The following is a 114,714-nucleotide window of genomic DNA, read 5'->3' as shown; positions in this document are numbered from 1 at the left end:
ACGTTAATCAGATAGAGCATGACGTGCGGCCGTTGACGGTCCCGGTGCTCCTCCGCATCACGGAAGCGTTCGGCGTAGACGCCACTTTTTTCTCCCGTGATGACGATTCCCGTCTGCTCGCCGAGATCCAAGACGTAGTCCTCGACAAGGAGCTCTGCCCCAATCCCGTCGAACTCCAAGAGTTGTCAGAGCTGGTCTACAATCACCCGGCCATCGCCCGCACGATGGTGGACATGCACCGGCGGTATCGAAATGTTCGCGACAAGTTGTCCATTGCCACGGACACCCGCCGCAATGTTGCTCCGGTGGATAGCGGCCCCAAAGCGCAGGCGTTGTCGATGCCACACGACGAGGTGCGCGATTTCTTCTACGCTCGTCAGAATTACCTCGACGCCCTCGATACTTCGGCCGAGGCCATCTCTGCAGATCTGGGTGTGGAGCGCTTCGACATTCGCGGGACAGAGAAGGCCATCGCCGAGCGCCTGCACGACAAACACGGCATCGAGATCACCACGTCCGGCGAATTAGGTGGAATGTTGCACCGGCTAAACCGGGACACCGGACATCTCGAGCTCGCTAGCCGCCTCAACACCGGTCAGCGCGCCTTCCGCTTAGGCATGGAACTGGCTTACCTGGAGACTAGCGACGAGATCGAATCTCTCGTGGCCGAGGAGCGCTTTACCTCGGAGGCGTCCACGAACCTTGCCCGACGGGGCGTCGCCAGTTACGTGGCGGCAGCCGTCCTCCTCCCCTACCAAACCTTCCACGCGGAGGCCGAACGTTCGGGTTATGACGTGGACTACCTGTGCCAGGTGTTCGGCGTGGGGTACGAGACCGTCGCCAGTCGTCTTTCCACCTTGCAGCGGCCCAACCTCCGGGGCATTCCGTTCACTTTCGTCCGCGTCGATCGGGCGGGAAATATGTCCAAACGCCAGTCGGCCACCGGCTTTCACCTGGCCAACTCCGGCGGCACCTGCCCGCTGTGGAATATCTACGAGACGTTTACCAACCCGGGCAGCATCCTGCGCCAGCTAGCGCAGATGCCCGACGGCAGAAACTATCTGTGGATCGCTCGCACAGTGCGCCATCACCGCGGCCGTTTCGGCGACACCGGCAAGCTCTTCGCGATCGGGCTAGGCTGCGAAGCCCGCCACGCCGATCGCACCGTCTACGCGGAGGGCCTCAACTTCGATGATCTTTCCGGCGCGACACCGATCGGCGCTGGCTGCCGAGTTTGCCCGCGGGAAAACTGTGCCCAGCGCGCGTTCCCACCGATCCACGAAGAGATTATTATCGACGCCCACCGATCCTCCGTCGCCCCTTACAACTAGAAAGGTGGGACCCCCTCCGGGGTCCCACCTTTCTAGGTTTCTTAGCGCGAGGCTACAGGTTGATCATGTGCCCCTGGATGCCTTCGACGGCTTCCTTCATCGCTTCCGACAGTGTCGGGTGCGTGTGCACGTTGCGCCCAATTTCTTCGGCGGTGAGGTCAAAGCGCTGGGCCAGGGTGAGCTCCGGCAGCAACTCCGACACACCGGCCCCCACCATGTGGGCACCAAGCAGCTCGCCGAACTCGGCATCGGCAACCACCTTGACGAAGCCGGCCGTCTCGGCGAGGCCCTGGGCCTTGCCATTGGCGGAGAACGGGAAGGTGGCGACCTTGATTTCACGGTCGGCGAACTTCTCGCGGGCCTGTGCCTCGGTGTAGCCGAAGGACGCGACCTGCGGGTTACAGAAGGTGGCGCGCGGCATCATCATGTAGTCGCCCAACTCCATGGTCTCCGCACCAGCGATGACCTCGGCGGCGACGACGCCCTGCGCCTCGGCGACGTGGGCCAGCTGCAGCTTCGCAGTGACGTCACCGATGGCGTAGATGTTCTTGACGTTGGTGCGCATCTGGTCATCGATGGCGATGGCGCCACGATCGGTGAGTTCGACACCGGTGTTCTCCAGCCCGAAGCCCTCGACGCGCGGGGCGAAGCCGATGGAAACGAGCACGCGGTCCACGGCGAGGGTATCGGACTTGGAGCCGTCCTTGGACTCCACATCTACCTCAACCACATCGCCGTTGTCGCGCACGGCGGTGGTCTTGTAACCGGTCAGCAGCTTGACGCCCAGCTTCTTGTATTGCTTAGCGATCTCCTTGGACACGTCAGCGTCTTCGTTCGGCAGGACGCGGTCCATGAACTCAACGATGGTGATGTCGACCCCGTAGTTGGCGAGGACATAAGCGAATTCCATGCCGATGGCGCCAGCTCCGACGATGACCATGGACTCGGGCAGCTTCTCATCGAGAATCTGCTCCTCATAAGACACAACATTGCCGCCGATTTCTACCCCCGGAAGGGAGCGAACGACGGAACCGGTGGCAATGATGCAGTCATCGAAGGTGAGGGTCTTGCCAGCATCTTTACCATCGCTAATTTCGATGGTGTTGGCATCGGTGAAGGAACCCAGACCATCGAATTCGTCGATCTTGTTCTTCTTCATCAGGTAATGGACACCCTTGACGATGCCCGCAGACACCTGACGGGAGCGCTTGTGCGCGACGCCGAAGTCGAAGGACACCTCACCAGTCATGCCAAAGGTCTTGGCCTCATGGTTGAAGATGTGAGCTACCTCGGCATTTTTGAGCAATGCCTTGGAGGGGATGCAACCAACATTGAGGCAGACACCTCCCCAGTACTGCTTTTCTACAACAGCAACCTTTTTCCCAAGCTGAGAGGCGCGGATGGCGGCAACGTAGCCACCGGGGCCCGCACCGAGGATAACAACGTCATAATGTTCAGTCACGAAACCTAGGATACGTGCTCACCATCCTGGTGTCACCGCTTGCCTGGGGAATTGAGTAGTGCCCCGCCCCCATCCAATGACGGAGGGGCGGGGCACTGGGCTTTGCGCCGAGTGGGCGACTAGATGAGCCCCAGGGCCAGCGCCGCGTTGGACGAGGCGGAAGAGCCCATGTGTGCGGCCTGGCCGAGCACGGTGTTGATGGCCACGATGATCTGCTCGATGATGGCGTTGATGTTCATGAAGTCTTCTTTCTCTACGGTTTCGTTGGCTTGTCAGTGACGTCCACCCCTCCGACAGGGGGATCCATTGGGATTCAACGAACCAACCCGAGAATTCGTTACGGGACGAGACTGGAAATATTATGACACAGAAATTACTTGTGCACCACCAGTCACTTCGGTAACTTTGACGTGGACTGCAATAAGCAACATTGTCAAAGATCCGTTAACATCACCGACAGTCATTACGATGAAACCCAATGAGCGCAATCCCCTTCCCTGTGGAACCCGCGCCCAATCAGCCTCCCTCGCCTTCACCGCGCGAGCAGCGGGGATCGAATACGAACGAGGAATTGAACCGTATGAAGCTTCTTAGCCGGATTGCCGCCCCGCTCGCGGCCTTGACTATCGCCGCTACTGCTTTCACCGCACCTGCAGCCCTGGCCTCTGAGGTCACCCCCGCGCAGATCGCCGGTGATACCCCGGTCAGCACCATCAAGGAAATGTCCCGAGCCGAGATCGAGGCCAGCGACCGTAAGTGGCTGCAGCGCACCAAGGACAACCCCCGCGTGCAGAAGCTCAACGTCTACTCCCCGTCGATGGGCCGCGATATCCCCGTCGCCGTCATCACGGCTAAGGACGGCTCGCAAGGCGCCCCCACCATCTACTTGCTCAACGGCGCTGGCGGCGCTGAGCAGAACATGGACTGGATCACCTCAGGCAAGGCCGCAGAGTTCTACGAGGACAAGAACGTCAACGTCGTCATCCCCATGCAGGGTGCGTTCTCGTACTACCTTGATTGGCACGACCCCAACGCTGGCACCAAGTACATCGCTGGCCCGCAGAAGTGGGAAACCTTCCTGACCAAGGAGCTCCCGGGCCCGATCGAGGCCCGCCTCGGTGCCAACAACAAGCGCGGCATCGGCGGATTCTCCATGTCCGCTACCTCGTCCCTCCTGCTCCCTCAGAAGGTCCCGGGCTTCTACGACGTCGCTGGCTCCTTCTCTGGGTGTGCGGCAACTTCCACCCTGCTGCCGTACCAGTACGGCAAGGTCACCGTGAACCGTGGCGGCGTCCAGCCGGAGACGGTCTGGGGCCCGATGGGCGGCGCCTACAACCGCGAGAATGATGCACTGGTCAACGCTGAGAAGCTGCGTGGTACGGAACTCTACATCTCCAACGCGTCCGGTTTCGCGGGCGAGAAGGACCTGCCGGGCTACTACATTGAGAAGGGCGCAGACCCGGCCGCCGCGTCGGCAGGTTCGCTGACCCTCATCGCTGAAGGCGGCGTCATTGAAGCCGCCACCAACCAGTGCACCCACGATCTCAAGGCGAAGCTGGACCGCGCTGGTATCCCTGCGGATTACAACCTGCGCGCCACCGGTACCCACTCCTGGAACTACTGGATCGAGGACATGGAGCAGTCCTGGCCGACCTTCGCTCGCGCGCTGGGCGTCTAATTCCCTGCAGCACGCTTAAACAGGCGCTGACCACCTCGTACGGTGGTCAGCGCCTGTTCATGTCTGGGGCGGCTATTAGACTGCAACAGCAGCGCCCTATCAGCCTCTCCCACCTTCTAGGAATTGAACCGAATGACGCTCCTTCACCGGATTGCAGCCCCGCTCGCAGCCTTATCTATCGCCGCCACTGCTTTCACCGCACCCGCTGCACTGGCCGCCGAGGTCACCCCGGCGCAGGTGGCGGGGGATTCCCCGTTGGCACGCATCGCTGAGACGGCCCCGCCCGTGGCAGAGAAAGATCCGAACTGGCGCGCCAAGGTCCAGCGCATATCTGCGGACAACCCGCGGGTAAAGGAGGTCCAGGCTTACTCCCCGTCGATGAACCGGAACATCCCCATGGTGGTCATCAAGGCTGTCGAGCCCAACGCGCCAACCCTGTACCTCCTCAATGGTGCCGGCGGGGGCGAGCAGTCCAACACAGACTGGATCACCCAGACCAATGTCGTTGACTTCTACCTGGACAAGGGCATCAACGTTGTCATCCCGATGGCGGGCGCGTTCTCGTACTACACCGACTGGGTGGATCAGGGCCTCAGTACTCCGTATCTCAAGGGCCCGCAAAAGTGGGAGACGTTCCTGACCAAGGAGCTCCCGGGGCCCCTCGAGTCCTACTTCGGTGCCAACGGCAAGCGGGCGATCGCCGGAATGTCCATGTCAGCCACAACGTCGCTGCTGTTCGCGCAGCACAATCAAGGCTTCTACGACGCGGTCGGTTCCTTCTCCGGTTGTGCCGCCACCTCCACCCCCATCCCCTGGGCGTACCTGCAGGTGACGGTCAATCGCGGCGGGGCATCACCAGAGCAGATGTGGGGACCGATGGGCGGGGAGTACAACCGTTACAACGACGCGCTCATCAATGCCGACAAGTTGCGCGGCACCGAGCTCTACGTATCTAACGGTTCCGGGTTCGCTGGGGCCAGGGACATGCCGGGCTATTACATCGAGAAGGGCGCGGACCCGCTGGTCGCGTCCATCGGCGCTACCCGTCTGCAGGTCGAGGGTGGAGCCATCGAGGCTGCCACCAATCAGTGCACCCACGATCTCAAGGCCAAGCTGGACCACGCTGGCATTCCCGCTCACTTCCAGTTCAACAACGTGGGCACCCACTCGTGGAGCTACTGGGAAACTGACTTGGAGAACTCCTGGCCCACCCTTGCACGTGGCCTTGGTGTCTAGAATCGGACAGCAATGGACACCTACCTTGAGGACATCGATTCCCCTCTAGCCCTGGAGTGGGCGAGGGACTGGTCCGCAGCGACGGAGGCGGACGTCGATAAGCATTCTGGACGCAGTACTCTCCAACAACGGATCAAGGCGGCGCTGGACGTCGACGAACGTATTCCTTATGTCGTGCGGCGCGGGCCGCACCTGTACAACTTCTGGCGCGATGCCGCGCATCAGCGCGGCCTATGGCGGCGCACTACGCTCGACTCCTACCTGTCCGCACAGACGGAATGGGAGGTGCTTATCGACGTCGATGCGCTCGCCCAGGCAGAGGGTGAAAGCTGGGTGTGGAAGGGCGCGCACGTGCGCACCCCGAACTATGACCGCGCCCTGGTGCGGCTCTCCCGCGGTGGGGCCGATGCCTCGGAGGTCCGCGAATTCGACCTGCACACCGGTGAGTTCGTCACGGACTCGCCGTTCACCTTGCCGGAGGCGAAGTCCGATCTCAGCTGGATTGATCGGGACACCCTGCTCGTGGGAACGGACACGGGCGAAAGATCGCTGACCGCTTCGGGTTACCCCGCGCAGGTGCGGGTATGGCACCGCGGCGACAACATTGTGGATGCCCACGTCTACACCTCAGGCCGGGTTGATGACGTCGCGGTGGGGGCATGGGCGGACACCACCCCCGGCTTCGAGCGGATCATCGTGTCCCGGGCGCTGGATTTCTATCGTTCCCGTCAGTGCGTGGCGCAGGGCCTCGATCCCAGGGCATCGTTGCAGGTGCTGGAGATTCCGGAGGATTGCGAGGCGATTATCCGTCGGCAGTGGTTGTTCCTCGCTCCGCGCACTGAGTTCGCTGGCATACCGGCGGGAGGGCTCGGGGTCATCGCGTTGGAGAGGTTCCTCGAAGGTGATCGCAGCATCGAAGTGGTGTTTAGCCCGACGGAGCACGTCTCGCTCCAAAGCACGGCGTTTACGGCCCATCATTTAATTCTCACTCTGCTCGACGATGTGAGCACACAGTTGCGGGTGCATGCGCTGAGTAACCCACTCGAGTCAAGCTGGCCCATCAACTTGCCCGATCTGGTTACGGCCTCGGTGGTGGCAACTAGCCCGCACGATGGCGACGAGGTGTGGATTACCACCTCCTCGTTCACCGAGCCGGACACGCTGTATCGACTTGACCTCGCCTCGGGCGCCACACCGCAGGCAGTCCGCCACCTGCCAGCGCTGTTTGATGCCGCCGGGTTAGAGACCCGCCAGCACTGGGTGACCTCCGCGGACGGCACCCGAGTCCCCTACTTCATCACCGGGGACTTCTCCGCCGGACCTCGCCCCACGCTCGTCGGCGGCTATGGCGGCTTCGAGGTATCGCTTACCCCGGGCTATTCAGCGGTGCGCGGAATAGCCTGGCTGGAACAGGGCCATTTCTTCGTCCAACCCAACCTGCGCGGCGGCGGAGAATTCGGACCGAACTGGCACACGCAGGTGGTCAAAACGAACCGGCACAAGGTGTGGGAGGACCACCACGCGGTGCTGCGTGACCTCGTGGAACGCGGCTACGCCACGCCCGAGCTCATCGGCATTCGCGGCGGCTCCAACGGAGGGCTGCTCACCTCAGGGGCGCTCGTGCAGTACCCGCAGGCGCTCGGCGCGGCGGTGATCCAGGTACCGCTGACCGACATGCTGCGCTATCACACCTGGTCAGCGGGCGCCTCGTGGATGGCGGAGTACGGGGATCCGGCAGTACCCGAGGAACGGGCGGCCATCGAACGCTGGTCACCCCTGCACAACGTCTCGGCCACACCGCAGTATCCGCCCGCGCTGGTCACCACCTCAACGCGGGATGACCGAGTACATCCCGCCCACGCGCGGCTCTTCGCGCAGGCACTGCAGGAGGCGGGGCAGCCGGTGGATTATTTCGAAAACACCGAGGGCGGGCACGCGGGCGCTTCCGACAACGAGCAGGTAGCTCGGGTGGAATCACTCATCTACACGTGGCTCATCCAGCGGCTCGTCCCGCGCGTGGGCGACGTTTAAGCACCCGAGGAGTAGCATCGTTGGACGATGATCTTGCATAGGCTGCGCACCACTCCGATCCCCGGTACCCGCGACGATTACACAGGGGTCGACTTCAACCTCGGCTACCACGTCCGGGCCTATCATCTGGACCTGAACTATCGGGTGGGGCCTAACAACCTCACCGGCGTGGCCACGTTGCGGCTGGACAATTGGAAGCCGCTGCCGTCGATGACGCTGGATCTTGCCCCCAGCATGCGAGTGAGCAAGGTGACCGCCCAGGGCAGCGCGGGCCGCACGGTGCAGGTCCAGCGCTTCCGCCAAGCAGGCGGAAAGCTGCGTCTGACCTTCCGAGATGAGGTGCCCGTCGACTCGGAGTTCTCCCTGACCATTCGCTACTCGGGCACCCCCCGCCCGATCCGTACTGCCTGGGGTGGGCTCGGCTGGGAGGAACTCACCAATGGTGCACTGGTGGCGTCGCAGCCGTGTGGCGCGCCGAGCTGGTTCCCCTGCGATGACACCCCGGATGAGAAAGCCCGCTACGAGTTTTCGATTACTGCGGACAGCCCTTACGCGGTCGTCGCCAATGGCACCCTGACGGGCAAGCGCACCTCTGGTTCCCGCACGACCTGGGAGTACCGGGCTGACCAGCCAATGGCGACGTACCTGGCTACCGTGCAGATCGGCGAGTACGTACCCCTGACATTGCGGGAGGAGTCGGCGCGCCCAGCGGTGACCGCCTGGGTTTCGGCACCGTTGCGCGACCGAGCGATCGAGGAGCTCCGCGACCAAGCCGCCATGCTCGACCTCTACACCGAGCTTTTCGGACCTTATCCTTTCGACGCGTACACCGTCGTGGTCTGCGAGGACGAGCTAGAAATCCCCCTGGAGGCCCAAGGATTGTCCATCTTCGGGGCCAACCACATCGCCGGCGACCATGCGTGGGAGCGCCTCATCGCCCACGAGCTCTCGCACCAGTGGTTCGGCAACTCCCTGGGTTTGGCCCAGTGGAACGACATCTGGCTCAACGAAGGTTTTGCCTGCTACGCCGAGTGGTTGTGGTTTGAGCACTCCACCGGCCGCCCGGCCGCCGATTCCGCCCGGGAACACTATGACAAGCTCCGGGCGCTGCCCCAAGACCTCCTGCTCGCCGATCCCGGCCCGCGGGATATGTTCGACGATCGGGTGTACAAGCGTGGGGCCCTCACGGTCCACGCGTTGCGGGTCATGCTTGGCGACGCCCCCTTCTTCCGCATGCTCCGCCGCTACGTCGCGGCGGGCCGTCACTCCGTCGTGGAGCCCATCGACCTCAAGCGGGAGGTGCTGGCCGAAGCGCGGGAGCTAGGGATCGCGGACGCGGCAGTAGAGAACCTGTGGGCGTCGTGGTTGAACCAACGCGAATTGCCCGAGTTCCCCGGATGAGGGCGCTGAGCCTGGCGACGGTCTTCGCGGCGCTCTCCGGATTCGTTGTCCTCTACGTCGCCGCCTGGGCGCTGGATGACTTTGAACTAGCCGCCTTCCAGGCCTTCTGGGGGTTGTTTTTCGCCGCCACTGGTTTCCTCGACGGGCTCATGCAGGAAACGACCCGGGCGGTTGCCGGTGCCCGCAGCTCGTCCCGGCTCGGCAACGGCCGCCCTTGGTTGCTCGGGTTCATCGTCGGCGCGGCGACCCTCGTGGTTGCCCTGATCGTCGGTGCCCTGTGGATGCCCACGCTCATGCGAGGGAACGTGGAGACGTCGATGGCGACCGCCTTCCTCGCCTTCGGGCTGTTTACCTACGCCTTCCAATCGGTACTTTCTGGGGTGTTGTCGGGGCTGAACCTGTGGACGCAGTACGCGGGTTTGGTCGCGCTGGATTCGGGAGTGCGCCTGCTCCTGGCCTTGGCGGCATGGCAGGCGGGCTGGGGCATCGAGGCATTCATCCTCATTACCGTTATCGGCGCGCTGAGCTGGCTCATCGTCTTAGGTCTGTCGCCGACGGTGCGCGCAAAGGTTGCCAGCCCCGTCGACGTGGACACCTCCATGCTGGCCCGACGGGTGGGCTCAGCCATGCTCGCCTCCGGGGCGTCGGCGGCGTTGATTACGGGCTTCCCGGTATTTGTCCAGTCCACTTCGGCACCGGATGCTGGAACGGTGACCACGGTGGCTGGCATCATCAACGCCGTGACGTTTACCCGCGCGCCGATCCTCGTGCCGCTGCAGCGCTTCCAATCGGCGCTCATTGTTCGTTTCGTCGAGCAGCGCGATCGGCTCTTCAGCGCGCTGGTCATGCCCATCCTCGGGGTGCTCGCCCTGGGTCTCGTCGGCGCGGGATTGGCCTGGCTCATCGGCCCGTGGATCTTGGATAACTTCTTCCCCGCAGGACTGTGGGTACCGGGTCCCATCCTGGCCATCTTGACGCTGGCGTCGGCGTTCACAGGCTCCCTCATCGTCACCGGCACGGCGACGCTCGCGCAGGAACAACACCGCGCCTACGTCGCCGGGTGGGTGACCTCGTCAGTCGTGGCGTTTGGCATTCTGTGGCTCGCCCCGCTGTCGCTAGAGGCCCGGGTGTGCACCGCCCTCATCTTCGGACCATTGGCCGGTGGGTTGGTCCATGTGTCGGCCTTGCGGGGTCATGGATCCGGCGCGGCGACGGCCCCGACAACACTGCCTGCCGCCCCGTAGCGGCCACGTATAGTGGTCAACCATGAGGACACTGCTGGTCACCGGGGGCGCCGGGTTTATCGGATCGAATTTCGTGCGCATGACCGCGCAGCGCTACCCCGCTGATCACATTATTGTCCTGGACAAGCTGACCTACGCCGGCAACCGCGCCAGCCTGGATGGCCTCGACCCGTCCCGCGTGGAATTTGTCGAGGGCGACATCTCGGATGCCCACCTCGTCGATTCCCTCGTCGAGCGCAGCGACATCGTCGTCCACTTCGCCGCCGAGTCGCACAACGACAATTCTTTGCGGGACCCGCGCCCCTTCGTCGACACCAACCTCGTGGGCACGTTCACGATCCTGGAGGCGGTGCGCCGACACGGCAAGCGCCTGCACCACATCTCCACCGACGAGGTCTTCGGCGATCTGGCACTCGATGACCCGCAGCGTTTCACCGAGTCCACCCCCTACAACCCGTCGAGCCCCTATTCGGCAACCAAGGCCGGATCTGATCACCTGGTGCGTGCGTGGATTCGTTCCTTCGGCCTCAACGCCACCATCTCCAATTGTTCCAACAATTACGGCCCCTACCAGCACATCGAGAAGTTCATCCCCCGCCAGATCACCAATATTCTCTCCGGCCGCACGCCAAAGCTGTACGGCACGGGTGAGCAAGTGCGGGATTGGATCCACGTCGATGACCACAACGCCGCCGTCCACCTCATCCTCGAGCGCGGCCGGGCGGGCGAAACATACAACATCGGCGCCGACAATGATCACGTGAACAACAAGCAGGTCATCTCGTTGATCTGCGAGCTCATGGACGCGCCGGGCTTTGAGCATGTCGCCGATCGCCCCGGCCACGACCAGCGCTACGCCATGGATTCCACGAAGCTGCGCCGGGAGCTTGGGTGGGTGCCGCACTACACCGACACGGAGACCGGTATGCGCGAGGGACTGCTCCACACCATCGACTGGTACCGCCACAATGAGGATTGGTGGCGGCCTGCGAAGGAGCAGATTGAGGCTGGCTACGCGGAGAGAGGACAGTAGATGCGGGTTCATCACACGCCCATCGAGGGGCTGCTGATTATTGACCTCGACGTCCGCGGCGATAACCGCGGATGGTTCAAGGAGAATTGGCAGCGGGAGAAGATGCTTGCCGCCGGGCTGCCTGATTTCCGGCCGGTCCAAAGCAACGTCTCCTTCAACGCCAAGCGCGGCGTCACCCGCGGTCTGCACGCGGAGCCCTGGGACAAGCTGGTCTCGGTGGCCACGGGCCGGGTCCACGGCGCGTGGTGCGATTTGCGCGAGGGCTCGCCGACCTATGGCCAGACCCACGAGGTCGAGATCAATCCCGCGACGGGCGTGTTCGTGCCCCGCGGCGTGGCCAACGGCTTCCAGGCCCTCGAGGACGCCACGACCTACATTTACCTGGTCAACGACCATTGGTCACCGCAGGGTAACTACGCCAACGTCAACCTCGACCTCATCAATTGGCCGCTGGAGCCGACGGAAATCTCCGGCAAGGACCGAAGCCACCCTTCGCTTATCGACGCCTCCCCCCTCCCGCCCCGCCGCGTCCTCGTCACCGGGGCCGACGGGCAGGTCGGCCGCGCCCTGCGGCGCGTCCTCCCGGACGCGCAGTTTTGTACGAGGGCGGAACTCGACATCACCAATCCCCCGGAGCGGCCGTGGCGGCAGTACTCCGCGATCATCAACGCTGCCGCCTATACCGACGTCGACCAGGCCGAAACCGACCGAGCCCGCGCCTGGCAGGTCAATGCCGAGGGACCGATGAAGCTCGCGCGCATCGCCACCGACAACAACCTCACCCTGGTGCACCTCTCCTCCGACTACGTCTTCGATGGCGCTACTTCGCGGCCCTACCTTGAAACCGATCCGGTGAGCCCGCTCGGGGTGTACGGGCAGTCCAAGGCCGCCGGTGACCTCGCCGTGGCCACCTGCCCGCGCCACTACATCGTCCGCACCGGCTGGGTCGTGGGCGAAGGCAAAAACTTCGTGGACACCATGGCGCAGCTCGCGGCCAAGGGCGTCGAACCTCACGTGGTCAACGACCAACGCGGGCGCCCCACCTTCGCCGACGACCTCGCCGCCGGAATCGTCCACCTCCTGGCCACCACCCCTGCGTACGGAACCTACAACCTCAGCAATTCCGGCGACGAAGTCGCCTGGGACGAGCTCGCCCGAGAGACTTTCACCCTCCTCGGCCACGACCCGGGTGCCGTGCACCCGGTGAGCACGAGGCTGTACTTTGAGGGACGACCGCATGCCCCGCGGCCGTCGATAAGCACTCTCGATCTGACGAAGATCGAAGCAACGGGGTTTGCTCCCCGCCCGTGGCGCGACGGCCTGGCACGATATCTGTCATGAAGGGCATCATCTTGGCCGGCGGATCCGGGACGCGGCTCGCACCGATCACCCAAGGCATCAGCAAGCAGCTCATGCCGATCTATGACAAGCCCATGATCTACTACCCGCTGTCCACCCTCATGCAGGCGGGCATCCGGGAAATCCTCGTGATCACCACACCTGAGGATCAGCCCAGCTTCCAACGGCTACTTGGCGACGGCTCCCAGTGGGGCATCATGCTCGACTACGCCGTGCAACCCGCCCCGGAGGGCCTCGCGCAGGCGTTCCTCATTGGTGCCGACTTCATCGGCAGCGACGATGTCGCCCTCGTCCTCGGCGACAACATCTTCGAGGGCTACCAATTCACCGGCAGCCTCCCGCAATGCCGCAACCCCCACGGCGGCATCGTTTTCGCCTACGAAGTCTCCGACCCAGAACGCTACGGCGTCGTCGAATTCGATGCCGCCGGGCAGGCCCTGTCCATCGAAGAAAAACCCGCCGTGCCAAAGTCGAACTACGCGGTCGTGGGCCTGTACTTCTACGACAACCGCGTCGTCGACATCGCCCGCCACATCCAACCCAGCGCACGCGGCGAACTAGAAATCACCGCCGTCAACGACGCCTACTTAAGCCTGGGCGAGCTCCAAGTCCAGCGACTACAACGCGGCGACGTCTGGCTCGACACCGGCACCTTCGATTCGATGAGCGAGGCCTCCTCCTACGTCGAGGTCATCCAGAAACGCACCGGCACCATCATCGGCTCCCCCGAAGTCGCCGCCTACCGCGAAGGCTTCATCAACGCTGCTGCACTCGAAGCTTTGGCCCAGCCACTGCTGAAGTCCGGGTACGGGGAGTACCTGCTCAACGTCGTACGCGACCGCTAATTCACTAGGATTTCTCCCATGCCAGAAGTTTCCGTCCTCCTTTCCGTCTACCGTGGCAGCGACCCCACGGAACTGGCTGCCGCCCTGGACAGCCTGTGGGCTCAAACACGACCTGCCGATGAGGTAGTGATGGTGGAAGACGGGCCACTGACAACCGCACTCGAAGAAGTCCTCGACGCCCACGGAGCTGGACATCCTGAGCTGAGGCGCATCCACTTGGCCATCAACAACGGACTGGGCAAAGCCCTGCAAGCAGGGCTAAACACCATTACCACCACCTACGTGGCGCGTCTGGATACCGACGACATCGCCGCCCCAGAACGCTTGGAAACTCAATTGGCTTGGCTGTCCGAACACCCCGACGTGGCCATCTTGGGAACGGCAATGCGTGAATTCGATGATGAAGCCTGGCACGCAACGGGCGACCTCAGCGCCGCGGCTACCAAGACCCGTGCGCTTCCCGAATCGCACGATGCCATCGCCCGCTATGCCCTGCTCAACTCCCCGGTTAACCACCCCTCCGTGATGATGAAAGTGGCCGCCATAAAGTCTGCCGGCGGCTACCGCGACGTCCACCACATGGAGGATTACGACCTCTGGGCGCGGCTGCTCGCCTCCGGGGCTCGCTTCCACAACCTCCCCGAACCACTAACCTACTTCCGTACGTCCGCCGCCCAATTCGAGCGCCGCACCGGCAAGGGAATGTTCGCCGCCGAGAAGCAGATGCAGGACAACCTCGTCCGCTACGGCCTAATCTCCCGGCCGCGCGCGATCCTCAACTTAGGCATTCGCACGGCCTACCGCCTCCTGCCAACCGCGTTGCTCACGAGGGTGTACTCGAAGCTGTTCCACCGCTAGATTTCCCAAATCGCAGGATCCTTGACCCGGCAGATGGGCAATCTGCGGTAGAGTCTCGGAGTTGTGGAGCAATTTCAAGACACCTGGCTGGTCATCCCGTGTTATAGCGAGGGCACCGTGATTCAGGATGTCATCGAGAACGCGCGGAAGACGTTTCCCAACATCGTCGCCGTCAATGACGGCTCCCCCGATGATTCCGCCGAGAAGATCATGGCGGGCGGCGCTCACCTGGTCAATCACCCCGTGAACCTGGGCCAGGGCGCCGGTATTCAGACCGGCATCGAGTACGCACGCAAGCAACCCGGAGCGAAGTACTTTGTCACCTTCGACGCCGACGGGCAACACCAGGTCAAAGATGTGGTCCGCATGGTGGAGCGCCTGCGCACCGAGCCCTTGGACATCGTCGTGGGCACCCGCTTCGGTCGCCCCCGCGCGGCGGACGATCAGGTGCCGTGGATCAAGCGCCTCGTGCTCAAAACCGTTGTCATGCTCTCCCCCACCACGCGCCGCCTCGGACTGTCGGATGCGCATAATGGTCTGCGTGCCTTCAACAAAAAGGTCGCCGACGAAATGAATATCCGCATGAATGGCATGTCCCATGCGTCCGAGATCGTCTCGATGATCTCGGACAAGCACTGGCGCGTGGCCGAGGAGCCAGTCGATATTCTTTACACTGAGTATTCGATGAGCAAGGGCCAATCCCTCATCAACGGCGTGAACATTTTGGCCGACGGCATGCTTTCCAGGAGGCTTTAAGTGTTCTCCACTCTCATCCAAGTCCTGCTTCTTTGCGCCACGGTGGCGTTGGGATTCTACTTCCTCACCAACCGCCGCAAGGCCCGCGCCAAGGCGGGGGTGAAGATCGGCTTCATCGTCTTCATCATCGCCGCGGTTTGGGCTGTCCTGCGCCCGGATGATCTCACCGTCATCGCCAATTGGATCGGCGTGGATCGCGGCACCGACCTGCTGCTGTACGTCCTGGTCATCGCATTCATGTTCACCACGTTGTCCACGTGGATCCGGTTCCGCGAGCAGGAACTGCGCTACGCCCGCCTCGCCCGCGCCGTGGCACTGCAAAATGCGGTGCCCCCCGTTGCGCAGGACGAGGCTTAAGCCACCTGTTAGTGGGTACGGAAGTACTCCACCGTCTGCGCGACACCATCCGCAATCGGGGTCAGGGGCTCCCAACCGAGCACCTCCTGAGCTCGCGCATAGGACAAGGCTGAACGAGGCACGTCGCCTAGGCGAGCCGGAGCGAATTCCGGGTTATCCTCCGCCCCTGCCGCCTGGGCCACGAGCGAGTGCAGCTCCCGGTCAGAGGTTTCCATCGAGGTACCGATGTTGAAGCGCATCCCCGAGCCCTTCTCCCCCGATGCCAGGTAGAAGGCACGCACGACATCGCCGACGAAGACGTAGTCGCGGGTGTTGTTACCCCCGCCAAACACCCGGGTCGGCTCCCCGGCAAGCAGGCGCTGGGAGAAGATGGCTACGACGCCAGCCTCACCGTGAGGATCTTGGCGCGGGCCATAAACGTTGGCGGGCGCGATGTGCGAGCAGTCGACGTCGTAGAGGTGGCGGAAAGTGTTGAGGTAAATTTCCCCCGCCACCTTGCTCGCCGCGTAGGGGGAATGGGGATCCACCGGCACCGACTCATCGACGGGGAACTGATTAGGCATGCCATAAATCGAACCGCCGGAAGAAGTGTGAACCACCTTGCGCACGCCGTGGCGGCGAGCTGCCTCAGCGAGACGAATGGTCGCGAGGATATTCGTCTGCGCATCATGCAGCGGATCCGCAACCGACTCCCGCACATCGATCTGGGCCGCCAGGTGGAAAATCACCTCCGGCTGATGCTTCTCGACGACCGCGTCAAAGTCAACGTCCAGCAGGTCAGCTTCCAAGAAGGTGAGATGCCCGGTCGCCTGCGCCTCTTCCAGGTTGGCGAGCTTGCCGTGGGAGAGATTATCGATGACCACCACGTCGTGGCCCTCCGCAATAAGCAGATCAACCAGGTGGGATCCGATGAAGCCGGCGCCGCCGGTGACAAGAGTGTTCATGCCATCACCCTAACAGCGAGTCAGATTCGAGGGCGTAGTTCCGGTCGCGATCAGGGCGTCGCGATCACGGGGTAGGGTGCCAAAATTCTCTAGAATGCGAAACGCGATTTCCCACGACCTGCGAAAACGCTAGATGCTACCATTCATTCTAGAGAATTTTGGCACTCCAACCGTTCACATCACCACAGGTCTCGCGTCTAGTGACCCCGCCGGATCCACTCTTCGAGGTGCGGGGCCTCCGCGCCGACGGTGGTGTGGTCGCCGTGGCCGGTGCGCACGATCGTCTCGGGCGGTAGATCAAGCACGGAGCGCTGCAGTGACTCGATGATGGTGTCGAAGGAGGAGTAGCTGCGCCCCGTCGCGCCCGGGCCACCCTGGAAGAGGGTGTCTCCGGAGAAGAGCTCTCCAGCCTCGGGGAGGTAGAGGCAACAGGAACCCGGGGAATGACCAGGGGTGTTGAGCACCTGCATGTCGGTGCCTGCGATGTGGAACACCTGGCCGTCGTGCATGGTTTCCGGCTCGAGGCCGGGGTGGGTGTCCTGCCACAGCATGAGATCGCCGGGATGCAGGAGTATCGGGGCGTCGAGACGCTCGGACAGCTCGGGGGCGACGGTGATGTGATCGTTGTGCCCGTGGGTGCACAAGATGCCCTTGACCTTGCGCCTGCCGACCGCCTCGATGATCGGGGCGGCGTCGTGCGCGGCGTCGATAATGTAGACCTCGGAGTCGTCGCCGACGAGCCAGATGTTGTTGTCCACCTGCCATTCGCCGCCGTCGAGGGCGAAGATGCCGGTGGTTTCCACGTGATCAATGCGCAGGGTGCTCATTAGAGGACCACCACCGATCGCAGGACGTCGCCGGCTTTCATGGTGGCGAAGGCCTCCTCGACATCGTTGAGGCCAATCCTCTCGGAGACGAAGTTGCCCAGGGGAAAACGGCCCTGCAGGTGCAGGTCGACGTAGGTGGGAAAGTCACGTTCCGGCAGGCAATCGCCGTACCAGGCCGGACGCACCGAGCCGCCACGGCCGTAGAAATCGATGGCGGGGACGTCGATACGCGAAGTGAGGTTGGGGACGCCGACCATGACCATGCGACCAGCATGGTCGCGGGAGTAGAACGCCTGCTGCCAGGTGGGCATGATGCCCACGGCGTCGATAGTCACATCGGCGCCGAAGCCTCCGGTGAGCTCGCGGACCTTGGCCACGACCCCGTTGTCTTCCCCCTCACCGCTGAAGTCGGAGGAATTGATGGTGTCGGTGGCACCGAACTCCTTCGCCAGCTCCAGCTTGCGGGGATCGATGTCCACGCCGATGATCGTCGTCGCACCCGCCAGCTTCGCACCCGCGATCGCTGCCATGCCGACCCCGCCGAGACCGAAGACCGCCACCGATTCGCCGCGCTGGATATCGGCAGTGTTGACCGCCGCACCCAACCCAGCCATGATGCCGCACCCGAGCAGGCCTGCCGCGGCCGGATCCTCCTCTGGATTGACCTTGGTGCACTGCCCCTCGTGGACAAGGGTTTTCTCCGCGAAAGCCCCGATGCCGAGGGCGGGGCTGAGCTCCGTGCCATCAGTCAGCGTCATCTTTTTCGACGCGTTATGGGTGTTAAAGCAGTACTTCGGCTCACCCTTAAGGCACGCCCGGCACTCACCGCACACTGCGCGCCAGTTGAGGATGACGAAGTCTCCCGGCTGCACGTGGGTGACCTGCTCTCCAACTTCTTCCACCACGCCTGCGGCCTCATGCCCGAGGAGGAAGGGGAACTCGTCAGCGATGTCGCCGTCCCGATACGCCAGGTCCGTATGGCAGACGCCGCACGCCTGAATGGCGACGACGACGTCATGGGGACCCGGATCGGGGATGACAATCTCTGTTGTCTCTACCGCTGCGCCCTTGGTGCGCGCGATGATCCCGGTAACAGTGGTGCTCATCTAGATCAGCTCCTTACGTGGGGTGATTTGAGTAAGACCCCAGGGTACTGATCAATCCGCAGGGTGGGCCTAGGACGCCGCGATGACGTTGGCGACCTTCTCGTGGCCAGCGGAGGTCATGTGGATCGGCATGTTGCCGGAGCCCGCATGGAAGTCAACAAGACCGGCCCAGGTGCGCTGACCATCGGGGGCGCACATGCTGTTTCCCCAGGTGTGCGGCTTCATATCAACGAACTGGGTGCCCGTGGCGCGCGCCAGGTCGGACTGCATGCCTTGGGCGAGGTTTTCCCAGCGGGAGACCTGCGGGGCCGGGGTGCGGTCGTGAATATTGGCACCAACGTGGACGAGGCAGACGTTCCCTCCGTCGGTAATCGCGGAGTAGCCGACGATCTGGATGCGGGCGTTGGGGGCAGCCGACCTAATGCGCTGGACCTGCGGAGCCATGGCGTCTACAAAGCGGGCGCGGATGACCTCGTCCGACTGACCGGAGTTGTTGTAGGTGTCGTTGAAACCCGTGGTAATGATCACGCGGGCCGTCGCCGGGGTCAGCGCGCCGGTGGCGAGCGCACGATCCACTTGGCGGGAGAACTGTGGTCCATTCGAAATGGATGTGGTACCGGCGCAGGAATAATCCCAGGCCGGAAGCCCGAGCTTGTACCCGGCGCGGATACCGTAGTTGTTGGCCGAGGTCGGGCATTCCGCGACGCTGGAGCCATCCGAAGAACCGGAGCTGAGACTACCGATCCGGTTGGCCAAGTACTCCGGCGTCGGAGTGTCGGCGATGATCGAGTCGCCGAAAACCACCAGGTTGCGCTGCTGCGCGTGAGACGCCGGGGCGAAGATCACGCCCGCGAGGAGTATGAGAGCGGCCCCCAGGAGGGCAAAGCGGCGGGCGGTAGTGCCGACGAGTCGGACGGGCATGCGAGGCATCCTTCACGTAATCGAGAGCAGGTAACTTACGTTACCGTAACGTATTTTAAGTCGTTAAACATATAACTAGCGTTACTTAGTACCCACAAACTAGCGTGGTGGAGAGCACATATCCACCTCAAAGGAGCACAACCGACGTGTTTAGCCTTAGCCGCCTCCGCGAATCGGCCTCCACCGCCCGAGCCCTCGGCGAGTTTGTCCCCTCCGTTCTCCGCTCCAGAATCGTCAGCCTTCACGGCAGCGCGGCGACAATACTCTCCACCCCGGCGGTCCTGGCCCGATACTGGTTCACCACCGCCCGCGAGGTAGAGCAAGGCCACATCACGACCCCCCATCGCCTCGCGCTCATCGACGACGACGGCGAGCTCACCTATCGCCAGCTCCGCGACAACTCTCACACCGTCGCCCGCCATCTCCTCAGCCTCGGGCTCGACGAGATCCGCCTCGGAGTCATGGCCCGCAACGGCCGCGGCATCATCTACCCCCTCGCCGCGAAGGGCTACGCCGGCGCCGCTATCTACCTCCTCAACGTCGGCTCCTCCCCCGAGCAGCTCTCCGGCTGCCTGGAGGAAAATGACATCAACGTCCTCGTCATCGACGAGGAATTCGTCGACCGGCTCAACACCTCGCTTATCGACGCCCGCGGCATCCACATCATCATCGCCCACCACACCAGCCCGTCCCCGGCCTACCCCAGCCTCGCCGACATCGTCACTCACCCCTGGGACACCTCCGGTGTTTCCCTGCCCGCCTTCCCCAAGCACGGTCCCATCGTCCTCATGTCCTCCGGGACCTCCGGCATCCCCAAAGGTGTCATCCGCCCCGAGCCTCGCCTGCCTCTCGTGTTGGCCGGCATTTTGAAAAAGATCCCCTGGCGCGCTGATATCCGCCTCCAGCTCCACGCCTCGATCTTCCACACCTGGGGCTGGGGCGCCCTCAACATCGCGTTAGCCGCCCGCGGCACAATAGTTACCCACCGGGTTTTCGACCCCGAACAGGTACTACGCGACATCGATACCCACCAACTCGAGGCCATGGTCACCTCCCCCGTCTTCCTCAAACAAATCCTCGAAGTCGACGACAACGACCGCTACGACACCTCTCACCTCGAATTCATCGTCTCCTCCGGCCACGCTCTCACCCCCCACCTCGTCGAGGAAACTATCGAGCGCTTCGGCCCCATCCTCTGCAACGTTTACGGCTCCACCGAGCTGACGTTGGCTTCCGTCGCCTCCGCCGAAGAAATCGCCGCCGACCCCACCACCTCCGGCGAAATCGCCACCGGCACAACGCTTAAAATCCTCGACGACCACGGCGACGAAGTCCCTACCGGCACCCCGGGCCGCATTTACCTTCGCAACTCCACCACCCTCGTCGGATACTCCAACCCCGACATCCCCATCGACCACGCACACGGCCTCGTCAGCATCGGTGACATCGGCTACCTCGACGACACCGGCCATCTCCGCGTCCTCGGCCGCGCCGACGACATGATCATTGTCGGTGGCGAAAACGTCTATCCCCGCTCCGTCGACAACATTCTCGACGCCCTCCCCGGCATCGCCGACGTCTACTCCGGCGGAGTCCCCGACGACGCCACCTTCCAACGCATCGCCGTCTGGGTCGTCCGCGACGACAACCCCGAGGGCACCGCCCTCACGGACGACGCCATCCGCGCCCACGTCCGCGACAACCTCGCCGAGCACTCCATCCCCCGCGACGTGCACTTCATGGATGAGCTCCCCCGGAACGAAACGGGCAAGGTTGTGCCGCGCCTGCTGCCCTGATGCTAGGCCGTAGCTGGGGCCAGAATCCACCACAGTTCGTGCGGCCCTCCCGAGGGACTTCAAAACCCGCACTTCCTAACAACTCCGGGGTCAATCCCCCTTCCACACCCGCCAAGTTGTTAGGAAGTGCGGGTTTTCGTCGGCTAGGCAGTCACGACGAAACCCCAGGCAGAACCAAGTTCTACCTGGGGTTTTGTGGAGCCGCCTGCGAGAATCGAACTCGCGACCTTTTCATTACGAGTGAAATGCTCTACCGACTGAGCTAAGGCGGCGCGGTGGCGCGCAAGCGTCACCGAGGAGTTAGCTTAGCGCACCCCGAGGGATGGGAAAAATCGCTGCTCAGGAGACTTGGCAGGCTTGGCGGATGCGGCCGATCATGCCGTCGAAGGCGATGACGGGAGTGACGTTGGTGTGGATGTGTTCTCGGCACGCGGCGATGGCGTCCATGCAGGCGACGAGGCCGGGTTCGCTGACTTGCCCAGAGATTTCACGGGAGAGGGGTTCGAAGTCGGGGTGGGTTAGGGGGACGTTAGCTCCGGTGCGGATCATGAGGGCGTCGCGGTAGAGGCCAGTGAGGTCGACGAGGGCGAGGTCGAGGGGGTCGCGCGTGCGGCGGGTTTTGCGGGCCTTTTGTTTCTTTTCCAGGTCCTTAATCATGGAAGCGGAGCCGTCCAAGGCGCGTTGGGTTCCTTTGCCGCGTCCGCCTTTGCCGAGTGCGCGTTCAAGCTCGGCGAGTTCGCGGGCGTTTTCTTCTTCCAGTTCTTCCTTGACCTGCTTTTCTACGGCTCGAATGAACTGGAGGGAGGCTTTGAAGGCTTCGTCGCGGTGGAAGATCAACTCGGAGAGATTGAGGATGCTGGCGCGGCGCTTTTGGTTGTTCGGATCGGTGACGAGTCGGCGGGCGCGTCCGATGTGTCGGAGGGAGGTGACGGCGGCTAGGTGGGCGTCGTCAAGCGATGCACCGGTGTCTTCGGTGAGGATGCGAACGATTTCGTCCACCGAGGGGAACGGGATGTAGAGGTGGCGGCAGCGGGACCGCAATGTCGGGGAGAAGTCTTGGGGGTCGATGGAGGGGGCGCACATGAGGATGACGGTGTGCTCCGGCGGTTCCTCGACGGTTATGAGGAGGGCGTCGGCGGCGGGCTCGGAGAGGCGATCGGCGTCTTCGATGATGATGATGCGCCACGGGGAGATCGTGGGCATGCGGGCGGCTTCCTGGCGGACGCGACGCATGGATTCGATGCTGATTGATAGTTCAGTGGGCACGATGTGAACGACGTCGGTGTGGGCATCGGCGAAGACGTCTCGGCAAGCCTGGCAGCGGCCGCAGCCCAGCTCCGTGGCATCGGTGCACACCAGCGCGGCGGCGAAGGCGACAGCCGCGTTGGAGCGTCCGGAGCCGGGGGGACCAGTGATGACCCAGGAATGAGACATCGCGTGCCCCAGGTCTGTTACCTCACCGCGGGCCTTTGCCCGGGCGGCGCCCGCGGCCTGGAGGACGGTGTCGCGAACGCCTGGGGTATCGGCGAGGCGGTCGGCGACGGAGGAGGGAGAACTATTCACGCGCACCAGCCTATTCACCCTCGCAACGTGCTGCCCGCGTTGGAGTGGTTGGCGGGTTAGAGTTAGAAACCATGAGTCGACTGTTACGAGCCATCAAGTGGCTGTGGGGGACCTCGTGGCCCCTGTATGCCACGCTGGTCTTGGCCTCGAACGTTCTCGGCGCCCTGGCGATCATGCTTTTTATCCGCTTCCTCATCCCCATGCCAGAGGTGCACAACTTCACACATAAGGTCCCTTACATCGAAGCCATCGGGTTGGGGTATTTGGTGTTTGCCGTCGTGGTGGGCATGGCCGCCACCCTGGTGTTGTTCCGCCCGGTGCTGGACTGGCAGCGCCACCCCGAGGCACATGACCCGAATATGGTCCGCAACCTCGTCATGCGCATTCCCGGTTATCAAGCGCTGGTATGCGCTGTCGTGTGGGGAATTGGCATTGCCATTGCGGTGGCTGTCGCCGCGAGTTCGAGTGGGCGTCTGGCACTGGTTATTGGTGTGGCGACGGTGCTGGCTGGCATGGTCGTCGTGCTACTTACGTATCTCGAGGCCGAGCGTCTTGTTCGCCCCATCGCCACCGAGGCGCTGGCGCGTCGTTTCGAGGATTCCACCTTGGAGCCGCCGATTACTCAGCGCCTGCGCTTGACGTGGATCATGACTACGGCGGTGCCGGTCGTCGGAATCCTCCTGTTGGCCCTCGCGCAGCAGGCGGGGTTTTTCATGGGCAACGCCGGTGAGCTCATTCCGGCGATCGTGGCTCTGTCGTTGACGGCGCTAGTCACTGGGTTTGTCGGTACGACCTTCGCCATCATGAGCGTCGTCGACCCCATCCTCGAGCTGCAGGAGGCCATCAATCGGGTCCGACGCGGTGACACCAACGCGGAGGTAGATATTTACGACGGCTCGGAAATGGGTGTCCTGCAGGCCGGCTTCAACGAGATGATGCGTGGACTGAAGGAACGCCAACGTGTGCGCGACATTTTCGGCCGCTACGTCGGCGCGGAGGTAGCCAAGCGCGCGTTAGAGGAGCGTCCCACCCTTGGCGGCGAGGACCGCAAGGTCGCGGTGCTGTTTGTCGACGTCATCGGCTCCACTACCTTCGCCGTCAATCACTCCCCGGAGGAGGTCGTCGAGGAGTTGAACAAGTTCTTCGAGCATGTGGTGAAGGTGGTGCACCGCAACAAGGGCATCATCAACAAGTTCCAGGGCGACGCCGCACTCGCCGTCTTCGGCGCTCCACTACAGCTTTCCGACGCCACGTCCCACGCGCTCACCGCCGCCCGCGAGCTCCGCCAAGAACTCAAGGGCATGACCCTGCAGGCGGGAATCGGCGTCGCTGCCGGCCATGTCGTCGCCGGGCATATTGGCGGCTCGGATCGCTTCGAGTACACCGTCATTGGCGACGCCGTCAACACCGCCGCCCGTCTCACCGAGCTGGCGAAAGACACCGACGGCCGGGTGCTCACCAACGCCACGACACTGCGCGGTGCCAACGAAGCTGAGCAGGCCAGGTGGACGATAATGAAGTCGGTGGAGCTGCGCGGGCGGCGGGAGATGACTCAGCTGGCCCGACCGATCCGCGCCACCATGGCGGACCGTTCCTAACAGGTTTAGTCTCGGGTCAACCCGTCGACGATGAGCAGGTGGCCGATGATCTGCCCGGCCCGCATGGCGGCATCGACTGCTCGATGTGCAGCCGAATCCCCCGTAAGCAGGGTCTCCCGCAGCAACGCCATACCTTCTGCGACCAGCAGCAAGTTTCCCCCATGCCCCAGCCCCTTCGCCGGGGTGCTGCCATCCTGCAGGGCGGGGTCATCGGCCAGGGTGGACGTCGCGCACACGAAAGCTCCAGCGATAGTCGCCGGAGCAATAAGCTCCTTCTTCCGCCAGCTGGCCAGCCCCACGCCGGTGGCCCACGCCGCGGCACGCAGGCCGCTTCTGCTTATCGACGGCCGCGCCCCTCGCCTATGTAGCTCCACCGCGTAGGCCGCGTGGTTCGCCGCAATACCGCACAATCCCCACACCGGTGTCCGGTCCGGCGGGACGAGCTTGGCCCGGTCACCCACCCAGCCGCCCGCCAGTCCGGCCAGCAACACCGGCGACGACCCGTGGCGAAGCACCGAGCCGGCGAGGGCCGGCATCACCACCTGCGTCACCGCCCGATCAGCGCGGGTCCAGCCCAGAAGTTTCGAGATGACGTTGAGCTTTCCCACCCCGAGGTAGACCAGGCGCTCCGGTTCCTCGGTCGCGGCCACCAAGGAGGCGACGAGAGCGTCCACACCCGCGCGGGTATGGCTGACCATGTAGTTCACCGACATGGACCCCAGGATAGGCCGTCGGCGAGGAACTTTTGGGCGAGGACATATGTCACGGCGACGGCGACGTCGACTCCCCTCCCCACCGTGTCATCGGGGAGGTCGAGTTCCGAGCGGGCAAAGATAAGCGCATCGGACAGCAGGAACAGGTTCGCCCCGAGGGCTACTCTCCGGCCCCGCAGTACCGGGTCGGCCGCCAATGCCGAGGTCGCGGCGACCATGCCGCCGTAGCTGAGCACGAGGCTGAGGCGATCGCGGCCCAGCCAGGACACCGCCGCCAGCGGGATGGCGCGCAGCGCCACCGCTCCCAGGCGTGGCCGGGCGCCGCGGTGCCACAGCAACACCTGGTAGGCGCCGTGATTGACGGCGAAGGTGGCTGCGGCGGGGGCGAGGCGGACGTCGTTAAGCAAGATGACATCGCCGACCCACCCTCCTAGCAGGCCGGCCGCAGCGAGCGGGCGTTCCCGGCGCTGGAAGCGCGGGAGGACATCCGCCGCCAGCAGTGGCACGACCAGCGGTTTGGCCACTCGCTGGAGCGTGGGCACGTCGATGGCGCGGGCGAGGACGTAGCCAGCACTGGCCGCCCAGAACGCACTCCGGAAGGACATGTTACTTCTTCCGGGAACCCGCCTTGACCACGCGCTTCGTAGTCTTTTTCACCGTCTTCTTAGCAGCCTTTCGCGTCGTCTTCTTCCGAGCCGGCGCGCCACCATCCGCGGCCTCCTTGGCGCGGCGCTCCGAGAGGAGCTCGTTGGCGCGGGAATCCGTGATCGTCTCCGGGGAATCGCCCTTGCGCAGCGAGGCATTGGTGGTGCCATCGGTGACGTAGGGGCCGAAGCGGCCCTCCTTGACGGACATGGGCTTGCCGGAGACGTCGTTGTCACCGAGTTCCTTGAGCGGCGGCTTCGCGGCGGCCCGGCCCCGGCGCTTGGGCTCGGAGTAGATGCGGCGGGCCTCGTCGAGGGTGACGGTGAAGATCTGCTCTTCGTTGGCCAACGAGCGGGAATCCGTGCCCTTCTTCAGATACGGGCCGTAACGGCCGTTCTGGGCGGTGATGAGCTCGTTATCCGCCGGGTCGACACCGACTTCACGCGGCAGCGACAGCAGCCGGAGGGCATCCTCCAGAGTGACGGAGGCGGGTTCCATCGACTCGAACAGCGAGGCCGTGCCCGGCTTGAGATTCTCCTCGACGAGGGCGTTGATGCGCTTGACCTTCTGCGCGGCCGCCGTCTTGGTGTCCCAATTCTTGGCGCGCTTGCCCTCGGCGGCGCGTTCGGCATCCTCGGCGGCGCGCTCCTGGGCGACGACCTTTTCGGCGGCGGCTTCGGCACGCACGCGTTCGTCGTCACGCATGACCTCGGTGACGTAGGGGCCGTAGCGGCCCTCCTTGACCACGATCATACGGTCGGTGGCGGGGTTAATGCCCAGCTCACGGCCGCCCTGCGGGGTGGAGAAGAGCTTCTCAGCCAGCTCCAGGGTGAGCTCGTCTGGGGTGGTGGTCTCGGGGAGGTTGGCGCGCTGGTACTCCGGCTCGCCATCCTTCTCGCCGACGACGCGCTCGATGTAAGGGCCGTAGCGGCCAACACGAACGTAGACGGGGCGGTCCTCCTCGTCGTCGAACAGCCGCAGCGAGTTCACCGAGCGGGCGTCGATGTGCTCCAGGTTCTCGCCGACCAGGGCTTTCAAGCCGCCGTGGCGAGCGATTGTTTCCGCCATGTTGTCGGAGGCCTCGGCGTTGCCGAAGTAGAAACCGGTCAGCCACTGGGTGCGGTCCTCTTCACCTGCGGCGATGTCGTCGAGCTCATCCTCCATGGAGGAGGTGAAGTCGTAGTCGACGAGCGGCGTGAAGTTGTTCTCCAGGAGCCCGACCACGGCGAAGGCGACCCAGCTGGGCACGAGGGCATTGCCGCGGGGATGGACGTAACCGCGGTCCTGGATCGTCTTGATGATCGACGCATACGTCGACGGACGACCAATCCCGAGCTCTTCCATCTTCTTGACCAGGCTGGCCTCGGTGTACCTGGCCGGCGGGTTCGTCGAGTGCCCGTCGGCGGTGATCTCCGTGGCGGTGAGCGGATCACCCTTGGTCAAGTTAGGCAGGCGCTTCTCAGCATTGTCCGCCACATCCCGGCCGTCCGCCTGGCGCGACGTTTCCACGTAGGCGCGCAGGAAACCGGGGAAGGTGATCGTGCGGCCGGTGGCAGAAAACTCCGTCTCCTGGCCCGTCGTAGCCGTGCCCGCGATGGTCACCTTCAGCGACGTACCCTTGGCATCCGACATTTGGGAGGCAACCGTGCGCTGCCAGATCAGCTCGTAGAGCTTGAACTCCTCCGCGTCGAGGCTGCCATGCAGCTCACCGGGGGTGGCAAAACGCTCGCCCGCGGGACGAATCGCCTCGTGTGCCTCCTGCGAGTTCTTCGACTTACGGTCGTAGCGGCGCGGCGAATCGGCCACGAATGCGTCACCATAAAGCTCCTTGGCCTGCTGGCGAGCCGCCGATAACCCCTGCTCAGACAGCGACGTCGAATCCGTACGCATATACGTAATGTGGCCGTTTTCGTACAGGCGCTGCGCAATACGCATCGTCCGATCCGAGGTGTAATGAAGCTTGCGGCCAGCCTCCTGCTGCAGCGTCGACGTCATAAACGGCGCGTACGGGCGGCGGGTGTACGGCTTTTCCTCCACCGACGACACCTGCATGTGCACGCCCTGGAGGGCATCCACCAAGGCGTCTGCCTGTTGCTTATCGACGACCAGCACCTCACCCTTGAGCCGCCCCCGATCATCGAAGTCACGTCCCTGCGCCACGCGCCGGCCATCAATGGCCGAGAGCTTCGCGGCGAAGTTGCGGGGGTTGTTTGGGTCGGCGTCGGTGTTGCCGGTGTCCAGCTGAGCAGTGAGATCCCAATAGTCTGCCGAGATGAACGCCATGCGCTCACGCTCGCGCTCCACGATGACGCGGGTGGCCACCGACTGCACACGGCCCGCCGACAACCGCGGCATGACCTTCTTCCACAGCACCGGAGACACCTCGTAGCCATAGAGTCGGTCGAGGATGCGGCGGGTCTCCTGCGCATCAACCAGGTTCTCATCAAGCTCACGAGTGTTCTCCGCCGCCGCGAGAATCGCTGGCTTGGTGATCTCGTTGAACACCATGCGACGCACCGGCACCTTCGGCTTCAGCACCTCGAGCAGGTGCCAAGCAATCGCCTCGCCCTCACGGTCGGGGTCTGTGGCCAGCAGCAGCTCATCGCAGTCTTTGAGCTTGGTCTTGAGATCCGCGACCTTCTTCTTCTTGTCCGGGCTGACCACGTAGAGCGGCGCAAAACCGTGCTCCGTGTCCACGCCCAGGCGCGCCCAGGGTTCCTTCTTGAACTTCGCGGGCACGTCAGCCGCACCCCGCGGCAGGTCGCGAATGTGACCCACCGAAGCCTCGACAATGTAGTCGTTGCCTAAGTAGGGCTGGATCTTTCGGGCCTTGGTTGCCGACTCCACAATGACCAGAGTCTTCTTCCCTGATCCCTTCGCTTCTGCCACGGGAGTTGTTCCCTCTCAACTAGATGAGACAATGCATGGTCTACGGCATATGCCGTCCTAGGACAACACCGTACACAGTATTTAATGGCCCTACTGTGGTCAGGTCGAATCAACGTGCACCCGCGTTGACCTACACTCACTAAAATGACCGAGCACATCATCCACTGGGTAGAGACTCTCATGACCATGCCGGTCTTCTATCCCGTCCTCGGACTGCTCGTGTTTATCGACGCCCTCGTCCCCCTCGTCCCCAGCGAATCCATCATCATCCTCTCCGGTTCCTGGGCCGGCAGCCGCGGCGTCCCCAACCTCGGGATCATCATCCCAGTCGCCATCGCCAGCGCCATCATCGGCGACAACCTCTGCTACCTCCTGGGCACCCGCTTCATCGTCTTCGTCGAACGCACCCCCGCCGACTCCGTCCGCGGCAAAGCCATCGCCTGGGTCCGCCGCAACATCCGCCGCCGCGCCGCCACCACCATCATCGTCGCCCGCTTCATCCCCTGGGCCCGCTGGACCACGACGATCATGCTCGGATCCGTCCGCTACCCCTGGCGCTGGTTCTTCCTCTACGACACCATCGGCGTCATCATCTGGGCCACCCAAGCCGCCTTCCTGGGCTACCTCGGCGGCCGACTCTTCCAACACATGCCGCTGCTGGGCATGGTCACCGGAATCACCCTGGGTACCGTCGTGGGCCTGTCCATCCAATTCGCCCAGAAGCGAATCATGGAGTGGAGGGACAAGCGAGCCGGGGTCAGTAGTTCAGCGTGAGGGCGACTGCAGAAGGTAGAACTCCAGCGAACCATCCTCGATGAGCCTTTCCAGATAGGTCTTGGAGTTAAAACAGATTGTTCCCCTAGTGAGATCCACATCGACAGCGACAAACCACTCGCCTGCGACCCAACATGCGCTTGTTCCGCTTTCCGGACTGAAGATTTCCTCCGACGTTTCCCCAACACAGCGGCCGGAAAAATAACGGTAACCATGCTCCGAGGTACGGACTAGGATTTCCTCTCCGGGAATTGGCCCGGGACCATCGTCGCCGTACATGATGAAGTCTGAGTAGCAGATACCCGCCTCTGGCAGGCCAAATACCTGCCGCAGCGGCCACCATTCAGCCAGGTAGAGCATCCCAAAGTAGGGCTCATTGAATCGATGGGTGAGTGCCTCAATTGACCGTTCATCTTCGACGCCGATCGCACTCCAGAAACTCACCCCCAGCGTGAAGTCATTGCCAAGCTCCTCCGCAATATCCTTCCACCGAAATGATTTGTCGCCATTGCGCGCGCAGGGAGGAAGGCAAAGCTGAGCCACGTAAGAGAAATGCGACGTGAGAAAACCCAGATACTCCTCATCATCCAGGCTGTAAGGAAGCGCCGCCGGGACGAGCGGCTCGACGCTCCGCGAAAAATCCCATAGAGGCTCCTTAGCGGGTTCCATGTCACTCATTCGACTCTCCCTACTGGTCTAGCTCGATGCTACCTGCCTCTCAGAGAGCGCCGAAGGTGATCGCGACGCCCTCCTTCCGACTTTTAGCCGATTTTTCGCTGTCCTTCCGAATGCGAACTGGGGTTTTAACAGCCGGTCGCGTTTCGGGTCGCGATCAGCCCGTCGCGATCACCCCACAACGACGAAAATGGCCGCCCCTTCCCGCCTGAGCGGGGGTGGGACGACCATGTCGAACATCAGCTACGTGGCTGAGTTTCCTCTTTAGAGCTTTACCTCTTTGGAGCTGGTGATGCTAGAAGACTGATGGTTTAGAGCGGGCGAACAGCCTGAGCCTGCGGGCCCTTGGCGCCTTCACCGATCTCGAACTCGACCTGCTGGTTCTCCTCGAGGGTACGGAAGCCGTTGCCCTGGATCTCGGAGTAGTGGACGAAGACGTCGGCGGAGCCGTCGTCAGGAGCGATGAAGCCGAAGCCCTTTTCGGCGTTGAACCACTTCACAGTACCCTGTGCCATGTGTATAACCTTTTTCTTGATCTGGGGTGGTACGGACAACGGCATATGCCATAGTCCGGGTCGAAATCGAACCCCCGATTAACCACCAACTCCGAATGGAGAGGTAAATCCCGGGTGCTCGCGTCATAAATCCCTTGCGAGCACGTAAACGTAACGCACAGAAACCGCGACCATGGACTAGTGTGTCACGGATTGGTTGTCCGCGATAGTCTTATCGCGATTCTTCTCGGATTTTCTCGCTCAGCTCCCCACAGAGAGGGGGTAAATCACATGGTCGAAAGTCGCTCTGTGGGGGCTGAACTCTCCGCTACCGTGGTCCGTCGCTTTCCTGCCTCGACGTGCACTTATTCCACGACCGTTGAGGCTCGTCATGCTCGCTTCGCGCCGTGGCCCGCGTGGGTTCATCCCGATCTGCAGATTTTTTTGAATGAGTCGGAGATCACTGACCTATATTCCCACCAGGCTGAGTGCGCGCAGCTTGCGTGGGAGGGGCATGACGTGGTTGTCGCCACCGGTACTTCCTCGGGCAAGTCGCTGGGTTATCAGCTTCCGATCCTCTCTGCGTTGGCAGAGGATCAGACGGCGACTGCTCTTTACCTCACCCCGACAAAGGCCTTGGGTTCTGACCAGCTGGCTGCGGTCTCCCGCCTGACCAAGGCGGTCGACGACCTCCGCTCCGTCCACCCGGCTCCCTATGACGGAGACACTCCCACCGAGGCCCGCGCTGGCATCCGCGACGCCACCCGCTTCGTGTTCACCAACCCAGACATGCTGCACGTGTCCATCCTGGCTCATCACCAGCGGTGGGCCCGGCTGTTGCGCCACTTGAGGTTCATCGTCATCGACGAGTGCCACACCTACCGCGGGGTATTCGGTGCCAATGTTGCGCTCGTGTTGCGCCGCCTATTGCGGATCGCGTCGCACTACGGCTCCCATCCCACCGTCATCTTGGCGTCCGCGACTGCGGCTGATCCCGCTGCGCACGCCGCTAACTTGTTGGGGCGCCCGGTCCGCGCGGTCACCGAAGATGGTGCCCCCACCGGCGAGCGCACCGTCATGCTGTGGGAGCCCGGATTCATCGAGGGCCTGGAGGGTGAGAACGGTGCGCCGGTCCGCCGTGCCGCCACTACCGAGTCGGCGGACATCATGGCCACCCTCGTCGCCGAAGGCGCCCGCACCCTGACGTTTGTGCGTTCGCGCCGCTCCGCAGAACTTGTGGCGCTGCGCACCGCCGAGGATCTCTCCGGAATGGGCCGAAGGGATTTCGCTGCCCGCATCGCGGCCTATCGGGCGGGCTACCTGGCGGAGGATCGACGGCGCCTGGAACGCCAGCTCGATAGTGGCGAACTCCTGGGCGTGTCCACCACCAACGCTTTGGAGTTGGGTATCGACGTCGGGGGGCTCGACGCCGTCGTCACCGCCGGTTTCCCCGGCACGGTGGCGAGCTTCTGGCAACAGGCGGGGCGGGCAGGTCGCCGCGGGCAGGGTTCGCTGGTGGTCCTCGTCGCCCGGGATGAGCCCATGGACACCTACCTCGTCCACCACCCCGAGGCCCTCCTGGGCCGGCCCGTGGAAAACTCCGTGTTTAATCCGCACAACCCGTATGTGTTGTTGGGGCATGTTTATTGCGCGGCCGTCGAGAAGCCGTTGACCCAGCAGGACGTCGACGACTTCGGGGCCCAGCAGGTCGTCGATGACCTCACCACCGCGGGCCTGCTGCGCCGCCGCGCCCGCGGCTGGTTCGCCGTCCCCGTCCTTGACGGCCCGCTCACCCCGGAGTCCGCGCATTCTTCGGTGAGCCTGCGGGGCGGTTCCGGCGAGGAAGTCATGATCGTCGATATGTCCGATGGTCGCCTGTTGGGCACGATCGATTCCGCCCGTGCCCCAGCGCAGGTTCACCCCGGCGCGGTGTACCTGCATCAGGGCGAGAGCTTCGTCATCGACGACCTCGACCTGGACAACTTCGTGGCCTTAGCACGCCCCGAGCAGCCCGACTACACCACGATTGCCCGGACCGAGACCGATATCCGAATTCTCTCCCAGCCCGGCGAGGAGGAGTTGGTCAACTACTCCCCCGGGCTGTGGGTGGCTAACGTCGAGGTCGAAGTCACGGACCGGGTCATCGGCTACATCACCAAACTTCCCGATGGCACCACCGCCGATATCATTCCCCTTGACCTGCCGGAACAGAAGCTGCGCACCCGGGCGGTGTCCTACACCATTGACCCGCTCGCACTGTCCGCGATGGGGGTCACGGCCGGTGACACGCCCGGCACGCTTCACGCGGCCGAGCACGCGGCGATCGGCCTGTTGCCGTTGATCGCCACGTGTGATCGCTGGGACATCGGCGGCGTCTCCACCGCCCTGCACGCGGACACGAACTTGCCCACTGTTTTCGTCTATGACGGACACCCGGGTGGTGCGGGCTTCGCCGATGAAGGCTTCGCCCGCTTCCCCGAGTGGATCGAGGCAACCTTCGAGGCCGTTCGCTCGTGCACGTGCGAATCCGGCTGTCCCTCGTGCGTGCAGTCGCCAAAGTGCGGCAATGGCAACAGCCCATTGGATAAAGCCGGTGCGTTGCGTCTGCTTGGCGCCTTGGTCACCATGACTTCTACACCGGCCCCGCCGTCGCACTAACCTCCCTTCCGCGCACCCGCGCTGTCACGGTGACATCGACTCCCTCGACCGAACAGCTGCTTATCGACGCCCCGTTGTCCCCCGCCACCGCACCCACCACCAGGCAGGCGTCCTCCCCGCGGTAGGCCGCGAAGGCTCCCGCCACCGCCGCCAAATCGGCGGCAACGCGAGCCTCATGGTGAGCGACAACGAGCGAGGAAACGACGATCGTGGCTCCACAAAGGGTGATCAACGCGGCGGCAAAACCGGCGGTGGCGACCGTCGCGTAGCCTTCCTCATTCCTCATCACGGCTGCTCCATGGGAAACACCGCGATATGGCTACGCGTTCCAAAAACTGCGGGAACCCGTGCCGTGGCGGTCACCGTTGCCCCTGATTGGCTGATCGATACCTCGCCGCGTGGAGGAACGTAGTCCACCCCGATGGCATGGGAGCGGGCTGCCGCCCCCGCGAGATCCACCGCGGCGACGTGGGCCGCCATGGTGGCGATTGCTCCCACGATGAGCCCACTCACCAGCACCAAGCTGGAGAGGCCGAGGGCGGCTTCGATGGTGACGGAGCCGCGGTCGTCGAAAAGCATGACTATGGGGTGTTGGACAGGGCGTCAGTGATGATCTTCTCCAGGGCGTTGGCTACTCCACCGGAGCTGACCACCAGGTACAGTGCCGCGGCAAGCGCTGCGGCGCCGAGGCTGCCCATGGCGTATTCAATCGTGCTCATTCCGTCGTCGTTGGTGAGGTTGAGTTTCATGGTTTCTTCTCCTAGTTAGTTGAGGAATTGGGTTCCCAGGCTGATGACCACGGGGGCCAAACCCAGGAGGATAAAGGCGGGCAGGAAACAAAGAGCGAGTGGCAAGGCGATGAGGACGCCGGCTCTCTCGCCACGGGCGGTGGCATCATCGGCGGCTGCTGTGCGTAGTCCGGCGGCGATCCTCTCGCAGGATTGGGCCATCGACGTGCCCGCTTGATGCGACATGCGAGCTAATTCGGCAATGTCCCCCATTCCGGGAATTCCGATTACGTCTGACCAGGCGCGGTCCGTGGGGACCCCGATGGACAGGAGTGCGGCGGTGGTCTCCCAGTGCTCGCGAGTCCGCTCATCGGTCACTACTTGAGCGACCGCGTGGGTAGCGGCGGCGGTGGATAGTCCCGCCCGCAAGCAGGTGGCGAACAGGTCGATGTCGGAGGCGAGCGCCAGGCGATCGATGCCGGCGCTATTGCGCGGGCCGTCGCGGGGATTCTTGCGAGTGTTCGGGCTCAGACGCGACGCCAATCGTGGGAGCGGGATGAGCAGCGCGAGGCCCAGGAAGATGAGGCTCATGCGGCCGCACTCCGCAGGATCGTGCGCGACCAGATGAACCCAGTGGAGGTAAGACCTACGCCTGCCAGCAGCAAGATGCCCCCGAGCCCACCGCCGAGGAGAAACCCAAGGGGATTCGCTCCCATCGCCGATCCCATGGCGATGCCCGCCAGGGGCAAGGCGGTGAGGATGACGGCGGTGGCTTGGGGACCTTGCAGGGTGGCGGTGGTGGCGTTGCGGTGACGGACTCTCGTATCGATGCGCGCCTGCGCCTGTTCCACCAGCGGCGCCAATGGCAGCCCGTGCCGATCCGCCAGTTGCCACAAGGTAGCCAGGCCGTGCAGTTCGGGGAGGCGTCGTTCGGCGGCGAGGACCCCGGCACCGGATCCTCCTCGGGAGGCGAGTCCGGCTGCGGCGCGCAGCGTGTTTGTGAGCTCTGCTGGGGCGGTGCCTGACATCGCCTCGACGGATGTGGTCATCGCCGCCGAGACTTCCGCCCCCGCTCGGAGGTGACTCGCGAGGTGCCCAAGGAAGGTGGCCGTGGCAGTTTCTCGGCGCGCCGTGTCCCGTCCACGGCGGATATCTCGCAGCGTCCAGGCGACGGTGGTGGCAGCGATGATGGCGGCCGCTGCCGCGGTGAGTCGATCCATGAGCAAGACGGTGACGCCGCCCGATGCCAACACGATGCCAACGAGGGGGTGCACTCGAAGCTTCTCGGCCCCTAGCAGGCGTCGCGCCGGTTGGGAACCGTTGATCACCAGGGCGCAGGCGATCAAGAGGAGGGCATTCATGGTGCGGGCCTCCCCGCTTCCCAGGTCACATGGGCGGCGACCGGCACGCCCTCCAGCGTGCCAATCTGGTGAACCTGGCGGGTGCCATCCGCTTCCCGCTTCATCACGATGACGACATCCACCGCCGCCGCCAGCTGGGAATGCAACGCTGCTCGGTCGAGTCCGCCCAGGGCGGCGAGAGCTTCCAACCGGGCGGGGACCTCTGCCAGGGAGTTGGCGTGGATCGTGCCTGCCCCGCCGTTATGACCGGTATTGAGGGCTGCCAGGAGATCGACCACTTCTGGCCCGCGGATTTCCCCGACGACGATGCGGTCGGGGCGCATGCGCAGTGCTTGGCGCAGCAGATCAGCCATGGTAATTTCCCCGGAACCTTCGATGTTGCAGGCACGGGCCACGAGGTTGAGCACGTGAGGATGGGGAGGGCGCAGTTCCGCTGTGTCCTCGATGCACACGATCCGCTCGCGATGGTCCACCTCTGCCAGTAGGGCAGAGAGCATGGTGGTCTTTCCCGAGCCGGTGCCGCCGACGACGAGGAAGGAACGTCGCTCACGGATGATCTCGCGCAGGAGTTCGGCAATGCCCGGGGTCACCGTGCCGCGGTGAATCAACTCCGTCAAGGTGGTCTGCGCCGGCCGTAACACTCTCAAACTCAGGCACGGAGAATCTTGCGCCGGCGGGGAGAGAACAGCATGAACGCGGATGATGCTGCCATCATCTCGAGCGAGGCGACCGTCAACATAGGGCTGGGCATCATCCAATCGGCGGCCGCACGCAACGGCCAAGCGAGAGGCCAATTGCCGAATGGCTGCCCGATCAGCGAACATGGCATCGGATTCTTCCAGGCCCGCCCCGCGATCGAAGAAAACCTGGTTCGGGGCATTGACCACGATGTCGGTGACCCCGTCGATGAGCAGAAGGGGTTCCAGCGCGCCAATCCCCGCAGAGTCGTTTCGCAGACGGCGTAGGAGTTCGAGGACATCACCATCCGAAATCACTCCGGCTTCCTGACGAATGATCCTGGCTAGTTCGCCAGCATCCCCGACGATTTCTGGGTGGTCGGCAATACGCCGATGGACGTTTTCCAGCACTGCTTCTGTTCGCGCCATTGCCTAGTATCCCGCTTCAATAAGGACGGCATCTGCCGCCGCAGCCAGCGGCCGTGGCAAGTGCGACGGCAAGCCACTGAGTTCCACTGTGCGGGCCAACCGGCTGATGGTGCCCAGCTCCGCAATGACCTCGCAGCCAGTCAGCTTTTCCAAGTCCTCCGCACTGAGTCCCGACCAGGCGCGGTGGCGAGCCAAGAGAACAATGCCCGTCCGCGTGAGGCGCAGATCTTTGGCCAAGCTCGCGGCCGCAGCCGCGGGTCGTACCTCCGCGGGCACAAGGAGAACGACAAGGTCGCAGGCTTCGAAGACCGTATGGTCGGCGCCGTGCGGCAAATCTAGGACGGTAAGGCCGCTGCCCGCACGCAAACTCTCCACCACGGGGAGGAAGGACTCCGCATTTAACTTGAAGGGATCAGCGACAGTGGAGCGAGCCGCGGAGAGGATGGCGATGCCATCGCTCGTGGCAGGAAGGGCGGCCCGTAGGTCCGCCGCCGATACGGCCCCTTCTCCTAGACCCAAGTCTGGCCACCGCGCACCCGGCGTCTCCTCCACCCCGACGAGGAGATCGAGGCCGCCCGAGTTGGGGCAGCCATCCACCACCGTGACCTCCACATCGCAGCGACGAGCGCGCCGAGCCACCGCGGCCGCCAGGGTGGAGGTTCCGGCTCCCCCGGCGGCACCCACGATGGCGATAATCTTCCCGGAGGCGTAATCACTCTGGCGCGGAGAACGGGAGGCCGTGGTGGTGCGGGGAGTGGACATGTGCCCCAGTTCTCGCAGTAGCTCCGGCGCCTGGGCTGGCAGCACCAGCGCTTGTTCGGCATGGCAGGAAAGCGCGGCCTGCCAATCGATCGGCCCAGGGTCGGACGCCAAGAAATACACCGATTCCCGTCGCGGCAGGCTGGCCAGGTGCGGGGCGGTGACCGAGTCAACGAAGATAGCCCGGGCGCGGCTGTGCAGGCGACTGATTTCCCTTGGATCTACGCTGTCAACCAGCGGATAGCCGGTAGCAGCAGCCACATGAGTGGCCTCTGGGTGCAGAACCGGGTCACCAACTGCAACGAGGATGAGTTCCTTCATGGCACTCAGCTTGGTGCCTGACACCCCGCCCAACAATGGGCGTCGCCCCAGGCTGTGGATAGCTGTCAAAGTCGCGGAGACATCAACAACATCCCTGTGCACAAAGCCTGGTTAAGGGACACGTAGCTTCAGCACCCTTGTCCCATCAGAACCCAAAACCCGCACTTCCTAACAACTCCGGGGTCAATCCCTCTCCCACACCTGCCAAGTTGTTAGGAAGTGCGGGTTTCCACCGACTCAGCGGGGCTGAAGGGTTAACCCACAAAACCGCCTGGAGAATAAGGGATGGCCCGCGCCTCGGGGGGGTGTGCGCGGGCCATCAGTAACCCGGCTCGGGGGGGTGTGCCGGGGCAGGCCACACGGTATATCGGGGCCTTGCACCACGAATTATTGCATATCTTCCTAGCGCTGACAACACCGACCGGCGAGTTTCTTCGAAATATCTTTCGAGGGCATTTGAGGGCCACAACGAGGCTGTCATCCAATCACTTTCGTCACTCTAGTAAACAATCGCCACACATGGCACTTACTTTTCACAGATTGGCAGGCTAGACTCTGTGCTCATGACAGCACGGTCTTCCACACCAGAGCAGGCTTCCACGCACCGCGTGGCGGCCTTCTTTGACTTGGATAAGACCATCATCGCCACGTCCTCGGCCTTCGCCTTCGGGCGCGAGTTCATGCAAAACGGCCTCATCTCCCCGGCCGAAGCCCTTCAGATGTCATTTGCCAAGGCCACGTACATGGTCGCGGGGCAATCCAGCGACCAAATGGATGTTACACGCGACCAGATGGCCTCGATGGTGGCCGGTTGGTCGGTCCAGCAGGTCAAGGACATCGCCAGGGAGACAATGCACAACGTAGTCACCCCAGCCATCTACGCTGAGGCCCGCGAACTCATCACCTTCCACCAAAATGCCGGGCACGACGTGATTATTATCTCCGCTTCGGCCTCGCAGCTGGTGGAGCTCATCGCAGAAGAACTGGGCATCAATAAAGTGGTTGCCACCGAGCTAGAGGTCACCGACGGCCATTTCACCGGGGACATCCTCTTTTTCTGCAAGGGTGACGCTAAAGCACAGGCCATCGCCACCATGGCCGCGGACAACAAGTACGACCTCTCCATCAGCTACGCCTATTCCGATTCGGCGACTGACATTCCAATGCTGGAGGCGGTGGGCAATCCAGTCGCCGTAAACCCCGACCGGGCGATGAAGAAGCACGCATTGGAGAACGGATGGGATATCCGCACGTTCAAAGATCCCGTCCCACTCTTCCAAATGCCCTCTTCCAAGGAGATCAGCATCGGCGCGGGTGTGCTCGCCGCCGTCACTGCGGTGACCTTCGGCGGCTGGTGGTGGGCCCAGCGCGGGCGCCGCGGCACCGCCTAATACCCGCGGCTAAACAGCCCGGGCAATCGCCTCCGCCTCGACGGCTCCAGCCACCCACGCTTGTAAAACCAGCCGGGCGAAATCCGCCCCGTAGCCAGCATTCACGCTGGCCAGGTATGCGTCTCGATGCCGGTTGAGATATGTCTCGGGCACGGCCAGTCCGCGGGGATCAAAGCCGTTGGCCACCGCCGCCAGGCGGGATGCCGCCCGAGCGATGCCCCCCGAGCGGGGCCCGAAGGGGCGGTGAGCGAGGATCTCGCCGTGCACGATGACTGGGAGCAGTGCCGGCCAGGCAGAGTCCACCGACACCAAGCGCGAGAGCCCTTGCAAGCGCGCACCTGCGGCCGCATCAACGGGGTGGCCATTCCCGCCCGCCAGCACATCCATCCGGGCCAGAATTTGCAATGGGGCGCGGAGGAAAGTTCGGGCAGAGGAATCGAGGGAGTCCGGCGCTAGTAGCGAGTACACGCTGATCGCCGAGCCGAGTCCACCCGTGGGGGAATCGCTGAGCCGGACCCCGGGGTCGTCGATAAGCGCGGAGGTTCGCGCGCCGCGCAGGACGGACTCGGAACCAGTAAGGTCGGAGCGCCTTAAAGAAACCGGTCGGCGGTGAACCGTCGCGATCGCCGCCACCGCCTCGGAGGCGACATCCGCCACCTTCCATTGACTCAGGAGGGGTTCTAGGGGGTCTGGCTCAGGCATATCAACTACGATAGCCCTCGTATGTCTGCGCATTCATGGCGAATCCGTGGCACCATTGGCTAAAAACGCATGCAACCGGAAGCAGGAAGGCACACCGTGAGCAACAACGGACTTTTCACCGACGGACCCCAGGATTTCAACCCTCGGGTCGATTCTATTCCGCTGAGCGACGTCGACTCCACGCGCGCAGGGGAAGGATCTATCGGCGATTTGGTGTCCAATGCCACCGCACAGATGTCGAGTCTGTTCCGCGCTGAGTTGGAGCTGGCGAAGACGGAACTGGCTGGAGAAGCCAAGAAGGGCGCACTCGGCGGCGGCCTGTTCACCGTCGCCGGAGCCATTGCGCTCTACGCCTCATTCTTCTTTTTCTTCTTCCTCGCCGCGCTGTTGAGCATTTGGCTGGCACCGTGGGCCGCCTTCCTCATCGTGTTCTTGTTTATGATCGCGCTGGCCGCCGTACTCGCGCTTGTGGGCTGGAGGAAGATCAAGAAGATTGGCCCGCCGAAGAAGACCATCAATTCGGTGAGCGAGCTAAAGAACCTGGTCCCCGGGCAGGCAACGGATAAGCTCGAGGCCAAGACCCGCGGGATGTATAGCTAGCTCGTTCTCACTATTGTTCCGCCCATCCTCACCCGCAGAATGGGCGGTTTTTCTTTCCGGACGGAGGGGTTAGACCCGATGCTCAAGCGGATCAAACGGCCAAAGCGCCAACCGGTCTCCCCCTCGGTCGTCGAGTTGGAGGGCCCGTACACGCACGAGCTCGTGCACACCCGCGGACTGCGCCTGCATGCCGCAGTCGCCGGTGACCCCTCCCATCCGCTGATTGTCCTCCTCCATGGGTCATTCGGGGGGTGGTTCGACTTCCGCGAGGTCATCGCCCCATTAGCTGCGGCAGGTTTCCATGTCGCGGCTGTCGACGCTCGCGGGTACGGCATGTCCGATAAACCCCCGGCCACCGCGGCCGACGACTTGCGCACCGCTACTGGGGATATCGCCGGGCTCATCCAAGCCCTCGGGCACCAAGACGCGGCGGTGGTTGGCGCAGATACGGGAGGAACCGTCGCCTGGATGCTGGCGACGTCCTACCCAGAGCGCGTCAGGACCGTCATCTCAGTGTGCGCCGCCCACCCCACGGACCTGCGCCGGTCCATCGCCGCCCGGCCGTGGAACTACCCCTGGTTGATCGCTCGGAACATCGTGTTCCGAGTCCCGGCCCTGGCACTCATGCGGCCACCCTGGGTCATGGATCAGGTTTTTCAGCGCAATCTGCAGCTCAGTACCGCCGGAGAATTCCACTCCACGGCTGCCTTCGAGCAGATTCTCCAGCTGCGCCAACTCGCTTCTCGGATCGGTAACAGCCGCCCGGCCTTCGTTCGAAACAATCGCCTGCTGCTGAGCTCAGTCCCGGCGCGCTCGTTGGGCGATAGGGTCACTGCCCCTGCGCTGCTCATCGAGCCGACCCGGCGCGCGTGGCGCCACCTCAGCGCCCGCTCCCGCGCCCGAGTCGCCGGCGCAGTCGAGGTGCGGAGGATCGAGGGGACGAAATACCTGCCGCACATTGAAAACCCGCGGGCCTTCACCGAGACAGTGGTGGACTTCCTTCGCCGGAGAGCCTAGCGCGCAATGCACTCGCCGGTGCTGGCCTTGGTGGTCAGGCCCGAGATGTCACCCGTCTGGCGCTGAACCTCCGCAGCAGTAAGAACATATCCGGTGTCTGTTTGATCAACGCTGGCGCCGAAAACGAGGCCTAAGACGTCGCCGTTTTCGTCCACCATTGGGCCGCCGGAGTTGCCCTGCCGGATGGTGCCGCGAACGGTGTAGGCCTCACGTTCTACGCGACCCTGGGAGTAGATGTCCGGCCCGGCGATAGTGATGCGCTCGCGGATGCGGGCGGGGGCTGCTTCGAAGGGGCCGGAGTCGGGGAATCCCATGACCACGGCGTCATCGCCCGTCGCTGCTGGAGAGCTAGCCCAGTCGAGGACGGGAAGGCCTAAGCCGGGTGCGTAGAGAACGGCGATGTCAACCTCGGGGTTGTAGAAGACGACGTCGGCGTCTTTGACTCCGAGCACGGTGTCTAGGCGGACGGCGCCGGTGCCGGCGACGACGTGGGCGTTGGTGATGACGTGGTCGGGGGACGCCACGAACCCGGAACCCATGAGGCGACGCTTGCACGTGTCGGCGTCGCCAAGCACGTGGATGACGGCGGGCCGCACGACCTCGACCATCTTGGGGTTAGTGAGCTGGGAGTTCGGCGCCGGGACTTCGCGGGCGACGGGCTCATCGAAGGGGGCGAACAGCGGCGGCAGGCCTGAATCATCAAGCATGGCCGAGACCCGCTTGGGCAGTTCCGCCAGAGCTGGCGGGGTATAGCGGTCCACTTGAGTGAGGATGTAAGAGTTGCGGATGCCTTGGCCCATCGACCCCGGTAGCGCGGTGGCCAGGGGAATAGATACCAGCCACACCACCAGCAGCGTGGCGGCGGCGGTGAAGGCAGATCCCACGAGGGAGTCGATCGTCTGCGAGGATTTCAACCGCATTTGCTCGCGTACTCTCGAACCCAAGATGCCGCCGATCAAGCTGCCCAGGCCCACGAGCAGCACGATCGTGCCCAAGCCGAACAGGAAGCGCATGGCCACTGACTCGCTGAGTTGCATGACCAGCGGTGCGAGGGCGGCGCCAATAATCAGGCCTGCGATCACCCCGATGGTGGAGAGCACCGACGCGAATGCGCCTTGGCGCCATCCCCCGTAAAGAGCTTGGAGGATGGCAAGGACGATGAGTCCATCGATGATGAGCGCGGCTGTCACGTGGGTAGGGGTGCTTTCTGCCGGTGTGGCCTGGGAAAACTAAGTGCTATCGGGAAAATCTTACTCCGGGCGCGTGCGACTCATTGTTGCGTGACTTCTCCAGCGTGGCGTGGAGGTCGAGTGTTCTCGCGCGATCCCACTCTTGCTCCCATCCTGATTCGTGGATGAGCGCCGATAGCAGCCCGGCGGTAAAACCCCACACAAGGTAATCATTGACCGTGAACGCCGGTCCGGACCAACCTGCCCAGCCAACTGTTAGCCGGTTGGCGGGATCAATAAGCTCCGCGATTGGGGTAAGAAAGACCTCATCAGTCTCAGCTGGGCTGGCCACTCCCACCTCTCCGGGAGTGTGCCAGTGTCCCAGTACGGGGTACACCGGGTAGCCCGAGGCCTGAATGTGCACCGGGTCAAGCTCCGCCACGGGGGTCACCGAAGAGCGATCCAACCCCGTCTCCTCCCAGGCCTCCCGCAGAGCCGCATCAACCGGGTTGAGGTCGGTGGAATCCATCCGTCCGCCGGGAAATGCAATCTGTCCCGAATGCGAGCGCATCGTGGGGGATCGGTGCGTGAGCAGGACTGCGGCATCGTCGGGCCGCTGGCGGCTCAACGTGTCCGCCCCCTCAAGCAGAATGAGTACCGCCGCGCGTTGCCCATCGGGCCGCGTGTTTCCACGGCCGCGAATGTCGACGCCTTGCACGTCTGGGTGACCGTGGGCGTGCGCTACCCCCTCGACGAGCGGTTCCATCCACCGGGGGGCACGCTCGGGCTGCAGCTCGGTGTTGTATCCGGGCAGGTCACTCATGGGGCGTTCTCCGCTTCTAGCACCGCCTGGTAGATTTCCTCCGCCGAGTTGAACGTCCGGGGGAACATGGCAATCTGGGCGTTGCCCTCAAAAACAACCGTGATCGGGATAACCCCCGGCAAGCCCAGCGTGCCCGCAAAGGTATTGTCCGCATCCTGGAAGCTCGGGAGGGAGATTCCCAGCTCGTTGAGCAAAGCCGCGCCGTTTCCCGCGTTCGGATCGGCGTGGACGCCTACCACTTCGTATTCCGGGTGTGCCTGGGCAAACTCGTCAAGATACGGCAACTCATCACGGCAGGGTCCGCACCACCAGGCCCACACGTTGACCACTGTTACTGGCCTATCGACGCCCACCTCCGCCGCCTCTGCGCCCAGGCAAGGTAGCTCCACGCCGCCCGCCCCGCCCGGAGGGCAGGTCGGGCGCGACGGCACGGGGGCGGGAGTGTCGGGGGCACTACTAGCGGCTGTGGTGGTGCCTGCGGTGGTATCGGCCGGGGAGTTAACGGTGCGCAACATGGCTGAAGTACCGGCAATGATGACCACGGCCGCGAGCAGAACTCCGAGCACGATCCAGATGAGCTGCTTGGTTTTCATGAGAACTCTCCAAACGAGGGGCAGTCATTGGCGATAGAGCATCCACCGCAATCCGGACGTCGGGCGTGGCAAACTCGGCGGCCTTGAAAGATGAGGCGGTGGGAGAACAATGTCCACTCTTTCTTCTCAATCATCCCCGCCAGCGCGAATTCGATTTTAACGGGGTCCGTTTCCTCCGTCAGCTTGAGGCGTTTTACCAGGCGAGCAAAGTGGGTATCCACTGTCAACCCCGGTTGGCCGAAGGCGTTGCCGCGCACGACGTGGGCAGTTTTGCGTCCGACACCGGGAAGGGTGAGGAGGTCTTCGAGGGACTCAGGAACTCGCCCATCGAAGTTCGCCACCAGCGTCTCCCCCATCCCGATGAGGTGTTGTGCTTTCGCCCGGTGAAAGCCCGTAGGGCGAATGATCTCTTCGATGTCGGCGGGTTCCGCGGCGGCGTAGTGCGCGGCCGTCGGAAAGCGACGAAACAACTCTGGGGTTACCTGGTTGACCCGCACGTCCGTGCACTGCGCGGAGAGGATGGTCGCGACCGTGAGCTCGAGCGGATTGGTGAAATCCAACTCGGGTCCCGCATCGGGGAAGGTGACCGCCAGAGTTCGGTTGATACGACGCGCCCGCCGCGTCCGCCCGAGGGCGGTTTCGCGCCCGAGCGAGGCCGGGTGGGTGCCGGGGCGGTGCGGGTGTCGCGGCGAAGATGACATAGCGGCTAGCTTAGTCACCTAGTGGTCTGACCTCGCCCGCGGCAGTTAAATCGACGCAAACAGCCGCTTATCTCAGAGGAAAGTTGTGACAAATTCCCTTATCTTGTCACTCAAGTGACCAATTCCACGGTAGGGTGGTTTGGAACACATTGCGCCGAGAGTCACGCACGGTCTTCGACGTCACTGAAGGCTTTCAGATTCTCATTGACACTCCCGGCGCACAAACCATTAGCACCGAGGAGTACATAGTGGAAGGTGTACAGGAGATCCTGTCGCGAGCCGGAATCTTCCAGGGGGTGGATCCTGTTTCCGTGAGCAACCTGATCCAGGACATGGAAACTGTTCGTTTCCCCCGCGGAACCATCATTTTCGAAGAAGGTGAGCCGGGCGACCGGCTCTACATCATCACCACCGGCAAGGTGAAGCTCGCCCGCCATGCCTCAGACGGCCGGGAGAACCTCCTCACCGTCATGGGCCCCTCCGACATGTTCGGCGAGCTGTCCATCTTCGACCCGGGCCCGCGCACCTCCTCCGCAGTGTGTGTCACCGAAGTCCAGGCCGCGACGATGAATTCCGAGATGCTCAAGCAGTGGGTCTCCGATCACCCGGAGATCGCCCAGCAGCTTCTCCGCGTCCTCGCCCGCCGCCTGCGCCGCACCAACGCATCCTTGGCTGACCTCATCTTCACCGATGTCCCCGGCCGCGTGGCCAAGACTCTCCTGCAGCTGGCCAACCGCTTCGGCTCCCAAGAAGGCGGTGCCCTGCGCGTCAACCACGACCTCACGCAGGAAGAGATCGCCCAGCTCGTCGGCGCCTCCCGCGAGACCGTGAACAAGGCCCTGGCGACGTTCGCCCACCGCGGCTGGATCCGCCTGGAAGGCAAGTCCGTCCTCATCGTGGACACGGAGCACCTGGCGCGCCGCGCCCGCTAGCTCCCTGCCAGCAGCGAAAAGCCCGCCTCCCTGGTTGAGAGGCGGGCTTTCAAGCTGACTTACGCTTGCTGCTCCTTCAGGTAGCGCAGGGCGACCCGAGTTGACTGCTCGGCGGCGTGACGCAAGACCGGATCGACGTCGTCATACATCTCGTCGATCATGGTCTTAAGATCAACGTCCTCGCCCAAACGGGCCTGAACTTCCTTAATCTGATCGATACGATGCTGACGGCGGTCGATGTATTTGCGCGCATAGGCGGAGAGGTCCTTGCCTTCCGGGCCGTGACCCGGGAGAAGCATGATGTCCTTGCCACGCTCTTCGAGCATGTGCAGTGTCTGCAGGTACTGGCCGAGATCGCCGTCCGTCTCCGAAATCATTGTGGTGTGGCGACCGGCGATGGTGTCGCCGGTGATAATCCCCTCGAGGGTGGATTCGTGGGGGACGCCGGACCAGATAAAGAAGGTTGCTGAGTCACTGGTGTGCCCCGGGGAGTACACCACCTCGATCTGCGGGGTGACGCCTTCGACGGTGACCACCTCGCCGTCGGCAAGCGGGGTTTGCCCCGAGCTGCAATATGACGGATCGAAGGCGCGTACCGGTGCGCCCGTAAGCTGACGGAAGCGCTGCGCGCCGTCCGCGTGATCATGGTGCCGGTGGGTGAGGAGGATTAATGCGACCTCCGAAGCCTTGGCACCCAGGACGTTGAGGTGCCCCTCGTCCTCCGGGCCGGGATCGATGACGATGCTGCGGGGATCGCCGGCAGCTCGAATAACCCAGGAATTGGTGCCCTCTAGGGCAGCGTAACCCGGATTGGGACACAGGACGACAGACACGGAATCAGTGACTGGTCGAAGCTGGCTATAAGCGGGATGCTCCATGGCCTAAAGCTTAGCGCTCATTGCCGGTGTGTCCGAACCCATCAAGGAAATTAGACCGCTACCTCAACGATGAGTTCGACCTCGACCGGGGAGCCCAGCGGGAGCTCAGCGACACCCACCGCAGAACGGGCGTGGGCGCCAGCCTCACCAAAGACCTCTCCGATGAGGTTGGAAGCGCCGTTGACCACGCTCGGCTGGCCGGTGAAGCCTTCTGCGGAGGCGACGAAACCAACAATCTTAAGAACGCGGGTCACCTTATCGATGCCCACGAGGGCATCCACTGCCGCCAGAGCATTGAGCACACAGGTGCGGGCATACTGCTCTGCTTCCTCTGCAGTGACCTCCGCGCCGACCTTGCCGACAGCCGGCAGCTGGCCATCGATGAAAGGCAGCTGCCCCGACGTCCACACCTGGTTACCCACCTGGACTGCGGGAACATAGGCAGCTACGGGGGCGGCCACCGTGGGGAGGGTGATGCCGAGTTCTACCAAGCGATCAGACGTTGAAGCCATGAGTTAGTTCTTCTCCCGCTTCATGTACGCAACGACATTCTCCGGATTCGGACCCGGGACAACGGAGACGAGCTCCCAGCCATCTTCACCCCAGGTATCCAGGATCTGCTTGGTGGCGTGCGTAAGGAGCGGAACGGTGGCATATTCCCAATTAGTCATGGGACCACAGTACCTGCCCAGACTGGCCCGGTTAGCTCACAGGCCGTCGATTTCCCCGCCCGCGGCGAGGAACTCCGCCCAGCTGTCAATGTGCGGATTCTTGCGAAGCAAAGCGCGGCGCTGGCGCTCCGTCAGGCCGCCCCACACCCCGAATTCCACCTTGTTGTCCAAGGCATCGGCCCGGCATTCGATGACGACGGGGCAGTGGCGACAAATGACGGCAGCTTTGCGCTGCTCCGCCCCGCGGACGAAGAGGGCATCGGGATCACCCGAACGGCACTTGGCCTGCGTAATCCATTCTCCCCGCTCGAAACACAGGGATTCTTGATCCGCCGAAGCCTGGAGGAGGTCTCCGGAGGGTGAACCGCCGGTGATCGTTCCTACCATTGTGCGCTCCTTTCGAAGGGCCAGTTTTGCTCGAGACCCGATCAATGCTGTGCAAGTAAGTGTATTCACACGCTTTGCAGGAAGTCGAATATGTCACACTTCTAGGGGGAATCATTAGTTCCCCCCTCCCCCATTGTCTGCGTAGGGTAAAGGACGTGTCTGTTTCAAAATCCCTGGCAAAGATGCTTGCCGCCACCGCCGCTGCCGGCGTGGCCGCCGCTCTCGCGCTCGCCCCCGTCGCGGGCATTTCGGGCATCGCCATCGCCCGAACGAACGAGACCATGCAATCCAATCTGGCCGACCTCACCGATGGGGTGACACCCGGCGTCACCACTATCACCGACGCCACCGGCACCCCCATGGCGTGGCTGTACCAACAGCGCCGCTACCCGGTTCAACCAGACCAGATTTCGCAGCACATGAAGGACGCCATTGTTTCCGTGGAAGACCACCGCTTCTACGAGCACGACGGAGTGGATATTCAGGGCACCGCCCGAGCTCTGGTGACCAACGTGCTGGCCGGAGGAGTCGAACAGGGCGCCTCTACCCTGAACCAGCAGTACGTGAAGAACTACCTGCTGCTCGTCCACGCCGAGGACGCTGATGCCCAGGCCGCGGCTGTCGAGCAGTCGATCCCCCGCAAGCTCCGAGAAATGCGGATGGCCTCGGACTTGGATCGTCGCCTGAGCAAGGATGAGATCCTCACCAGTTACCTCAACTTGGTGCCCTTTGGTAACCACGCCTATGGCATTGAGGCGGCCGCACAGACCTACTTTGGCATCTCCGCGGCGGAGCTCAATATCCCTCAGTCAGCGTTGCTGGCTGGGATGGTGCAGTCCTCGGAGGGGCTAAATCCCTACACGAATCCCGAGGGTGCGACAGCTCGCCGAAATACTGTGTTGCAGACTTTGGTCTCCAACGGCCACCTCTCCCAAGAGGAGGCGGATGCCTACGCCGCCGAGCCCCTGGGAGTGCTCGAATCCCCCGCCACGCTGCCCAACGGGTGCATTGCGGCGGGCGATCGCGGGTTCTTCTGCGATTACGCGCTGACGTACCTCGATTCCAAGGGGCTCAGCCGTGATCAGCTGCTCGCCGGTGGCTACACCATCACGACCACGCTCGATCCGGGAGTCCAGGACGCCACGCACTCCGCGGTGTCTAACAACGTCAACCCCTTGAGCACGGGCGTGGCCGAGGTGATGAATGTCGTCGAGCCCGGCGAGAACTCTCGCAACATTCTCGCCATGGCGTCCTCGCGCAACTACGGTCTCAACCTCGACGCCGGGGAGACTGTGCTGCCGCAGCCGACCTCGCTCGTGGGTAATGGCGCCGGCTCGGTATTCAAGATCTTCACCGCCGCGGCCGCGATTGACCAGGGCATGGGGATCAACACTGTGCTGGACGTACCGACCCGCTACGAGGCCCGTGGCCTCGGCAGCGGCGGTGCCGCGAACTGCCCTGCCAACACTTACTGTGTGGAAAACTCGGGGGTGTACAAGCCGCGCATGAGCTTGCAGGATGCGTTGGCCTATTCCCCGAACACCACCTTCATCAAACTCATCGAGCAGGTCGGGGTGCCCGCGGTGGTGGACATGTCCGTGAAGATGGGCCTGCGCAGCTACGATGTCGCCGGCAGCTATGACGGCAACCAATCGATCGCGCAGTTTTTCAAGGAATCCAACCTCGGTTCCTACACCCTCGGCCCGACGGCCGTGAACCCCCTGGAGCTATCCAACGTGGGTGCCACGATTGCGTCCTCCGGTCGCTGGTGTGAGCCCAACCCGATCGCCAAGGTCACTGACAAGGACGGCCAGGAGATCTACCTCGATCGCCCAGATTGCGAGGACGCCGTAGACCCGGGGGTCGCCGATGCTCTCGCCGCCGCCATGTCCGCAGACTCAAAGATCGGCACCGGCTCCCAGGCCGCCAATGCCAACGGGTGGGGTGCGACGATCGCTGCGAAGACCGGCACGACTGAATCGCACCAGTCCTCGGCGTTCCTCGGCTTCAACACCGGCTTTTCCGCCGCCCCGTACATCTACAACGATGGCACCACGATCTCCCCACTGTGCACCGGGCCCGTCCGTCAGTGCAGTTACGGCAACCTTTTTGGCGGCAACGAGGCCGCCAACACCTGGTTCCAAACTGCTAACCGGGTTCCCGCGGCACTGAATTCTGGGCTGCCCGCCTACGATGCAAAATTCGACAGCGGCACCACATACGCCACGCTTGCCGACGCCGTCGGACTCGACGAGCAAAGCGCCCGCAGCATGCTGCAACAGCGCGGCTACCAGGTCTCCACTCGCACCGTCGCTGGCAACGGTACCCCGCGTGGGCGGGTCGTCCAGGCCATCCCGGAGTCCGGGATGCTTCGCGACGGCGGCACCGTCATCCTCGAAGTCTCCGATGGCGCCGCACCGCCACGCCCCACCAACGACGACGATCCCGCCGCCGTGTTAGAGGGCATCCCGGGCATTACCGAAGGAGACATCGAGCAGCTCCGCGATCAGCTTCGCAACGCCTTCGGGATCTAGGCCAGTTGGCTCGGAGTTTCCTGTCAGCGTTTCCTCGGGGCCGCATCCGGGAGTAGATTTTTCAAGCATGCACGCACTCCTCGACCCGATTACGCTCCTCGGGTCCTCCGGCCCATTCGGGCAGTACATCCTCCCAGCCATGCTCGTGATCGTCTTCATCGAGTCAGGGCTGCTGTTTCCCTTCCTGCCCGGAGACTCGCTCCTATTCACCGGCGGCCTCCTCGCTATGCAGCCGGACCATTTCGCACCTCTGTGGGTGCTGCTCCTGCTCGTCCCAATTGCCGCGATCACCGGCGACCAGGCTGGCTACTTCCTCGGCCACCGCTTCGCACCGGCCATTGAGCGGCGGCCTGACGGGCGCATTTTCAAGCGAGAGTATTTGGACCGCACCCATGAGTTCTTTGCCAAACACGGCCCCGTAACCGTTATCTTGTGTCGATTCGTCCCCATCGTCCGGACTTATGCCCCGCTGGTAGCCGGAATGGCTCGCATGCGTTATCGCACATTCATTAGTTACAACATCATCGGTGGCATCCTTTGGGGCGCCGGAGTCGTCGCTTTAGGCGCGTTGCTGGGCAACGTCGTCTTTGTGCGCGATCACCTCGAAGCCATCTTCCTCGGGATCATCGCGTTTTCTTTGCTACCCGCGGCCATCGCCGCGTTCAAGTCGCGGATGGGGCGCGCCGCCGCTTAAACCGCGCTCACTGATCGTGCGCGTGCACTCCGCCCAGGTGGTGGAGGAGATCATGAATGCGCGGGTTGGTGAGCACGTAATACACCACCCGCCCCTCCTTCCGGGGTTCGATCACGCCCGCATCTGCCATGTGAACCAGGGCGGCCGAAGCAGTGGGGGTGCGGACGCCAGTGTCCTCAGCGAGATCGCTCACGCTGGCCGCCCCTGGTCCGTGATAGTGCATGGATAGCAGCAGCTTGAGACGGGTAGGGTCGGCGAGAACTTTGAAAATGGGGGCCCACTCGCCAGCTAGGTTGACGGTCGAGTCTTGTCGCTGGCCCATTCTTCCACTCCTTTTCTTGTCCTAACCTGGTCATTCAATTAACCGTTTGAGTGATAGGCTAGGGGCGTGAGTTCAACGGCCACGTCGGCTATCACCCCCGACCATCTTCGGGACGCATTGGGCTTTTCAGCCCGGCGCGGCCGAACGTTCCTATGGTGCGCGGCTTTAGTCGTCATTTTAGCTGCCACCCTGCTCGGAGGAATTGTGGCCGGACCGGTGGACATCACCGTCGCAGACACCCTGCGCATCGTGTCCCACCATGTTTTCGGTACCCAGCTCATCGCCGACGGCGGTTCCACTCAAGAGGCAATTGTTTGGCAGATCCGGGTTCCTCGCGCAGTCCTGGGAGCATCAGTTGGTGCCGGACTAGCCCTCGCCGGTGTTGTTCTCCAGGCACTTGTGCGCAATGTTCTCGCCGATCCCTACGTGCTGGGCATCAACTCTGGAGCCAGCGTTGGCACCGCCGCCGCCATCCTTTTCGGCGTGGGCACGGGACTAGGCGAGTACGCACTGCAAGGCAGTGCCTTCATCGGTGCGATGGGAGCCTCGTTACTGGTGTTCTTCATCGCCAGAAGCGCGGGCCGGTTGACTTCTATCCGGCTGCTCATGGCCGGCGTCGCCGTCGGCTACGCATTGTCCGCCGCCACCAGCTTCCTCATTTTCGCCGCTGATTCGGCAGAAGGCGCACGGTCGGTCATGTTCTGGTTGCTTGGTTCCTTGGGGTTGGCCAACTGGAACGGCCCTTTGGCGGTCATCGTCATCGTCGTCACCGCCGTGGCCGCGATTCTCATGATCGGAGCTCGGCATCTGGATGCCCTCGCGGCCGGGGACGAAACCGCTTTAACGCTGGGTATCAACCCCGATCGCTTGAGATTCGCCCTTCTCGTCCTTTCGTGCCTGCTCGTCGGCGCCATCGTCGCCATGGCCGGATCCATCGGTTTCGTCGGACTAGTCGTCCCCCACCTCGCTCGACGCTTGGTTGGCGGCTCCCACCGGGCGGTCCTTCCTGTAGCTGCTCTCCTCGGCGCCATCCTCCTCGTCTGTGCTGACATTCTGGCTCGCATTCTTCTCGCCCCCCAAGAGATTCCCATCGGCATCATCACCGCCATGGTGGGTGCCCCGTTTCTGCTCATCCTCGTTCGCCGCATGCACGCCACCACGTGACGTACAAGCGGCCCTGCCAAAGGAGTTCCATGAAGACCCCCTCGCGCGCGCTGCTCGCCTCCTCGCTGTGCGCACTACTTACCCTCAGCGCGTGCAGCAGCACCGCAGAGGAGTCCGACACGACTGCCGCAGACGCTATCTCCGTAGAGAATTGCGGCGCTACAGTCACCTTCGATTCTGTTCCAGAGCGCGTCACCCTGATCAACAACCCCTCGGTGCCCACCCTGGCGGAACTGGGAGTACTCGACCGAGTGACCGCCAAGGCTGGTCTTTACCCTGAGGAGTATTACGCCCCCGAAGTGGTGGCTCAGCTGGACCAGATCGATACCCTCACCGATCAGGTTGATGCCACCGGCCACCTGCAGATTTCCCGCGAAACTGTCGTGGCTACCTCACCAGACCTGGTGATCGGCAGGTCAGACACCGTGAACCGACAAACGCTGGAGGGCAGCAACATCCGATTGTTGGACGAGCCGGCCTTCTGCGGCTCACTGGAAGGAGAGTTAACTTACGACGACGCCTACGACCAGGTTCGACTTTACGGAAAGGTTTTCGGCAAGTCGGAAGAAGCGGAGGACTACATCAAAGAACTTGCACAACGAGTAGAAAAGATCACCGCCGGCATTCCAGCCGGAGAGGAACGAACGGTGGCGGTGCTCTATCCTGCCGTCGGCTCCGCAATCACCTACGCCTACGGCATGAGCTCCATGTCCCACCCTCTAGTCACTGCCGCAGGACTGAAGAATGTCTTCGCCGACGAATCGGAGCGCGTCTTCGAGGTCACCACGGAAGAACTAATCAACCGCAACCCCGACATCATCATCACCCTCTATAGCACCGGTGAACCCGGGCCCGTCGTCGATGCTGTGGCACAGCTTCCCGGCGCAAACTCTCTGACTGCGGTACAAAACCAAATGATCTACCCGATGCTGTTGGGCTTCGCTGAGCCACCCAGCCCACTGGCGGTCGACGGGTTGGAAAAAGTCGCCGCATTCTTAGAGCAAACCCGATGATCCGCGGCCGCAACCTCACCTACGCTTACGACGACCACCTGGTCGTCGATAAGGTCAGCGTCACCGTCCCGGAGGGCGGGACGCTCGGACTAGTTGGTCCCAACGGCAGCGGCAAGACGACACTGCTGCGGACCCTCTACGGTTCCCTCCAGCCCACTGCGGGTGATGTGATGGTTGACGGCCAACCAATTTCCGACATCCCGCGGAGGGCCCGCGCGAAGACGATGGCGGTGGTGGTGCAGGAGCACGCCTCCGATCTCCCGATGGTGGTCGCGGACCTGGTCATGCTTGGTCGGCTACCTCACCAGGGCCTCATGTCGCGCGCTTCCGCCCGCGACGAGCGGATCGTCGCCGACGCCCTCCGCGAGGTCGGCGTCCTGCATTTGGCCGAGCGGAACTTCGCTGAACTCTCCGGTGGGGAGCGCCAACGAGTCCTCATTGCCCGCGCACTGGCGCAGGAAGCCTCCCACGTTTTGCTTGACGAGCCCACCAACCACCTCGACATCAGGTACCAGCACGACGTGTTGGACTTGCTATCGAACCTGCCGACGAGCTGCGCGGTGGTGCTCCACGATCTCAACCTCGCGGCGCGCTACTGCGATCAGGTGGCAATCCTCGATCACGGGCGCGTCGTCGCCCAGGGCACTCCCCACGACGTCTTCATCCCGGAGATCCTGGAACCGGTCTACGGTATCCGCGTTCGCCGACTCGACGAAGACGGCGAACTCACTCTGGTATTCCGCAAGCACCCCGCTTTAATTACCTAAAACTCAGCTGCCAAGGCGGGCGCGCACAGCGGCGGACAGCCTTTTGCCGTCAGCCTGACCGGCGGCAGATGCCGTAGCAACCTTCATGACCTGACCCATCTGTTTCATGGAAACCTCATCCGAGGAAATGCCCTGCTCTACGGCAACCTGATTCACCGCGTCGTCGACAAGCTTTGTCACGGCTTCATCATCCAGCTGCGCCGGTTGGTAGCCTTCCAACACCGCGACCTCGGCCAGCTCGATCTCAGCCAGCTCTTCACGGCCATTGGTGGTGTAAATCTCGGCGGACTCCCGACGCTTCTTGATCTCGCGGGCGACGACCTTGAGGATCTCCTCATCCGTCAACTCATGTTTAATTCCCGCCGTCTCCTCCGCCTGGAGGGCCGCCAACAGCATGCGGATCGCACTCGTACGGGCCTTATCCTTGGCTTTCATCGATGTTTTCAGGTCTGCGCGGATCTGATCTTTTAGCTCACTCATGTTGACCACGGTACCCGCCGGGTAGGCTATGACGGGTGAATCGACTTCTCAGTATCGCCATTGCTGGACTCGCCGCAGGGCTAGGCGTCGCCGCCTGGGGCAACTCCGAATTGAAGAAGTTCGAACTCAAGCAGATCACCGTGCCGCTGCTCGAGCCGGGCACCCTGCGCGGGGCCGACGAGTTCCGCATCCTGCACCTATCCGACCTGCACATGATCCCCGGCCAGGACGAAAAGATCGCCTGGGTCTCCGCACTCGACAGCCTGCAACCCGATTTGGTGGTCAACACCGGAGACAACCTTTCCGACGAGCACGCCGTCCCCGACGTGCTGCGCGCACTCGGCCCCCTGCTCGACCGGCCCGGCATGTTCGTGTTCGGTACCAACGACTACTGGGCGCCAAGCCTGCCAAACCCCTTCAGCTACCTTTTCGGTTCTCGCCGCGAACCCACCTACATCGACCTGCCCTGGCGCGACATGCGCGCCGCCTTCATCGAACGTGGATGGCGCGACGCGACCCACGAGCGACTGGAGTTCCAGGTTGGGCCCGTTCGCCTTGCCGCCGCAGGAGTCGACGACCCGCACCACGACCTGGACGATTACTCGCTCATCGCAGGCGCACCCAACGCGGATGCCGATCTATCCCTAGCATTACTACACGCACCCGAGCCACGCGTTCTCTCGTCTTTTGAAGAAGACGGCTACCAGCTCTCCCTCTCTGGTCACACCCACGGCGGCCAGCTCTGCCTACCGGGCAGCCGCGCCATCGTGACCAACTGCGGCATCGACCGCGAAAGAGCCCAAGGCCTTCACCGCTTCGGCAACCTCCTCATGCACGTCACCAACGGCCTGGGGACTTCGAAATTCGTGCCCTTCCGCCTATTCTGCCGACCCTCCGCTACCTTGTTGCGGATCACCGAACGGCCAGCCTGACGCGCGTTTTGCTAGTTCCCTGCGGGGTCGGCTAAGGTATCTCAGGTACCCAACGGGTACGACACCGGGATATGGCGCAGCTTGGTAGCGCGCCTCGTTCGGGACGAGGAGGTCGCAGGTTCAAATCCTGTTATCCCGACCAACTACAGAGCACCCCCTTCCACTGTTAGGTCAGTTGGAAGGGGGTGCTCTGATCTGTCACTGCCCTTGCGCGCAGCTGCGCACACTACGGCTTGCTGACCTGCGTGGATAGAGCTCAAATCTGGGCCTCCCTGCCAGAAGCCCCCAGGCGGGATCGCGTGGGCCAAAAGTGCAATTCGAGTTCACCAATTTCAGTTCACTCATTAATCGAGTAGCGAGATCTACTCACTCGATTAATGAGTGAAGTCATATCGCACTTTTGAACCACGTGCGCGCAGCTGCGCACAGTACGAGGCGGTGACCAGCAAGAATAGCGGACGACTTACTCGCTAGCCTCAACCTCGTCGACGCGAACAACCCCAGTACGCATCCCGAGCACTCCCAGCACGGCGGTGCCGACGAGGACTCCAAGCGAGAGCCACAGTGCTTGCTGGGATCCGCCGTTGCCCAGTGCGGTGAGTCCGGAGGTGGCCCAGTTGATGGGGGTGAGGTTGGCCAGGATCTGCCACACCGGCGCAACCTCGGCAGAGGAAGCGGTCTTCCATACCCAGCCAACGAGTCCGATCTGCGCAAGACCGAGGACGGCCGCTGTGATGGAACCGGTGAACGGGCCGAGCAGGCGGATCATGAGGTGGGTCAGTCCGGCAGAGGTGAGCACGCCAAGAGCCAGGACGACGGCGGCTAAAGCTCCGGCGATGAAGGTGAGGCCGGTCGACAAGATCGCCAGGAGGATCACGCCGAGCGCAGTGAAGACGGCGGTGGCGGCTCCGAGGAAGGCCCAGCGATGGCGCGTGAGGCCTGCGACGGCGCCGGCGGCGGCCCCACCGAGGAGGACGAGGGAGGCGATGAGCATGGCGTAGGTGGGGGTCAACGTGCGGGTGGATTCCGAAGCGGCATCCCCGGTAGTAGGTGCAGCCTGCACCACGGGCAGAGTTCGTTGAATGGCGCCGATGCGGTCTTGGGTTTGGCCGGCCATGTTGTCGATTTTGACCGCGCCTTCGGCGAGAGCGTCGACGCCTTCTAGTGCTTCGTCGATGCCACCTTGTGCCTGCGATAGGCCGGCGGCGAGTTCTTGGGAGCCCTTGGTGGCGGAGTAAATGCCGTCGTGGAAGGCATAGCCGGGGACGCCGAGTTGGTTGGCGATCTCGCGGGAACCGGACTTGAGTTGGCTGAGCTGCGCCGAGGTGGCCTCGTCCAGTTCGAACACCTCCGCCTGGGAGCGCAGGGAAAGGAGTTGGTCGCGGGCGGCAATGACCTCGGGGTCGCGGCTGCCTTCCATCTTCGACAGCATCTGATCAATGCCAGTGAGGAGTTGTCCGCGGAAGGCGCCGAAGCCCACGACCTGGTCGACGGCCATGCCTACTCCATCGGCAACTTGGATGGCACCCGGACCGAGCTGCCCCATTCCGGCCTGGAGTTCGACCATGCCTTGGGAGAGCTGCTGGGATCCGGTGACGGCGGCTCCGAATTTGTCCTCCACGCCGGCGGTGCCCTCGCGCATCTTGCCTGTGCCTTCGACGAGTTCGCCGGTGCCGGCAACGAGGAAGCCTGCTTGGCTGCCGGCTTCGCCGGCGGCACGGCGGGCGTCGACAAGCTGTGAGGGGTCGATGCCGGTGGGTGAACTGGCGACGGGTGCCCCGGCAGGTTCGGTGTCACTGTTCCATGATTTGGCAGGATCAAGCCCGGTGAGAGCGGCGACAGCGGTGCCGATAATGAGGGGCAGCGCCACCAAGAGGGCAACGAGCCAGGAGCGGACGCGGGAGGTGGGCAAGCTCATGCCTTCGAAAGTAGCTGGGTGCTCCGAAATAACCGTACAGGCGCACCGTCATAGCCCCCTGGTAAAGTCGTGTGGGTCAATCTGTGAATTCGGACAATCCCACCGACTAAAAATTGAGCGTGATTCCCCCGTGACATTGATCCTTGTCATTACGCTCGCGGCTTCAGCGGTCTTGCTGGCCCCAGTCGCGGTGCGCGTTTTAGACAGAAAGGCGGGGTGGCCGCTTGCCGCCCTGTTCATCGCTGGCGCCGTGGCCTTGGGCCGCGAGCTGCCGCGCATCATTGACGGGGAGGTGCTGTATTTCTCCCATTCCTGGGTGCCCGATGTGGTGGCTCCGGGGATGGACGTCACCCTTTCTTTACGCGGTGATGCCCTTGGCGTATTTTTCGCCCTCTTGGCTTTGGTCATCGGCGCGGTGGTCTTTATTTATTCAGCCGCGTATCTGCCTAAGAGGCAGGGAAACACGAGTTTCTACACCATCATGACGGCGTTTACGCTGTCGATTCTCATCTTGGTACTGGCCGATGATGTCATCTTGCTGTTCTTGGCGTGGGAGCTCGTTTCCTTGGCGTCATTCATGCTCATCGCTCGTTCGGGTTCAGGCGGCGAGGCGGGTTCGGTCCGCACGTTGATCCTCACCTTCGTTGGTGGTCTGACGTTGCTGGTCGCCATGGCTATCGCGGCCACCCAGACGGGGACGACGCACCTGCATGGCATCCTCACCAGTGATTATTGGGCGGAGAATCCCGGCGTGACTGCGGCGGTGGCCGTGCTGGTTGCCGTGTCCGCCTTCACCAAGTCGGCGCAGCTGCCCTTCCACTTCTGGCTGCCGGAGGCGATGGCGGCGGCTACTCCGGTGTCGGCGTTTCTACATGCGGCGGCCGTGGTCAAGGCCGGCATTTACCTCCTGCTGCGCTTTTCTACGATCTTCCACGACGTCGCGGTATGGAATTGGTTGCTCATCGTCGCCGGTATGACCACGGCGGTGATGTCGGCGGCTTTCGCGGTGCAGAAGACGGATTTGAAGCAGCTCACGGCGTATTCGACGGTGTCGCACCTCGGCTGGATCGTGGCGACGATTGGTGTTGGCACCCCCTTCGCGCTGGCCGCAGCAGTCGTGCACACCCTGGCGCACGCTTTGTTTAAATCGAGTTTGTTCATGCTCATCGGCGTCATCGATCACGAGGCAGGCTCGCGCGATATCCGTCGACTGGGCAAGCTGTGGGACAAGATGCCGTTCACGTTCGGCTCGGTAGTCATTGGCGCGGCGTCGATGGCTGCGGTGCCTCCCCTGCTGGGGTTCGTGTCTAAGGAAGGAATGCTCACTGCCTTCCAGGACGCTCCCGCCGCGGGCCTCCTCCTCGCTGCGGCCGCCCTCGGCGCGGTGCTCACCTTTACGTATTCGGCGAAGATCGTCTTCGGCGCCTTCATCGACGGTCCGCGCGACATGTCGCACGTCCACGAGGCCCCCGTCTCCCTGTGGCTTCCGGCGGCCCTGCCAGGCCTGATGTCCTTGCCGTTGGTCTTCGTGTTGCCGCTTTTCAACGCCCCCCTCGACGCCATCGTCGGCGCCACCGGCGCCGAGGTCGAGTCCCACCTCGCCCTGTGGCACGGGGTCAATACCCCGCTGCTCATCTCGGTGGGAGTTCTCGCCGTCGGTGTCCTCGGCGTTATGGCCCGCAAGCGCATTTGGCCAGCGGTGGAGGGGCGTTCGCTGTTCCCGCGTTCGGGTAATGAGTACCTCGCCAGCATCGTTAAGGCCGCGGCAGCGGCCGGTCGAGTGCTCGGTGCGATGGCGAATACGCACAACCCTTCCCGCCACCTCCTGCCGTTGGTGCTGTCCGTGATTGTGTTGGGTGGGGCGACCACGTGGGCGTCGATAAGCAATGGTGGTGGCCTCGACGGTGTCGCACTGATGCCGCGCGCCGAGGGTCTGGACAACCCGTGGGATCTCATTCCGCTGGCGATCATCGCCCTGTCCGTGGTGGGCCTGATGATCACGCGCAATCGCATTTCGGCGGCTGTCCTGCTCGGTACCGCCGGTGTGGGCATGAGCCTGCAGATGATGTTCCTCGGCGCACCCGATGTGGCCCTGACGCAGCTGACGGTTGAGGCCCTCACTGTCATCGTCATCATGATGGTGCTGCGCTACCAGCCGGAGAGTTTCCCGCCGGTGCGCTCGGGCCGCAGGCAAATCGGCTCGATGGTCATTGCGCTGCTGGCCGGAGTGACCGCCTTCCTCGGCGTGTACACGCTCATGGGTCGACGCGACCGCTCTGAGCTCGCCATGTGGTACCTCGAGGAGGCCCCGAAGATCACCGGCGGCCAAAACGTCGTCGCCACCATCCTCGTGGAGTTCCGTGCATTGGATACCCTCGGCGAGCTTTCTGTGCTTGGTATGGCGGCCGTGGTCATCGCGGCGGTGGTGCATTCGATGCCGCGGCACCCATTCAAGGGTGGCACCCGGCCCGCTCCCTTTGGCCAATCGCAGCTCAACTCGATCCCCATGCGCACAGTCATCGTGCTGGTCATCCCGATCCTCGCGGTGCTGTCGCTGCTGGTGTTCATGCGCGGGCACCAAGATCCGGGCGGCGGCTTCGTCGCCGCGCTCATCATGGGCGCCGCCATCGGCCTGGCCTACCTGTCGAAGGGGCGCGATTCCATTGTCTTCCGCGAGTCGACGCCCATGTGGCTGACCGGCCTCGGCATCATTATTGCCCTGCTCGCCGGCTTCATCGGCCTGCTCAAGGGCTCTTTCCTCTACGCCATCCACGGCTATGTCTTCGGGATCCACCAGTCGACGTCGCTTATCTTCGACCTGGGCATTTACCTCGCGGTGCTGGGCATGCTCACCATGGCCATCAACGCGCTCGGCGGCTACCTGCGGCCCGGTACGGAGACCGAAGACCTCGAATGGGCCCGCAACGGGGATGGTCCACTGCCCAAAACCGAAGAGATCAACGACGGCGAGGACACCACCGAGGCCTACCCGCAGCCCATCAACCCGGCGCAGGCACCTCGCTCCGTGCTCGTACCCAACGATGGAAAGGAGAACGACCGATGATCCTCGCCCTCACCATCGCCATCTTGGTCACCGGCGCCGTGTATCTCATTCAGCAACGCGGCATGGTGCGCATCGTCTTCGGCATGACCTTGTTCGGCCATGCCGCTAACCTCATGCTCCTGGCCGGGGGTGTTGGCGCGTGGCGCGGCGAGCCGTTCCCGGATCGCACGCCGCTTGCCGACGCCGCCGATCCCCTCCCCCAGGCATTCGTCCTCACCGCCATCGTCATCGCCATGGCCACCACGACGATCCTGCTCATGCTCGCTGCCCTAGGGCGCGACGATGACACGGATGTCCCAGAACCGGTCGATGACAACATCACTGATCCCATGGCTACCCTGGGTCGCGCCGCTGAGAAGGGGGTTCGCGGTTAATGAATTCCGTTGATTGGGTACTTCCCCTCTTCGCGGCCATCCCGCTGTTCATGGCGGCCTTTGCCGTCATCCTGCCGTGGAAACCGGCCCGCGACGCCATCGCGCTCATCATCCCCATTGCGGGCATCATCGCTGGTGGGTGGCTGTTCTATTACACCGCTACCTTCGGCACGATCGCCCACAATGTCGGCTTGTACGTCGGTGGCGTGGCTATCCCCTTTGTCGCGGATTCTTTCTCCGCGATCATGATTGTCACGACGATGGTCGTCGCGGCCACCGCCAACTGGTTCGCCATCGTCAGCGGTGAGACGGTATCCCGCTACTACGCCTCCCTGACGCTCATCCTCATCACGGGTGTCAACGGCGCGCTGCTCACCGGCGATCTTTTCAACTTCTTCGTGTTCATCGAGGTCATGCTCCTGCCGTCCTATGGCCTCATCGCCATGTCGGGCACGTGGTCGCGCCTCGCGGGCGGCCGGACGTTCGTGCTGGTCAACCTCGCGGCATCGACGTTGCTACTCACTGGCGTGGGCTTCGTTTACGGCGTGACCGGGTCGGTGAACATCGCCGCCCTGCAGGGCGCTGCGGCTGGGCATGGCCCCGCGACCGTCGCCATGGGCTTGGTGGTTATCGCCATCGCTGCCAAGGCAGGCGTGTTCCCCTTGCACACGTGGCTGCCGCGGACCTACCCCGGCACGTCCGGTGCGGTCATGGGTTTGTTCTCGGGCCTGCACACCAAGGTCGCCGTGTACATGCTCTTCCGGATCTACGTCAACATCTTTGACCTGGATGCGCGGTGGAACTGGCTAATCATCACCATCATGATTATCTCGATGATCATCGGTGCCTACGCGGGCTTGGGTGAGAACACCATCCGCCGGGTCTTGGCCTACCAGATGATCAACGGCATGCCGTTCATCCTCATCATGTTGGCCTTCACCTCCGATGATCCGCAGCGCGCGCTGGCCGCCGGCTTGCTGTACACGCTGCATCACATGGTCACGGTCGGCGCGCTCATCCTCAACTCGGGCGCCATCGAGGAAACCTACGCCACCGGCACCTTGTCCAAGCTGTCCGGTTTGGCGCGGCGCGATCCCCTCGTGGCGGCCGTGTTCGTCGCGGGAGCTTTCTCCATCGTGGGCTTCCCGCCGTTCTCGGGCATGTGGGGCAAGGTGCTCATCGTCTTCGAGATCGCGCGCACTGCGGATTGGGTCGCGTGGTTGGTCATCACGGCCATCGTCCTCGCCTCGATCGGCGCATTGCTGAGCATGCTGCGCGTGTGGCGCCTCGTCTTCTGGGGTAAGCCAATGAAGAAATACCCGGAGAACCTGCGCGTTCCGCTGTCGCTGCTCGCACCGTCGGCGCTACTTGCGGTGTGCTCGCTCGCCATGTTCATTTTCGCCGGACCGCTTATCGACGCCGCACTGGTCTCCACCGCAGACCTCCTCGACGTTGACAGTTACGCCGTGGCAGTTCTCGGCGATGATCCCGTCGGCGTGCCCGACATGACGAACTTGCAGGGAGGCCGCTGATGCACGTTCCCATTTACATTCTTTGGCTGATCAAGGAGATCTTCTCCGCCGGCTACCAAGTGGCGTGGGCCGGCCTGCGCCCGGCTGCCGGTTATGATCCCGTCATCGTCCGCTATCCCCTGCGGGTGACCAGCGACTGGCAGATCTTCTGGTTCTCTACGTCCATCACGGCTACCCCGTCGACGCTTTCCCTCGGGCTGCGTGAGCCCGCCGAACCGGGTGCACCGCGCATCTTGCTCGTCCAAGCGGCGTTTGGTTCCGACCCCGCCGAGGTCATGGCGAGCCTGGCCGACATGGAAGAACGCATGGCTCCCCACGTGAAGTCAATTGATCACGGCATGCCCGGCCAAGGCCCCACCACGACGCTTGATCCGCGCTACTACCAATACCCCACTGATCGTCGCCCGCGGAAGGAGAAGAAGTAATGACACCCTTCGAATGGATACTCACCGCCTGCATCGCGGTCATGGTCCTGGCTTTGCTGTCCGGGCTCATCCTGCTGATCAAGACCTCTGACTTCCTCACCCGGGCGGTGCTCAGTGACTTGGTGTTCTACTCCATGATCTGCGTCTACCTCACCTGGACCTTGACCAATGCCACCTCGATCGCCTACGAGGTTGCCATCCTTGCGGCCATCGCCGGCGGCGTTCTTCCGACCCTGTCCATGGCACGCATCATTTCGAGGGGACGCCGCTAATGACTATCGCCGAAATCATCGTCGCTGTCCTGGTCATCAACGCCACCATCATGGTCGTCGCCACCGCGCTGGCCATGTGGCGCGCCCCCGACGCCCTCACCAGGGTCAATCTCCTCGGTCCTGTCGTCGGCGTCGGTGTACCGCTCCTACTGGTAGCCAAGCTCATCATGGATTGGTCCACCCAAGGCTTCGACCCCAACAACTTCGTGCGAGCCATCATCGCCATTGCCGGAGTGTGGGTCGTCGGCTCGGTCGGCTCCTATTACATCGGCCGTTCGATCTACGGCGTTACCGTCGTCGACCGCTTCCACGACGGGGCATACAAGTAGAACCCCCAGCACACCGTGAGGTGTGCTGGGAGTTTACCCAACGCGGTCGTCGATAAGCTATTTGGTGAACTCGGCCTTGACGCGCTCACCGAGGTCAGCATCAACCTGACCCCAGTACCAGTAGACGCGCTCCTCAACGGACGGGGAGACGCCAGCCATCGCACCGGCAATGTTCTCGACGAGGCGCTGCTTCTCCTCATCGTTGTACACCTCACGGTAGAGGATGCCCGCCTGGACGAAGTCGCCGTCCTCCGGGTGCTGGACATAAGCCGCGCGGACCAGATCGGTGCCGTGCGCATCCGGGTTGACGTAGAGGTCGGTGGCCGCCCCGTAGGTCTGCCCGGAGGAGGAATCCTCGCCGTTGTCCAGGTAGCCGGCACCCTTGTCGTAGCGGTTCGGGCTGTAGGAGGGCTCGGCACCATCGTTGAAGATGTAGGCCATGCTGCCCTCGCGGCTGTAGGTGTTGACCGGGTTGATCGGCTGGTTCACCGGGATGTCACGGAAGTTCGGCCCGATGCGGTAACGCTGCTGGTCAGAGTACGCAAAGATACGTGCCTGGAGCATGCGGTCCGGGGAGAAACCAATGCCGGGGACCAGGTTCGACGGATCGAGGGCGATCTGCTCAATCTGGGCGTGGAAGTTGCGCGGGTTGCGGTTGAGAGTGAAGTGACCGACGTCGATGCGCGGGTAGTCCTTCTTCGACCAGACCTTGGTCAGGTCGAAGGGGTTCCAACGGTAGTTCTCAGCCTCGGCGACGGGCATGATCTGCACCTTGACATCCCAGGTGGGGAAGTCGCCCTTCTCGATGGCCTCGAACAGGTCCTGGCGGTGGTGGTCAGCGTTCTTGCCAGCCATCTCCTCGGCCTCGGCGGCAGTGAAGTTCTCCACGCCCTGACGGGAAATGAAGTGGTACTTCACCCAGAATGCTTCACCGGCCTCATTGATCCACTGGTAGGTGTGGGAACCGTAGCCATTCATGTGGCGGGTGGTCTTCGGGGTACCGCGGTCACCCATGAGGTAGGTCACCTGGTGAGCTGACTCCGGGGTACGAGTCCAGAAATCCCACTGCATGTCGGCATCGCGCAGGCCGGAATCATTGAGGCGCTTCTGCGAGTGAATGAAATCAGCGAACTTCATGCCATCACGCAGGAAGAAGGTGGGGGTGTTGTTGCCCACGATGTCATAGTTGCCGTCCTGAGTGTAGAAACGCAGGGCGAAACCGTGGACATCGCGCCACGTGTCCGGGGAACCCTTTTCACCAGCGACGGTGGAGAAACGAATGCCCATCGGGGTGACGGTGCCGGGTTGGAAGAGCTTGGCCTTGGTGTACTGGGACACATCGTTGGTGATGTGCAGTTCACCGAAGGCGCCGTGGCCCTTAGCGTGCGGAATACGCTCGGGGACGTTCTCGCGGTTGAAGTGGGCCAGCTTCTCAATGAGGTGAATGTCATTGAGAACGTTAGGACCCTGCGGGCCAGCGGTGACGGAAATGTTCTCAGATGCTACCGGCGCTCCGTTATGGAGGGTGGTGTTACCGGTAACGGACTCGCGAACGCCCCGGTCAATGATCTGGTCGGCGGCGGAACTGTCTTTATGGTCGTGGGACATGTTTCCTCTTTCCTGGCCCTTGCGAGCCGTTAATTAACTCTTCTTATCGCTGAGAGCTGATTAATAGTTTACCCTCCCTACGGGTGCCCCGCAAGGATGGATACCCTTATCCTTGACGGCCCCACGCGTTTGCCCTGGTAATCTCAACACTCGTGACCATGCACTCCGCGCGCGACGACGCCCTCGTCACCGACCTCGCCCTCCGCGCAGGTCGCGGGGACAAGCAGGCCCTCACGGAGTTCATTCGCGCCACCCAAGACGACGTCTGGCGGCTGCTCGCCCACCTCGGCGGACGCGACATCGCCGACGACCTCACCCAAGAGACCTACCTCCGCGTCATGAGCGCCCTACCCCGCTTCGCGGCTCGCTCCTCCGCCCGCACCTGGCTACTCTCCCTCGCCCGCCGCGTCTGGGTCGACAACATCCGCCACGACATGGCCCGCCCCCGCAAGTCCGTCACCGAATACGAAGACGCCGCCGCAGGCACCATCGTCGATGGTGCCAACGCCTCCTCCTGGTCCGACTGGATCGACGCCCGCACGCTTATCGACGCCCTCCCTCCCGAACGCCGGGAGGCACTCATCCTCACTCAGGTCCTCGGCTACACCTACGAAGAGGCCGCAAAGATCACCGGAGTGCGCATCGGCACCATTCGCTCGCGGGTGGCTCGTGCTCGCAAAGACCTCATCGAAGCAACCTCCCCCGGCTTAGACAACGGCTCCTAACCCAGGTCTTTCTGATGTGACACTAGGCTTTTGAACAGGTTAAATAAAGGGAAAAGCATTTCCCCTCTTCAGGAGTCAATTCCTTAAAATGTTCAAAAGAGCTTTGTTAATTTCCATGTCCTTCATCGGCCTCATCGTCGGTGCGGGCTTCGCCTCTGGACAAGAGGCCCTCCAGTACTTCGTCGCCTTCGGCAACTGGGGAGTGATTGGCGCAATCCTCGCCTCCGCCCTCATGATCATCACCGGCGTCGCCGTCCTCCAGCTCGGCAGCTATTTCCAAGCCACCGACCACACCGCCGTGATCAGCCGCGTCTCCCGCCCCATCACCGGCTGGATCCTCGACATCTCCACAATCGCCACTCTCTTCTGCATTGGTTTTGTAATGTTCGCCGGCGGCGGCTCCAACCTCAACCAACAATTCGGCATCGCCCCCTGGATCGGCGCGACCATCATGCTATCCCTCGTGCTGGTGACCGGCATGCTCGACGTGGAGAAGGTCTCCGCCGTCATCGGCGCGATTACCCCCTTCATCATCTTCTTCATTGTGCTCGCCACCGTGTGGACCCTCATCTCCGCCACCCCCGACTGGGACGCACTGAACAACGCCTCCACCTCCGTCGTCACGACCCTTCCGAACTGGTGGCTCGCCGCCCTCAACTACGTCGGTCTGTCCATCATGACCGCCGTCTCCATGGCCATCGTCATCGGCGGCACCCACTTGGATACCCGCGCCGCCGGCCTCGGAGGGCTCATCGCCGGGCTGTTCTTCCTCCTCATGCTCATGCTGCTGGTCCTCGCCCTCTACGTCAGCGTCGACTCCGTCGGCGGCGAAGACATGCCCGTCCTCGCCCTGATCAATCAGATCCACCCAGTCTTCGGCCTGCTCATGACCTTCGTGGTCTTCGGCATGATCTTCAACACCGCGATCGGCATGTTCTACGCCCTGGGCAAGCGACTCACCCGCGGCAACCCTTCCCGCTTCCGCCCCGTCTTCATCGCCGCCTGCATCATTGGCTACGGTTTGAGCTTCTTCGGGTTCCGAGACCTCGTGTCCTACGTCTATCCCGTCCTCGGCTACCTGGGCATCCTTATGATCGCCGTGCTGTCTTACGCCTGGTTCCGAGGGCGCAACCAGGTCAGCGCCGAAGGCCAAAGACGCCTCCGCGCCCGCCAGATCTTGGCCCGCAAGCTCGACCCACGCAAGCGCTACACCAAGAAGAACCAAGCCGAACTGCGCAAGCTCGCCCGCGAGTCCAACGTCCCCGATAAGAAGTTCAAGGAATCCCTCACCGAGGACATCACGTCCGAGCTCGAGTCCGACCCCTCACTGGACTATGACCCGACCGATCCCCCGTCGAGTGTGATCTACGTCGAGCACACCAAGCCCACCGCGGTCGAGAACATTCCTGAGAAGAAGTAAGTTCTTCTCTGCCCGGTCCCTTTGTGGGGCCGGGCTTTAGCTTTTTCCCGAAGTCCTGCGGCTTCGAACGGGAGGGACGCGAGTGCCACTGATAGCGGGAAGCACTAGTAGCCGCCTGGGCCGTCACCTTTCAAAGGGGACGTCCCCATTCGGAGCAGCTAGAACGTTCGTGCGGCGGTGGTGGTCCTTCCCGTTCTACCTGCTCTGTCTTCTGGGCTTGGGACTCCGATCTGATCCTCGCCCTGCGCTTGGCTATCCGTTGGGAGACGGTTTGCAACCAGCGTCGCTCACTAGCAGCCAGTGGCCCGTCACCTTCGGACTCCGCCCACGACCCATCATCAAACAGGAAGTACTTCCGCCTCGTCACCGGGTCCATCACGTAGGTCACCCGACGATCAGTCTTGACCGCATGATGCTTCACACACAACGGGGCGAGGTTGGCTGCTGTGGTGGGCCCGCCATCGGCGTGATTGATCCGGTGATCCATCTGTGCTCGATGAGCAGGGGCATCACACCCACCGACAGCACACGACCCATCAAGACCAATCACGAGGGAGCGGATATCCGCGGGGGTGGCATACGCCGACGAGACTTTCTGAGCAATCGCATCGAGATCAATCTCCACATCAACTCGGTTGAGGAGATTTTCGGTCTGCTTTGCGGTGAGGTACCCGACCCCGGAGACCCATGCTGGGGCATTCGGGATATCGGATGCTCGGTAGATGTTGAGGGTGACATTCGTTGACCCCTCACCCCTCATCAAGGCCACGAAGGCGTCTGCCTGACTGATCCCATGGGCGATGGCGTGCTTGCGGATACGGAGGTCGATTTCTTGGGCGACGACCCCATCGAGATCAGCGTGGAGGAGTCCTCGGCCGTCGTCGAAGGAGATGGAGACACTATCAACCGGTTGTGGTGCGGGATCCTCGGAGGAGATCGACTCATCGAGCATGGTGATGATCGCATTCAGTCGGTTTTTGATCTTGCCTGGGGTGGGCAGGATCTGATTCGTCCGAGTAGGCGTGAGGAATTCGGCTAGTTCGGTGTCGATGAGGTCGAGGTGTTCGGTGATGGTGGTGTCTGCTTTACACAACACACCGTCAATCGTCTTCAAGCGGACAAGGTCGAGGTGGAAGTACTCCTCCTGAATCTCCTTCAACTTCGGGAGTTCGTTGAGCCGTTGGTGGGCGCTGATCGCGGACATGAGGTAGTGATCCCCACGACCTAGGGAGCGCCGTAGCTTACCGAGGACGATGTCAATGTCCTCATCACCATTGGGGAGGACGGATTGCCAGAGTTTGTGGTCTTCTCGTCGCATCTGTGTTCCCCGGCGGGCTACTGGGTCATGAGGTGAGCTGACCGCGAAGTAGTGCTGGGGAGGGGTCAGCGCTTTCTCAAGGTAGATCTCTACCATTGAGTGGTAAATGTCGATGGTCACGTGTGCTCACCCCCAGTTATTTCGCTTGCGCGTTCTAACACAATGTTAGAACACAACAGCGAACTGCGCAAGGGGTAGAAGCTACTTTGTGGATGTTTTTCAATCAGGGGGTTGAATGGTCAGCTATGTAGCAGGCCGAGCAGCTCGCGGCGGAGTTCGGCGGGCACCTCGACGTCGTGACGCGGGCGGGGAAGGTCAAGCGACAGAGGGCCAATGAGTGATTAGAACAGCATGATGCCCGGCCCCCTTAAAGGGAACCGGGCATCTGTTGTTTAGCTGACGTTACTCGGAAGAACCCGACGACAGCGAAGAAGTAGACGACGTCCCATCTTCACCAACACAGCTGTTGTAAAGGTAAGAGGCAGCCAGCAGACCAAGGGCAACCATCGCAGCACCATTAATGATGGTGCGGTTATCCGCAGTGAAGCGAGCAATCTCGGCGTTGATCTGGTTGATGTACTGAGCCTGGCTCGGATCGAACACACCGAACTGCTGCTGCAGCTGGGAGTTAGCGTTACGCAACTGAGCCTGCAGATCAGCATTGAGCTGATCCAAGCCCGGAATATTAAGCTGACCAGCCATACCCACCGGGACTAGTAGCAGGAGCGGCAAACCAACAGTCAAACCAGCAGCAACACACGTAGAAATCGGCGGGGTACCACCACTCTCGCAATCTTCCGGAGCAAGGTCACCGGTCAGACGAGCATTCACCTTGAAGGCATCGCTCCAGGTTCCATCGGCGGCCGGCTCGGTCAGCGCCTGCAGCTGCCCCGGGTCCAGTCGGATGGACTGGCTGGTGGAGGTGAAACTTCCAGCTTCAAGGGTGCCCAGATCATAGGTGGCAGTGTTCCCGGAGATGGTTCCCACGGGAGTGATCGGCTTATCAAAATGCTCCTCCCTCTCCGCGGGGAAGAGTCGACCTGCTGAATTTCCAACGGTCCAAGACTTACCCTCGACCTCTTGCAATTCGACGACCAGCTTGGCGTTGTTGATGGTCTTAGAGGTAGCAACGGCCACGCGGGAGGCAGCATTACCGAAGTGCTGGACTTGGAGGAACTTCTTGAAATCACCGGTGTCTTCGTCGACATTCTCCGAGAATCCCATGACGGTCCAGTCGCTGAAGCGCGGATCATAGATCGCTTCAGCGTTCCAGTCGACGGAACAACCGACGGTGCGGTCACCGTCGCGCTGTTGGACGTCGGGACGGGCAACCTGGGCCTGCGCGACCGGGGTTAGGACGGACGAAATACCAATTGCCACGGCCGCAACAACCGCAGTCAAGGACTTTCTAGATCGAGTAAACATAGGCCTCGCAGGCTCCCTGTTCTGTGTGAAGACTTGGACATGTACATTCAACCCTTTTTCTAAAGAACTCACAACATATACACAAGGTCGTGGTGTAGATCACAGAAAACCCGCCACAGCAGGGCTGTGGCGGGTTAAATGTCCGAAGTTGACTAGACCAATAGCTCGGCAATCTGGATGGTGTTCAGAGCGGCGCCCTTGCGCAAGTTATCTCCCGAGACGACGAGGACGAGTCCCTTGTTGCCGTCGATGGACTGGTCTTGGCGGATGCGCCCGACGAGGGAGACGTCTTTTCCTACAGCCTCGAGGGGGGTGGGGACGTCGACGACCTCGACACCGGGGGCGTCGTTAAGCAAGGCAGTTGCTTCTTCGACTGTGATGGGGCGGTCGAACTCGGCGTGGATGGTGAGGGTGTGGCCGGTGAAGACGGGCACCCGGACGCAGGTGCCGGCGACGCGCAGGTCAGGGATGCCGAGGATCTTGCGGGACTCGTTGCGCAACTTCTGCTCTTCGTCGGTCTCCAGGGAGCCGTCGTCGACGAGATTGCCGGCGAACGGTAGAGCGTTGAAGGCGATGGGAGCGACGTAAGGGCCCAAATCCTCGGCCACAAGGGCAGAACCATCGTGGACCAGCTTGACGTTTTGATCGCCGATGTCGGCGGTCTGCTTGGCAAGTGCCTCGACACCGGCGAGGCCGGAGCCGGATACTGCCTGGTAGGAGGAGACGTGCAGGCGGTTGAGGCCGGCGGCGTCGTGAAGCGGCTTGAGCACCGGCATCGCAGCCATCGTGGTGCAGTTCGGGTTGGCAATGATGCCCTTCGGCAGGTTGTGCGCCTCGCCGCCATTGACCTCGGAGACAATGAGCGGCACCTCGGGGTCCTTCCGCCAGGCGGAAGAATTATCGACGACCGCGGCTCCCGCCGCAGCGAAGACCGGCGCCCACTGCGTGGAGGTAGAACCACCGGCGGAAAACAGAGCGATGTCGACGTCCGCGACGGACTCTGCGGTGATGAGGGTGAGGTCTTCGACCTCGATCTCCTCGCCGCGGAATTCAATGGTGGTGCCAGCGGAGCGCGGGGAAGCGAACATGCGGACCTTATCGGCCGGGAAGTTGCGCTCCTCGAGGATCGACCGCATGACGCGGCCAACTTGGCCGGTAGCACCGACAACGGCGATGGTGGTCATGATTGAGCTCCTTGTTCTTGTTTATCGGCCCGTGCCGGCATACACGGTGGCGGTGGTGTCGCCGCCGAGTTCGAAACGCTCATGGAGGGCGCGGGCGGCAGCGTTGATGTCGGCTTCGCGGATGAGGACGGAGATGCGGATCTCCGAGGTGGAAATCAGTTCGATGTTGACCCCCGCATCGCGGAGGGCTTCGGTGAAGTCGGCGGTGACGCCGGGATGGGACTTCATGCCGGCGCCGACGAGGGAAACCTTGCCCACCTGATCGTCGTAAAGCACGTTCGTCCAGCCCTTATCCAGCTGCAGCTTCTTCAGCTGTTCCATGGCGCGAGGTCCGTCGGAACGCGGGCACGTGAAAGTGATGTCGGTCTTGCCATCCTCCAAGGAGGAGACGTTCTGCAACACCATGTCAATGTTGATCTCAGCATCGGCGACCGCGCGGAACACGGTTGCTGCCTCGCCCGGCTTATCGGGAATGCCGAGGATGGTGACCTTGGCCTCCGAGTTGTCGGTAGCTACACCGGTCAGGACTGCTTCTTCCACGGGAATATCCTCCATCGAACCGGCGATCAGGGTGCCGGGATCATTGCTATAAGACGAGCGAACTCGCATGGGAACGTTGAAAGCGCGGGCGTACTCGACGCTGCGCAGGACCAGGATCTTTGAGCCAACAGCTGCCAACTCGAGCATCTCCTCGAAGGAGAGCTTGTCCAGCTTCTGGGCATTGGGGACGATGCGCGGATCGGCGGTGTAAACGCCATCGACATCCGAGTAGATCTCGCACACATCCGCGTTGAGAGCAGCCGCCAAAGCGACCGCCGTGGTGTCTGAACCGCCGCGGCCCAAGGTCGTGACATCGCGGGTGTCCTTATTGACGCCCTGGAAACCAGCGACGATGCAGATAGAACCAGCGTCAAGGGCTTCCTGCACGCGCTGAGGCGTGACATCCACGATCCGGGCGTTGCCGTGGCGCTCCGTGGTGAGCACACCCGCCTGCGAACCGGTGAAGGACTGCGCCTTCGCCCCAAACGACTCAATAGCCATCGCCACCAGGGCATTCGAGATGCGCTCGCCAGCGGTGAGCAACATATCCATCTCGCGGGCCGGCGGCACCGGATTGACCTGCGCGGCCAAATCCAGCAGTTCGTCGGTGGTATCGCCCATCGCGGAGCAAACAACGACGACATCGTTGCCCGCCTTCTTGGTGGCGACGATGCGCTCCGCTACCGCGCGAATGCGCTCCGCTGTTTCCAACGAAGAGCCACCATATTTCTGAACGATCAGAGCCACCGGTGGGCCACCTTTCGTCTCGGGGATCGAAGTTCGTGGTTCATCGTACCTTCCACCACCTCGCATAGGGCATTAAGTTGCACGGTGCAGAAAACTAAAATCGACCTAGATTGCCCAGGCAAAGACCCCGAGCATGTAAGCGGAAAACCACGCACCCCACAACAACCATGCCGCCGCGGCCCCCGGCAGCCAACGCGGAGGAATGCGCTCTACCCAGGGAAGGAGGACCAGAACAGCTGGCAGAAGCAGACGTGGACGGGAGTGCATGATGCCATCGGAGAGCACAACGGTAGCCATGAGAGTGGCGGAAAAAACCCACACCTCAAGCGGTAGGCGCCGCCAGGAAAGTGCGAGGAAGACCACAGCCGCGATGATGACGGCTGCGGTGAGGAGGTAACCGCCATCGGTGGAGCTGGTGAGAACTTGATATACCCACGTGGCCGTGGCCACTCCACCATCGAAGGTCGAGTTCCAGCCATCCTGCTGGATGCCGAAGTATCCCCCAGCATCTCTCGTATGCCAGCTTGCCCAGAGGAGATAACCCACGAACGACCACGGGCTCAGCAGGAGGGCGACCCAGGCCTTTTTGTCGGCTCGGGCCTTGAGGAGCACCACCACTAGGAAGGCGCCGACCAGTGCGACGGCGGTGAGGCGGGTGAAGCCACACAAGAAGATGAGTGAAGACGCGAGCCACCAACGGCGATCCATGAGAGCAACCAGAGCCCAGAAGGCGAGAGCCCCAAAAAGAGCCTCGGTGTAGGGCATGGTGAAGGTCGTCGACATCGGGGCGCCGGAAGCCAGGACACCTGCCCCCAGTTGATGGGCCCAGTTCGCTCCCATGCGTCGGGCAATGGCCATTGCGCCCGCTGTTAGGGCTACGCCTGCCACTGAATTAAGGAGCAGGGCTAAGAAGAATAGGTCCAAGCCCGTGACTTGGTGGAGAGCCCGGAGGAGCATGGGGAACCCGGGAAAGAACGCCAAGGTCCGCTCGTGCACCGGGACGTCGGTGTTAGTGGCTGAGTTGAAGTAGCCGTCCCGGGCGATGTCCAGGTAGTACTTGGCATCCCAGGAGGTGAGGAGGTCCGTGAGCTTCTCTTCGTTAGCGCGGCCAACCAGGCCAAGCACAACGACGCGCAGCGCCGAGCCCACCAGGAAGATGAGCGCGGCGCTGCTGATAAAACTCAGGCGTACTTTCGGCACCTTTCAAGCTTAAGCGGCAACTCCCGCTGCGGCCTTTTCCCGAACCGACATGGTGCGATCTGCGAGGAAGTAGATGAGTGCACCCACTGCGGCGATCGCGGCGAGCACCCACAAAACGGTGGAGAAGCTCAAGCCCACATCCTGCAGCTTCGCGGTGTAAGCGATGCCGAGCGGGATGGCGATGTTGATGATGAGGTTGTAGAAACCGATCGCGATGCCGGACTTGGCGGGCGGGATGTTGCTCAGGGCCGTATTCACCAACGGGGCGTAGAGCAGGGCGAAGCCGGAGGCGAAGAGCACGATGGAGATGATCAGCACACCGACATGCGCCTGCATGAACAATGCCGCCAGGACCAGAGAACCGATGATCATCGCCAGCGCAGTGAAGATGGTCTGGCGCGAAGACAACACCTTGCCGATCTTGCCGGAGAAGATGCCGACGAGGACGGCACAGACATAACCCGGAACCATGAGCAGCGCGGCGCGATCCAGCGACATGCCGTGGAGCGAGTTCGCAGCATAAGGCAGCAGGAAGATGTAGCCGAGCTGGGTCGAGTAGACGATGAAGACCAGGATGATCGCCCAGACATAGCGGCCGTTGGTGAAGAACTCCGGGCGCACGAGGGCACCGTTGTGGGACTTGACGTGCCAAGCAAAAAGGGCCAGGCCGATGATGGTGGGCACGATCCACAGCGGGTTGAAGGCCTGCATGTACATGGTGAGGCTGGAAGCGAACAACGCGATGAGGAACAGTCCCAGGATGTCGAGGTGGCCTTCGACGGCCTCGTCCTCGGGGATCATCTTGAAGATGGCCGGGACGACCAAGATGAGAATGAGCGGGATGAGGAACATTGCCGTCCACGAGACGTAGGTGGCAATGAATCCACTGGTCAGTGCGCCGACCAGGAGACCGAACTGGAAAGCCGCGGTGGAGAAGCCAAGGTAGGTCTTCTGATCCTCGGGCGCGAGATGCTTAGTCACGTAAATGACGTAAAGGGTCTCAGCGGCGGCCAGACCGGCAGTCTGAATGATGCGTCCGGTGAGCACCATTGGCCAGGAGCCGGAGAAGATGAAACCGATGAGGGAACCGACGACGATGAAGCCCACGCCGACGAGCATGAGCTTGCGGATGGAGATCGAATCGGCCAGCGCTGCGTAAACAACTGCGCCGATACCAATAACCACGCCGGCCAAGGAAGCCTGGAGGCTAGCAGTGTTATCGGAAATGCCCAAGCCCTCGGCGATGGGCATGGTCATTGTTTTGAAGCCATTGTCCACAATCAGGCAGAAGACGAAGGCGAAGAGCAGGACCGGGACGGCTGCCTTGGGATTGACCGCGCTGCGCGGCGTATTGGTGGAAGTGCTCACAGGATCTAGACCTCAGCCAACGGAAGGGCGAGTTCCATCATCTGGGTGAAGGCGGTCTGGCGCTCCTCCGGAGTGGTGGTGCCGCCGGTCAAGATGTTGTCGGAGACGGTGAACAAACCGAGCGCATCGACGCCAGCCCGTGCGGCAATGGCGTAGAGGCCAGCGGATTCCATCTCGACGCCGAGGACGCCCATGTCGGCCCAACGCTGATTCGCGGTCTCATCGGCGTGGTAGAAAACGTCGCTGGACAAAATGTTGCCCACGTGCACGTTGACGTTCTGCTTCTCAGCCTCATCGGTGACAGCCTTGAGCAGCTTCCACGAGGCCGTGGGAGCCCAGGTGCCAGGTACGTTGTACTGGTCCAGGATGTTGGAGTCCGTCGATGCAGACTGGCCGACGATGATCTCGTAGAGGTCGATCTCCGGCTGCAGGGAACCGCAGGAACCGATGCGGACTACCTTCTTGCACTCGAAGATGTTGATCAGTTCCCACGCGTAGATGCTGATGGAGGGAATGCCCATGCCGGATCCCATCACCGAGATGGGGGCACCGCGGAAGGTGCCGGTGTAGCCGAGCATGTTGCGGACGTCATTGAACTGGACAACATCTTCCAGGTAGTTCTCGGCGATGTACTTGGCGCGCAGCGGATCGCCCGGGAGCAGGATGGTCTCGGCGATATCAACACCACGCGGATTGATGTGGGGGGTGCTCTTGGTCGTCATAAGGACTACCCTAAACCCGTTTCGAACAATTGGCAATGGAGCCAATTACATTTGTGCCAACCCTGTGACGTACCCCACGGCGCACGCCTTGCCCCGGAAAATATTTTGACCTCTAAAATGAATAGAGAATTGATTCTTCCGATCCCCACGAAAGGTACCCATATGAGCACGGGACTCCTCCTCGCCGTCGCCAACGTCATCGCCTACCTGTCCGGATACAACGGCTTCATGGGCTTCCTCAGTTCCTTTATGTAGGCCCCCAGCCCGACCAAGCAGCCCCGACAGGGGCTGCTTTTGCGCTGTACTTCCAGCCAACATGGGGGCGGGGGTGCGTCGATAAGCATCTTCCACCCCCGAATTTTGCTGAAAACCGTTGACGCGCCCAGAAGGGTGTGTAGCATTCTCCCCATGTTCTCCCGCGCGAACCTCCTCCTTCTTCGCCGCGGCGGGCCTCAGGTCTAACTCACACGACCGGCTCCCCGTCGCGGAGATTGGTGACGCCGGTTGTGGAACTGCTTCACTTCCCAAGGTTGCAGTGAGACCAAAGCGCTAGCAGTGCAGGCCACCCAAGGCCCCTGAGTAGCCACATACCCGTAAAGGACCCTGATCCACATGTCTCCGAATGACTCTTTCATCTCCGCTCCCGCTGAAATCACCACTCCGGATGGACCGCGCCGCGAGGGCCAGCCGACGTGGAACAAGCAGCGCAATTCCTCGCAGCCGGTGGCTCGTTACCGTTCCTTCGCCGAAGAAGTAGAGGACATCACGCTGCCGGATCGCACGTGGCCGGATAAGAAAATCACGGCCGCCCCGCAGTGGTGTGCTGTGGACCTGCGTGACGGCAACCAGGCACTCATCGACCCGATGACCCCGGAGCGCAAGCGCCGCATGTTCCTGCTGCTGGTGCAGATGGGCTACAAGGAGATTGAGGTGGGCTTCCCGTCTGCCTCGCAGATGGACTTCGATTTCGTGCGCGAGATCATCGAGAACAATATGATCCCGGATGATGTCACCATCCAGGTGCTGGTGCAGGCCCGCGAGCACCTCATCCGCCGGACCTTCGAGGCGTGTGAGGGTGCGAAGAACGTCATCATTCACTTCTACAATTCGACGTCTGAGCTGCAGCGGCGCGTGGTGTTCCGCAAGGAGAAGCCGGCGATCAAGCAGCTGGCGGTCGATGCGGCGCACCTGATCAAGGGCATTGCTCAGGATTACCCGGCCACGAACTGGCGTTGGGAATACTCGCCGGAGTCCTTTACCGGCACTGAGCTGGACTTCGCCCGCGAGGTCTGCGACGCCGTCACCGAGGTCATGGAGCCGACTCCGGAGAACCCGATGATCATCAACCTGCCCTCCACCGTGGAGATGATCACCCCCAACGTGTACGCCGACTCCATCGAGTGGATGCACCGCAACTTGGCCCGCCGCGATTCCATCATCCTCTCCCTGCACCCCCACAATGACCGCGGCGAGGGCGTGGCGGCCGCCGAGCTGGGCTACCTGGCTGGCGCCGACCGGATCGAAGGCTGCCTCTTCGGCAATGGCGAGCGCACCGGCAACGTCTGCCTGGTCACCCTGGGCCTGAACATGCTCACCCAGGGCGTGGATCCGCAGATCGATTTCTCTGACATCCAGCAGATCCGCAACACGGTCGAGTACTGCAACCAGCTGCGCGTTCCGGAGCGCCACCCTTACGGCGGCGACTTGGTATTCACGGCCTTCTCCGGCTCCCACCAGGATGCGGTGAACAAGGGCCTCGATGCGATGGCCGCCAAGGTCAAGCCCGGCGCGGACGCCACCGATGTTTCGTGGGAGGAACTGCGCGAAACCATTTGGGAGGTCCCCTACCTGCCCATCGACCCGAAGGACGTCGGCCGCAACTACGAGGCTGTCATTCGCGTCAACTCCCAGTCCGGCAAGGGCGGCGTGGCGTACATCATGAAGACCGACCACGGCATTAACCTGCCGCGCCAGATGCAGGTGGAGTTCTCCGGCGTCGTTCAGCTGGTGACGGACTCGGAGGGCGGCGAGGTCAACTCCAAGAACATGTGGGACATCTTCGCCACCGAGTACCTCGACACCACGGCCCCGGTGGAGCAGGTCTCCATGCGCATCGCTAACTCCGAGAGCGACGACGAGGCCACCATCACGGCCACGGTGCTGCATGAGGGCGTGGAGAAGACCATCACCGGCACCGGCAACGGTCCCGTTGCGGCTTATGCCAACGCCCTGGAACAGCTGGGTATCGACGTCGAGGTGCAGGACTACTCCCAGCAGTCCCGCACTGCGGGAGACGACGCCGAGGCGGCGTGTTACATCTACGCCACGGTTAATGGTTCCGCTGCGTGGGGCGTGGGCATCGCCGGCTCCATCACTCGCGCTTCGCTGAAGGCGGTCACCTCCGCTGTTAACCGGGCGCTGAAGACCACGGCCCCGGTTTTGGCTGGCGGAGTCTAAACCCCCTGCCGTGACTTCCCAATTAGGCTAGTCAGGGTGCACAGCTACGTACTTGCCGTGCTCTTCGCGTTGGCTTCGGCCTTGACGATCGCGTGGGGCACGGTCGTCCGCCACCGCATCGTCGAAAGCGCGCCCGCGGGATCCTCCCCGATTCTCGTGGCTATGCGTCGGCCGCTGTGGTGGGCGGGCATGTCCACCGCGATCATTGCGTATGCATTGCAGGTGGTCGCGCTGAGTTTCGGCCCGCTGCTCATCGTCCAACCAGTGTTGGTGATGTCGCTGATGTTCACACTGCCGCTCTCGGCGATGTACGAGGGGCGCCGCATCAGCCGGCAGGAGATGTTCTGGTCCTCCACCCTGACGCTGTCGGTGACGGCGTTGGTGCTGATTGGTCGACCGGTGGGCGGCGAGGATCATCCGCCGTTGGAGCGGTGGATTCCGGCTCTCGCCGTGGGGTTTATTGTGCTCACAGCGATGGATCGGATTGCGCGACGCCAGATCCGGCGGGAGCGGGCCCTCATGCAGGGCTTGGTTACGGGTGCGGTGTTCGGCTACGTGGCAGTGCTGTCCAAGGCGGTGGCCGATGTGTTCGTTGCCTCGGGTATCCCGGGACTGCTCACGGCGTGGGAGCTGTACGCCTTGATACTTGCGGCCTCAATTGGCACGTGGGTCCAGCAGAATGCCTTCGACGCGGGGGCCCTGCGGACGTCGCTTCCAGCCATGAAAATTGGGGAGCCCATCGTCGCGTTCGCGCTGGGCTACCTCGTCCTCTTCGAGAGATTCCGCGTTGAGGGTTGGGAGTGGGGCTGGATGGCGGCGGCCTTTGCCATGATGATCGTGTCCACGGTTGTCCTGTCTCGCATCAGCATCTAAAGCTGTGAACTAGACTCTGAACAATGACCACGCCCAACGGGACACCCGAGAACACCGCCCGCTCCGCTGAGGTGGAGGCGTACCCGTTCGTCGCCATCACGACGCAGGCCACGGGCATCCATCCGTCGACGGGCCGGTTGGTAGCGGTGGATGTGGTGACGTTCAACGAGGCCGGGGACATCGGGGAGAAGTACCACACGGTGCTCGATCCGGGTTCGGATCCCGGCCCGCGGCACTATCACGGCCTTACGCCGGAAGAAGTGGCCGAAGGTCAGAAGTTCTCAAAGGTCCTGCGTACGCTGGACCGGCTTATCGACGACCGCACGCTCGTCGTCCACAATTCCCCCGTCGTGTGGGGGTTCATCGTCTCCGAGGCCCGCCGCGCGATGAACGCCGCGGCCCGCTCCAACCGGTCCCGGGGGCGGGGTCGGGGACGCGGCCGACGGCGTCGGCAGCGGGTGGGGCACATCCCGAAGCCGATCGCGATCGTCGATACGCTGGCGACCGCACGCCGGCAGGGCGCGACTTTTGAGGACACGCGCTTGGCCTCCGTGGCGCGCACCCTGGGGCTTGAGGCGACGTCTCCGGTCGCCACGGCGGAACGCGCCAAACGCCCTGAGCAGGAGACCTCGCGGGAGGATACCTTGCTGCTCATCGACGTCTATCGCCGCGAGTCCTCCGGTGAGCTCTGCTCCCGGGAGCCTTCCGAGCTCCGCGCCGACCGCTTCGGCCTGCAGCGCACCCACGTCCGCGTCGATGCGGTGGAAGCCGAGCGACCGTTGGAGAACCCGGGCACCTTCCAGGGTGAGCTCATTCGCGGAATGGAGGTCGTCGTCGCCCCGGAGATCGTCATGGATCCCAACGTCATCATCGAGGCCTGTTTGCGCGAGGACCTGGCATATTCGGAGAAGCTGACCCGCCAGACCTCGGTGGTGGTGTGCAACAAAACCACTGATCTGCGCGGCAAGGCCATGCACGCGCAACGCAAGGGCATCCCGCTGCTCTCGGACGAGGATTTCATGCAGGCCGTCGAGCACGTCAGGGACTAGCCTTTCCGGGGTTTGGCGGCGTTTCCACTACGCTTAACGCCATGCCTGGACGAATTCCGCAATCCCTGCGACGCCTGCGATCTTCCGTCGCCACCGGCGCCGCTACCCTCGCCACCACCGCCTCCCGCCTCAGCGGGCGCGGGGCTGGCGGCATGATCGGCGGCCTCGTGGCGAACGCGATTGACCCGACCATCATGGAGAAGCTGGCCGGCGGCCGCCCCGCGGTGCTGGTTACCGGCACGAACGGCAAGTCGACCACGACCCGGATGCTGGCAGCGGCCCTGCGCACGACGCATAAGGTGGCGACCAATGATGGCGGCGACAACATGGACGCAGGCATCATCTCGGCGCTGCTCGCTGGGAAAGACGCCACCCACATCGTGCTGGAAGTGGATGAGCTCCACGTCCCGGCCGTTGCCGATCGCCTCCGTCCGCAGGCCCTGGTGCTGCTCAACCTCACGCGCGACCAGCTCGACCGCGTGGGCGAGATCAACAAGATCGAGCGAGCCTTGCGCGGCGCGGTCATGGCACACCCCGACATGGTGGTCATCGCTAACTGCGACGACGTCCTCATGACGTCCGTCGCCTTTGACGCCCCGAACGTCGTGTGGGTCGCCGCAGGCGCCGGCTGGACCGGCGATTCTGTCTCCTGCCCCCGCACCGGCGGTCACATCGTCCGCGAGGGCGAGGACTGGTGGGCGATGAAAAAGCTTGCCGACGGCCGCGAGTTCCGCCGCCCCACCCCCACCTGGACCGTCACCGAGGAGGGCCTGGCCTCCCCCGCCGGTTCCTCCGCCCTCAACCTTCAGCTCCCCGGCCGGGCAAACCGCGGCAACGCCACCCAAGCCATCGCGGCGGCGGTCGAGGGCTTCCAGATCCCCCTGGAAAAAGCAGTCGCCGCGGCCGAGGGCGTGGACAACGTGGCAGGCCGCTACTCCACCATCCGCCTGGGCGACCGGGACATTCACCTGCTGTTGGCCAAGAACCCGGCCGGCTGGCAGGAGGCTCTATCGATGGTTGACCGCTCCGCCGATGGACTCGTCATCGCCGTTAACGGTCAAGTCGCCGACGGCGAGGACCTGTCCTGGCTGTGGGACGTTCGCTTCGAGGACTTCGGTGACCTCTCCGTCATGGCCTCCGGCGAGCGCAGCACCGACCTCGATGTGCGACTGATTTACGCCGACATTGACCACGAGCACATCCCCGACCCCGTCGAAGCGATCTTGGCATGTCCCCCAGGCCGCATCGAAGTACTGGCCAACTACACCGCGTTCCGCGATTTGAAGAAGGAGCTGGAGAACCGTGGCTGATCTCACCATTGGGCTGGTCCTACCCGACGTCCTGGGCACCTACGGCGATGACGGCAACGCGCTCGTCCTGCGGCAGCGCGCCCGCATGCGCGGCATGAGCGCCGAGATTCTACAGATCAAGCTCGGTGAGCCGGTTCCTTCCGACCTCGATGTCTACTGCGTCGGCGGTGGCGAGGACACGGCCCAGATCCTGGCAGCGGAGCACCTCATCTCCGATGGCGGCCTCACCCGTGCCGCGAACAACGGTCGGCCCGTGTTCGCGGTCTGCGCGGGCCTGCAGGTCCTGGGCGAATCCTTCCGCGCCTCCGGCCAGGTGATCGACGGTGTCGGGCTCATTGATGCCACCACCACCGCCCTCGAGCGCCGCGCCATCAGCGAGGTGGCCACCACTCCCACCGGCGCGGGCATCACCGCGGAGTTGACGCAGCCCCTGACCGGCTTCGAAAACCACCTCGGCGCCACCATTCTCGGCCCCGCCGCCGAACCCCTCGGGCGAGTCACCCGGGGAACCGGCAACTGCGATGTCGCTGCCGCCGCGGACCTGCCGGATGATTCCCGCCAGCGTCTCGCCGAGGGCGCGGTCCAGGGCAACGTCATTGCGACCTACCTGCACGGACCCGCCCTGGCCCGCAACCCTCAGCTGGCGGACCTACTGCTTGCCCGCGCGATGGGCGTGGCGCTAGCCGACCTGGAGCCGCTGGATATCCCAGCGATCGATCGCCTGCGCAAAGAACGCCTGAAGTAGCTAGAGAGTGAGGCGGCCGCTCAGGGCGCGCGACAGAGTGAGCTCATCGACGAACTCCAAGTCGCCGCCCAGCGGCATGCCCGACGCCAGGCGCGATACCGTCAGGTCGGGGAAGTCGCGCAACAAACGCGCGAGGTAGGAGGCGGTAGCCTCCCCTTCGGTGTTGGGGTCGGTGGCGAGGATGACTTCGTGGATGTTCGGCACGTCGTCGTAAAGCGGCTCCTGCGACGTCGAATCCGCCAGCTCCCGGTCGGGCAGGACCCCGCCGATGCGCTGGAGCAACACCGAAATGTGCAAATCCTTCGGACCAACGTTGGCCAGCGGGTCCAGGGCGCCGCCGAGCACGTGATAGCGGCCGTTAAACTCGCCGGTTCGCTCGATGACCTGGATGTCCTTCGGCTCCTCGACCACGCAGATCATGCCGCGGTCGCGCCCCGAATCGGCGCAGATGCGGCAGACCGCCTCGCGGGAGATGTTGCAGCAGATGCGGCAAAATTGCACTCCATCGCGCAGCGACTCCAGCGCCGCCGTCAGCCGATTGATGTCGTCCGGATCGACGGAGAGCAGGTGAAAAGCGATGCGCTGGGCGCTTTTGGGGCCGACGCCGGGCAAGCGGGACAGCTCATCAATGAGGTCCTGCAGGGGTCCTTCAAACACGTAGCCTCAGCGGCCCTTTCTGCTGTTCTTCTTCTGGGTGAGCTAGCCGAGCATTCCGCCGAAGGGATCGCCGCCCTGCGACAGCGGGCCCATCTTCTCCACGGCCAGCTGGCCGGCCTTCTCGTGGGCATCGCGGAAAGCCCCGGTGACCAGGTCCTGCAGGGTCTCTACGTCCTCCGGGTCGACGACCTGCGGATCGATGATCACTTCCTGGACTTCGCCGCCGCCGGTAATGGTCACGGTGACGAGGCCGTTGCCGGCGGTCCCGGTGACATTGGTGGCGAGGATTTCGGCCTGCGCCTGCTGGAGCTGCGCCTGCATCTCCTGAGCCTGAGCGAGGATCTGGGCCATATCGGGCTGGGTCATGGTGGTGCCTTTCGTGGTGGGTGAACTAACGCGGCTTAGTCTACCGACTCACAACTTCCGCGCGCCGAGCTCCTGCTCCAGCAGCTCCACCGCAATGGTCGTCGCGTCCCTCCGGTCCAGCGTCCCCGGCCGCAACGCTTCCTCGGCCATCATTTGTTCTTCTTCGCTTATCGACGTCTCCCTCACCGGCTCTGCGGCCGGTGCAGGTTCGGGCGGGAGCCCGTCGTCCTCGGGCTCCGGGGGCAGCGGGACCGACTCCTCCCGGCTACCGCCGATCGGCTTCGGGGCACCCCACCTGCGAGGGGCCGGACTCTCCGGCTCCTCTGCTGGCTCTGGGGTGGGTTCCGGGGCGGGCGGCTTCTCGGGTTGCTTCTGCTGGGAAGTGAACCCCTGCGCCCTCGTGTCCGTGCCCACGACGCAGTGCACCTGCAGCGGCGAGCGCACCTCCTCGGACACGGCTGCCGCGATGATCTTGTTCTTGGATTCCTCGTTGAGGCGGTTCGCCAATGCCCCGGTGTTGTGCCCGATGATGAGGGTACCGTCCCTCATTCCCAGAACCTGGGCCTCGGCGAGCATGATTCCCACGACGGAGTTCCGCTCAGCAATGGTGGAGCGGATCTGGGACCAGCGGGAACGGATCGAGTCCACCGGATCGGCGAGCGGGGCAGGTTCAGGTGCCTTGACCTCTGTTTTTACCTGCGCTTCTTCCCGAGCCCGCCGCACTGAGGGACGCTCGTAGGTCCGCGTGGGGGCCTTGGGTGCGGGAGTTGGTTCGGGCGGGGGCGCCGAGGGCTGGGCTGCCCCCGCGGCGCCCGCCGCCGCGACCATCGGCTGCGCGGGTAGCAGCAAATGAGCGCACAGGATCTCCAGGAGCAGGCGCGGGGAGGTCGCGCCGCGCATGTCGGCAATGCGCTCGTTGACGGTGGTGGACAGGTGCGCGAGCTGCGCGCCGGTGAATTGCGCGGCCTCGGCGCGAAGGATCTCAGCCCGATCGGTGGGGGCGTCCACCAACCCGAGGTCCAGAGCCTCGGGGACGGCTTGGAGAACCATGAGGTCGCGGAAACGATCGAGCAGATCCTCGACGAAGCGGCGGGGATCATGGCCGGCCTCGACGACATCGTCGACCGCCGTGAACAGTGCGGCGCTGTTACCGGCGGCGAGGGCGTCCACGGCGGCGTCGATAAGCGACAAATCGGTGACCCCCAGCAGCGGTAACGCGAGCTCATACGTCAAGCCCTGCGGCCCGGCGCCGGCGATGAGCTGGTCCAGGATGGACAGCGAATCGCGCGGCGAGCCACCACCCGCGCGGATGACCAGCGGGTAGACGGAATCCTCGACGTGGACGCCTTCGGAGGCGACGGTCCGCTCCAACAGCCCGCGCATTGCCTGCGGGGTGAGCAGGCGGAAAGGATAATGGTGCGTGCGCGACCGGATAGTGCCGATGACCTTCTCCGGCTCCGTCGTGGCAAAGATGAATATGAGGTGCTCCGGCGGCTCCTCGACGATCTTGAGCAACGCGTTCGAGCCCTCGCGGGTGATCATGTGCGCCTCATCGATGATGAAGACGCGGTAGCGCGATTCCGCCGGCGCGAAGTACGCCTTATCGCGCAGTTCCCGCATGTCATCGACGCCGCGGTAGGACGCCGCATCCAACTCCGTGACGTCCAAGTTGCCGGAGCCGCCCGGCGCCAAAGAAATGCATGAGGGGCACACTCCACACGGGTTGGAAGTGGGGCCTTCGATGCAGTTGAGCGAACGCGCGAGGATGCGGGCGGAGGAGGTTTTGCCGCAGCCGCGCGGGCCGGAAAAGAGGTACGCGTGATTGATTCGGCCCGAGTCGAGGGCCACCGACAACGGTCGAGTTACCTGCTCTTGCCCGACGACGTCGGCAAAGGAGGCGGGACGGTACTTCCGGTATAAAGCCACGGAACACAGCCTACCCGGCGCAGGGGTTAGCGCTGCCAGTCGAGAAGATCGATCTCCGCCTCCACCAGCGCCTGCTGCAACGAACCCACGCCTTCCTCGACGGCGAAGGCGTACTCGGCGTCCGTGAGCATGACAAGTTGCAGCAAGACCGTGAGCCGATCGGGTTCCGTCACCCGCGGCGTCTCCCCGCCCCACAAGTACGGCGGCACGAACAAACCGTGCTGAACGCTGAGATCTTCCTGGTCCAACAACTGCGGCAGGAGCGTACCCGGCTGGGCCGGAACGAATCCGCCGGTGGAACGGAGCTTGTTCGTGGCCGCCTCCAGCGCCCCCGCCACCTGCTCCGGGGTCGCGCGCGCCACCGACACGATCTCAGAGCGGACAGGCAGCCCCTCCTCGATCGCCTCTAGACCCGTATCCACCTCAGCGAACGTGCGCGTGACGCCAAGGACCTGATCGCTCTCCAGCGCCACCATGCCAATGTCGCGCGCCTCGTCGAAAACGGGCGGCGTGGGGAACAGCTGCCCCAGCCAGAAAGTGGTCTCGTCGATGTTCAGGGGGCTACGCCCCCAGCTTCTCGACGGCCGCGAGCAGCACACACGTCGCCACACCATCCATGGCGATCTCCAACTCCTCCACCGGCGGCAGCGAGGGTGCGAGGCGGATGTTGCGGTTGTTCGGATCATCCTTGAGCGGGAAGGACGAGCCGGCCCCGGTCAAAGCAATCCCGGCTTCCTTCGCCAGTTCGACGACACGGGACGCGGTGCCATCAATCACGTCGATGGAGATGAAGTAGCCACCCTCCGGCTTCGTCCAGCGGGCCACCTCATACTCGCCGAGGCGGCGATCAAGGATCTCCAGCACGCGGTTGAACTTCGGGTTCAAGGAGCCGGCGTGCTTGCGCATGATGGCACGCACACCCTCCGCATCACCGAAGTAACGAGCATGCGCTAGTTGGTTGACCTTGTTCGGACCAATCCCGCGCACCCCGGCCACATCCATGTACCACGCCAGGTTCTCCGCGGAGGAGTTGAAGAAGCTCACACCTGCACCCGCATGGGTGATCTTCGACGTCGAGGACATCGCCCAGAAGCGATTGGGGTTGCCTACCTGCGCAGCCAGCGACACGATATCGATGATCGGCGAGAACTCATCGGTCAACGTGTGCACCGCGTAGGCGTTATCCCAGATAATCCGGAAATCCGGGGCGGCCGTCTCCATGGCAGCCAGCTCGCGGCTGACCTCCTCCGAGTAGGTGACACCTGTGGGGTTGGCGAACATCGGCACAGCCCACATGCCCTTAACCAGCGGATCCTTCACCAACTCCTTGATGGCGTTGACATCCGGGCCATCCTCCAGCATCGGCACCGTCACCATCTCAAAACCAAACTTCTCCGTGATGGTGAAGTGACGGTCATAGCCCGGCACCGGGCAAATCCAGCGGACTTTCTCCTCCTGGCTCCACGGACGCTCCGAGTCGTTATTGCCAAAGGTGTATGACCAAGAGATCAGATCAAACATGATGTTCAGCGAAGAGGAATCACCCGCGATGATGAGCTGCGGATCAATCCCCAGCACCTCGGCCCACAGGTTCCGAATATCCGTGATGCCCTTGAGGTTGCCGTAATTACGCACATCCGCGCCATCCGCATCCGTATGGTCGCCCTCCCCGGGCAGGGCCAGCAGGGACTCCGCAAAATCCAACTGTTCCGACGAAGGCTTGCCGCGAGTGAGATCCAGCTTCAGGTTCTTCGCCTTGAGCTCGTCATAGTCCTTGCGGATCTGCGCCGCGAACTCGGCCAGCTGATCAGATTCAAAATCTAGGAGGGTCACTGTGAGGGCCTGCCTTCCAAAGGAAACGGGGGTTCGGCCACAATGTTAGACGCTCAAAAAAATAATAGGGGATCCCGCGCACCCGCCAGAGCTCGCTGACCCTTGCTGCATTCCTGCCCTGGGGGAGTTCACAAGATGGACGCCGCACGGGATCCTTCCGACAACACTAGCCCATCCCTCTACCCTTGGGCCAACTCACCGGCCACACGAGGCAAGGTGACCTGCGATTTGTCTTTTTCTGGCAGGATTGTGTACTGTTTCACGAGAACACAGCAGCTCAGGTTGCCCAGTTCAGCTAGGAGGATTCGACTAGCGGCCTATGTCACACGCCTGGAACGCGTGCGGGTAGTAATACCCTCGTGGGTTCAAATCCCACATCCTCCGCCGAATGAAAAGCCGGACCATGGATTTCAAAATCCGTGGCCCGGCTTTTCCGTCTGGTTAAGGGACTGGGTCGGCGAAACCGGCACTTCCTAACAACTCCGGGGTCAATTTCCCTTCCCAACCCACCAAGTTGTTAGGAAGTGCCGGTTTTGGGCCCTCGTGGATCCAGCCCCGCCTGGCACCGGATCCGTAGGACTGATCAGAGATCGTTGATGACCCGGCGGGCAGTAGTCATCCCCTTTTCCACCGCACCATCGACACACACACCACGCCACCCGTAGGCATAGTCGGAGCCAGCGAAGTAGAGGCTGGAATCAACCTCATCGAAGAGGCTCCACCCTTCAATGAACTGACCCTTGCGTAACGTGCCCCACGCCTGGCCTGCCCACTTGTCGGCCACCCAGTTGTGGCCAGTCGCGTCGACGACCTCAAGGTCATCACGCCACTGGTTGATCACGTCCTGCGCATCCTCAATCGAGTTGAGGTCGATGTTGGTGTTGTCGTATCCGAACCCCACGAGGATGGTGGTGTCGTCGTCCATGAAGTATTCGGAACGCACGATCGACATCTTTGCCGGTTTCGGGGCGTAGCCCAGGAAGCGGTGGTGCCCCTTAACTTTGATCCAGATCTTGGCACCCTGCGAGTTCCACTTATCATCAATCACCTGCTGGATCTTCTCCGGCAACAACGGCGAAAACTCGATGTTCCCAAGCGCCCCCACAGGAACGGTGCAGATGACCGCAGCTGCCTCAATATTCTGACCGTCTTCGGTGGTGACGGTGGCGCCGCCGGCGTGATGCTCAACCTTGACCACCGGCGCCTCCAATCGGAGCGGTCCGGTCAGATCCCCGGCAATGCCGTTGTACAGCGACTGCATGCCGTTCTTAAGCTTCCACTTAAGAGTGATGTCCTCCATTACCTGGTAACGGTTGTCAGAGAGGGCGCCCCATTGCTTAGCCATGAGCGCGGACCCGGTGTAAGGATCTCCGATATACCCGGCAGACCAGAAAGCATCGACGAGATCGATGGCTTCCTGGTCGAGGCCAGCCTCAACCACCAGATCAATGGCGTTCTTCTGGTCATCCTGCATGAACCGCTCGCGGACCTCGTCTGGACCATCGAAGTCGTCTGACATGACCCACAGCGGGTCGAAGGGGTTCGGGAAGTACTCGTGATTGCCCTCGTAGGTAGCGTGCATGGCGGCGGATAGCTTGCCATCAATGTCCGCTTCGGTACCGCGAACGACCTTGCCCTCAGTAATCCAGTGGGCATCGTTTCCGGCCGGGGAAGCGTGGATCTCCTTGCGTTGTCCATAGCGCATGATCTCGGTCCAGATGTGTGCTTGAAACCAGTGGACCCAGGTGGCGCCGAGCTCGAGTGGTCGGCCCATGCGCTCCTCGGTCCACGCTCGACCACCAATGCGGTCCTTTGCCTCGAGGATTTCGTATTCGATGCCGGCGGTCTGTAGTTCTCGTGCTGCCACGAGGCCAGCGAAACCGGCGCCAATAATGATGACTTTCTTGTTCGACATGGTGGGAGCGTTCCTTTTCTATGGGGTTAAACGGAAGTCGTTGGGTTGCTGTTGGGAGCAGTTCCGGCGATCTCATCGAGGTTGCCGGTGCCGCGGCGGATGAGGATCGAGCCCCAGATCAAGCCGATGAGCCCAGACCCCAGGATGATGGCCGGCATGATCCAGATCATGAAGGGATCTTCGGAGTCCATCATGAGGTTGAAGTTCATGAGGATCAGCGCGGTGACGACGACCATGCCGATTCCCGCGACGAGCGGGGCAATGGTGCGGACGAAGACGTGATACTCGGGGTGGTGGCGGTTCGCCCAGACCATGACGGCAAAGCTGGTCACGGCGACAAGGAAGGTCAGGCCGAACGCGGCCGCATTGGTGAACCAGGTGAACAAGGTCATGACCGGGAACAGCTCTCCGAGTTCCGACCCCAGCCCCGCCAGGGCAAAGATTCCGACGACCGCGGCCGCCACTGCGGACTGAGCAAGAGAACCGCCCACCGGAGCACCGTTCTTCCCGGCTTTTCCGAAGACAGCTGGCAAGACGCCAGAGCGACCGAGGGAGAAGAAGTAGCGGGCGGCGGCGTTATGAAACGCGATCAGTGCTGCGATGAGGCTGGTGACGAACAGCAGGTGGGCGGCATTTGCCACGACCGGGCTAAACTCCCCAAGCCAGGCGAACATCAACTCTGGGCCAAGAGTCTGAGACTCCTCGATGATTCGGCTGGGACCCACGCCCATCTGCAGTGCCCACGCGGAGAACGCGTAGAAGATCGCGATAACTGAGATGGCGATATAGGTCGCACGTGGAACGGTGCGCTCCGGCTCCTTCGCCTCTTCCGAGTAGATGGCACCGGATTCAAAACCCATGAACGCGGCCATGGTGAAGGCCAACAGGACACCGATTCCTGGGGTGAAAAATTGGTCAGGCTGCCAGCCGTCAGTGCTGATGCCTTCCGGCGCATTCAACAGTGCCATGCCGGAGAAGACGATCACTACGAGGAACTCGAATCCCACAATGATACCGAGGACCTTGGAAGACAGGTCGATGTTGTTCACACCAAGTAAGGCGACGAGCAGCCACCCGAGGGCACCCATCAACCACCACGGGACCGCAATACCGGTCAGCGATGCGACCGCGTTGGCGGCGGAAAAACCGAATAGCCCATAGAGGCCGATCTGCATCAAGTTGTACGAAACCAGGGCGAGAATCGCCCCAGCGATGCCCTGGCGCAGTCCCAATCCTCGGGCGATGTACACGTAGAAGGCACCGGAGTTCTGCACCTTACTGGCCATGCGACCGTAGCCGACGGCGAAGAGAACCAGGATCAGGCCGAGGGCCAGGTATCCGAGCGGCACTCCCTGGAGGCCCGCGACGGCGTAGTTGGTCGGGGCCCCTCCAGCGAGCACTGTCAGTGGCGCCGACGCGGCAATGATCATGAAGACAAGCGCGGTGGTGGAAAGCTTTGCGCGTTGGAGGGAATCCTGACGGGCGAGGTGATTCTCGGGCATTAGTCCGCGCTCCTTGGGGAACATAGCGCGGGCGGGGGCAGCCCGAGGTGGGCCATTCGCACCCGCTCAGATTCCTGGTGGGCGAAGGGACGGGGAGGCGAGTGCGACGTTTTAGGGGACGGAGGGACGTGAATGGTGGGCATAAAGGGGCCTCTCTGCACTGAGATGGTGAGTGACTGGGCTCAAGCCTTACGTAGAACGTGATGCCGATCACATTTAGTTCTACTGCTGTAGAGAATAAGGGACGTGGACCTTTATGACAAGGGTGGAGGCCATTCGGCGGTATCGTTATGTTCCCAATCGTGATGGAGAAGAACAGATGCCCAAGATCGTCGATCATGAACAGCGCCGACGCGAGCTGATCGAATCCACCTGGCGGGTCATCGCCCGTCAAGGTCAATCCGGGGCCACCATGCGGCAGATTGCCCAAGAGGCTGGCTATGCCAACGGTGCCCTGAAGCCGTACTTCCCTACCAAGGCTGACCTGCTAGAAGCCACCTACACTCACGTTTACGAACTCACCGAGACACGTATCGACAAAGCAACGCATGGGCTGCGTGGATTGACGGCCCTCCGGGCGCTCTGCCTCGAAGTCCTACCGGTCAGCCCGCACTTGCTGGACGAGGCACGCATCGTGGTGTCATTCTGGGACACAGCCGCGCAAGATCATGACAGGGCTCGACTTATCGCGGAGTCTCTGGATCGCTGGCACGGGCGAATTTCACGAATGCTCAGCGAAACAGACTCCGATGGCGAACTACGATCCGGAGTCGATATCGAAAGCGTCACCGGCGCCATGCTGGGATTCCTGCAGGGCTCACAAGTTACGGCTGTCATGGCTCCGGAAAGCTTTAGCCACGACCGACTCCGGAATCAGCTCGAAAGCTACCTGAACCTTCTGCGGAGTTGAGCGCGATAGGCTGATCGCGACCGGAAGACTGGTCAAGGGTTGAAATCCCACCGAAACCCCAGGTCGACTCTGGCCGGCAGGCCTAAAAGTCGCGAGGAGGGCGTCGTGATCACGGGCGGCAACTCCAGACCAGTGACGCTGGCCGTCTCCACAAAGGGGTAAGCGGTGGGGTAGGGCTCATTTTCTGAGTATTCGATACCCGTAACCTTGCGATAGCCTGAAAATGTCACGTCATTTCCACCCATCGCAGGGTTGATGCGCGAGCAACGAGAGGATCGTCCAGGCCTGCGTCGAGGTGCCGAGAGATTGCTGAGAGCATGACCAAATTAGTTCGTAATATCGTTGCGTTGGTGTTGGCCTTAATAGTCGGGACAGGAGTCGGAGTCTGGGCTTCCACCGACATCAGGGAAGCTCTAGGACTAGATTCCGTCACCGAGTCGAACAACACCAAGGTGATCACTGCCATCGAACGACAGGAGCAGGTTGTCTTGCTCAGCACCAGCACCCAAGGCCTCGCCGAGGAAAGAGCTCAGACGAACTGGTTGGGCAGGAACATCTACGGAACCGGACGTACGCAGTTCGTGCAGTACAACTACCGCGCGAAGCTGGGCATTGAAGCCCGCGATGTGACCATCGAAGAAAAGGGAGATAACCAGTTCTTGATCTCCATCCCCGCATTCATCTTCATCGGCCACGACAACGTGCAGTTCAAGACTGCCATCGAGAACAATGGCGTGATCAGCTGGATCACTCCGGAGATCGATACCTCGGAGATGATCTCTAGGATCCTCAGCGAGGATGCGACGAATGCGCAGATCGACGAGAACCGAGGTCTCTTGCAAGAGCAGGCGAAGAGCTTCTACTCGGGGATTGTCAGGGGAGTTAGCCGCGAAGCCGAGCTCGAGTTCGAGTTCCGCTAACCGACTCCGGTTGCGCGCCCAGAAAAATGCACCCTCCGAGGAGGGTGCATTTTTGGTTAAACTTCGGATTCAGATGAGCTCAGAGAGCTTCTAGAACCACAAGCATCAGAGACCAAGCCCAGTACCAGGAGGATCAGTGCGGCCGCGCCGACACCTCCGGCAATACGACGGCCGTCCGGGCCGATCTGCTGGTTGATCTGATCGACCAAGCGCATGATCTCCGGGTTCTCAATTCCCAGGCCACGCTGCAGCTGGGTGTTGGCATCTTGAACAGCCTTCTGCGCCTGGTGGGTGAACTGCGACAGGCCAGGAATGTTTAGCTGATCTCCCATGGCCAGCGGGATGAGGAGGAGAAGCGGCAGACCAATGCCAGCGACGGTGGCAACGCACTTGCCGTCGGAAGAGCCACCCGGAGTCACCGGTGTCTCGGGCTCTACCTCACCGATCGGGACGGTGAAGAGCTCGCCGACCTTGTTGTCTTCGCGGTACTTGGCGGATGCGTCTGCGGGGAGGCCCTCACGAGGCTTGGCGTACATCTGGACCTGGACTTCCTTGATGTTCACATCCAGGTCGGCGGGCAGGGTGATCCTGACATTGCCTTGACTGTCGACGGTGGCAGTGGCGCCCTCGATCGGAGTTTCCGAGCCAGGGAGGAAGACGAAGCCCTCCATGCGGGAGTAGTCGTCGGCAGCTCCCTTGGTCACATCCACACCGGAGTCGTAGGACTTACCGTCGGCCGCGATGTTCTTCGTACCAGCAGGGTCGATCCCCATCGTCTGGCAGTTGTCGTTCTCACCGGCGTAGGGAAGAACCGTGGTGTGGAAGTTCAACGTTCCCGTGGCCGTTACTCCGTCAACCAGAGAGCCATTAGGCCCGTCCGAGTACCACACAGCTGCGCTTCCGCCCCATCCAGGAGTGGCGGCGTTGAAGTCGCCAAGATTGGCGGTGAAATTGCCAGTCGAGGTATCAACGTTTTCCACGGGGAAAGTGGAGTCGATGGGCAGTGTGAACTGTTTGCGTGGAATATTGGTATCCGCGCTCACGGTGTACGTACCTGCGGGGCCGTCGTGGGTGAAGTCGATCGTGCTGTTCGTCATCCACCGGTTGAGGTTGAAGACCTTCACGAACGGCCGGAAGTTGGAGCGATTACTCGAGGTATGGTTTTGCACACCGATGGTGACCAGCTGAGATACAGATTGGGCATTTTGACCGCCGGCGGAGGTCGGGTTGATCGAAGTCGACGTCAGGCTGATATCACAGGTACCTGGGGTGGCGCCGACTGGATCGGCGGAGGCCAGCGGCACGGTGACCGCGGAGGCCACCCCGATCGCTAGCGCCGCCGTGACTGCGGTGATGCGCTTCTTGAACATGGGCCTAGAACCTTTCAATAACTATACAATTAAGTATCAAGTAGTAATTATTATCGACGCATGTGGATGTTGCAAGGCCGACGACAACTTAAATGCTTTCCCACACAACTTCGTCCCTGGAGAGTTCCTCCGGATCGAAAACCTCCAGCAGTTGCGAGAGCTTGTCGACGCCCGCGTACCCCAAAGTCGCCGCCAAGCGGCCGACAACTTCGGGCACAGAGTGGTCAACGAGCATTTCCCGGAGCGTCACCGCTCCGTCGCGCTTGGCCAGGCGCTTCCCCGTGGACCCCAGCACCAGCGGGACATGGGCGTACTCCGGAACCGGGAGGCCCAACAGGCTGGCGAGGTAGGCCTGGCGGGGAGCGCTGGACAGAAGGTCGTCGCCGCGCACAACCTGGTCGACGCACTGGAATCCATCGTCGACGACGACGGCCAGGTTGTATGCCCACCCCGGTTCCTGGCCTCCGCGGCGCAACACAAAATCATCGACCTCGCCGGTGTAGGCCCCACGGTAGTAATCATGAATGGTGAAGGAATCGGTCTCTGCGCGCAGGCGCAGGGCCGGGACGCGGCCCTGCGCGGCGAGGTCAGCGCGGCGTCGGGTACGGGCGGCGTCGTCAAGCGAACGGCATGTGCCTGGATAGCTGCCGGGGATCGCGTGCGGGGCGCGGGATGCCTCTTGGATGTCTTTGCGCGAGCAGTAGCACTCGTAGACGGGCAGTCGGTTCAGGGCAGCGGCGTAGGAGTCGAAGCGCGCGGACTGGTAGACAATCTCGCCGTCGAAGGTGAGGCCGAGGGTGAGCAGGTCATCGATCTGGCGCTGTGCGGACTCCGGGGATGAACGGCCGACGTCGATGTCCTCGACGCGCAGCAAGAAGTCGCGTCCGGAATGGCGGGCGAAGAGCCACGCGATGACAGCGGTGCGCAAGTTCCCAAAATGGAGATCACCGCTCGGGGAGGGTGCGTATCGTCCGGCGCCAGTCATGGGCCCTAGGATATCTGCCATGACAATTCCTCAACCTGGGCAGGGCGCCGCCATGACTTCTGAAGAGTCCGCGGCGTCCGGCAAAGTTCGTTTCATTCCCATCCACAACTCGGTGTACCCGGTCATCGTGGCGCTGTTCGTCGCGGTGTTCCTTATCTCCAATATCCTCGCCACCAAAGGCGTCTCCATTGGACCGCTGATTACCGACGGCGCCTTCTTCCTCTTCCCCGTCGCCTACATCCTCGGCGACGTGCTCAGCGAATGCTACGGCTTCAAGGCCACCCGGCGCGCCATCTTCACCGGCTTCGGCGTGACCCTCCTCGCGGTCGTCTCCTTCTACATCGCCATCTGGCTGCCCCCGGCCGAGTTCTACGAAGGCCAAGAACAATTCTCCTACGTGCTCGGCCTCGTCCCGCAGATCGTACTGGCATCTCTGGCTGGCTACCTCGTCGGCCAGTTGCTCAACTCGTGGGTGCTGGTGGCGATCAAAAGACGCACGGGCGAAAGATCCCTGTGGGCCCGCCTCATCGGCTCGACCGTCGTCGGAGAATTCGGCGACACCCTGCTGTTCTGCCTCATCGCCGCCCCGGTCATTGGCATCACGACGTTCCCGGAGCTGGCCAACTTCGTCATCGTGGGTTTCGTGTGGAAGACCCTCATCGAAGTCATCCTGCTGCCCGTGACCTACCTGGTCATCGGCTGGGTGAAAAAGCGCGAACACTACTAGGCACGGCGCGGGGCGGTTGGTACCCGGCACCCCCGCGCGATGGTCAGCGAGCTCAGGTCCATCTCCATGACCTGGCATGCCACGCCAGGCGGGGGCGATTACGCATCGCTAGGACTAGCTTCTAGGACTGGCTGGAAGCGTAGTAGCGGCCGAGGAACTCGTCCCGGTAGGCCTCAAAATCACCATTTTCAATGGAGGCTCGGATGTTATCTACCAAGCGCACCATGAACTCGAGGTTGTGAATCGTGCAGAGCGTGCCCGCGAGGAATTCCTTAGCCCGCAACAAATGGTGGATGTACGCGCGGGAGTAGTTCTCCGAAACGTAGCCGCCGAATTCCTCATCGACGCCGCCGAAATCCCGGCGGAACTTCGCGCCCATGAGATTGAGGCGACCATCGAGGGTGTACACGCCACCACGGCGACCCAACCGGGTCGGGGCCACGCAATCGAAGGTATCCGCACCGGCTTCGACCGCCATAAAAAGATCATCTGGCTCCGAAATCCCAAGGAGGTGGCGGGGGCGATCAACGGGCAACTCATCGCAGACCCAGCCGACGATGGTGCCCAGGTTGTTCTTCTCCAGCGCGCCGCCGATGCCGTAGCCGCCGAAGCCCCGGCGCCCCTCGGCCTCCGCGCGCTCCGACAGCTCGACGAGCCCGCGGGTAGCCTGCCTGCGCAGATCCTCATACTGCGCGCCCTGGACTACGCCCCACAGTGACTGCAAGGGCTTATCGGCGCGCTCGATGGTGAGGCGATCATGCTCATCCAGGCAGCGCTGCGCCCAACGGTGGGTGCGTTCCACGCTGGACTCCTGGTAGGAGCGAGTATCCATGAGCGTGGTTAGCTCGTCGAAAGCGAAGATGATGTCGGCACCAAGCTGGTGTTGGATCTGCATGGAAATCTCGGGAGTAAAGCGGTGCTTGGAACCATCCCGGAAACTGGTGAAGTCCACACCGTCCTCATCGACCCGGGCGAGGTTCGGCTTGTTGCGGGTGTGATGCTTGCCCTCGGCAGCCTCCATGGTCAGGGTTTTTTGGAAGCCCACGCCCTGGCTCATCACCTGGAATCCGCCGGAATCGGTGTAGGTCGGGCCGTGCCAGTTTTCGAAGGCGGCCACTCCCCCGGCCTCGTCGACAATGTCCGCGCCCGGCTGCAGGTACAGGTGATAGGCGTTGGAGAGGATGGCCTGCGCGCCGGTGAGACGAATCTGCTCCGGGGTCAAGGTTTTCACCGTTGCCTTGGTGGCCACCGGAATGAACGCTGGGGTCTGGATGTCACCGTGGGGGGTGTGGATGACGCCGGTGCGACCGTGGCGCCCACCTGCGCCAGCATCCGACAGTTGCGCGCCAACCTCAAAACTCAATCCCGATGTGCTCATGACGTCACCTTATCCATCTCTGCGCGGTGGGCCATCTCCGCAGCATGGCGGGACTCCCACTCCTTTTCCAATTCCGTGCCTTCGATATCGAGCCGCGGGATGAGACGGTCCAGCCACTTCGGGATCCACCAGGTGGCGCTGCCCATGAGGAACATGGTGGCGGGGACGAGTGACATGCGGACAAAGAAGGCATCGAAAAGCACACCGAAGCCGAGCGCGAAGCCGAAGATCTGAATGAACGGCAACGGCTGATCAATGAACGCGATGAACACCGCAATCATGATGAGGGCGGCGGCGGTGACCACGCGGGCGCCGCGGGTGAAGCCCACGATGGTGGATTCTTCGACGGCGTCGAGACGAAGTACCCGCAGAGGGACATCGGTCTCCCCCGCGTCCGCGGCGTTTTCACGCAGCGTGATGTAGTGCTCGCGCATGCGCGTGACCAAGAAAACCTGGTAATCCATGGCCAGGCCGAAAGTGACACCGATGAGGAAGATCGGCATGAAGGAAATCAACGGGGCCGGGGTGTTGACGAGGCCCCACAGGCCCTGCTGCCAGACCAACACCGTGACGCCGAAGGCCGCGCCGACGGAGAGCAGGAAGCCCAGACCGGCGACGACGGGGACCAGAACGGAGCGGAACACGGCGAAGAGCAAGAAGATAGCCAGGCCGACGACGATAGCGAGGTAGATCGGCATCGCCCCGGAGAGCCGTTCGGTGATGTCCATCTGCACGGCGGTGAGGCCGGTCATGCCGATCTTGACCCCGGTGGCATCGGAAATCTCTTCGCTTTGGGCACGCAGGCCGTGAGACACCTCGCTGGTGTACTGCTCATCCGGGCCGGTGAGCGGAGTGACCAAGACCTGGGCCGCGGTGGAGTCCTCGTTCACGCCCACAATCTGCGCGTGCTTGACTCCACCCACGCTCTTGAGCTGGCCGACGGTATAGAGGAAGGAACTCGACGCGGCCGCCTTCTCCCGGTCCACGGTTTCACCATTGGCCTCCGCCAGGGACGTCTGTGCTCGGACCAATGGCTCCAGGGCTGCGGAATCGGGATTGACGTCGTGAGCATCAACAATGACGAGGAAGGGCGCGTTAATACCAGCGCCAAAGCCCTCCGCCATGAGGTCGGCGGACTTACGCTGGGTGGTGTCCAAATTGGAGGTCGAATCCGACGGAAGCGACAGCTCCATGTTGAGCACCGGGGCGCTAAGCGCACCAAGGCCTAGGACGACTACGGCCATGACGAGGCCGGGGGCGCGGCGCACGAAACTGACCCAGCGGTTGCCCAAGGTCCGGCGCACGGGACGGCGCTTGCCCTTGCGCAGCGGGTGGCCGGCCACGCCCGGAATCCGACCTTTGAAGGTCCGGTCCCCCAGCACGCCGAGGAGCGCCGGGATGAATGTCAGCGCCACCAGGACCGCCACGAGGACGGTGAAGGCTGCGGACAAGCCCATCGCGGTGAGGAAGCCAATGTTGACGATGGTCAGCGCCGCCAGCGCGATGATGACCGTCGCCCCGGCGAAGACCACCGCTGAACCGGCTGTACCCACCGCCATGCCCGCAGCCTCGTCGGCGGGCATGCGTTCTCGTTCCGCGCGATAGCGCGAGAGGATGAACAGGGCGTAATCAATGCCCACTGCGAGGCCAATCATTACCGCCAGCACCGGAGTGATGTCGTTGAGCTCAATAAAGCGAGTTGCGCCGATGATCACCAGGGCACCGATGCCTACACCGATAACTGCGGTGAGCAGCGGCAAACCAGCGGCAACCAGCGAACCAAAGGTGAAGATGAGAACCACGAAGGCAATAGCCAAACCGATGAGCTCACTCGTCGTCTTCACCCGAATGGGATCACCGAAACCGGCGCCACCCGCCTCGACCTCAAGGCCCTGTTCACGTCCCAAGTCCATCGCGTGATTGACCACGTCCCGGTGCTCCTGGGTCACATCCATCGACGAGGGCACATCAATGTCGAAGGTGGTGTAACCAATGCGGCCGTCAGGGGAAATCATCCGTAAGTTCGCCGCATCCTGGCGGGCCATCTCCTCCGGCAACCCCTGCTGAGTCATCTGCTCGACCACCCCAGCCTCCAAGGCCGGCGAGAGCACGACCGGGTTGCCAAAGCGCTGGTCATTGGAAATATCGTGGAGGTTATCCCGGATGTAATTGACCACCGTGTCTATCGCCGCGGAATTCTCCGGCGACGCCAACTCCTGGCCCTCCGGGGCAGCAAACACCACGTTCACGCTGGCCGCGTTCGCTGGGTTTCCCGCGTCCGGGAAGCTATCCTTCAGCGTCGAAATAGCCTCGATCGAGGGGGTGCCGCCGATGGTGAACTGGCTGGAAAAAGGCTTCTGGATCGCCATTGCCCCACCGGCGATACCAGCCAAAATGCCTAACCAGATGACGATGACAATCCACTTTTTGTGGAAGGACCAGCGTCCCAGTTTGAAGAGGAGTTTTGCCACGGTGTTGGTGCCTTCTCACAAATAGAGGTGCAAACTTCCCCCAGTGTACCGAGGGTGAGAAAAGCCCCCGGTACCAAGATTGGCGCCGGGGGACTTCATGGCGGTGGCGGCGGGATTTGAACCCGCGGTTGGGGGTTACCCAACAATCGCTTTCGAGGCGATCACCTTCGGCCGCTCGGACACGCCACCGCGATACAGACTAACGGAGCGTGCCGGGTCCGACCAAATTACTTCTTGTCGTCTTTGAAGGAACCGATGACTTTGTTCACGCCATCCTTGATGGCCTCGCCTGCCTCGGAAGCCTTCTCCTTGATGTCAGCCTTGACCTGATCAGCACGGCCCTCGTCGCGGAGCTCGTCGTTGCCAACAGCTTCGCCGAAGCCTTCCTTGGCCTTGCCGCCGAGGTCCTGTGCCTTGTTTTCGAAATCACCCATGTTTGAGTCTCGCTTTCTGGATCATGTGGAACGATCGGACGGTTAACGTGATCCAGCTTACGCCCGCGGGCACTTGCGTGCAGAAATTTTTATCTTAAGTCCTCGAAGAAGGAACTCAGCAGCTCCGCGCACTCTTCTTCCAGGACTCCACCGCGCACCGCGGGGCGGTGGAGCTGGCCTGGGGCACGGACGGCGTCGATAAGCGAGCCGCAGGCGCCGGTTTTTGGCTCATAGGCGCCGAAGACGATCTCGCCGATGCGCGCGCCGACGAGCGCCCCCGCGCACATCGTGCACGGTTCGAGGGTGACCACGAGGGTGCAATCGGTCAGCCGCCACGCATCACCGTAGGCCCGCACGGCCCGGCGAATCGCCTCCACCTCAGCATGAGCAGTCGGATCGGCGTCCGCTTCTCGACGATTCGTCCCCCACGCCAGCTCACGCCCATCCAGGGAAAACACTACCGCCCCCACCGGAATATCCCCCGCGGGCGTCAGCCGAGCGATGTCCAAGGCCCGGCGCATCCGCGCCTCCGCCTCCACCAGCCCGTGCTCCCGCGGCAGCCTAGCCATCAAGCTCGGCGGCCTCCGCCAACTCATCCGCGAAGCCCAACTCTTCGGCGATACGCATGAGCTGCTCGGACGGCATCGGCTCCTGATCGTCCACGATTACGTCCAACACCTCCTCGCTCAACCCCAGGTCAGCGAGCAAATCAAAATCTCCATCGGGCCAGCCATCAACCTCATCGAGCTCATCCGCATCTACGTCGGGGATCTCGGCCCCCAGCTCCGCCAGGACACTCGCCGCAAAGTCATCGTCGACCGCCATCGTCGCATCCGATAGCAACAGCTGCACCCGATTCGGAGTCGGCCGAACGATAACAAAATACTCATCTTCCACGCACAACAACGCGAACGCCGGCCCCTCGCTGCGCATGGAACGCACCGCGCGAATCGACGTATCAATAGAGGAAAAATCATCTGCGAAAGAGCGGACGATCCACTGCCCCTCCGGCCTGGTCACTGTCACGGCAAAACTGTGGCCATACTCCTCGTGTTCCATACCGGTGAGCGTAGTCGCGTTGTGCCACACTTGTCAGGTGACCTCGACGAACGTGAAGCGCCCCATCTGCATCCTGGGACTCGGCCTCATCGGCGGCTCCCTCCTCCGCGACCTCGACTCCTGTGACCACCCCGTATTCGGCTACAACCGCTCCGCCTCCGCCGCCCACGCCGCCGCCACAGCTGGCTTCGACGTGAGCCCATCACTGGAAGAAACGCTCGCCCGTGCCGAGGAGGTCGGCGCTTTGATCGTCATCGCCACCCCGATGCCCGCGATCCCCATGCTTCTCGACGCCCTCCTCCTCCACGCCCCCACCTGCGGCTTCACCGACGTCGTCTCCGTCAAACGCAAAGTTCTCGAGCTCGTTGTCGAACGCGGCATGCAAGACCGCTACGTCGGCGGCCACCCCATGGCTGGCACCGCGGACAGCGGCTGGGATGCCTCCCAAACCGGCCTCTTCCAGGGCGCAGCCTGGGTCATCACCTATGATCACGCCCCCGACGCCAGCCCCGCATGGATCGAGCTGTGGACCGACGTCGCCACCATGATCCTCGCCGTCGGCGCCGAAGCCATCCCCGCCCGCGTCGACAGCCACGATGCTGCCGTCGCCCGCATCTCCCACCTCGTCCACGTCTTTGCCGAGGTCCTCGCCGTTGTCGGCGACAACGGCGGAGCGCTCGCCCAATCGCTCGCCGCCAGCAGCTTCCGCGACGCCACGCGCGTCGCTGGCACCCAACCCGCCCTCGTCCAAGCCATGTGCGAAACCAATGCCACCGCCGTCGTCTCCGCCTTGGACGAAGCATTATCCATGCTTAACGACGCCCGCGGGTCCCTCTCCACCCCCCATCCCGACATCTCTGACCTGGCGGACGGCGGCTACGCCGCCCGCGTCCGCTTCGAGGCCCGCCACGGTGCCCGGCGCGAATCCGTCTCCCCCGTCAAGATCTCCTCACGCCCCCTTCTGCGCTTGCACCCAGGCTCCCCCGGCTGGATTCAACAGCTCGAGCATGCGGAATCGCTGGGCGGGAGGATTGAGATTTTCTAGGGACGCGGAAAGTGCGATTTGAGTTCACCCATTAATCGAGTAGAAGTCGGCGCGCTCTCGATTAATGGGTGAACTCAAATCACACTTTCACTGGCTGCCCATCATCCTGGTCCGGTACCCGCTCGGTGACTCCCCAAATTCGGAACGGAACAACCGGGACACCTGGGAGGAATCCGAGAGGCCGTAGCGGGTGCCGATGGACTGAATAGACTCGGACACATGCAAAGGATCGGCGAGATCTCGGCGGATCAGCTCCAGCCGACGGCCGCGGATGTAGGCGCTGATGGTCAGGCCGTTGGAGGAAAACTGCGAGTGCAGGTGCCGCACCGAGACGAAAAGCGCCTCGGCGATCATGCGGGGACTGAGCTCCGTGTTATCCAAGTTGCGGTCAATATAGGCGATGGCCTGCTGAAAGAGCAGGTTATTCGACAATGGCCCGTCCGCTTGACTGAGTTCCGAGGACAATACGGTCACCAACATGTCCAGCGCGGAGCGCAGCAATGAACCCGCATACGGCCCGGTGAGCACCTCGAAGTTCAACGCGATTTGTTCGAACAACGGCACGGCCACCCGCCCCAAGCCCTCGTTGCCCGCGATCGGGACCGCCGTCACCTGAGCGATCTGATCCGGGGTCATCTGCACGAAGCTTTCCGGGAAATGCACCACCAGTGAATGCTGTGCGCCCGGGTACGACAAGCGATAGGGCCGCTGGGTGACATACAGAGCTAGATCCCCTGGTCGTAGCACGCAGTGTCGCCCATCCTGGGCGAGGGTGGATTCCCCCTCCATCTGCAGGCTGAGCTTGCAATGTGGGATGACGTCCCCTGGGATGTCGGCGTCGATCCGATCGACGGTGTGCGCGGGAGTCCTCATGTCGAATAGGGAAACGTCCCCCACCGTGACCACGCGCAGGTCGGCGCGGAAGCCCTCAGGGTCCTCGGTGTTGACCTGCAACGAGCCGAAGGGGGACGCGACCGCTGCCCGCCACTCGGCCAGGGTCAGCGAGGACTGAGCTGATAGGGACATGAACCCTCCACATCACACTCAATAGCAATGATCGTGCGCTCTTCTTCAATGGGGTGAAGATGTGTCTTAGGACACAATGAAGACAAACTTACCACCCAGGAGGAACCATGACTGAGTTAACGTTCGACGATCTTCTCGCCGCCATCGAAGACAGCAATGGCCGGGAGATTCTCAACCCGGCGACCGGCGAGCTCGTCGGCCGTGCCCCTGTGCATACCGTTTCGGATCTCAACGATGCGGTTCAGCGCGCCGCCGATAGTCAGAAGAACTGGGCGGCACTGACCGATCAGGAGCGCTGTGACTACCTGTTCAAAGCCGCAGACGCCATCGCTGCCGCGGCCGAGCCGCTCGCCCAATTGCTCTCCCGCGAGCAAGGCAAACCTCTCAACGGCCCCAACGCCCGCTTCGAGGTAGGGGCGTGCACCGCCTGGATGCAGGCCACCGCGTCCTTCGAGTTGAAAGAGGAAACCCTTGTTGATGATGGTGAGAAGCACGCCGTGATCAACTACCGCCCCATCGGCGTCGTCGGCGCCATCGGCCCGTGGAACTGGCCGATGATGATCACCATCTGGCAGGTGGCTCCTGCCCTACGGATGGGAAACACGGTCGTCGTTAAGCCGTCTGAATACACCCCGCTGAGCGTGCTCGCGCTCGTCCACGTGCTGAACACCGTCCTGCCGGCGGGGGTACTCAACATTGTCTCCGGCGAAGGAGACGTCGGTGCGGCACTGAGCACCCACGACGACATCGGCAAGATCATGTTCACCGGATCCACTGCCACCGGTAAGAAGATCATCGAGGCCTCCGCCGGAACCATCAAGCGCCTCACGCTCGAACTCGGCGGCAACGACGCCGGCATCGTGCTCGACGACGTCGACCCGAACGCCATCGCCGAAGGCCTGTTCTGGGGAGCATTCATCAACACCGGGCAAACCTGCGCCGCCCTCAAGCGGCTCTACGTTCCGGATGCCATCTACGACGAGGTCTGCGCAGCCCTCGTCGCAGTGGCGGAAAACATGCCGATGGGCGAAGGCCTAGACGAGCAAAACGTGCTTGGCCCATTGCAGAACAAGGCGCAATTCGACATCGTTGACCGGCTGGTCACAGCCGCCAAAGAGTCCGGTGCGCGGGTGCTTATCGGCGGCGATCCAGACCGCGATGCCCCGGGGTACTTCTACCCGACCACCTTGATCTCTGACATCGACGTCGACAATCCCCTCGTGGTCGAGGAGCAATTCGGCCCCGTTCTGCCGATCATCCGCTACACCGATCTGGACGCAGCCATCGCTAATGCCAACAGCCTGGACTACGGGCTGGGCGCCTCGGTCTGGTCTTCCGACCGAGAGCGGGCTGTGAAAGTGGCGGCCGGTATCGAGGCTGGCACCGTGTGGATCAACAACCACGGCGGCATCGACCCCCGCATCCCATTCGGCGGCATCAAGGGTTCCGGCTTCGGGCTCGAGTTCGGCGTCGAAGGCCTGAAGGCACTCGGAGTGCCGCAGGTCATCAGCGGGTAAACAGAAAGCCTTAACCCGTCCCTCGGTGTCAGCGTGGGACGGGTTTTGCTGTGCCTGACGGGAGTTAGGGGTTGCGGGGACCGCGCGGGCCGTAGTCAAAGTCGGCGGTCATCGGGCCGAAGGCCTTCAAACCATCTGGAGCATCCTCGGGATCCAAGTGAACCTCCAGGAATGCACCAACCCCCGAAGCATCGATACGGGCTAGGGCTTCCTCCAGCTCATTCTCCGTGGACGCCGAGTAGCTGACCATCGTGGTACCCGGGTGGAAAACCTTCGGAAGCTCGCCATAGTTCCAATTCGCCACGTCGTTGTAGCCGGAGTTCATTCCGAGAATGAACCGCTCGATGGTGTAACCACGGTTATTCACCAGCACAATGATCGGCGCCAGGTCTTCCCGCAAAATCGTTGAAAGCTCCTGCGCGGTCATCTGGAAAGAACCATCACCGATGAAAAGGATGTGGCGACGCTCGGGCGACGCGAGTTGGCTACCCAGCAGTGCGGGCAGGGTATAGCCGATGGATCCCCAGATCGAGGAGTTGATGTACTTGCTACTCGTGGGGAAGGTCTGTGCACCTAGGCCAATACTGGAGGTACCGGCATCGGCGATCACGACGTCATCAGAGCGCAGGAAGCGAGCAAACCGCGGCCACATTCTCGCCTGAGACAGCGAGGCATTGGGTTCTATGATCCACTCGGCCTGTTGCGCTGTCGGCTCGAGTTTCCCATCAGTCGCCCCCGGCATCCTTTCCAACAGGATGTCGAGGAGTTCGAGTCCGGTGATGCCTACGTAATGCTCCCCTTCAATGCTCACGTGCTGGTCGCCGAAGTCAAGGATGTCCTCCTCCGGAAGTTCATGGGTAAACGAGCCGGAATTGACCTCAATAAAACGGGGGGTGGTGGTGATCAGAAAGTCAGAATTTTCGACGGCCTCACGAACAGCAGGGAGCGACCCCGCACCGTTGTAGGTGCCGAGGTACAGAGGATGCTGCTCGTCCAGCACTCCCCGACCGGAGGTCAAATGCGCATAGGAAGTGTGAGTCTTCTCCGCAATGGCTTGCAGAGCGGGAACGAAGCCGTGGCGGTCGGCGTCCAAGTCCGCAAGAATCACCGGACGTTCGGCGCGGCTGAACAACTCCAAGATTCGCTCGGCAGCGGATTCCAACCGCTCTGGGTCACTGGTAGGCAACCTAGCGTCGAAGGGCGAGTCCGGAACTTCGACGGTCAGGTGGGAGATGTCCGAGGGCAGCTGAATGTGGACCGGGCGCTTCTCCCGGAGGCAAGTGTGCAGCGCACGGTCGATCTCCTCGACGGCATTCATCGGGGTGAGGCGAACTGCTACGTCGGTGAAATGCCCAATGCTCTCCAGCATGTTGCTGAAGTTTCCGTCAGCCATCGTGTGATGAAGCGCGTAACGATCCTCCGTCGCATAAAGCGGAGGGGAACCCGCGATGGAGACGACTGGGACGTGCTCCGCAGCAGCACCGGCGATGCCGTTGAGAGCACTTAGTTCACCCACACCGTAAGTTGTCAGCAGAGCGGAAATTCCACGCGAGCGAGCGTAACCGTCGGCAGCGTAGGCGGCATTGAGTTCGTTGCAGGTACCGACGAACCGAATGCCGTCAGTCTCATCGACTTGCTCCAACAAGCTGAGATTGAAATCGCCAGGGACACCGATGATTTCAGTAATACCGACCGTCTTGAGCCGGTCAAGCAGGAATTCTCCGATGGTGATACGCATAAACACACTCCTTGCTAGTAAATGAGAAGTTTGGACTCCGGTCGAGGTAGCGAGGATCGAAGGCACTCGCTTGCATCCCTTGCTCAGCCATATGGGTGGCTAGGTATATGGGTAGCCAGGCGCCCATACATATGCCCATCCACTGAAAGCCTCAACTTCAGCGTTCTTGTCCGGGTTACCTTTTTGTGTTGTAGGCGCCGAATTTTTCGGCGAGTGCGGCAGTTGAGGAGGCGAGTAGCTGCACGTCGGCACCCACCGCGACGAAGTCCGCACCGGCATCGATGTAGTACTTCGCCTGTTCGTTGTTAAAAGCGTTTACTCCCACGGGTGTACCGACGACGTTGGCGGCCTTGATGGTATTGAGCACATGTGCGACGACGTCTTCGTGGTTCTGCTGTCCGAGCAAGCCCATCGATGCCGCCAGATCGGAGGGACCGATGAACACGGCATCGACTCCGTCGACGGTGAGGATGTCCATGGCGTTGACGGCTGATTCCTCGGACTCCACCTGAACAGTCAGGCTGACGTGCTGCGAGGCAGCTCCCAAATAGTCCGGCACCTTGTTCCAACGGGCGGAACGAGCCAGGGCACTGCCCACCCCGCGTACGCCCCGTGGCGGGTAGTGCATAGCTGCCACCGCGACCTCGGCGTCAGCGACGGTGTGCACCATAGGCACCATGATGTTCTGGGCTCCCAGGTCGAGAAACTGCTTGATCAGCACGGTGTCATTAGCCGGGACCCGGACGATCGGGGTAACCGGATAGGGACCCACCGCCCGAAGAATGTCCAGGGTGGATTCGAGCCCGATTGGAGAGTGCTCTCCGTCGACGAGCACCCAATCACACCCGGAGGAGGCGACAATCTCAGCGGCCGTGGCGGAACCGGAGCACACCCACAGGCCCACCTGGGTTGCCTTCCGCTGGGCGATGACCTCGGGGAAGGTGGGGGGAAGTTCTAGATGAAACGGCATGTGATGGCTCCTAGATCTCCGAAGTCGGCATGGACGGTGTCTCCCGGGTTAACCCACATCGGCTTGGTAAAGGAGCCTGCGAGAATGATGTCCCCAGCCTCCATGGCGGCACCGTGGGCGTGGAGCTTATTTGCTAGCCACGCCACTCCCATGGCGGGGTGGTTGAGGACGGCCGCAGCGACCCCGGTGTCCTCGATCGATTCGTTGCGGTAGAGCAATGCGGAGACCCAGCGCAGATCCACCGCATCTGGGGCGACGGGGTTGCCGCCGTAGACCATGGCACCCATTGCGGCATTGTCGCTGATGGTGTCGATGATGGTTCGGCCTGGCATTTCGATGCGCGAGGCAAGGATCTCCAAAGCGGGAACGAGGTATTCCGTGGCTCTGAGGACGTCGAAGATGGTGGTATCCGGGCCCTCGAGACGGTCTTTGAGGACGAAGGCCAGCTCTACCTCGATGCGCACGTTGGAGAACCGGCCGTGCTCAATGACGGAACCGTTCTCGAAGACCATATCGGCGAAGATCGCGCCGTAGTCGGGTTCCGTGATGCCGGTGGCTTCCTGCATGACCTTGGAGGTCAGGCCAATCTTGCGGCCAACGAGGCGCCGCCCGGATTGGATGCCGCGTCGCATCCACTCGTTTTGCACCGCGTACGCGTCCTCGACGGTCATCTCCGGGTGCCGGGCTGACAGTAGCGGGATCGTCGTGCGGTCCCGCTCCGCGGCGGCGAGCTCGTCGGCAATGCCGATGATGCGTTCGTTGTCCAACATGTACCGTGTCCTTCTTTGTATGCTTCGCGTCGTTCTTAGAGCTGGTGACCCAGCTTGTACTCGCCCAGCTTCCATTCCGGCATGGATTCTGTGCCTTGGTCAGCCCGGGTGTAAGAAAAGCCGTCGGCCCCGATGGTTTCCTCGAGTTCAGAGGCATCAGTGCGCTCGGTGAGCGGGACAACGTTTCCGTCGAGGTCAAGGACGCGGGAACCGTCGCGGTACCAGGACGGCACGACCGGAGTTCCCCACCAATCGCGGCGTTGGTTGTCGTGGACATCCCAGGAAACTCGCGGGTTGTCCGGGTCACCGGTGTAGTAGTCCTGGGTGTAGATCTCCACCCGATGCCCGTCCGGATCGCGCAGGTAAAGGTAGAAGGCATTGGAGACGCCGTGTCGGCCCGGCCCGCGCTCGATGCGGTCGGATTCTCGCAGGGCACCGAGCTTGTCGCAGATGGCGATGATGTTGTGCTTCTCGTGGGTGGCAAAGGCGATGTGGTGCATGCGGGGGCCGGCACCACCGGTCATGGCTGTGTCGTGGACCGTCGGCTTGCGGCGCATCCATGCGGCATAAACAGTGCCGTCACTGTCGGAGATATCCTCCGTGACCCGGAAACCCAGGTCCTCCATGTATCCCACGGCCACGGGTACGTCGGGAGTGATCTGGTTGAAGTGGTCGAGCCGGACCAGGGCACCCGGGATGTGCATTTGATAATCCCAGGCTAAACGGTCGACGTGCTCGACGTCATGGAAGAACTCATAGGGGAACCCCAACGGGTCTTCGACGCGAACGGAGTCACCAATTCCCTTTACGAAGCCGTCCTGGCGGCGCTCCACGCGACAACCGCGAGCTTTGTACCACTCCTCGGCGCGGTCGACGTCCTCCGGCGAGCGGACTCGGAAGGAAAAGGCCGCGACGGCAGCTGCCGGGCCCTGACGCAACACGAGGTTGTGGTGGATGAACTCCTCGTAGGTACGCAGGTAAATCTCCTGGTCATTCTCCTCCGTGACCACGAGGCCGAGGGTATCAACATAGAAGCGGCGCGAATCCTCCAAGTTGGTAACGATGATCTCCATATAGGCGCAGCGGAGGATATCTGGGGCGGTAAATGTAGTGGGGTCTGACATGACTATCTCCTCGAGGTTGCGGAAGAAGGGCTCATGGGAAACGGACTAACCATCTGAAGTGACGGCCTTGCCGAAGACCGGATTGTGGACCTTGCCCAGGTTGATGTGGACAGCTTGCTGGTCGGTGTAGAAGTCGATGGAGCGGTAGCCACCCTCGTGACCCAGACCAGAAGCCTTGACGCCCCCGAAGGGGGTACGCAGGTCACGGACATTGTTGGAATTGAGCCACACCATGCCAGCCTCCACACTTTGCGCGAAGTTGTGCGCGCGCGTGAGATCTGAGGTCCAGATGTAGGCTGCCAAGCCATACCTGGTGTTGTTCGCTAACTCGAGGGCCTCCTCCTCTGTGTCGAAGGGAGTGATAGCCACGACGGGGCCGAAGATTTCCTCTTGGAAGATCCGTGCCTCTGGTGCAACGTCCACGAAGACGGTGGGTTGGACGAAGTTGCCCTCCGCGAACCCTGCCGGACGCTCGCCGCCGGCGGCCAGGGTGGCTTCCGACTTACCAATCTCGATGTAAGAAGTGACCTTGTCGTAGTGCTCCGGGTGAACCAGGGCGCCAACCTCGGTTGCCCGGTCGGAGGGCAGACCTACTTTCACTCGCTTGGCCTGGGCGGTGTAGCGCTCCACAAACTCGTCGTAGATTCCCCGCTGGACCAGAATGCGGGAGCCCGCGGTGCATCGCTCCCCGTTGAGGGAAAACACGCCAAAAACTGTGGCGTTGATTGCCTCCTCCAGGTCCGCATCGTCGAACACTACGGCAGGGGATTTGCCACCGAGTTCCATCGACAAGCCCTTGAGGTACGGGGCGGCGTTTCCGAAGATGATTTGTCCGGTTCGGGACTCGCCGGTGAAGGAGATGAGGGGCACATCCGGGTGCTTGACCAGCGGATCACCGGCGTAACCTTCCTCACCGAAACCGTTGACTAGGTTGAACACACCGTTTGGCAGACCCGCCTCCTCAAAGATTCCGGCCCACAGCTGAGCGGACAGTGGGGTGAACTCTGCAGGCTTGAGAACGACGGTATTGCCGGTGGCAATCGCCGGGGCAAGCTTCCATGACTCCAGCATGAACGGGGTGTTCCAGGGGGTAATGAGACCGGCGACGCCGATGGGTTTGCGGTTGACGTAGTTGACCTGACGTCCCGGCACCTTGAAGGTGTCGTCCACCTGGGCGACGATCAAGTCAGCGAAGAAACGAAAGTTCTCGGCAGCTCGACGGGCCTGGCCCTTGGCCTGGGTGATGGGCAAACCTGAGTCGAAGGACTCCCAGGCAGCGAGGGTGTCCTCCCGAGACTCGACGATATCGGCGATCTTGTGCAACACACGGGATCGCTCGCGCGGAAGCATGCGCGGCCAGGGCCCCTCGTCAAAGGCCTGCTTGGCGGATGCGACAGCGGCATCAATGTCAGCGGGTTTTCCCGAGGCCGCCTTAATGTAGTTCTGGTTCGTGACCGGGTCGAGGACGTCGAATTCGTCGCCATCGATGGAATCGACGAATGCGCCGTTGATGTAATGTCGGATCTCCTCCGGCAGGTCGGTGGGCATGGCGGCATTGTTGTTAGTCATGATGTCTCTCTAGGGATTGTCCTGGGTGGAGTTAACGATGCTGCGGTAAGTGGTGCTGGTGACCAGTCGGTGATCACGGATCTTGCGTTCGATATAAGACGGTTCGACCCCAGCCTCGATGAGCTTGATCAGCTGATCGTGCTCCTGCACGGAGCTGTGGGCGCGTTGTGGGATGAATCGGAAAGTGGAATCTCGGAAGTAGTCCAGCCGATCCCACTCGGTGTAAAGCAGCTCGAGTAGCCGACTGTTCGGGCAGCGGCCGAAGAGTGTCCGGTGGAATTTCCAGTTCAGTTCAGTGAAAGCCTTAGGGTCGAAATCCGCGAGCGTGGCCTCCATCTTTTCGTTGAGCTCCCGGGCCTTGGCTATCTGCGGGGGCCCGAGGTGCGGGACGGACAATGCGGTGGCTCGCCCCTCCAGGAGCGCGATGGTTTCCATTGTTTCGAAGTAGGCCTCTTGGTTCAGAGTGGAGACCCGCGCTCCGACGTTGCGCTCGTAAGTGACCAGTCCTTCGGCCTCGAGCTGACGGATAGCTTCGCGAACCGGAACCGGGCTGATCGCGAATTCATCCGCAATGGCACTGAGAACCAAACGGTGTCCAGGGGGATATTCGCGACTGCGAATCCTGGCGCGGATCCACCCGTAGGCTTGCTCGGCCTTACTCAACCGGTTGGCGTCTTGAATGTTGTCAGTTGTCATCGGTCATTCCTTCCGCGCTGGCTGAGGTACCTCAACCGGGTGCTCGGCAAGGTACGCCTGGTAAGCCTTCTTGTTCTCCCCGACCGGGGGGAACAACCCGTCGAGCGACCCGCCCTCCGACACACGCTCGGCGACCCAGCTGTCCTCATGTTCCTTGGACAGCGCAGCGGCCGCGATTTCCTCGGCCAGGTTGCGTGGGATGACGATAACGCCGTCATCGTCACCAACGATGATGTCTCCCGGCACTACTGTGGCGTTGCCGCAGGCAATGGCCAGATCGTGATCCCACGGAACGTGCTTTCGCCCGAGGACCGCCGGGTGAGGCCCTTGGGAAAACACCGGCAGACCGACCTCGCGAACCTCCTCGTAATCTCGAACACAACCGTCGGTAACCACACCGGCGGCGCCACGGAACTTGGCGCGCAATGCGAGGATGTCTCCCATCGTCCCCGAGCCAGCTTCACCCCGGGCCTCAATCACCAGGACCTCACCCGGGCGGACGGCGTCGAAGGCGCGCTTCTGGGCGTTGAATCCACCACCATGGGAGGTGAACAGGTCCTCCCGCCCCGGCAGGAACCGCAGAGTACGGGCGATGCCTACCATCTTGGTGCCGCGTTCCTGCGGGTAAACGCCCTCGATGACGACCTGGTTGAGGCCCCGGTTACGCAGCTGGGCGGACAATCCTGCGGTGGGGATAGCCTCCAACATGGCGCGCAGCTCGTCGCTGATGGCGTTCGGGTCTTCGGCCAATCCGGCAGCGGCCCGAGTCCCCCAGGCCTCCTCGCGCTGTTTGTCATCGATGGCGGGCAACATGCCGATGCCCTCGTCAAAGTTCCCAGGACCGGAGACCACGGTGGTCCGCAGCCTGCCGGAGGTGGGCGCACCCATGGCGGTGGGGGCGTCAACTTCAACCTCCACGACGTCGCCTGGTTGGATGACGGTCGAGCCGGCCGGAGTGCCGGTGAGGATGACGTCCCCGGTCTCAAGCGTCATGTGTTGAGAGAGATCCGCCACGAACTGGGCCAACGGAAAGATCATCTGTTCATCGCCCGTGCCGTCATCTTGGACCAACTCACCGTTGACCCAGGTGCGCAGACGCAGGGCCTTGGGATCTACCACCCGGGCGTCGATAAGCCTCGGACCAATGGGGGTGTACCCATCGCGGCTTTTTGAGCGGGTGTTAGAGCCCTTGTCCTGAGCCCGGTAGTCGTAGATACCAAGGTCGTTGGAGGCGGTGACATGGGAGACGTGGTCCCACGCCTCCTCCAGAGGGACGTTGCGAGCGGATTCGCCGATAACAAGGGCAATTTCCCCCTCAAAGGCGAGCAATTCGGTTCCCTCAGGGCGCACAACCTCGGCGCCGGAAGGTGCCAGCGAGCTGGTGGCCTTGATGAAGTAGGACGGCTGTTTCGGGCGGCGACCGCGCTGCGCGGCACGGGATTCGAAGGCCAGGTGGACGGCGATAATTTTGCCCGGATTGATGGGCAACTGGGACGCAACTGTCAATGGAACCCCCTGTGGGAATTAAAAACACCTTGCAATTGAGTTCAGATCGTATATTATCCCCCCTAAGTCTGCAAGTGCTGCAGATCACAGACTTGGACACTTCATGATGTGCGACACAACCACTCCGGAGATGAAATGCCCCAACCAACCACCCCCACACCACCTGTGAGCTCGACTCGGGAACAACGACGCGTCGTCGCCGCCACCACTATCGGTACCGCTATCGAGTGGTACGACTACTTCCTCTACGCCGCCGCGGCCGGCCTCGTCTTCAACAAGCTGATGTTCAGCCCGCTCGGCACCGGCGGAGCTACCATCGTGTCCTTTTTGACGGTGGGCCTTTCGTTCCTTTTCCGCCCCTTCGGCGCTTTCCTCGCCGGCCATTTCGGCGACCGCTACGGCCGCCGAGCCGTCCTCATGGTCACTTTGTTCGCCATGGGTGGAGCCACCGCTCTCATTGGCCTGCTGCCCACCTATGAATCGATTGGCATCCTCGCACCGATACTGCTCATCCTGCTGCGCATCATCCAAGGTATTTCCGCAGGCGGAGAATGGGGCGGGGCGGTCTTGCTCGCTGTAGAACATGCCCCCAAGGGCAAGCGTGGCCTCTTCGGCGCAGGCCCTCAGGTCGGCGTCCCGATGGGCCTGCTGATGTCATCTGGCCTCCTCGCACTCATGAACGTCATCGCTCCCGGTGACGCATTCTTGGAGTGGGGCTGGCGGGTGCCCTTCCTTCTGTCGATCGTGCTCGTCTTCATCGGCTACTTCATTCGCGTCGGCGTCGACGAGTCCCCAGTGTTTGAGGAGATCGCCCAGCGGAAAGAAACCACCGCCAACCCTGTCGGTACCCTGTTCAAGCGCTACACGCCGCTGGTCATCGTGGCGGCCCTGCTCTTCGCCGGCCAGAACACGGTTGGCTACATGACTACCGGCGGCTATGTCCAGAACTACACCACCAACCCTGAGGGTCTGGCCCTAGAGCGCGGCGATGTGCTGTTGGCGGTCACCTTCTCTGCCGTGATTTGGGGTATTTCCACCCTGTTCGCCGGGTGGGTCTCCGACTATCTCGGGCGACGGAAAACCTACATCGTCGGCTACCTCATTCTCGGAGCTGGGGCCGCGGCCTTGTTCCCCCTAATCAACACGGGCAGCCTGCCGTCCCTTTACGCGGCCCTGTCCTTCCTCAGCGTCGGCCTGGGCCTCACCTACGGTCAGCAGGCAGCGGCCTACGCCGAGATATTCCCCGCTTCGATCCGCTTCTCAGGCGTGTCCGTCACTTACGCCCTCGGCTCCATCTTCGGTGGCGCCTTCGCCCCGTCCATCTCAGCGGCCTTAGTGGAGGCAACCGGCACCACTACGTCCGTCACTATCTACCTGCTCATCATGGTCACCGTCGGCTTGACCGCCGCCATCTTGTTGCGTGATCGCACCGACATTCCTCTGGGCCCCGACCATGAGGAGGAACAGGCGCGCGGGCAGTTCCAGTTCAGCCGCTAGCCACGCTTCCCCCTTCAGCAGCCTCCACTTTCGTATACGATCCACCACTTTACTGCCCCGGCCCCAGATCGAAGTCCCACACCTCTCCCTCGATTCACCGCAGGAGGTCACCATGCAATTCCATCATTACGGATACGTCTCCGAAAACCCCAGACGTCATACACCAACGGGCATCGGCGTAAGCCGCCCCGAGGAACTGCCTGACACCATGGATGTCCTCGTCATCGGCTCCGGTCCCGCTGGCATGATCGCCGCAGCCCAGTTGTCAATGTTTCCGAATGTCCACACCCGCCTCGTCGAGCGACGCCCTCATCGTCTTGGCTTGGGACAGGCGGACGGTATCCAGGCCCGTTCTGTAGAGACCTTTCAAGCCTTCGGTTTCGCGAACGAGATCACCGACGAGGCGTACCGCATTACCGAGATGTCGTTTTGGAACCAAGACCCCGAGCACCCCGAGAACATCATCCGCACCGGTCGCCCCATCGACGATGAATTCGGGATCTCCGAGTTCCCCCACCTGATTGTCAACCAAGCCCGCGTCCTGGACTACTTCGCACGGTTCGCGGCCAACTCTCCGTCACGCTTGACCCCGGATTACGGCTGGGAGTTCGTTGGCCTGCAGATCTCTGAAGATCCGGAAAACGAGGAGTATCCGGTCACGGTGGAACTCAAGCGCACCATGCCGGACGAGGAGGAGTACTCCCGTTTCGTCCGCACTCGGTACGTCATCGGTTCCGATGGAGCTCGTTCCCAGGTCCGCCGGTCCATCAACCGCAAGCTCCAGGGAGACGCTGCGAACCATGCTTGGGGCGTGATGGATGTGCTGGCGGATAGTGACTTCCCGGACATTCGAACCAAGTGCGCCATCCACTCGAAGCACGGCTCGATTCTGCACATCCCTCGCGAGGGAGGTTACTTGTTCCGCATGTACGTCGATCTCGGCGTCGTGCCAGCTGGCG

106 protein-coding genes, 4 tRNA genes and 1 other RNA gene (2 of these 111 cut by a window edge) are annotated in these 114,714 nt (G+C 62.6%); 48 read left to right on the top strand and 63 right to left on the bottom strand.

Annotation, left to right across the window (positions count from 1 at the left end; genetic code table 11):
• Positions 1-1,331 carry the 3' portion of an acetate metabolism transcriptional regulator RamB gene (gene ramB / locus CATRI_RS01435; RefSeq protein WP_290219021.1) on the top strand. The gene continues 100 nt to the left of window position 1, outside the view, so only the last 1,331 of its 1,431 coding nucleotides appear in the window; its start codon lies beyond the left edge, outside the window; its stop codon occupies positions 1,329-1,331.
• Between the two features lie 52 nt (positions 1,332-1,383).
• On the opposite strand, the gene lpdA is transcribed toward ramB, so the two are convergent.
• Positions 1,384-2,793 carry a dihydrolipoyl dehydrogenase gene (gene lpdA / locus CATRI_RS01430; protein WP_290219017.1) on the bottom strand — a complete coding sequence of 470 codons (1,410 nt, stop codon included), beginning with the start codon at positions 2,791-2,793 and terminating at the stop codon, positions 1,384-1,386.
• 580 nt (positions 2,794-3,373) lie between these two features.
• Between lpdA and CATRI_RS01425 the strand changes: the two genes are divergently transcribed.
• The 11 genes from CATRI_RS01425 to CATRI_RS01375 all read left to right on the top strand — a co-directional run bounded on the left by CATRI_RS01425 (position 3,374) and on the right by CATRI_RS01375 (position 15,591).
• On the top strand, positions 3,374-4,471 hold the full coding sequence (locus CATRI_RS01425; protein WP_290219016.1) for an alpha/beta hydrolase: 1,098 nt from the start codon (positions 3,374-3,376) through the stop codon (positions 4,469-4,471).
• Between the two features lie 132 nt (positions 4,472-4,603).
• Positions 4,604-5,707: an alpha/beta hydrolase gene (locus tag CATRI_RS01420; protein ID WP_290219014.1), complete on the top strand. Its 1,104-nt coding sequence runs from the start codon at positions 4,604-4,606 to the stop codon at positions 5,705-5,707.
• A gap of 12 nt (positions 5,708-5,719) precedes the next feature.
• Positions 5,720-7,738: a prolyl oligopeptidase family serine peptidase gene (locus tag CATRI_RS01415; RefSeq protein ID WP_290219013.1), complete on the top strand. Its 2,019-nt coding sequence runs from the start codon at positions 5,720-5,722 to the stop codon at positions 7,736-7,738.
• A 27-nt stretch (positions 7,739-7,765) separates the two neighbouring features.
• Positions 7,766-9,139 (top strand): M1 family metallopeptidase, encoded by a 1,374-nt coding sequence (locus CATRI_RS01410; RefSeq protein ID WP_290219010.1) that lies wholly within the window; start codon positions 7,766-7,768, stop codon positions 9,137-9,139.
• Positions 9,136-10,383: a polysaccharide biosynthesis protein gene (locus tag CATRI_RS01405; RefSeq protein ID WP_290219007.1), complete on the top strand. Its 1,248-nt coding sequence runs from the start codon at positions 9,136-9,138 to the stop codon at positions 10,381-10,383. The genes CATRI_RS01410 and CATRI_RS01405 overlap by 4 nt, the downstream gene beginning before the upstream one ends.
• Before the next feature lie 22 nt (positions 10,384-10,405).
• A complete protein-coding gene (gene rfbB / locus CATRI_RS01400) occupies positions 10,406-11,416 on the top strand; it encodes a dTDP-glucose 4,6-dehydratase (protein WP_290219005.1) in 1,011 nt (336 codons plus the stop codon).
• Complete coding sequence (rfbD, locus tag CATRI_RS01395; protein ID WP_290219003.1) at positions 11,417-12,757, top strand: dTDP-4-dehydrorhamnose reductase; 1,341 nt, start codon at positions 11,417-11,419, stop codon at positions 12,755-12,757. It abuts the gene before it with no gap.
• Positions 12,754-13,620 carry a glucose-1-phosphate thymidylyltransferase RfbA gene (gene rfbA, locus CATRI_RS01390; RefSeq protein WP_290219001.1) on the top strand — a complete coding sequence of 289 codons (867 nt, stop codon included), beginning with the start codon at positions 12,754-12,756 and terminating at the stop codon, positions 13,618-13,620. The genes rfbD and rfbA overlap by 4 nt, the downstream gene beginning before the upstream one ends.
• Positions 13,621-13,638: 18 nt before the next feature.
• Entirely contained in the window at positions 13,639-14,478 is an 840-nt protein-coding gene (locus CATRI_RS01385) for a glycosyltransferase (RefSeq protein ID WP_290218998.1), read from the top strand.
• Positions 14,479-14,541: 63 nt separating this feature from the next.
• On the top strand, positions 14,542-15,234 hold the full coding sequence (gene ppgS, locus CATRI_RS01380; protein WP_290218996.1) for a polyprenyl-phospho-N-acetylgalactosaminyl synthase PpgS: 693 nt from the start codon (positions 14,542-14,544) through the stop codon (positions 15,232-15,234).
• Complete coding sequence (locus CATRI_RS01375) at positions 15,235-15,591, top strand: DUF2304 domain-containing protein (protein ID WP_290218993.1); 357 nt, start codon at positions 15,235-15,237, stop codon at positions 15,589-15,591. It begins immediately after the preceding gene.
• Positions 15,592-15,599: 8 nt separating this feature from the next.
• On the opposite strand, the gene CATRI_RS01370 is transcribed toward CATRI_RS01375, so the two are convergent.
• From CATRI_RS01370 to CATRI_RS01355, 4 genes are all read right to left on the bottom strand, one after another.
• Complete coding sequence (locus CATRI_RS01370) at positions 15,600-16,535, bottom strand: NAD-dependent epimerase/dehydratase family protein (protein ID WP_290218991.1); 936 nt, start codon at positions 16,533-16,535, stop codon at positions 15,600-15,602.
• A gap of 197 nt (positions 16,536-16,732) precedes the next feature.
• Positions 16,733-17,362, bottom strand: a complete 630-nt coding sequence (locus CATRI_RS01365) for an MBL fold metallo-hydrolase (protein WP_290218989.1) — start codon at positions 17,360-17,362, stop codon at positions 16,733-16,735.
• Complete coding sequence (locus tag CATRI_RS01360; protein ID WP_290218987.1) at positions 17,362-18,468, bottom strand: S-(hydroxymethyl)mycothiol dehydrogenase; 1,107 nt, start codon at positions 18,466-18,468, stop codon at positions 17,362-17,364. The genes CATRI_RS01365 and CATRI_RS01360 overlap by 1 nt, the downstream gene beginning before the upstream one ends.
• Positions 18,469-18,537: 69 nt before the next feature.
• Positions 18,538-19,389, bottom strand: a complete 852-nt coding sequence (locus CATRI_RS01355; protein ID WP_290218985.1) for a GDSL-type esterase/lipase family protein — start codon at positions 19,387-19,389, stop codon at positions 18,538-18,540.
• A 146-nt stretch (positions 19,390-19,535) separates the two neighbouring features.
• Between CATRI_RS01355 and CATRI_RS01350 the strand changes: the two genes are divergently transcribed.
• The gene (locus tag CATRI_RS01350) at positions 19,536-21,185 is read left to right on the top strand and encodes an AMP-binding protein (RefSeq protein WP_290218983.1); all 1,650 of its coding nucleotides are present in this window, start codon (positions 19,536-19,538) and stop codon (positions 21,183-21,185) included.
• Positions 21,186-21,381: 196 nt separating this feature from the next.
• On the opposite strand, the gene CATRI_RS01345 is transcribed toward CATRI_RS01350, so the two are convergent.
• Together CATRI_RS01345 and CATRI_RS01340 are read right to left on the bottom strand one after the other, a co-directional pair.
• Positions 21,382-21,457 (bottom strand) — tRNA-Thr (locus CATRI_RS01345).
• 67 nt (positions 21,458-21,524) lie between these two features.
• Positions 21,525-22,757: a DNA polymerase III subunit delta' gene (locus CATRI_RS01340; RefSeq protein ID WP_435384188.1), complete on the bottom strand. Its 1,233-nt coding sequence runs from the start codon at positions 22,755-22,757 to the stop codon at positions 21,525-21,527.
• A gap of 62 nt (positions 22,758-22,819) precedes the next feature.
• Between CATRI_RS01340 and CATRI_RS01335 the strand changes: the two genes are divergently transcribed.
• Positions 22,820-24,346, top strand: coding sequence for an adenylate/guanylate cyclase domain-containing protein (locus CATRI_RS01335; protein WP_290218980.1), 1,527 nt, complete (start codon positions 22,820-22,822; stop codon positions 24,344-24,346).
• A gap of 5 nt (positions 24,347-24,351) precedes the next feature.
• On the opposite strand, the gene CATRI_RS01330 is transcribed toward CATRI_RS01335, so the two are convergent.
• The 3 genes from CATRI_RS01330 to topA are packed head-to-tail and all read right to left on the bottom strand — an operon-like array spanning position 24,352 to position 28,593.
• The gene (locus CATRI_RS01330; RefSeq protein WP_290218979.1) at positions 24,352-25,059 is read right to left on the bottom strand and encodes a lysoplasmalogenase family protein; all 708 of its coding nucleotides are present in this window, start codon (positions 25,057-25,059) and stop codon (positions 24,352-24,354) included.
• The gene (locus CATRI_RS01325; protein ID WP_290218978.1) at positions 25,050-25,664 is read right to left on the bottom strand and encodes a lysoplasmalogenase family protein; all 615 of its coding nucleotides are present in this window, start codon (positions 25,662-25,664) and stop codon (positions 25,050-25,052) included. The genes CATRI_RS01330 and CATRI_RS01325 overlap by 10 nt, the downstream gene beginning before the upstream one ends.
• A 1-nt stretch (position 25,665) precedes the next feature.
• Complete coding sequence (gene topA / locus CATRI_RS01320) at positions 25,666-28,593, bottom strand: type I DNA topoisomerase (protein ID WP_290218977.1); 2,928 nt, start codon at positions 28,591-28,593, stop codon at positions 25,666-25,668.
• Positions 28,594-28,737: 144 nt separating this feature from the next.
• On the opposite strand from topA, the gene CATRI_RS01315 reads away from it, so the two are divergent.
• Positions 28,738-29,367, top strand: coding sequence for a DedA family protein (locus CATRI_RS01315; protein ID WP_290218976.1), 630 nt, complete (start codon positions 28,738-28,740; stop codon positions 29,365-29,367).
• Here the strand turns inward: CATRI_RS01315 and CATRI_RS01310 are convergent.
• Positions 29,359-30,036 (bottom strand): hypothetical protein, encoded by a 678-nt coding sequence (locus CATRI_RS01310; RefSeq protein ID WP_290218975.1) that lies wholly within the window; start codon positions 30,034-30,036, stop codon positions 29,359-29,361. The genes CATRI_RS01315 and CATRI_RS01310 overlap by 9 nt on opposite strands.
• 317 nt (positions 30,037-30,353) lie before the next feature.
• Complete coding sequence (locus CATRI_RS01305; protein WP_047252199.1) at positions 30,354-30,557, bottom strand: cold-shock protein; 204 nt, start codon at positions 30,555-30,557, stop codon at positions 30,354-30,356.
• A 270-nt stretch (positions 30,558-30,827) separates the two neighbouring features.
• Here CATRI_RS01305 and CATRI_RS01300 point away from each other — a divergent pair, with 270 nt between their 5' ends.
• A complete protein-coding gene (locus CATRI_RS01300) occupies positions 30,828-33,194 on the top strand; it encodes a DEAD/DEAH box helicase (RefSeq protein ID WP_290218972.1) in 2,367 nt (788 codons plus the stop codon).
• On the opposite strand, the gene CATRI_RS01295 is transcribed toward CATRI_RS01300, so the two are convergent.
• From CATRI_RS01295 to ssd, 7 genes are read right to left on the bottom strand one after another with little or no spacing between them, the layout of a single operon-like run.
• Positions 33,169-33,480 (bottom strand): Rv3654c family TadE-like protein, encoded by a 312-nt coding sequence (locus CATRI_RS01295; protein ID WP_290218970.1) that lies wholly within the window; start codon positions 33,478-33,480, stop codon positions 33,169-33,171. The two genes, CATRI_RS01300 and CATRI_RS01295, sit on opposite strands and share 26 nt — an antisense overlap.
• On the bottom strand, positions 33,480-33,773 hold the full coding sequence (locus CATRI_RS01290) for a hypothetical protein (protein WP_290218968.1): 294 nt from the start codon (positions 33,771-33,773) through the stop codon (positions 33,480-33,482). The genes CATRI_RS01295 and CATRI_RS01290 overlap by 1 nt, the downstream gene beginning before the upstream one ends.
• 2 nt (positions 33,774-33,775) lie before the next feature.
• Positions 33,776-33,943, bottom strand: coding sequence for a DUF4244 domain-containing protein (locus CATRI_RS01285; RefSeq protein ID WP_290218965.1), 168 nt, complete (start codon positions 33,941-33,943; stop codon positions 33,776-33,778).
• A gap of 15 nt (positions 33,944-33,958) precedes the next feature.
• Positions 33,959-34,513, bottom strand: a complete 555-nt coding sequence (locus CATRI_RS01280; protein ID WP_290218963.1) for a type II secretion system F family protein — start codon at positions 34,511-34,513, stop codon at positions 33,959-33,961.
• Positions 34,510-35,283 (bottom strand): type II secretion system F family protein, encoded by a 774-nt coding sequence (locus CATRI_RS01275; RefSeq protein WP_290218962.1) that lies wholly within the window; start codon positions 35,281-35,283, stop codon positions 34,510-34,512. Before CATRI_RS01275 ends, CATRI_RS01280 begins: the two co-directional genes overlap by 4 nt.
• Positions 35,280-36,389, bottom strand: coding sequence for a TadA family conjugal transfer-associated ATPase (locus CATRI_RS01270; RefSeq protein WP_290218960.1), 1,110 nt, complete (start codon positions 36,387-36,389; stop codon positions 35,280-35,282). Before CATRI_RS01270 ends, CATRI_RS01275 begins: the two co-directional genes overlap by 4 nt.
• Before the next feature lie 3 nt (positions 36,390-36,392).
• Positions 36,393-37,469, bottom strand: a complete 1,077-nt coding sequence (gene ssd / locus CATRI_RS01265; protein ID WP_290218958.1) for a septum site-determining protein Ssd — start codon at positions 37,467-37,469, stop codon at positions 36,393-36,395.
• 563 nt (positions 37,470-38,032) lie between these two features.
• Here ssd and CATRI_RS01260 point away from each other — a divergent pair.
• Positions 38,033-38,860 carry an HAD family hydrolase gene (locus CATRI_RS01260; RefSeq protein ID WP_290218955.1) on the top strand — a complete coding sequence of 276 codons (828 nt, stop codon included), beginning with the start codon at positions 38,033-38,035 and terminating at the stop codon, positions 38,858-38,860.
• A gap of 9 nt (positions 38,861-38,869) precedes the next feature.
• On the opposite strand, the gene CATRI_RS01255 is transcribed toward CATRI_RS01260, so the two are convergent.
• Positions 38,870-39,562 carry a hypothetical protein gene (locus CATRI_RS01255; RefSeq protein WP_290218952.1) on the bottom strand — a complete coding sequence of 231 codons (693 nt, stop codon included), beginning with the start codon at positions 39,560-39,562 and terminating at the stop codon, positions 38,870-38,872.
• 96 nt (positions 39,563-39,658) lie between these two features.
• Between CATRI_RS01255 and CATRI_RS01250 the strand changes: the two genes are divergently transcribed.
• Both CATRI_RS01250 and CATRI_RS01245 read left to right on the top strand, forming a co-directional pair.
• Positions 39,659-40,162, top strand: a complete 504-nt coding sequence (locus tag CATRI_RS01250; protein ID WP_290218949.1) for a phage holin family protein — start codon at positions 39,659-39,661, stop codon at positions 40,160-40,162.
• A 78-nt stretch (positions 40,163-40,240) separates the two neighbouring features.
• A complete protein-coding gene (locus tag CATRI_RS01245) occupies positions 40,241-41,179 on the top strand; it encodes an alpha/beta fold hydrolase (RefSeq protein WP_290218947.1) in 939 nt (312 codons plus the stop codon).
• Here the strand turns inward: CATRI_RS01245 and CATRI_RS01240 are convergent.
• Genes CATRI_RS01240 through nth form a run of 4 tightly spaced genes read right to left on the bottom strand, consistent with a single transcriptional unit; the run spans position 41,176 to position 44,465 of the window.
• Positions 41,176-42,369 (bottom strand): MarP family serine protease, encoded by a 1,194-nt coding sequence (locus CATRI_RS01240; protein ID WP_290218945.1) that lies wholly within the window; start codon positions 42,367-42,369, stop codon positions 41,176-41,178. The genes CATRI_RS01245 and CATRI_RS01240 overlap by 4 nt on opposite strands.
• A gap of 46 nt (positions 42,370-42,415) precedes the next feature.
• Complete coding sequence (locus tag CATRI_RS01235; protein WP_290218941.1) at positions 42,416-43,171, bottom strand: NUDIX hydrolase; 756 nt, start codon at positions 43,169-43,171, stop codon at positions 42,416-42,418.
• Positions 43,168-43,764 (bottom strand): TlpA family protein disulfide reductase, encoded by a 597-nt coding sequence (locus CATRI_RS01230; RefSeq protein WP_290218939.1) that lies wholly within the window; start codon positions 43,762-43,764, stop codon positions 43,168-43,170. Before CATRI_RS01230 ends, CATRI_RS01235 begins: the two co-directional genes overlap by 4 nt.
• On the bottom strand, positions 43,761-44,465 hold the full coding sequence (gene nth, locus CATRI_RS01225; RefSeq protein ID WP_290218937.1) for an endonuclease III: 705 nt from the start codon (positions 44,463-44,465) through the stop codon (positions 43,761-43,763). The genes CATRI_RS01230 and nth overlap by 4 nt, the downstream gene beginning before the upstream one ends.
• Positions 44,466-44,713: 248 nt before the next feature.
• Here nth and glxR point away from each other — a divergent pair, with 248 nt between their 5' ends.
• A complete protein-coding gene (gene glxR, locus CATRI_RS01220; protein WP_290218935.1) occupies positions 44,714-45,397 on the top strand; it encodes a CRP-like cAMP-activated global transcriptional regulator GlxR in 684 nt (227 codons plus the stop codon).
• Positions 45,398-45,456: 59 nt separating this feature from the next.
• Here the strand turns inward: glxR and CATRI_RS01215 are convergent, their stop codons facing one another.
• Genes CATRI_RS01215 through CATRI_RS01200 form a run of 4 tightly spaced genes read right to left on the bottom strand, consistent with a single transcriptional unit; the run spans position 45,457 to position 47,333 of the window.
• Positions 45,457-46,275 (bottom strand): MBL fold metallo-hydrolase, encoded by an 819-nt coding sequence (locus CATRI_RS01215; protein ID WP_290218932.1) that lies wholly within the window; start codon positions 46,273-46,275, stop codon positions 45,457-45,459.
• Positions 46,276-46,325: 50 nt separating this feature from the next.
• Complete coding sequence (locus tag CATRI_RS01210; RefSeq protein WP_290218930.1) at positions 46,326-46,787, bottom strand: RidA family protein; 462 nt, start codon at positions 46,785-46,787, stop codon at positions 46,326-46,328.
• A gap of 3 nt (positions 46,788-46,790) precedes the next feature.
• Positions 46,791-46,946, bottom strand: coding sequence for a Sp36 family protein (sp36, locus tag CATRI_RS01205; protein WP_290218927.1), 156 nt, complete (start codon positions 46,944-46,946; stop codon positions 46,791-46,793).
• 36 nt (positions 46,947-46,982) lie between these two features.
• Positions 46,983-47,333: a WhiB family transcriptional regulator gene (locus CATRI_RS01200; RefSeq protein ID WP_083985383.1), complete on the bottom strand. Its 351-nt coding sequence runs from the start codon at positions 47,331-47,333 to the stop codon at positions 46,983-46,985.
• Between the two features lie 155 nt (positions 47,334-47,488).
• Between CATRI_RS01200 and CATRI_RS01195 the strand changes: the two genes are divergently transcribed.
• Together CATRI_RS01195 and CATRI_RS01190 are read left to right on the top strand one after the other, a co-directional pair.
• On the top strand, positions 47,489-49,867 hold the full coding sequence (locus CATRI_RS01195; RefSeq protein ID WP_290218918.1) for a transglycosylase domain-containing protein: 2,379 nt from the start codon (positions 47,489-47,491) through the stop codon (positions 49,865-49,867).
• A gap of 67 nt (positions 49,868-49,934) precedes the next feature.
• Positions 49,935-50,561: a VTT domain-containing protein gene (locus CATRI_RS01190; protein WP_290218914.1), complete on the top strand. Its 627-nt coding sequence runs from the start codon at positions 49,935-49,937 to the stop codon at positions 50,559-50,561.
• Positions 50,562-50,568: 7 nt separating this feature from the next.
• Here the strand turns inward: CATRI_RS01190 and CATRI_RS01185 are convergent, their stop codons facing one another.
• Positions 50,569-50,883: an ArsR/SmtB family transcription factor gene (locus tag CATRI_RS01185; protein WP_290218912.1), complete on the bottom strand. Its 315-nt coding sequence runs from the start codon at positions 50,881-50,883 to the stop codon at positions 50,569-50,571.
• 66 nt (positions 50,884-50,949) lie between these two features.
• Here CATRI_RS01185 and CATRI_RS01180 point away from each other — a divergent pair, with 66 nt between their 5' ends.
• From CATRI_RS01180 to CATRI_RS01170, 3 genes are read left to right on the top strand one after another with little or no spacing between them, the layout of a single operon-like run.
• Positions 50,950-52,047 carry a FecCD family ABC transporter permease gene (locus CATRI_RS01180; RefSeq protein ID WP_290218908.1) on the top strand — a complete coding sequence of 366 codons (1,098 nt, stop codon included), beginning with the start codon at positions 50,950-50,952 and terminating at the stop codon, positions 52,045-52,047.
• Between the two features lie 29 nt (positions 52,048-52,076).
• Positions 52,077-53,060: an ABC transporter substrate-binding protein gene (locus CATRI_RS01175; protein ID WP_290218906.1), complete on the top strand. Its 984-nt coding sequence runs from the start codon at positions 52,077-52,079 to the stop codon at positions 53,058-53,060.
• Positions 53,057-53,827 (top strand): ABC transporter ATP-binding protein, encoded by a 771-nt coding sequence (locus CATRI_RS01170; RefSeq protein ID WP_290218904.1) that lies wholly within the window; start codon positions 53,057-53,059, stop codon positions 53,825-53,827. Before CATRI_RS01175 ends, CATRI_RS01170 begins: the two co-directional genes overlap by 4 nt.
• A gap of 3 nt (positions 53,828-53,830) precedes the next feature.
• Here the strand turns inward: CATRI_RS01170 and CATRI_RS01165 are convergent, their stop codons facing one another.
• On the bottom strand, positions 53,831-54,307 hold the full coding sequence (locus tag CATRI_RS01165) for a GatB/YqeY domain-containing protein (protein ID WP_290218902.1): 477 nt from the start codon (positions 54,305-54,307) through the stop codon (positions 53,831-53,833).
• A 35-nt stretch (positions 54,308-54,342) separates the two neighbouring features.
• On the opposite strand from CATRI_RS01165, the gene CATRI_RS01160 reads away from it, so the two are divergent.
• Both CATRI_RS01160 and CATRI_RS01155 read left to right on the top strand, forming a co-directional pair.
• Positions 54,343-55,239: a metallophosphoesterase gene (locus tag CATRI_RS01160; RefSeq protein ID WP_290218900.1), complete on the top strand. Its 897-nt coding sequence runs from the start codon at positions 54,343-54,345 to the stop codon at positions 55,237-55,239.
• 65 nt (positions 55,240-55,304) lie between these two features.
• Positions 55,305-55,381, top strand: a tRNA-Pro gene (locus CATRI_RS01155).
• A gap of 321 nt (positions 55,382-55,702) precedes the next feature.
• Here CATRI_RS01155 and CATRI_RS01150 read toward each other — a convergent pair.
• Positions 55,703-57,157 carry a hypothetical protein gene (locus CATRI_RS01150; RefSeq protein WP_290218898.1) on the bottom strand — a complete coding sequence of 485 codons (1,455 nt, stop codon included), beginning with the start codon at positions 57,155-57,157 and terminating at the stop codon, positions 55,703-55,705.
• A 130-nt stretch (positions 57,158-57,287) separates the two neighbouring features.
• Between CATRI_RS01150 and CATRI_RS01145 the strand changes: the two genes are divergently transcribed.
• The 6 genes from CATRI_RS01145 to CATRI_RS01120 are packed head-to-tail and all read left to right on the top strand — an operon-like array spanning position 57,288 to position 63,153.
• On the top strand, positions 57,288-60,221 hold the full coding sequence (locus CATRI_RS01145; RefSeq protein ID WP_290218896.1) for a DUF4040 family protein: 2,934 nt from the start codon (positions 57,288-57,290) through the stop codon (positions 60,219-60,221).
• Positions 60,218-60,595 carry a cation:proton antiporter subunit C gene (locus CATRI_RS01140; RefSeq protein ID WP_290218894.1) on the top strand — a complete coding sequence of 126 codons (378 nt, stop codon included), beginning with the start codon at positions 60,218-60,220 and terminating at the stop codon, positions 60,593-60,595. Before CATRI_RS01145 ends, CATRI_RS01140 begins: the two co-directional genes overlap by 4 nt.
• On the top strand, positions 60,595-62,127 hold the full coding sequence (locus CATRI_RS01135) for a monovalent cation/H+ antiporter subunit D family protein (RefSeq protein ID WP_290218891.1): 1,533 nt from the start codon (positions 60,595-60,597) through the stop codon (positions 62,125-62,127). The genes CATRI_RS01140 and CATRI_RS01135 overlap by 1 nt, the downstream gene beginning before the upstream one ends.
• A complete protein-coding gene (locus tag CATRI_RS01130) occupies positions 62,127-62,552 on the top strand; it encodes a monovalent cation/H+ antiporter subunit E (protein WP_435384172.1) in 426 nt (141 codons plus the stop codon). Before CATRI_RS01135 ends, CATRI_RS01130 begins: the two co-directional genes overlap by 1 nt.
• Positions 62,552-62,824 (top strand): cation:proton antiporter, encoded by a 273-nt coding sequence (locus CATRI_RS01125; RefSeq protein WP_290218889.1) that lies wholly within the window; start codon positions 62,552-62,554, stop codon positions 62,822-62,824. Before CATRI_RS01130 ends, CATRI_RS01125 begins: the two co-directional genes overlap by 1 nt.
• Complete coding sequence (locus tag CATRI_RS01120) at positions 62,824-63,153, top strand: Na+/H+ antiporter subunit G (protein WP_290218887.1); 330 nt, start codon at positions 62,824-62,826, stop codon at positions 63,151-63,153. Before CATRI_RS01125 ends, CATRI_RS01120 begins: the two co-directional genes overlap by 1 nt.
• Before the next feature lie 57 nt (positions 63,154-63,210).
• Here CATRI_RS01120 and CATRI_RS01115 read toward each other — a convergent pair whose 3' ends face one another.
• Positions 63,211-64,761 (bottom strand): catalase, encoded by a 1,551-nt coding sequence (locus CATRI_RS01115; protein ID WP_290218885.1) that lies wholly within the window; start codon positions 64,759-64,761, stop codon positions 63,211-63,213.
• A gap of 158 nt (positions 64,762-64,919) precedes the next feature.
• Between CATRI_RS01115 and CATRI_RS01110 the strand changes: the two genes are divergently transcribed.
• Both CATRI_RS01110 and CATRI_RS01105 read left to right on the top strand, forming a co-directional pair.
• A complete protein-coding gene (locus tag CATRI_RS01110) occupies positions 64,920-65,486 on the top strand; it encodes an RNA polymerase sigma factor (protein ID WP_290220889.1) in 567 nt (188 codons plus the stop codon).
• A gap of 88 nt (positions 65,487-65,574) precedes the next feature.
• Positions 65,575-66,906, top strand: a complete 1,332-nt coding sequence (locus tag CATRI_RS01105) for a YkvI family membrane protein (protein WP_290218883.1) — start codon at positions 65,575-65,577, stop codon at positions 66,904-66,906.
• 130 nt (positions 66,907-67,036) lie between these two features.
• Here CATRI_RS01105 and CATRI_RS01100 read toward each other — a convergent pair whose 3' ends face one another.
• The 7 genes from CATRI_RS01100 to deoD all read right to left on the bottom strand — a co-directional run bounded on the left by CATRI_RS01100 (position 67,037) and on the right by deoD (position 75,410).
• The gene (locus CATRI_RS01100) at positions 67,037-68,344 is read right to left on the bottom strand and encodes an HNH endonuclease signature motif containing protein (protein WP_290218881.1); all 1,308 of its coding nucleotides are present in this window, start codon (positions 68,342-68,344) and stop codon (positions 67,037-67,039) included.
• Positions 68,345-68,626: 282 nt separating this feature from the next.
• Positions 68,627-69,649 (bottom strand): hypothetical protein, encoded by a 1,023-nt coding sequence (locus CATRI_RS01095; RefSeq protein WP_290218878.1) that lies wholly within the window; start codon positions 69,647-69,649, stop codon positions 68,627-68,629.
• A 152-nt stretch (positions 69,650-69,801) separates the two neighbouring features.
• On the bottom strand, positions 69,802-70,833 hold the full coding sequence (locus CATRI_RS01090) for an aspartate-semialdehyde dehydrogenase (protein WP_290218876.1): 1,032 nt from the start codon (positions 70,831-70,833) through the stop codon (positions 69,802-69,804).
• Between the two features lie 21 nt (positions 70,834-70,854).
• A complete protein-coding gene (locus CATRI_RS01085) occupies positions 70,855-72,120 on the bottom strand; it encodes an aspartate kinase (protein ID WP_290218875.1) in 1,266 nt (421 codons plus the stop codon).
• A 105-nt stretch (positions 72,121-72,225) separates the two neighbouring features.
• The gene (locus tag CATRI_RS01080) at positions 72,226-73,320 is read right to left on the bottom strand and encodes a putative hexosyltransferase (protein WP_290218873.1); all 1,095 of its coding nucleotides are present in this window, start codon (positions 73,318-73,320) and stop codon (positions 72,226-72,228) included.
• Between the two features lie 9 nt (positions 73,321-73,329).
• Positions 73,330-74,688 (bottom strand): MFS transporter, encoded by a 1,359-nt coding sequence (locus CATRI_RS01075; protein ID WP_290218871.1) that lies wholly within the window; start codon positions 74,686-74,688, stop codon positions 73,330-73,332.
• A gap of 5 nt (positions 74,689-74,693) precedes the next feature.
• Positions 74,694-75,410, bottom strand: coding sequence for a purine-nucleoside phosphorylase (gene deoD / locus CATRI_RS01070; protein ID WP_290218869.1), 717 nt, complete (start codon positions 75,408-75,410; stop codon positions 74,694-74,696).
• A gap of 612 nt (positions 75,411-76,022) precedes the next feature.
• Between deoD and leuA the strand changes: the two genes are divergently transcribed.
• From leuA to CATRI_RS01045, 5 genes are read left to right on the top strand one after another with little or no spacing between them, the layout of a single operon-like run.
• Positions 76,023-77,867, top strand: coding sequence for a 2-isopropylmalate synthase (leuA, locus tag CATRI_RS01065; RefSeq protein WP_290218866.1), 1,845 nt, complete (start codon positions 76,023-76,025; stop codon positions 77,865-77,867).
• A 36-nt stretch (positions 77,868-77,903) separates the two neighbouring features.
• Positions 77,904-78,740 carry a DMT family transporter gene (locus CATRI_RS01060; RefSeq protein ID WP_290218864.1) on the top strand — a complete coding sequence of 279 codons (837 nt, stop codon included), beginning with the start codon at positions 77,904-77,906 and terminating at the stop codon, positions 78,738-78,740.
• A 23-nt stretch (positions 78,741-78,763) separates the two neighbouring features.
• Positions 78,764-79,789, top strand: coding sequence for an exonuclease domain-containing protein (locus CATRI_RS01055; RefSeq protein ID WP_290218862.1), 1,026 nt, complete (start codon positions 78,764-78,766; stop codon positions 79,787-79,789).
• Between the two features lie 41 nt (positions 79,790-79,830).
• The gene (locus CATRI_RS01050; protein ID WP_290218859.1) at positions 79,831-81,099 is read left to right on the top strand and encodes a Mur ligase family protein; all 1,269 of its coding nucleotides are present in this window, start codon (positions 79,831-79,833) and stop codon (positions 81,097-81,099) included.
• Positions 81,092-81,844, top strand: coding sequence for a type 1 glutamine amidotransferase (locus tag CATRI_RS01045; RefSeq protein ID WP_290218856.1), 753 nt, complete (start codon positions 81,092-81,094; stop codon positions 81,842-81,844). The genes CATRI_RS01050 and CATRI_RS01045 overlap by 8 nt, the downstream gene beginning before the upstream one ends.
• Here CATRI_RS01045 and recR read toward each other — a convergent pair whose 3' ends face one another.
• From recR to ffs, 6 genes are all read right to left on the bottom strand, one after another.
• Positions 81,845-82,501 (bottom strand): recombination mediator RecR, encoded by a 657-nt coding sequence (recR, locus tag CATRI_RS01040; RefSeq protein ID WP_290218854.1) that lies wholly within the window; start codon positions 82,499-82,501, stop codon positions 81,845-81,847. It abuts the gene before it with no gap.
• 42 nt (positions 82,502-82,543) lie between these two features.
• The gene (locus CATRI_RS01035) at positions 82,544-82,867 is read right to left on the bottom strand and encodes a YbaB/EbfC family nucleoid-associated protein (protein WP_290218851.1); all 324 of its coding nucleotides are present in this window, start codon (positions 82,865-82,867) and stop codon (positions 82,544-82,546) included.
• A 48-nt stretch (positions 82,868-82,915) separates the two neighbouring features.
• Positions 82,916-84,793: a DNA polymerase III subunit gamma and tau gene (locus CATRI_RS01030; RefSeq protein ID WP_290218848.1), complete on the bottom strand. Its 1,878-nt coding sequence runs from the start codon at positions 84,791-84,793 to the stop codon at positions 82,916-82,918.
• A 26-nt stretch (positions 84,794-84,819) separates the two neighbouring features.
• On the bottom strand, positions 84,820-85,407 hold the full coding sequence (locus tag CATRI_RS01025; RefSeq protein ID WP_290218846.1) for a suppressor of fused domain protein: 588 nt from the start codon (positions 85,405-85,407) through the stop codon (positions 84,820-84,822).
• Positions 85,355-86,626, bottom strand: a complete 1,272-nt coding sequence (locus CATRI_RS01020; RefSeq protein WP_290218843.1) for an aspartate aminotransferase type Ic — start codon at positions 86,624-86,626, stop codon at positions 85,355-85,357. Before CATRI_RS01020 ends, CATRI_RS01025 begins: the two co-directional genes overlap by 53 nt.
• Before the next feature lie 60 nt (positions 86,627-86,686).
• Positions 86,687-86,785: signal recognition particle sRNA small type (ffs, locus tag CATRI_RS01015), an RNA gene on the bottom strand.
• A gap of 139 nt (positions 86,786-86,924) precedes the next feature.
• On the opposite strand from ffs, the gene CATRI_RS01010 reads away from it, so the two are divergent.
• Positions 86,925-87,010: transfer RNA gene (locus tag CATRI_RS01010), tRNA-Ser, on the top strand.
• Between the two features lie 199 nt (positions 87,011-87,209).
• Here CATRI_RS01010 and CATRI_RS01005 read toward each other — a convergent pair.
• A complete protein-coding gene (locus CATRI_RS01005; protein ID WP_290218841.1) occupies positions 87,210-88,541 on the bottom strand; it encodes a flavin monoamine oxidase family protein in 1,332 nt (443 codons plus the stop codon).
• A gap of 26 nt (positions 88,542-88,567) precedes the next feature.
• Positions 88,568-90,043 (bottom strand): APC family permease, encoded by a 1,476-nt coding sequence (locus tag CATRI_RS01000; RefSeq protein ID WP_290218839.1) that lies wholly within the window; start codon positions 90,041-90,043, stop codon positions 88,568-88,570.
• Between the two features lie 319 nt (positions 90,044-90,362).
• Between CATRI_RS01000 and CATRI_RS00995 the strand changes: the two genes are divergently transcribed.
• Together CATRI_RS00995 and CATRI_RS00990 are read left to right on the top strand one after the other, a co-directional pair.
• Positions 90,363-90,953, top strand: coding sequence for a TetR/AcrR family transcriptional regulator (locus CATRI_RS00995; RefSeq protein WP_290218836.1), 591 nt, complete (start codon positions 90,363-90,365; stop codon positions 90,951-90,953).
• A gap of 317 nt (positions 90,954-91,270) precedes the next feature.
• On the top strand, positions 91,271-91,873 hold the full coding sequence (locus CATRI_RS00990; RefSeq protein WP_290218833.1) for a hypothetical protein: 603 nt from the start codon (positions 91,271-91,273) through the stop codon (positions 91,871-91,873).
• Between the two features lie 56 nt (positions 91,874-91,929).
• On the opposite strand, the gene CATRI_RS00985 is transcribed toward CATRI_RS00990, so the two are convergent.
• On the bottom strand, positions 91,930-93,243 hold the full coding sequence (locus tag CATRI_RS00985; RefSeq protein ID WP_290218830.1) for a hypothetical protein: 1,314 nt from the start codon (positions 93,241-93,243) through the stop codon (positions 91,930-91,932).
• Between the two features lie 88 nt (positions 93,244-93,331).
• Positions 93,332-94,249: a tRNA glutamyl-Q(34) synthetase GluQRS gene (gluQRS, locus tag CATRI_RS00980; protein ID WP_290218828.1), complete on the bottom strand. Its 918-nt coding sequence runs from the start codon at positions 94,247-94,249 to the stop codon at positions 93,332-93,334.
• On the opposite strand from gluQRS, the gene CATRI_RS00975 reads away from it, so the two are divergent.
• On the top strand, positions 94,248-94,955 hold the full coding sequence (locus CATRI_RS00975) for a queuosine precursor transporter (RefSeq protein ID WP_290218825.1): 708 nt from the start codon (positions 94,248-94,250) through the stop codon (positions 94,953-94,955). The genes gluQRS and CATRI_RS00975 overlap by 2 nt on opposite strands.
• Positions 94,956-95,076: 121 nt before the next feature.
• Here CATRI_RS00975 and tgt read toward each other — a convergent pair whose 3' ends face one another.
• From tgt to CATRI_RS00945, 6 genes are all read right to left on the bottom strand, one after another.
• Positions 95,077-96,333: a tRNA guanosine(34) transglycosylase Tgt gene (tgt, locus tag CATRI_RS00970; protein WP_290218822.1), complete on the bottom strand. Its 1,257-nt coding sequence runs from the start codon at positions 96,331-96,333 to the stop codon at positions 95,077-95,079.
• Complete coding sequence (locus tag CATRI_RS00965; protein WP_290218820.1) at positions 96,330-98,804, bottom strand: MMPL family transporter; 2,475 nt, start codon at positions 98,802-98,804, stop codon at positions 96,330-96,332. The genes tgt and CATRI_RS00965 overlap by 4 nt, the downstream gene beginning before the upstream one ends.
• Positions 98,805-98,902: 98 nt before the next feature.
• Positions 98,903-98,993 (bottom strand) — tRNA-Ser (locus CATRI_RS00960).
• Positions 98,994-99,031: 38 nt separating this feature from the next.
• The gene (locus tag CATRI_RS00955) at positions 99,032-99,238 is read right to left on the bottom strand and encodes a CsbD family protein (protein WP_290218817.1); all 207 of its coding nucleotides are present in this window, start codon (positions 99,236-99,238) and stop codon (positions 99,032-99,034) included.
• Between the two features lie 89 nt (positions 99,239-99,327).
• Entirely contained in the window at positions 99,328-99,807 is a 480-nt protein-coding gene (locus tag CATRI_RS00950) for a nucleoside deaminase (protein WP_290218815.1), read from the bottom strand.
• Positions 99,800-100,297 carry a tRNA adenosine deaminase-associated protein gene (locus CATRI_RS00945; RefSeq protein WP_290218812.1) on the bottom strand — a complete coding sequence of 166 codons (498 nt, stop codon included), beginning with the start codon at positions 100,295-100,297 and terminating at the stop codon, positions 99,800-99,802. Before CATRI_RS00945 ends, CATRI_RS00950 begins: the two co-directional genes overlap by 8 nt.
• Positions 100,298-100,334: 37 nt before the next feature.
• Here CATRI_RS00945 and CATRI_RS00940 point away from each other — a divergent pair, with 37 nt between their 5' ends.
• A complete protein-coding gene (locus tag CATRI_RS00940) occupies positions 100,335-101,342 on the top strand; it encodes a prephenate dehydrogenase (protein WP_290218810.1) in 1,008 nt (335 codons plus the stop codon).
• Between the two features lie 87 nt (positions 101,343-101,429).
• Here CATRI_RS00940 and CATRI_RS00935 read toward each other — a convergent pair whose 3' ends face one another.
• Positions 101,430-102,368, bottom strand: coding sequence for an AraC-like ligand-binding domain-containing protein (locus tag CATRI_RS00935; RefSeq protein WP_290218809.1), 939 nt, complete (start codon positions 102,366-102,368; stop codon positions 101,430-101,432).
• Positions 102,369-102,475: 107 nt separating this feature from the next.
• On the opposite strand from CATRI_RS00935, the gene CATRI_RS00930 reads away from it, so the two are divergent.
• The gene (locus CATRI_RS00930) at positions 102,476-103,885 is read left to right on the top strand and encodes an aldehyde dehydrogenase family protein (protein WP_290218807.1); all 1,410 of its coding nucleotides are present in this window, start codon (positions 102,476-102,478) and stop codon (positions 103,883-103,885) included.
• 64 nt (positions 103,886-103,949) lie between these two features.
• Here the strand turns inward: CATRI_RS00930 and CATRI_RS00925 are convergent, their stop codons facing one another.
• The 7 genes from CATRI_RS00925 to CATRI_RS00895 all read right to left on the bottom strand — a co-directional run bounded on the left by CATRI_RS00925 (position 103,950) and on the right by CATRI_RS00895 (position 112,258).
• A complete protein-coding gene (locus CATRI_RS00925; protein WP_290218805.1) occupies positions 103,950-105,623 on the bottom strand; it encodes an alpha-keto acid decarboxylase family protein in 1,674 nt (557 codons plus the stop codon).
• A gap of 175 nt (positions 105,624-105,798) precedes the next feature.
• Complete coding sequence (locus tag CATRI_RS00920) at positions 105,799-106,593, bottom strand: HpcH/HpaI aldolase family protein (RefSeq protein ID WP_290218802.1); 795 nt, start codon at positions 106,591-106,593, stop codon at positions 105,799-105,801.
• Positions 106,578-107,363 carry a 2-oxo-hept-4-ene-1,7-dioate hydratase gene (hpaH, locus tag CATRI_RS00915; protein ID WP_290218801.1) on the bottom strand — a complete coding sequence of 262 codons (786 nt, stop codon included), beginning with the start codon at positions 107,361-107,363 and terminating at the stop codon, positions 106,578-106,580. Before hpaH ends, CATRI_RS00920 begins: the two co-directional genes overlap by 16 nt.
• A 35-nt stretch (positions 107,364-107,398) precedes the next feature.
• Positions 107,399-108,487, bottom strand: a complete 1,089-nt coding sequence (gene hpaD, locus CATRI_RS00910; RefSeq protein ID WP_290218799.1) for a 3,4-dihydroxyphenylacetate 2,3-dioxygenase — start codon at positions 108,485-108,487, stop codon at positions 107,399-107,401.
• 45 nt (positions 108,488-108,532) lie between these two features.
• Positions 108,533-110,056 (bottom strand): 5-carboxymethyl-2-hydroxymuconate semialdehyde dehydrogenase, encoded by a 1,524-nt coding sequence (gene hpaE, locus CATRI_RS00905; RefSeq protein ID WP_290218797.1) that lies wholly within the window; start codon positions 110,054-110,056, stop codon positions 108,533-108,535.
• A gap of 9 nt (positions 110,057-110,065) precedes the next feature.
• Positions 110,066-110,752, bottom strand: a complete 687-nt coding sequence (locus tag CATRI_RS00900) for a GntR family transcriptional regulator (RefSeq protein ID WP_290218795.1) — start codon at positions 110,750-110,752, stop codon at positions 110,066-110,068.
• A gap of 3 nt (positions 110,753-110,755) precedes the next feature.
• Positions 110,756-112,258 carry a fumarylacetoacetate hydrolase family protein gene (locus CATRI_RS00895; protein WP_290218793.1) on the bottom strand — a complete coding sequence of 501 codons (1,503 nt, stop codon included), beginning with the start codon at positions 112,256-112,258 and terminating at the stop codon, positions 110,756-110,758.
• Between the two features lie 135 nt (positions 112,259-112,393).
• Here CATRI_RS00895 and CATRI_RS00890 point away from each other — a divergent pair, with 135 nt between their 5' ends.
• Positions 112,394-113,755 (top strand): MFS transporter, encoded by a 1,362-nt coding sequence (locus tag CATRI_RS00890; protein WP_290218790.1) that lies wholly within the window; start codon positions 112,394-112,396, stop codon positions 113,753-113,755.
• A gap of 112 nt (positions 113,756-113,867) precedes the next feature.
• On the top strand, positions 113,868-114,714 hold the 5' portion of the coding sequence (locus tag CATRI_RS00885) for an FAD-dependent monooxygenase (RefSeq protein ID WP_290218787.1). Its footprint extends 1,043 nt past the window's final position; the window shows 847 of its 1,890 coding nt (coding positions 1-847); it begins with the start codon at positions 113,868-113,870; the stop codon falls past the right edge of the window.

The sequence above is a fragment of the Corynebacterium atrinae genome (assembly GCF_030408455.1).
In the GTDB taxonomy this organism is placed as follows: Bacteria; Actinomycetota; Actinomycetes; order Mycobacteriales; family Mycobacteriaceae; genus Corynebacterium; species Corynebacterium atrinae.
The sequence above is the reverse complement of the archived record's forward strand: the minus strand, read 5'-3'. Positions and strand labels throughout refer to the sequence as shown.

Bases quoted from the DNA above. Each gene is read 5' to 3' on its own strand.
- CATRI_RS01425 (WP_290219016.1), top strand. From the start codon at position 3,374: ATGAAGCTTCTTAGCCGGATTGCCGCCCCGCTCGCGGCCTTGACTATC.
- CATRI_RS01420 (WP_290219014.1), top strand. From the start codon at position 4,604: ATGACGCTCCTTCACCGGATTGCAGCCCCGCTCGCAGCCTTATCTATC.
- CATRI_RS01415 (WP_290219013.1), top strand. From the start codon at position 5,720: ATGGACACCTACCTTGAGGACATCGATTCCCCTCTAGCCCTGGAGTGG.
- CATRI_RS01410 (WP_290219010.1), top strand. From the start codon at position 7,766: ATGATCTTGCATAGGCTGCGCACCACTCCGATCCCCGGTACCCGCGAC.
- CATRI_RS01405 (WP_290219007.1), top strand. From the start codon at position 9,136: ATGAGGGCGCTGAGCCTGGCGACGGTCTTCGCGGCGCTCTCCGGATTC.
- rfbB (WP_290219005.1), top strand. From the start codon at position 10,406: ATGAGGACACTGCTGGTCACCGGGGGCGCCGGGTTTATCGGATCGAAT.
- rfbD (WP_290219003.1), top strand. From the start codon at position 11,417: ATGCGGGTTCATCACACGCCCATCGAGGGGCTGCTGATTATTGACCTC.
- rfbA (WP_290219001.1), top strand. From the start codon at position 12,754: ATGAAGGGCATCATCTTGGCCGGCGGATCCGGGACGCGGCTCGCACCG.
- CATRI_RS01385 (WP_290218998.1), top strand. From the start codon at position 13,639: ATGCCAGAAGTTTCCGTCCTCCTTTCCGTCTACCGTGGCAGCGACCCC.
- CATRI_RS01370 (WP_290218991.1), bottom strand. From the start codon at position 16,535: ATGAACACTCTTGTCACCGGCGGCGCCGGCTTCATCGGATCCCACCTG.
- CATRI_RS01365 (WP_290218989.1), bottom strand. From the start codon at position 17,362: ATGAGCACCCTGCGCATTGATCACGTGGAAACCACCGGCATCTTCGCC.
- CATRI_RS01360 (WP_290218987.1), bottom strand. From the start codon at position 18,468: ATGAGCACCACTGTTACCGGGATCATCGCGCGCACCAAGGGCGCAGCG.
- CATRI_RS01355 (WP_290218985.1), bottom strand. From the start codon at position 19,389: ATGCCCGTCCGACTCGTCGGCACTACCGCCCGCCGCTTTGCCCTCCTG.
- CATRI_RS01335 (WP_290218980.1), top strand. From the start codon at position 22,820: ATGAGTCGACTGTTACGAGCCATCAAGTGGCTGTGGGGGACCTCGTGG.
- CATRI_RS01330 (WP_290218979.1), bottom strand. From the start codon at position 25,059: ATGTCGGTGAACTACATGGTCAGCCATACCCGCGCGGGTGTGGACGCT.
- CATRI_RS01325 (WP_290218978.1), bottom strand. From the start codon at position 25,664: ATGTCCTTCCGGAGTGCGTTCTGGGCGGCCAGTGCTGGCTACGTCCTC.
- CATRI_RS01315 (WP_290218976.1), top strand. From the start codon at position 28,738: ATGACCGAGCACATCATCCACTGGGTAGAGACTCTCATGACCATGCCG.
- CATRI_RS01310 (WP_290218975.1), bottom strand. From the start codon at position 30,036: ATGGAACCCGCTAAGGAGCCTCTATGGGATTTTTCGCGGAGCGTCGAG.
- CATRI_RS01305 (WP_047252199.1), bottom strand. From the start codon at position 30,557: ATGGCACAGGGTACTGTGAAGTGGTTCAACGCCGAAAAGGGCTTCGGC.
- CATRI_RS01300 (WP_290218972.1), top strand. From the start codon at position 30,828: ATGGTCGAAAGTCGCTCTGTGGGGGCTGAACTCTCCGCTACCGTGGTC.
- CATRI_RS01295 (WP_290218970.1), bottom strand. From the start codon at position 33,480: ATGAGGAATGAGGAAGGCTACGCGACGGTCGCCACCGCCGGTTTTGCC.
- CATRI_RS01290 (WP_290218968.1), bottom strand. From the start codon at position 33,773: ATGCTTTTCGACGACCGCGGCTCCGTCACCATCGAAGCCGCCCTCGGC.
- CATRI_RS01285 (WP_290218965.1), bottom strand. From the start codon at position 33,943: ATGAAACTCAACCTCACCAACGACGACGGAATGAGCACGATTGAATAC.
- CATRI_RS01280 (WP_290218963.1), bottom strand. From the start codon at position 34,513: ATGAGCCTCATCTTCCTGGGCCTCGCGCTGCTCATCCCGCTCCCACGA.
- CATRI_RS01275 (WP_290218962.1), bottom strand. From the start codon at position 35,283: ATGAATGCCCTCCTCTTGATCGCCTGCGCCCTGGTGATCAACGGTTCC.
- CATRI_RS01270 (WP_290218960.1), bottom strand. From the start codon at position 36,389: ATGGCGCGAACAGAAGCAGTGCTGGAAAACGTCCATCGGCGTATTGCC.
- ssd (WP_290218958.1), bottom strand. From the start codon at position 37,469: ATGAAGGAACTCATCCTCGTTGCAGTTGGTGACCCGGTTCTGCACCCA.
- CATRI_RS01260 (WP_290218955.1), top strand. From the start codon at position 38,033: ATGACAGCACGGTCTTCCACACCAGAGCAGGCTTCCACGCACCGCGTG.
- CATRI_RS01255 (WP_290218952.1), bottom strand. From the start codon at position 39,562: ATGCCTGAGCCAGACCCCCTAGAACCCCTCCTGAGTCAATGGAAGGTG.
- CATRI_RS01245 (WP_290218947.1), top strand. From the start codon at position 40,241: ATGCTCAAGCGGATCAAACGGCCAAAGCGCCAACCGGTCTCCCCCTCG.
- CATRI_RS01235 (WP_290218941.1), bottom strand. From the start codon at position 43,171: ATGAGTGACCTGCCCGGATACAACACCGAGCTGCAGCCCGAGCGTGCC.
- CATRI_RS01230 (WP_290218939.1), bottom strand. From the start codon at position 43,764: ATGAAAACCAAGCAGCTCATCTGGATCGTGCTCGGAGTTCTGCTCGCG.
- nth (WP_290218937.1), bottom strand. From the start codon at position 44,465: ATGTCATCTTCGCCGCGACACCCGCACCGCCCCGGCACCCACCCGGCC.
- CATRI_RS01215 (WP_290218932.1), bottom strand. From the start codon at position 46,275: ATGGAGCATCCCGCTTATAGCCAGCTTCGACCAGTCACTGATTCCGTG.
- CATRI_RS01210 (WP_290218930.1), bottom strand. From the start codon at position 46,787: ATGGCTTCAACGTCTGATCGCTTGGTAGAACTCGGCATCACCCTCCCC.
- sp36 (WP_290218927.1), bottom strand. From the start codon at position 46,946: ATGACTAATTGGGAATATGCCACCGTTCCGCTCCTTACGCACGCCACC.
- CATRI_RS01200 (WP_083985383.1), bottom strand. From the start codon at position 47,333: ATGGTAGGAACGATCACCGGCGGTTCACCCTCCGGAGACCTCCTCCAG.
- CATRI_RS01190 (WP_290218914.1), top strand. From the start codon at position 49,935: ATGCACGCACTCCTCGACCCGATTACGCTCCTCGGGTCCTCCGGCCCA.
- CATRI_RS01185 (WP_290218912.1), bottom strand. From the start codon at position 50,883: ATGGGCCAGCGACAAGACTCGACCGTCAACCTAGCTGGCGAGTGGGCC.
- CATRI_RS01175 (WP_290218906.1), top strand. From the start codon at position 52,077: ATGAAGACCCCCTCGCGCGCGCTGCTCGCCTCCTCGCTGTGCGCACTA.
- CATRI_RS01170 (WP_290218904.1), top strand. From the start codon at position 53,057: ATGATCCGCGGCCGCAACCTCACCTACGCTTACGACGACCACCTGGTC.
- CATRI_RS01165 (WP_290218902.1), bottom strand. From the start codon at position 54,307: ATGAGTGAGCTAAAAGATCAGATCCGCGCAGACCTGAAAACATCGATG.
- CATRI_RS01150 (WP_290218898.1), bottom strand. From the start codon at position 57,157: ATGAGCTTGCCCACCTCCCGCGTCCGCTCCTGGCTCGTTGCCCTCTTG.
- CATRI_RS01140 (WP_290218894.1), top strand. From the start codon at position 60,218: ATGATCCTCGCCCTCACCATCGCCATCTTGGTCACCGGCGCCGTGTAT.
- CATRI_RS01135 (WP_290218891.1), top strand. From the start codon at position 60,595: ATGAATTCCGTTGATTGGGTACTTCCCCTCTTCGCGGCCATCCCGCTG.
- CATRI_RS01130 (WP_435384172.1), top strand. From the start codon at position 62,127: ATGCACGTTCCCATTTACATTCTTTGGCTGATCAAGGAGATCTTCTCC.
- CATRI_RS01125 (WP_290218889.1), top strand. From the start codon at position 62,552: ATGACACCCTTCGAATGGATACTCACCGCCTGCATCGCGGTCATGGTC.
- CATRI_RS01120 (WP_290218887.1), top strand. From the start codon at position 62,824: ATGACTATCGCCGAAATCATCGTCGCTGTCCTGGTCATCAACGCCACC.
- CATRI_RS01115 (WP_290218885.1), bottom strand. From the start codon at position 64,761: ATGTCCCACGACCATAAAGACAGTTCCGCCGCCGACCAGATCATTGAC.
- CATRI_RS01110 (WP_290220889.1), top strand. From the start codon at position 64,920: ATGCACTCCGCGCGCGACGACGCCCTCGTCACCGACCTCGCCCTCCGC.
- CATRI_RS01105 (WP_290218883.1), top strand. From the start codon at position 65,575: ATGTTCAAAAGAGCTTTGTTAATTTCCATGTCCTTCATCGGCCTCATC.
- CATRI_RS01095 (WP_290218878.1), bottom strand. From the start codon at position 69,649: ATGTTTACTCGATCTAGAAAGTCCTTGACTGCGGTTGTTGCGGCCGTG.
- CATRI_RS01090 (WP_290218876.1), bottom strand. From the start codon at position 70,833: ATGACCACCATCGCCGTTGTCGGTGCTACCGGCCAAGTTGGCCGCGTC.
- deoD (WP_290218869.1), bottom strand. From the start codon at position 75,410: ATGACGACCAAGAGCACCCCCCACATCAATCCGCGTGGTGTTGATATC.
- leuA (WP_290218866.1), top strand. From the start codon at position 76,023: ATGTCTCCGAATGACTCTTTCATCTCCGCTCCCGCTGAAATCACCACT.
- CATRI_RS01055 (WP_290218862.1), top strand. From the start codon at position 78,764: ATGACCACGCCCAACGGGACACCCGAGAACACCGCCCGCTCCGCTGAG.
- CATRI_RS01050 (WP_290218859.1), top strand. From the start codon at position 79,831: ATGCCTGGACGAATTCCGCAATCCCTGCGACGCCTGCGATCTTCCGTC.
- CATRI_RS01035 (WP_290218851.1), bottom strand. From the start codon at position 82,867: ATGACCCAGCCCGATATGGCCCAGATCCTCGCTCAGGCTCAGGAGATG.
- CATRI_RS01025 (WP_290218846.1), bottom strand. From the start codon at position 85,407: ATGGTGTGGCGACGTGTGTGCTGCTCGCGGCCGTCGAGAAGCTGGGGG.
- CATRI_RS01005 (WP_290218841.1), bottom strand. From the start codon at position 88,541: ATGTCGAACAAGAAAGTCATCATTATTGGCGCCGGTTTCGCTGGCCTC.
- CATRI_RS01000 (WP_290218839.1), bottom strand. From the start codon at position 90,043: ATGCCCGAGAATCACCTCGCCCGTCAGGATTCCCTCCAACGCGCAAAG.
- CATRI_RS00995 (WP_290218836.1), top strand. From the start codon at position 90,363: ATGCCCAAGATCGTCGATCATGAACAGCGCCGACGCGAGCTGATCGAA.
- CATRI_RS00990 (WP_290218833.1), top strand. From the start codon at position 91,271: ATGACCAAATTAGTTCGTAATATCGTTGCGTTGGTGTTGGCCTTAATA.
- CATRI_RS00985 (WP_290218830.1), bottom strand. From the start codon at position 93,243: ATGTTCAAGAAGCGCATCACCGCAGTCACGGCGGCGCTAGCGATCGGG.
- CATRI_RS00975 (WP_290218825.1), top strand. From the start codon at position 94,248: ATGACAATTCCTCAACCTGGGCAGGGCGCCGCCATGACTTCTGAAGAG.
- gluQRS (WP_290218828.1), bottom strand. From the start codon at position 94,249: ATGGCAGATATCCTAGGGCCCATGACTGGCGCCGGACGATACGCACCC.
- tgt (WP_290218822.1), bottom strand. From the start codon at position 96,333: ATGAGCACATCGGGATTGAGTTTTGAGGTTGGCGCGCAACTGTCGGAT.
- CATRI_RS00955 (WP_290218817.1), bottom strand. From the start codon at position 99,238: ATGGGTGATTTCGAAAACAAGGCACAGGACCTCGGCGGCAAGGCCAAG.
- CATRI_RS00950 (WP_290218815.1), bottom strand. From the start codon at position 99,807: ATGGCTAGGCTGCCGCGGGAGCACGGGCTGGTGGAGGCGGAGGCGCGG.
- CATRI_RS00945 (WP_290218812.1), bottom strand. From the start codon at position 100,297: ATGGAACACGAGGAGTATGGCCACAGTTTTGCCGTGACAGTGACCAGG.
- CATRI_RS00935 (WP_290218809.1), bottom strand. From the start codon at position 102,368: ATGTCCCTATCAGCTCAGTCCTCGCTGACCCTGGCCGAGTGGCGGGCA.
- CATRI_RS00930 (WP_290218807.1), top strand. From the start codon at position 102,476: ATGACTGAGTTAACGTTCGACGATCTTCTCGCCGCCATCGAAGACAGC.
- CATRI_RS00925 (WP_290218805.1), bottom strand. From the start codon at position 105,623: ATGCGTATCACCATCGGAGAATTCCTGCTTGACCGGCTCAAGACGGTC.
- CATRI_RS00920 (WP_290218802.1), bottom strand. From the start codon at position 106,593: ATGCCGTTTCATCTAGAACTTCCCCCCACCTTCCCCGAGGTCATCGCC.
- hpaH (WP_290218801.1), bottom strand. From the start codon at position 107,363: ATGTTGGACAACGAACGCATCATCGGCATTGCCGACGAGCTCGCCGCC.
- hpaD (WP_290218799.1), bottom strand. From the start codon at position 108,487: ATGTCAGACCCCACTACATTTACCGCCCCAGATATCCTCCGCTGCGCC.
- hpaE (WP_290218797.1), bottom strand. From the start codon at position 110,056: ATGACTAACAACAATGCCGCCATGCCCACCGACCTGCCGGAGGAGATC.
- CATRI_RS00900 (WP_290218795.1), bottom strand. From the start codon at position 110,752: ATGACAACTGACAACATTCAAGACGCCAACCGGTTGAGTAAGGCCGAG.
- CATRI_RS00890 (WP_290218790.1), top strand. From the start codon at position 112,394: ATGCCCCAACCAACCACCCCCACACCACCTGTGAGCTCGACTCGGGAA.